Origin of the sequence: Desulfovibrio sp. 6_1_46AFAA (assembly GCF_000224635.1) — a bacterium.
Taxonomy (GTDB): Bacteria; Desulfobacterota; Desulfovibrionia; order Desulfovibrionales; family Desulfovibrionaceae; genus Desulfovibrio; species Desulfovibrio fairfieldensis.
The window spans coordinates 482,448-567,041 of the sequence record NZ_JH114300.1 but is presented as its reverse complement, the minus strand read 5'-3'; the positions used below and the strand labels follow the sequence as shown (position 1 = coordinate 567,041).

General features: G+C 61.4%; 72 protein-coding genes, 2 tRNA genes, 1 other RNA gene and 1 pseudogene (1 of these 76 cut by a window edge). 26 read left to right on the top strand and 50 right to left on the bottom strand.

Features of this window, described 5'->3' with window-relative positions; translation table 11 throughout:
* From HMPREF1022_RS16920 to HMPREF1022_RS02235, 17 genes and pseudogenes are all read right to left on the bottom strand, one after another.
* Positions 1 to 439: pseudogene (locus tag HMPREF1022_RS16920) on the bottom strand (IS5 family transposase); the annotation flags it as partial.
* Between the two features lie 177 nt (positions 440 to 616).
* A complete protein-coding gene (gene gdhA / locus HMPREF1022_RS02310; RefSeq protein WP_008684298.1) occupies positions 617 to 1,969 on the bottom strand; it encodes an NADP-specific glutamate dehydrogenase in 1,353 nt (450 codons plus the stop codon).
* Between the two features lie 95 nt (positions 1,970 to 2,064).
* Positions 2,065 to 3,315: a M20 family metallopeptidase gene (locus HMPREF1022_RS02305; RefSeq protein WP_009301687.1), complete on the bottom strand. Its 1,251-nt coding sequence runs from the start codon at positions 3,313 to 3,315 to the stop codon at positions 2,065 to 2,067.
* A 146-nt stretch (positions 3,316 to 3,461) separates the two neighbouring features.
* Positions 3,462 to 4,535, bottom strand: coding sequence for an ABC transporter substrate-binding protein (locus tag HMPREF1022_RS02300; protein WP_008684296.1), 1,074 nt, complete (start codon positions 4,533 to 4,535; stop codon positions 3,462 to 3,464).
* Positions 4,536 to 4,613: 78 nt separating this feature from the next.
* Positions 4,614 to 5,591 (bottom strand): tripartite tricarboxylate transporter substrate binding protein, encoded by a 978-nt coding sequence (locus tag HMPREF1022_RS02295; RefSeq protein WP_008684295.1) that lies wholly within the window; start codon positions 5,589 to 5,591, stop codon positions 4,614 to 4,616.
* Between the two features lie 165 nt (positions 5,592 to 5,756).
* Positions 5,757 to 6,992 carry a M20/M25/M40 family metallo-hydrolase gene (locus tag HMPREF1022_RS02290; RefSeq protein ID WP_009301686.1) on the bottom strand — a complete coding sequence of 412 codons (1,236 nt, stop codon included), beginning with the start codon at positions 6,990 to 6,992 and terminating at the stop codon, positions 5,757 to 5,759.
* Positions 6,993 to 7,013: 21 nt separating this feature from the next.
* Positions 7,014 to 8,510 carry a tripartite tricarboxylate transporter permease gene (locus tag HMPREF1022_RS02285; protein WP_008684293.1) on the bottom strand — a complete coding sequence of 499 codons (1,497 nt, stop codon included), beginning with the start codon at positions 8,508 to 8,510 and terminating at the stop codon, positions 7,014 to 7,016.
* A gap of 98 nt (positions 8,511 to 8,608) precedes the next feature.
* Positions 8,609 to 9,094, bottom strand: a complete 486-nt coding sequence (locus tag HMPREF1022_RS02280) for a tripartite tricarboxylate transporter TctB family protein (protein WP_008684292.1) — start codon at positions 9,092 to 9,094, stop codon at positions 8,609 to 8,611.
* A gap of 149 nt (positions 9,095 to 9,243) precedes the next feature.
* Positions 9,244 to 9,960 (bottom strand): FadR/GntR family transcriptional regulator, encoded by a 717-nt coding sequence (locus HMPREF1022_RS02275; RefSeq protein ID WP_008684291.1) that lies wholly within the window; start codon positions 9,958 to 9,960, stop codon positions 9,244 to 9,246.
* A 301-nt stretch (positions 9,961 to 10,261) separates the two neighbouring features.
* Entirely contained in the window at positions 10,262 to 10,645 is a 384-nt protein-coding gene (gcvH, locus tag HMPREF1022_RS02270) for a glycine cleavage system protein GcvH (RefSeq protein WP_008684288.1), read from the bottom strand.
* A gap of 26 nt (positions 10,646 to 10,671) precedes the next feature.
* Positions 10,672 to 12,042 (bottom strand): dihydrolipoyl dehydrogenase family protein, encoded by a 1,371-nt coding sequence (locus HMPREF1022_RS02265; protein WP_009301685.1) that lies wholly within the window; start codon positions 12,040 to 12,042, stop codon positions 10,672 to 10,674.
* Between the two features lie 42 nt (positions 12,043 to 12,084).
* Positions 12,085 to 12,909: a hypothetical protein gene (locus tag HMPREF1022_RS02260; protein WP_008684284.1), complete on the bottom strand. Its 825-nt coding sequence runs from the start codon at positions 12,907 to 12,909 to the stop codon at positions 12,085 to 12,087.
* 54 nt (positions 12,910 to 12,963) lie between these two features.
* Positions 12,964 to 14,409, bottom strand: a complete 1,446-nt coding sequence (locus tag HMPREF1022_RS02255; protein WP_009301684.1) for an aryl-sulfate sulfotransferase — start codon at positions 14,407 to 14,409, stop codon at positions 12,964 to 12,966.
* Positions 14,410 to 14,464: 55 nt separating this feature from the next.
* Positions 14,465 to 15,802 carry an MFS transporter gene (locus HMPREF1022_RS02250; RefSeq protein WP_009301683.1) on the bottom strand — a complete coding sequence of 446 codons (1,338 nt, stop codon included), beginning with the start codon at positions 15,800 to 15,802 and terminating at the stop codon, positions 14,465 to 14,467.
* A 286-nt stretch (positions 15,803 to 16,088) separates the two neighbouring features.
* Positions 16,089 to 17,678 (bottom strand): outer membrane homotrimeric porin, encoded by a 1,590-nt coding sequence (locus HMPREF1022_RS02245; RefSeq protein ID WP_009301682.1) that lies wholly within the window; start codon positions 17,676 to 17,678, stop codon positions 16,089 to 16,091.
* Positions 17,679 to 17,774: 96 nt separating this feature from the next.
* Complete coding sequence (locus HMPREF1022_RS02240; protein WP_008684277.1) at positions 17,775 to 19,175, bottom strand: SLC13 family permease; 1,401 nt, start codon at positions 19,173 to 19,175, stop codon at positions 17,775 to 17,777.
* A 119-nt stretch (positions 19,176 to 19,294) separates the two neighbouring features.
* Positions 19,295 to 20,746: an aryl-sulfate sulfotransferase gene (locus HMPREF1022_RS02235; RefSeq protein ID WP_008684274.1), complete on the bottom strand. Its 1,452-nt coding sequence runs from the start codon at positions 20,744 to 20,746 to the stop codon at positions 19,295 to 19,297.
* Between the two features lie 253 nt (positions 20,747 to 20,999).
* On the opposite strand from HMPREF1022_RS02235, the gene HMPREF1022_RS02230 reads away from it, so the two are divergent.
* From HMPREF1022_RS02230 to HMPREF1022_RS02220, 3 genes are all read left to right on the top strand, one after another.
* Entirely contained in the window at positions 21,000 to 21,659 is a 660-nt protein-coding gene (locus HMPREF1022_RS02230; protein ID WP_009301680.1) for a Crp/Fnr family transcriptional regulator, read from the top strand.
* Positions 21,660 to 21,800: 141 nt separating this feature from the next.
* Positions 21,801 to 22,067: a DksA/TraR family C4-type zinc finger protein gene (locus HMPREF1022_RS02225; RefSeq protein ID WP_009301678.1), complete on the top strand. Its 267-nt coding sequence runs from the start codon at positions 21,801 to 21,803 to the stop codon at positions 22,065 to 22,067.
* 237 nt (positions 22,068 to 22,304) lie between these two features.
* Positions 22,305 to 23,897 carry a bifunctional metallophosphatase/5'-nucleotidase gene (locus HMPREF1022_RS02220; protein ID WP_009301676.1) on the top strand — a complete coding sequence of 531 codons (1,593 nt, stop codon included), beginning with the start codon at positions 22,305 to 22,307 and terminating at the stop codon, positions 23,895 to 23,897.
* Positions 23,898 to 24,025: 128 nt separating this feature from the next.
* On the opposite strand, the gene HMPREF1022_RS02215 is transcribed toward HMPREF1022_RS02220, so the two are convergent.
* Positions 24,026 to 24,110, bottom strand: a tRNA-Leu gene (locus HMPREF1022_RS02215).
* A gap of 126 nt (positions 24,111 to 24,236) precedes the next feature.
* On the opposite strand from HMPREF1022_RS02215, the gene HMPREF1022_RS02210 reads away from it, so the two are divergent.
* The 5 genes from HMPREF1022_RS02210 to HMPREF1022_RS02190 all read left to right on the top strand — a co-directional run bounded on the left by HMPREF1022_RS02210 (position 24,237) and on the right by HMPREF1022_RS02190 (position 30,771).
* Entirely contained in the window at positions 24,237 to 25,295 is a 1,059-nt protein-coding gene (locus HMPREF1022_RS02210; RefSeq protein WP_008684267.1) for a DUF1786 domain-containing protein, read from the top strand.
* A 60-nt stretch (positions 25,296 to 25,355) separates the two neighbouring features.
* Positions 25,356 to 26,654 carry a phenylacetate--CoA ligase family protein gene (locus HMPREF1022_RS02205; protein ID WP_008684264.1) on the top strand — a complete coding sequence of 433 codons (1,299 nt, stop codon included), beginning with the start codon at positions 25,356 to 25,358 and terminating at the stop codon, positions 26,652 to 26,654.
* A gap of 12 nt (positions 26,655 to 26,666) precedes the next feature.
* Positions 26,667 to 27,275: a DUF456 domain-containing protein gene (locus tag HMPREF1022_RS02200; RefSeq protein WP_009301673.1), complete on the top strand. Its 609-nt coding sequence runs from the start codon at positions 26,667 to 26,669 to the stop codon at positions 27,273 to 27,275.
* Positions 27,276 to 27,282: 7 nt separating this feature from the next.
* Positions 27,283 to 28,026 carry an RNA methyltransferase gene (locus HMPREF1022_RS02195; protein WP_008684261.1) on the top strand — a complete coding sequence of 248 codons (744 nt, stop codon included), beginning with the start codon at positions 27,283 to 27,285 and terminating at the stop codon, positions 28,024 to 28,026.
* 717 nt (positions 28,027 to 28,743) lie between these two features.
* Positions 28,744 to 30,771 (top strand): methyl-accepting chemotaxis protein, encoded by a 2,028-nt coding sequence (locus HMPREF1022_RS02190; protein WP_008684259.1) that lies wholly within the window; start codon positions 28,744 to 28,746, stop codon positions 30,769 to 30,771.
* A 311-nt stretch (positions 30,772 to 31,082) separates the two neighbouring features.
* Here HMPREF1022_RS02190 and HMPREF1022_RS02185 read toward each other — a convergent pair whose 3' ends face one another.
* The 5 genes from HMPREF1022_RS02185 to HMPREF1022_RS02165 all read right to left on the bottom strand — a co-directional run bounded on the left by HMPREF1022_RS02185 (position 31,083) and on the right by HMPREF1022_RS02165 (position 34,775).
* On the bottom strand, positions 31,083 to 31,646 hold the full coding sequence (locus HMPREF1022_RS02185; RefSeq protein WP_009301670.1) for a flavodoxin family protein: 564 nt from the start codon (positions 31,644 to 31,646) through the stop codon (positions 31,083 to 31,085).
* Between the two features lie 153 nt (positions 31,647 to 31,799).
* The gene (ychF, locus tag HMPREF1022_RS02180; protein ID WP_008684255.1) at positions 31,800 to 32,900 is read right to left on the bottom strand and encodes a redox-regulated ATPase YchF; all 1,101 of its coding nucleotides are present in this window, start codon (positions 32,898 to 32,900) and stop codon (positions 31,800 to 31,802) included.
* A gap of 252 nt (positions 32,901 to 33,152) precedes the next feature.
* Entirely contained in the window at positions 33,153 to 33,761 is a 609-nt protein-coding gene (locus tag HMPREF1022_RS02175) for a FlgO family outer membrane protein (RefSeq protein WP_009301666.1), read from the bottom strand.
* An 8-nt stretch (positions 33,762 to 33,769) separates the two neighbouring features.
* Complete coding sequence (locus HMPREF1022_RS02170; protein ID WP_008684251.1) at positions 33,770 to 34,072, bottom strand: hypothetical protein; 303 nt, start codon at positions 34,070 to 34,072, stop codon at positions 33,770 to 33,772.
* A gap of 13 nt (positions 34,073 to 34,085) precedes the next feature.
* On the bottom strand, positions 34,086 to 34,775 hold the full coding sequence (locus tag HMPREF1022_RS02165; protein WP_008684248.1) for a FlgO family outer membrane protein: 690 nt from the start codon (positions 34,773 to 34,775) through the stop codon (positions 34,086 to 34,088).
* A 220-nt stretch (positions 34,776 to 34,995) separates the two neighbouring features.
* Here HMPREF1022_RS02165 and ispG point away from each other — a divergent pair, with 220 nt between their 5' ends.
* Genes ispG through dxs form a run of 7 tightly spaced genes read left to right on the top strand, consistent with a single transcriptional unit; the run spans position 34,996 to position 43,450 of the window.
* Positions 34,996 to 36,072 carry a flavodoxin-dependent (E)-4-hydroxy-3-methylbut-2-enyl-diphosphate synthase gene (ispG, locus tag HMPREF1022_RS02160; protein ID WP_008684246.1) on the top strand — a complete coding sequence of 359 codons (1,077 nt, stop codon included), beginning with the start codon at positions 34,996 to 34,998 and terminating at the stop codon, positions 36,070 to 36,072.
* A gap of 46 nt (positions 36,073 to 36,118) precedes the next feature.
* Positions 36,119 to 37,861 carry a proline--tRNA ligase gene (locus tag HMPREF1022_RS02155; RefSeq protein WP_009301664.1) on the top strand — a complete coding sequence of 581 codons (1,743 nt, stop codon included), beginning with the start codon at positions 36,119 to 36,121 and terminating at the stop codon, positions 37,859 to 37,861.
* Between the two features lie 32 nt (positions 37,862 to 37,893).
* Positions 37,894 to 39,384, top strand: coding sequence for an exodeoxyribonuclease VII large subunit (xseA, locus tag HMPREF1022_RS02150; protein WP_008684242.1), 1,491 nt, complete (start codon positions 37,894 to 37,896; stop codon positions 39,382 to 39,384).
* Positions 39,381 to 40,391, top strand: coding sequence for a M23 family metallopeptidase (locus tag HMPREF1022_RS02145; protein ID WP_009301662.1), 1,011 nt, complete (start codon positions 39,381 to 39,383; stop codon positions 40,389 to 40,391). The genes xseA and HMPREF1022_RS02145 overlap by 4 nt, the downstream gene beginning before the upstream one ends.
* On the top strand, positions 40,388 to 40,651 hold the full coding sequence (gene xseB, locus HMPREF1022_RS02140; protein ID WP_008684238.1) for an exodeoxyribonuclease VII small subunit: 264 nt from the start codon (positions 40,388 to 40,390) through the stop codon (positions 40,649 to 40,651). The genes HMPREF1022_RS02145 and xseB overlap by 4 nt, the downstream gene beginning before the upstream one ends.
* A 2-nt stretch (positions 40,652 to 40,653) precedes the next feature.
* Positions 40,654 to 41,547 (top strand): polyprenyl synthetase family protein, encoded by an 894-nt coding sequence (locus tag HMPREF1022_RS02135; RefSeq protein ID WP_009301661.1) that lies wholly within the window; start codon positions 40,654 to 40,656, stop codon positions 41,545 to 41,547.
* Between the two features lies 1 nt (position 41,548).
* Complete coding sequence (gene dxs, locus HMPREF1022_RS02130; RefSeq protein WP_009301660.1) at positions 41,549 to 43,450, top strand: 1-deoxy-D-xylulose-5-phosphate synthase; 1,902 nt, start codon at positions 41,549 to 41,551, stop codon at positions 43,448 to 43,450.
* Between the two features lie 22 nt (positions 43,451 to 43,472).
* On the opposite strand, the gene HMPREF1022_RS02125 is transcribed toward dxs, so the two are convergent.
* From HMPREF1022_RS02125 to HMPREF1022_RS02100, 6 genes are all read right to left on the bottom strand, one after another.
* Positions 43,473 to 44,234, bottom strand: coding sequence for a glycosyltransferase family 8 protein (locus tag HMPREF1022_RS02125; RefSeq protein WP_009301659.1), 762 nt, complete (start codon positions 44,232 to 44,234; stop codon positions 43,473 to 43,475).
* Positions 44,235 to 44,295: 61 nt separating this feature from the next.
* Positions 44,296 to 45,396: a tRNA lysidine(34) synthetase TilS gene (gene tilS / locus HMPREF1022_RS02120; protein WP_009301658.1), complete on the bottom strand. Its 1,101-nt coding sequence runs from the start codon at positions 45,394 to 45,396 to the stop codon at positions 44,296 to 44,298.
* A 14-nt stretch (positions 45,397 to 45,410) separates the two neighbouring features.
* Positions 45,411 to 45,746, bottom strand: a complete 336-nt coding sequence (locus tag HMPREF1022_RS02115) for a hypothetical protein (protein ID WP_009301657.1) — start codon at positions 45,744 to 45,746, stop codon at positions 45,411 to 45,413.
* Positions 45,746 to 47,038 (bottom strand): glutamyl-tRNA reductase, encoded by a 1,293-nt coding sequence (gene hemA / locus HMPREF1022_RS02110; protein ID WP_008684224.1) that lies wholly within the window; start codon positions 47,036 to 47,038, stop codon positions 45,746 to 45,748. The genes HMPREF1022_RS02115 and hemA overlap by 1 nt, the downstream gene beginning before the upstream one ends.
* A 12-nt stretch (positions 47,039 to 47,050) precedes the next feature.
* Positions 47,051 to 47,878 carry a cytochrome c biogenesis protein CcsA gene (ccsA, locus tag HMPREF1022_RS02105; protein ID WP_008684223.1) on the bottom strand — a complete coding sequence of 276 codons (828 nt, stop codon included), beginning with the start codon at positions 47,876 to 47,878 and terminating at the stop codon, positions 47,051 to 47,053.
* Positions 47,865 to 48,569, bottom strand: coding sequence for a precorrin-2 dehydrogenase/sirohydrochlorin ferrochelatase family protein (locus HMPREF1022_RS02100; RefSeq protein WP_156802799.1), 705 nt, complete (start codon positions 48,567 to 48,569; stop codon positions 47,865 to 47,867). Before HMPREF1022_RS02100 ends, ccsA begins: the two co-directional genes overlap by 14 nt.
* A gap of 204 nt (positions 48,570 to 48,773) precedes the next feature.
* Between HMPREF1022_RS02100 and HMPREF1022_RS02095 the strand changes: the two genes are divergently transcribed.
* A complete protein-coding gene (locus tag HMPREF1022_RS02095; protein ID WP_008684218.1) occupies positions 48,774 to 50,063 on the top strand; it encodes a glycosyltransferase family 9 protein in 1,290 nt (429 codons plus the stop codon).
* Positions 50,063 to 51,334 carry a CgeB family protein gene (locus tag HMPREF1022_RS02090; protein WP_009301655.1) on the top strand — a complete coding sequence of 424 codons (1,272 nt, stop codon included), beginning with the start codon at positions 50,063 to 50,065 and terminating at the stop codon, positions 51,332 to 51,334. Before HMPREF1022_RS02095 ends, HMPREF1022_RS02090 begins: the two co-directional genes overlap by 1 nt.
* A 42-nt stretch (positions 51,335 to 51,376) precedes the next feature.
* Here the strand turns inward: HMPREF1022_RS02090 and HMPREF1022_RS02085 are convergent, their stop codons facing one another.
* Positions 51,377 to 52,321, bottom strand: a complete 945-nt coding sequence (locus tag HMPREF1022_RS02085; protein ID WP_009301654.1) for a hypothetical protein — start codon at positions 52,319 to 52,321, stop codon at positions 51,377 to 51,379.
* 197 nt (positions 52,322 to 52,518) lie between these two features.
* Between HMPREF1022_RS02085 and ybgF the strand changes: the two genes are divergently transcribed.
* The 4 genes from ybgF to HMPREF1022_RS02065 all read left to right on the top strand — a co-directional run bounded on the left by ybgF (position 52,519) and on the right by HMPREF1022_RS02065 (position 57,172).
* Complete coding sequence (gene ybgF, locus HMPREF1022_RS02080) at positions 52,519 to 53,739, top strand: tol-pal system protein YbgF (RefSeq protein ID WP_009301653.1); 1,221 nt, start codon at positions 52,519 to 52,521, stop codon at positions 53,737 to 53,739.
* 20 nt (positions 53,740 to 53,759) lie between these two features.
* Positions 53,760 to 55,076, top strand: a complete 1,317-nt coding sequence (gene dprA, locus HMPREF1022_RS02075) for a DNA-processing protein DprA (protein ID WP_009301652.1) — start codon at positions 53,760 to 53,762, stop codon at positions 55,074 to 55,076.
* A complete protein-coding gene (locus HMPREF1022_RS02070) occupies positions 55,073 to 56,068 on the top strand; it encodes a tyrosine recombinase XerC (RefSeq protein WP_009301651.1) in 996 nt (331 codons plus the stop codon). Before dprA ends, HMPREF1022_RS02070 begins: the two co-directional genes overlap by 4 nt.
* 186 nt (positions 56,069 to 56,254) lie before the next feature.
* Positions 56,255 to 57,172, top strand: coding sequence for a manganese-dependent inorganic pyrophosphatase (locus HMPREF1022_RS02065; RefSeq protein ID WP_008684207.1), 918 nt, complete (start codon positions 56,255 to 56,257; stop codon positions 57,170 to 57,172).
* Between the two features lie 71 nt (positions 57,173 to 57,243).
* Here HMPREF1022_RS02065 and HMPREF1022_RS02060 read toward each other — a convergent pair whose 3' ends face one another.
* The gene (locus tag HMPREF1022_RS02060) at positions 57,244 to 57,561 is read right to left on the bottom strand and encodes a hypothetical protein (RefSeq protein WP_009301650.1); all 318 of its coding nucleotides are present in this window, start codon (positions 57,559 to 57,561) and stop codon (positions 57,244 to 57,246) included.
* 112 nt (positions 57,562 to 57,673) lie between these two features.
* Between HMPREF1022_RS02060 and hslU the strand changes: the two genes are divergently transcribed.
* Complete coding sequence (hslU, locus tag HMPREF1022_RS02055; RefSeq protein WP_009301649.1) at positions 57,674 to 58,987, top strand: ATP-dependent protease ATPase subunit HslU; 1,314 nt, start codon at positions 57,674 to 57,676, stop codon at positions 58,985 to 58,987.
* Positions 58,988 to 59,189: 202 nt separating this feature from the next.
* On the opposite strand, the gene HMPREF1022_RS02050 is transcribed toward hslU, so the two are convergent.
* Positions 59,190 to 59,265 (bottom strand) — tRNA-Lys (locus tag HMPREF1022_RS02050).
* A 157-nt stretch (positions 59,266 to 59,422) separates the two neighbouring features.
* Here HMPREF1022_RS02050 and HMPREF1022_RS02045 point away from each other — a divergent pair.
* The 3 genes from HMPREF1022_RS02045 to HMPREF1022_RS02035 all read left to right on the top strand — a co-directional run bounded on the left by HMPREF1022_RS02045 (position 59,423) and on the right by HMPREF1022_RS02035 (position 62,591).
* Complete coding sequence (locus HMPREF1022_RS02045; protein ID WP_009301648.1) at positions 59,423 to 61,303, top strand: protein-disulfide reductase DsbD family protein; 1,881 nt, start codon at positions 59,423 to 59,425, stop codon at positions 61,301 to 61,303.
* Between the two features lie 261 nt (positions 61,304 to 61,564).
* The gene (locus HMPREF1022_RS02040; RefSeq protein ID WP_008684201.1) at positions 61,565 to 62,041 is read left to right on the top strand and encodes a chemotaxis protein CheW; all 477 of its coding nucleotides are present in this window, start codon (positions 61,565 to 61,567) and stop codon (positions 62,039 to 62,041) included.
* A 106-nt stretch (positions 62,042 to 62,147) separates the two neighbouring features.
* On the top strand, positions 62,148 to 62,591 hold the full coding sequence (locus HMPREF1022_RS02035; protein WP_009301647.1) for a GNAT family N-acetyltransferase: 444 nt from the start codon (positions 62,148 to 62,150) through the stop codon (positions 62,589 to 62,591).
* 61 nt (positions 62,592 to 62,652) lie between these two features.
* Here HMPREF1022_RS02035 and HMPREF1022_RS02030 read toward each other — a convergent pair whose 3' ends face one another.
* The 4 genes from HMPREF1022_RS02030 to HMPREF1022_RS02015 all read right to left on the bottom strand — a co-directional run bounded on the left by HMPREF1022_RS02030 (position 62,653) and on the right by HMPREF1022_RS02015 (position 66,614).
* Positions 62,653 to 62,883 (bottom strand): hypothetical protein, encoded by a 231-nt coding sequence (locus HMPREF1022_RS02030; protein ID WP_008684197.1) that lies wholly within the window; start codon positions 62,881 to 62,883, stop codon positions 62,653 to 62,655.
* Position 62,884: 1 nt separating this feature from the next.
* Positions 62,885 to 63,523 (bottom strand): GDSL-type esterase/lipase family protein, encoded by a 639-nt coding sequence (locus HMPREF1022_RS02025; RefSeq protein ID WP_008684195.1) that lies wholly within the window; start codon positions 63,521 to 63,523, stop codon positions 62,885 to 62,887.
* Between the two features lie 6 nt (positions 63,524 to 63,529).
* Positions 63,530 to 66,190 (bottom strand): TIGR03960 family B12-binding radical SAM protein, encoded by a 2,661-nt coding sequence (locus HMPREF1022_RS02020; RefSeq protein ID WP_009301646.1) that lies wholly within the window; start codon positions 66,188 to 66,190, stop codon positions 63,530 to 63,532.
* A 79-nt stretch (positions 66,191 to 66,269) separates the two neighbouring features.
* A complete protein-coding gene (locus HMPREF1022_RS02015) occupies positions 66,270 to 66,614 on the bottom strand; it encodes a hypothetical protein (protein WP_008684192.1) in 345 nt (114 codons plus the stop codon).
* 102 nt (positions 66,615 to 66,716) lie between these two features.
* On the opposite strand from HMPREF1022_RS02015, the gene rnc reads away from it, so the two are divergent.
* Positions 66,717 to 67,478 carry a ribonuclease III gene (rnc, locus tag HMPREF1022_RS02010; protein ID WP_008684190.1) on the top strand — a complete coding sequence of 254 codons (762 nt, stop codon included), beginning with the start codon at positions 66,717 to 66,719 and terminating at the stop codon, positions 67,476 to 67,478.
* A 105-nt stretch (positions 67,479 to 67,583) separates the two neighbouring features.
* On the opposite strand, the gene HMPREF1022_RS02005 is transcribed toward rnc, so the two are convergent.
* The 14 genes from HMPREF1022_RS02005 to HMPREF1022_RS01945 form a co-directional block, all read right to left on the bottom strand.
* Entirely contained in the window at positions 67,584 to 68,492 is a 909-nt protein-coding gene (locus tag HMPREF1022_RS02005; protein ID WP_009301645.1) for a flagellin N-terminal helical domain-containing protein, read from the bottom strand.
* Between the two features lie 461 nt (positions 68,493 to 68,953).
* The gene (locus tag HMPREF1022_RS02000; RefSeq protein ID WP_009301644.1) at positions 68,954 to 71,407 is read right to left on the bottom strand and encodes a flagellar hook-basal body complex protein; all 2,454 of its coding nucleotides are present in this window, start codon (positions 71,405 to 71,407) and stop codon (positions 68,954 to 68,956) included.
* A gap of 73 nt (positions 71,408 to 71,480) precedes the next feature.
* Positions 71,481 to 72,329, bottom strand: coding sequence for a flagellar hook assembly protein FlgD (locus HMPREF1022_RS01995; RefSeq protein WP_008684186.1), 849 nt, complete (start codon positions 72,327 to 72,329; stop codon positions 71,481 to 71,483).
* Between the two features lie 22 nt (positions 72,330 to 72,351).
* Positions 72,352 to 74,214: a flagellar hook-length control protein FliK gene (locus HMPREF1022_RS01990; RefSeq protein ID WP_009301643.1), complete on the bottom strand. Its 1,863-nt coding sequence runs from the start codon at positions 74,212 to 74,214 to the stop codon at positions 72,352 to 72,354.
* Between the two features lie 131 nt (positions 74,215 to 74,345).
* Complete coding sequence (locus HMPREF1022_RS01985; RefSeq protein WP_009301642.1) at positions 74,346 to 75,785, bottom strand: glycosyltransferase family 9 protein; 1,440 nt, start codon at positions 75,783 to 75,785, stop codon at positions 74,346 to 74,348.
* Positions 75,782 to 77,527 carry a CgeB family protein gene (locus tag HMPREF1022_RS01980; protein WP_009301641.1) on the bottom strand — a complete coding sequence of 582 codons (1,746 nt, stop codon included), beginning with the start codon at positions 77,525 to 77,527 and terminating at the stop codon, positions 75,782 to 75,784. Before HMPREF1022_RS01980 ends, HMPREF1022_RS01985 begins: the two co-directional genes overlap by 4 nt.
* Positions 77,524 to 78,663 carry a FapA family protein gene (locus HMPREF1022_RS01975; RefSeq protein WP_009301640.1) on the bottom strand — a complete coding sequence of 380 codons (1,140 nt, stop codon included), beginning with the start codon at positions 78,661 to 78,663 and terminating at the stop codon, positions 77,524 to 77,526. The genes HMPREF1022_RS01980 and HMPREF1022_RS01975 overlap by 4 nt, the downstream gene beginning before the upstream one ends.
* A 53-nt stretch (positions 78,664 to 78,716) precedes the next feature.
* Positions 78,717 to 79,070, bottom strand: a complete 354-nt coding sequence (locus HMPREF1022_RS01970) for an STAS domain-containing protein (protein WP_009301639.1) — start codon at positions 79,068 to 79,070, stop codon at positions 78,717 to 78,719.
* A 383-nt stretch (positions 79,071 to 79,453) separates the two neighbouring features.
* Positions 79,454 to 79,933, bottom strand: a complete 480-nt coding sequence (gene dtd / locus HMPREF1022_RS01965) for a D-aminoacyl-tRNA deacylase (RefSeq protein WP_008684176.1) — start codon at positions 79,931 to 79,933, stop codon at positions 79,454 to 79,456.
* Entirely contained in the window at positions 79,933 to 81,717 is a 1,785-nt protein-coding gene (locus tag HMPREF1022_RS01960; protein WP_009301638.1) for a long-chain-fatty-acid--CoA ligase, read from the bottom strand. Before HMPREF1022_RS01960 ends, dtd begins: the two co-directional genes overlap by 1 nt.
* A gap of 18 nt (positions 81,718 to 81,735) precedes the next feature.
* Positions 81,736 to 82,980 (bottom strand): 2-C-methyl-D-erythritol 4-phosphate cytidylyltransferase, encoded by a 1,245-nt coding sequence (gene ispD, locus HMPREF1022_RS01955; RefSeq protein WP_008684172.1) that lies wholly within the window; start codon positions 82,978 to 82,980, stop codon positions 81,736 to 81,738.
* Positions 82,981 to 82,998: 18 nt separating this feature from the next.
* Positions 82,999 to 83,357, bottom strand: an RNA gene (rnpB, locus tag HMPREF1022_RS16465) — RNase P RNA component class A.
* Positions 83,358 to 83,429: 72 nt separating this feature from the next.
* Complete coding sequence (locus tag HMPREF1022_RS01950) at positions 83,430 to 84,206, bottom strand: zinc ribbon domain-containing protein (protein ID WP_008684170.1); 777 nt, start codon at positions 84,204 to 84,206, stop codon at positions 83,430 to 83,432.
* A 16-nt stretch (positions 84,207 to 84,222) separates the two neighbouring features.
* A protein-coding gene (locus HMPREF1022_RS01945) for a Nif3-like dinuclear metal center hexameric protein (protein WP_009301637.1) crosses the window boundary here: on the bottom strand, positions 84,223 to 84,594 show its 3' end. 423 nt of this gene lie beyond the right edge of the window; 372 of the gene's 795 nt are visible here — the last part of the coding sequence; its start codon lies off the right edge, out of view; it ends in the stop codon at positions 84,223 to 84,225.

Here is an 84,594-nt window from a genome sequence, read left to right as displayed (position 1 = left end):
TCGCCGGCGTTGCCGGGAGTGAGGCTGAAATTCAACGCGCATTCAGCATTCGCGGCAACCATATGAAGCTTGGTCGTCCAGCCGCCTCTGGACTTTCCGATGGACTGCGGACCTGTTTTTTTAAGGCCCCTGTTCCATCGGGATGAACCTTAACAATAGTACTGTCGAGAGAAACTGCTTCTATTTTAAGGCGGAGTATCTGCTCTTGTTGAAGGCGTTCAAATATACGGTCAAGAACTCCGTTCTTGCTCCAGCGGTTCATGCGCGTGTAGATGCTGTGCCAACAGCCAAAATTTTTCGGCAGTCCACGCCATTTACACCCATGCTCCGCAACGTACAGAATCGCATTCAACACCTGGAGATTGTCAAAATGGACATTACCTCTTTGGCGCGGGAAGCAGTCAGCGATTCTCTCATATTGTTCACGAGTAATTTGCATAAGACATTCTTACGGAATACTCGCTCTTTGTCAAATAGTGTTAACAGGCCCTAGAGCCGTTTGCGCTTGAAATTATCGCTTAACGGCAAAGCAAATTCGCCTTGTGATAATTTCGCGGTGCGGATTTTCACGGAAAATCCGCACCGCGCGTTGAGATGTTTTCAATATCAAAACGCCCTAGCAGATGCCCTGGGCCAGCATGGCGTCGGCCACCTTGCGGAAACCGGCGATATTGGCACCCATCACAAGGTTGCCGGGTTGGCCGAATTCAGCGGCCGTGGCGGCGGCGTTTTTGTAGATATTAGTCATGATCTGCTTCAACTTGCCGTCCACGGTTTCAAAGTCCCAGCTTTGCATGCTGGCGTTCTGAGCCATTTCCAGCTGGCTGGTGGCCACGCCGCCGGCATTGGCGGCCTTGGCCGGGCCATAGGCGATGCCCGCCTTGAGGAAGGCGTGCACGGCGTCCAGCGTGGAGGGCATGTTGGCCCCTTCGGCCACGCACTTGCAACCATTGGCCAGCAGAACCTCGGCGTCGGCCAGGTTGAGTTCGTTCTGCGTGGCGCAGGGGAAAGCGGCAAAGCAGGGAACGGACCACACGGCGTTACGGCCTTGGGGGTAGTCGCCCACCGGAGTGTATTTGGCCGAGGGCACCAATTCGGCATAGCGGCTCAGGGAAGCGCGTTCCACTTCCTTGACCTGCTTCAGCACATCCAGCCTGATGCCGTCCGGATCGTGAATCATGCCGCGCGAATCGGATACGGTGACGGGTTTGGCGCCCACCTGCTGCAGTTTTTCGCAGCAGTAGGTAGCCACGTTGCCCGCGCCGGAAACCACGCAGGTTTTGCCCTGCAGGCTTTCCTTGCGGTCTTCCAGCATGCTCTGGGCAAAATAGACCGCGCCGTAGCCCGTGGCTTCGGTACGCGCCAGGGAACCGCCGAAGAGCAGATTTTTGCCGGTGAGCACGCCTTCATAGCTCTTGGTCAGGCGCTTGTACTGGCCGAAGAGGAAGCCCACTTCGCGGCCGCCCACGCCGATATCCCCGGCGGGCACGTCAATGGTGGCGCCGATGTGGCGGTACAGTTCGTTCATGAAGGCCTGGCAGAAGCGCATGACTTCCATTTCGGACTTGCCCTTGGGGTCGAAATCCGCGCCGCCCTTGCCGCCGCCGATGGCCAGACCGGTAAGGGAGTTCTTGAAGACCTGTTCGAAACCCAGAAACTTGAGGATGCCCAGATTCACGCTGGGATGCAGGCGCAGGCCGCCCTTGTAGGGGCCGATGGCGGAGTTGTACTGCACGCGGAAACCCCGGTTGACCTGAACCTCGCCTTTGTCGTCCACCCATTCCACGCGGAAGGCGATGATGCGCTCGGGCTCCACCATGCGCTCGAGAATCTTGTACTGCTCGTACTTTTTATTCTTGTCCAGCACCGGCTGCAGACTTTGCAGCACTTCCTGCACAGCCTGCAGAAACACAGGCTCATAAGCGTATTTTTCTTTCAGACTGTCCATCACTCGCTGCACGTACGACATCTTGCTCTCCTTGTGGCTGGACCGGATTGCGCCGGGAAATAAATGAGGCTTTAACGGCTTTTTTTATCCAAGTTCCCGGCGGCTGGCAAGGTTTTTCAGGCATCGGCCCCGGGCGGAAGCATGGAGGGCCGGGGCTGATGCCCGAAGGCCCGCGCGGCTTGAAGCGCGCTCAAGGCCATGAGCTTGCAGCGCGGCAGAAGTGTGGAAGGCAGCATATATTCCTGCGCGGTATGGATGTTTTCTCCTTCGGGCCCCATGCAGCAGATGGTGGGGATACCCAAGGCACCGGCACAGAAGCCGGACTCGGCGGCGCTTTCATAGTGCTGACCGGAAAGGCGCATGCCCAGAGTTTCTCCGGCCTCCCGCACCAGTTCGAAAAAGGCGTCGCCCTGCGGGCTGCGCTCCAGGGGATACAGGCGCAGGCCGCCGCTGATATGAGCCGTGGTGCCGGGTACCACGGGTTTTTCAACCAGTTCGCGGATTCCGGCCACCACGCGTCGACCGTCCTCCAGTGTGCGATAGGTCAGGTGAATGCGGGCCTCGGCCCAGGGAGCCACGGAATTGGCAGAAATACCGCCGCTGACCAGGCCGGTGTTGACCGTCAGGCCGCGCGGCAGATCCAGAAAGGCGTTGATGCCCAGAATCTTGTGCGCCAGTTCAATGACGGCGGAAGCGCCTTCCTCGTAATTACGCCCGGCATGCGCGGCCTTGCCCTGGATTTTCAGATGCATATGTCCCGACCCTTTGCGCGAAAGGGTCACCTTGCCGCCTTCGCCGCCCGGTTCGGCGCAGATCACGGCCAGAGCGCCGGGAAGCTGCGCGGCCTGGGCTTTGGAGGCCGTGGGCGAACCCAGCTCCTCATCGGGTGAAAACATCAGGGTCAGGGGGCAGGGCAGCAGGCCGCTCTGTTTGAGCGCCCGCGCCGCGAAGAGCATGGCCACAAGCCCGGCCTTCATGTCCGCCACTCCCGGTCCAGTGGCTCTGTCCGCCGCCCTGTCCAGGCGAAAGGGGCGGGCCGCGGCCGTGCCCACGGGAAACACCGTGTCCATATGCCCGATAAAGGCAATACCCGGACCGGCCTCGGACGCGTGCGTTCTTGCCGTGAAGACGTCGCCCAGGTCCTTCTGCCAGGCTTCGTCCTCGGGAACGGGCGGCTTGGGCAGGCGGCGAACCTGAAAGCCCGCTTCTCCGAGCCAGGCCGTGAGCCTCTCGCCCATACGGTTGACCCCGTCCGCATGAGCCGTGGGGGAATCAATGCCCACCAGTTCCTCCAGCAGGGCGAGCATGGGCGCTTCCTGGTCCTGAAGGATCGTGTCCAACGCGGTTTTCCACTGTGCCGGTTCCATGGCTCTGCTCCTTATCCGCGATAATTTGCCAATCGTGGGCGTTGTACGCGGCCGTCGGAACGTATCGTCACGAGATGGATTTAGTTCTCCAAAAGCAGATGAAATCTGACGCTGCCGGAGACAAGAGGCTCTCGTGAGGGTACGCGTTAAGGTTTGGGGCTGATGGCCTTGAGATAGACGTCGGTCACGGCGTTCATGCGTTCCAGGCGAGGCCGATCGGCTTCGCGCACGGACCCGATGCTTTCGTAAAAGGCCGCGATATCGCCCAGCCAGGTTTGGAGTTTGCTTTTGCCTTGGGCGGCGTTGAAAAGAGCAAGCTGCTCGTTGAGCGTGAAGACGGGATGGGCCTTGAGATCCTGCACGGCCTGTTCGGGAGTCAGCTCCAGGCCCGTCCATTCCTTGAAAAAGCGGCTGTAGTCCGCCGCCAGGTTTTCCGGCGGCGTGGCGCGCAGCATGTCCACGGCGCGGAAGTACATTTTGAGGAAGGCTTCGATCCGCTGCGGGTATTTGTCGGCATAGGCGCGGTTGGCGACCAGCAACACGGGTTGGGATACGCCGCAGTGATTGGAAAGCGCCGCGGCTTTGAAGCCTTTTTGTTCCGCTTCATAGGTCAGGGGCGCCCAGAGCGCCACAGCGTCGCCCAGACCGCCGAAAAACGCGCCCAAGGCAGGGGTCGGGTCCATATATCTGACGCGCACGTCTTTTTCGCTCAGACCCAGAGCCTTGAGCCAGGCCGTCATCAGGTAGTGCGCGGAGGTCGCCTTGGGGCAGAGGATCAGCTTTTTGGCCACGCTGGCGCGGTCGCCGTAGATCTCCGGAAAGGCGGGATTGGCGCCCTTGACCTTGAGTATGGGACTGTCGGCCCGCACATACAGGGCGTTGGCCAGGGATTCGTCGTTGGCCACGGCGATGATGTCCAGGCGGTCATTGAGCGCGGCCGTGAGGGCGGGCACGGCGCCGCATCCGGCCACGGCCCAGTCATAGGCCAGGATGCCCTCGACAATGGCCTTGCCCGAGCCGAAGCGCAACATGGAAACATCCAGGCCGACTTCCCTGTCCCAACCGTGCTTCTTGACGTACCAGACGGCAAAGGCCTCATTTTCCCCCAGCCAGGCCGTTTTCATGGGCACCGGAGCCGCGGCCGCCAGCGCGGCGCGGCTTCCGCAGAAGAGAGTCAGAACCGCCAGACAGAAGATCACCACACCAGTTGTTATTTTCATGCTCTCGTTCCTCCGGAGCGCCGGACGTTTGTCCGGCGCTTCCCCATGCCTGCGATCCGGGCGCGGGAGCGCACCGTCTCAGTTAAACTTGTTTTCCTTCATGATCGTGCCGATGGTTTGCCAGCTCTTGTCCAGCACCTGCTGGAATTCCTTGGCCGAGAGGTAGTCGGTGCTCAGACCGGCCTTGGCGAACTTAGCCTGCACGCCGGGGTCGGCCAGCGCCTCCTTGATCAGATTCTGCATGGTCTCCACACGATCGTCGGGCACGCGCCTGGGGGCCAACAGACCATGGGCCGAGCCCAGCGTCAATTCCTTATTGCCGAGCTGTTCGGCAAAGGTGGGAACGTCGGGGAATTCCGGCAGGCGCTCGGGGCTGGAGACGCCGATCATTCTGAAATCGCCGGAGAGCACATAGGGCTTCTGGTTGATGGTCACTCCGAAACCGCTGGTGACATGGCGTCCCAGCAGGGCGGTGGAGACGTCGTGGCCGCTGGTATAGGCCACATGAGGCAGGGTCACGTCCGGGAACTGCTTCAGCAGCAGGGTCATGAACAGGCGCTGGGTGGAAAGCGCGCCGTGGCTTGCATAATTGTATTTGCCGGGATTGGCCTTGGCCGCTTCAATGAGCCCCTTGAAATCCTTGATCGGCGAATCGGCGTTGACGGCCAGACTCAGCCACATGACGGAGACTTGCGCTACCGTGCGGAAATCCTTGATGTTGTAGCCCGTGGCCTTGACCTGCGGCGTGGTTGAAAATGTCGTCACGGACGGGAAGCCGTAAGTGTAGCCGTCGGGCCGGGCCTTGGCCACTTCCAGCATGGCCGGAGCGCCCGCGCCCCCGGCTTTGCAGAGAATATTCAGCGTGATGTTGTGTTTGGTCTGAAAGTATTCGGCCAGGATGCGGGCGGCAATGTCCACCGCGCCGCCCGGCCCGAAGGGGATGATGATGTTGACGGGTCTGTCGGGATACGCGGCCCGGGCCATACCCGGCGAAAGCGGCAGCAAGAGGGCGCAGGTCGTCAGCGCGGCGCGGAAAAGGCGCATCAGCGTAATCATAATGGTCTCCTTCGTTGCGGGCTCGTGAATATTAAAGTTGTACTTTAGAGTATTTTGCTTTTGAAACACTCCGTGTTTCAACGCTTCATTCAGCCGATAAGCGCGGTTATCGGCTGAATCCACGCCGCGTTGCGGCGCACCGCACTGTGTACGGCGAGAGCAATTTCATTTCGAAATTGCTCTCCGAGGGGATGCGTCAAAAACGCGCGCCGCCTGCAGGGCGGCCAGGGCCACCAGTTTGGCGCACGGCAGGAAGGTCGAGGGGGTGATGTACTCGTCGTCGGCATGCAGGCCTGTACCCTCCGGTCCCAGGCTGCAGACGACCGGCAGGTCCAGGATGCTTGAGCAGTAGCCCGACTCCGCCGCTCCTTTGGAGCGGATGCAGTGTACCGGATACTCCAGAACCTCTCCGGCCTGCCGTACCAGTTGCCACAGGGCCTGAACCTTGGGAGTGGGCGTCAGCGGATACAGCCGCATGCCGCCGCTGGCACTGGAAACAGTGCCGGGAATCCAGGTTTTCGCCACATCGGCCCGGATATCCTCCACAAGTTTGCGACCGGCCTCCAGCGTGCGGAAGGTGCAATGGAGGCGTGCCCGAGCATTGGGGGCCACGGAATTGGCCGAAATGCCGCCGCTGATCAGGCCGGTGTTCACCGTGGTGCCTCTGGCGAGATCCAGATGTTCGTTGAAAGCTAGGATTTTGTGGGCCAGTTCAAGAACGGCGGAAGCGCCTTCCTCGTAATTGCGCCCGGCATGGGCGGACTTGCCCTGAATTTCAAGCAGGAAGTGGCCGGAGCCCTTGCGTTCCACGGAAACCCCGCCGCCGGGATAGCCCGGCTCCGTGCAGAGTACCGCGTGCGCGCCGTTAAGCATCTGGCCGAGCAGAGGCGTGGTGGAGGGCGAACCCAGTTCCTCGTCGGGCGAAAAGGTCAGGGTCATGGGCACAGGCATCAGGTCCAGTTCTTTCAGGGCCCTGGCTACGAACATGTTGATCACAAGCCCGGCCTTCATGTCCAGAATGCCGGGGCCGGTGGCTCTGTCGGCGGCTCGGTCCAGGCGGAAGGGGCGGGCCGCCGCCGTCCCGGCCGGAAAGACCGTGTCCATGTGCCCGATGAAGGCCACGCCCGGTCCGGCTTCCTCGGCATGGCTGCGGGCGCAGAACACGTTGCCCAGGGCATCCATCCAGGGCTCATCGGGCGGCGAGGGCCTTTTGGGCAGCATGGCCGCCTGAAAGCCCGCTCCGGCCATCCAGGCGGCGAGCGTCTCGCCCAGTTTGTTCACATCCCCGCCGTCGTGGGAAAAAGAATCCATGTTCACGATGCGTTCCAGAAGGGCGAACATCTCGGGTTCCTTGTCATTGAACCAGGCATCCAGCTTTTCTTTCCATTGCGCGAGTTCCATGTGCGGCTCCTTGGCTGTTGGTCAGGATTGGCGTGGGTTCTTCTGGGAAGCGCGGATGTCGTCGTATACGGACTTGACCAGTACGAACAGGCTGAGCCCCAGGACAATGCAGGCCACGGGGCTGGTGTAAAAGATGGCGTAGTCGTTCTGGGAGATGCTTAATGCCCGTCGGAAGTTGGCTTCGGCGATGGGTTCCAGGATCATGGCCAGCAGCAGCGGTGGCAGAGGGAAGTCGCACTTGGTCATCAGATAGCCCACTGTGCCGAATACCGCCACCACCAGCAGGTCAAAGGTGGAATTGTTCACTGCATAGCCGCCCACCGCACAGAGCGTGACCACGATGGGCATGAGCACACCGCCGGGAATGGCCGTGATCTTGTTGGCCCCGCGCACTGCAATAAGCCCGCAGACCAGCATCAGCACATTGGCGATGATGAAGGCCGAGAAAATGCCGTACACCGTGACCGGATGCTCCACAAAAAGCAGCGGGCCGGGCGTCAGGCCCTGGATCATCAACGCGCCCAGCATAATAGCGGTGATGATGTCGCCGGGCACGCCCAGGGTCAGCAGGGGGATCAGCGCGCCGCCGCAGACGGCGTTGTTGGAGGATTCCGTGGCGGCGATGCCCTCAAGGCAGCCCTTGCCGTACATTTCCGGCGTCTTGGAGTGGCGCTTGGCCTCGGAGTAGGCGAAAAAGGTGGCCGCGCTCACGCCGGTGGCCGGAATGATCCCAATGGCCGTGCCGATGGCCGAGGAGCGCAGAAAGTTTACGGCATTGCCGGTAAGCTCTTTGAAGGAAAGGCCGCGCCTGGATATCTTGCTTTCCTTGAGCGATACGCCCCGGGCAACGTCCTCCACGGTCACCAGCACCTGGGACATGGCGAACAGGCCCACCAGCACCGGCACCAGTGACAGGCCGTTGAAGAGATCCGGAATATCGAAGGTATTGCGCATGTCGCCGGTGACCGGGTCCAGGCCGATGGTGGCGAGAAACAGGCCCACGCAGGCGGAGATCAGGCCTTTGATCAGGTGGCCGGAAGAGAGAGAGGCCACGATGGTCAGGCCGAAGACCGCCACGGCGAAATACTCCGGCGCGCTGAAGGACATGGCCGCGCGGGCCAGCAGCGGCGCTACGGAGACCAGGGCCAGCGCGCTGAAAATGCCGCCGATGAAGGAGGCTATGGTGGCCATGTCCAGAGCTTTGCGGGATTCGCCGCGCGCGGTCAGGGCCGGACCTTCCAGCATGGTGGCCGCTGCGGAAACCGTGCCCGGCGTGCCCACCAGAATGGCCGTGATGCAGCCGCCGTAAATGGCCCCGCAATACATGCCGAGCAGGGCTGAAAAGGCGTCCACCGGAGCCATGCCGAAGGTCAGCGGGATGAGAAGAGCCACGCCCATGGCCGCCGTGAGGCCGGGCAGGGCGCCGAAGATGATCCCCAGGGCCACGCCCATGAGGTTGGCCAACAGGGCGCTCAGACTGAGGGCGCTCATAATGCCGTCAAGGATGTTCGCAAACATGTCTTTCTCCCCTGGAGCATTTCAACTTTGAAATTGTGTCCAATTTCAAAGTTGAAATGCTCTGAGAACGGATGCCGGTTGTGCTGCGGGCCGGGGCCTCATGGCAACATGACCTGGAAAAACCAGCCGAAGGCCGTGAGCAGGGCGGCCGTGGTCAATACCGCGACCAGAACAATTTCCAGCGGCTTGCGCCTGCCGAGCAGAGGCAGTGCGAACAGAAGAAAGAGAAATGTGCTGATGCCGAAGGCTCCGCCCGAGGTAAAAGGCGGATTCTCCATGGCGGCGAAAAGATCGCCGAGTCCGGTCAGCGTGATCAGATACAGGTAGAAGAGGCCGAGAAAGAAAAGGACTTTTTTGAAGACATGGGGTTCGGGCCAGTAGCGTTTGAGGGGCTTTTGCCGCAGGCCCTTGATGAGCAGAACACAGCTCAGAACGGCAAGAATGACGAGAACCGCCCTGGGCACACCGGCGGGCCCCACGTTTTCCGTGTTCCCGGCCGGCGGCAGCAGGCTGACGCTGTATGCGCCCACGGCGCACAATCCGAGCAGAATAAGGCCGCTGACAACGTCTGTTGGGCTTTTCATGCTTTTCCTCTCTCTGGTTTCGCTGCGGAATACCTTGGGAAAGGGACTGCGCGGTGGGAACGCGTCTGCGTTTCCCGCCTACGGTGGACCGCACCGGCCGTGGCCGGTCCTCTGTTCGTGTGTATGCCTCCGCATAAGCAATGACATGGCTAGTCTCTCGCAATCACAAAAGGATGTTTCTGAAGCACGGTATCCAGGTGTTCCTTAATGGCCTTGCGGGAATCGGCGGGCGAGCGGCGCTCCAGAGCGTCGATGATCCGCAGATGCGAGGAAACCGAAAACTGGCGCCATTGCGTGTCGCGCAACTCCGCCGTACGTCCGGCGGCGTAGTGACTGTTCAGCTGGGCCATGGTTCCGGCAAGCAGGCTGTTGCCCGCGCACAGGGCCAGGCAATGGTGAAAACGGGCGTCAAGGTCGCCGTCTTCCTGACCGGTCAACAGGCGGCGCTGCTGGTCGCAGGTGATGATCTTCAATTGGTCGAGCTGTTCGGGGCTGTGGCGCAAGGCGGCCAGCTCGGCAATGGCGGGCTCAAGGATTCTGCGGAATTCCATGACTTCGTCGAACACCAGGTTTTCCGAATCCACGGCCTCCAGGATGGCATTTTTGAGGGGTTCCATGTCGGGCGCGCGTACATAGGTTCCGTCGCCCTGGCGGCTTTCCAGAAGGCCTTTTCCGGCCAGCATCTGAATGGCCTTGCGGATGCTGCTGCGGGAAACACCGAAGCTCTCCGCCAAAGCGCGTTCCGGAGGCAGCTTGTCGCCGCTCTGGAAACGGCCTTCGGCCATGAACTGCCGCAGGCGTTCCGAAAGCCGCTGGTAGCTGCGGCGCGGGCTTGCGCCCTCTCTGTGGATGGCGGTTACGGGCATGATACTGCTCTTGGTTGGGTATGGTTGATTTGACTATGGCTGCTTGTGCTTTTTATGTCAACCTTTTTTAAACCAATTTTCTCTATAAGATAAAAAATAATAATTTTTTATTTCAATTTGTTAAATATATTTTTGGAAATCATGCTGCAAAATATGTGGCCATTTAATAAAAGAATGTTTCAGAAAGGTTGGAGAATGGTTGAATCAGAAATATTGTTTGCGCACAAAAAAAGCGTCCCCGGCAGGCCAGAGCGGAATTGCCCGGCCCACGGGGGACGCCGCAATGAGCATGAGAAAGGGGTCAGGCCATTTGAGCGGCGTAGGCCGCCGCGCTGATCAGGCCCGGCTCAGCAGGATCGTCGGCTTTGACGCGTACCAGCCACCCCTCGCCGTAGGGGCTTTGGTTCAGCAGTTCCGGCGTGTCGGCCAGGGCTTCGTTGATTTCCAGCACAGTGCCGGAAAGCGGCATAACGGCGTCCGAAGTCACCTTGGCCGATTCAATGGAGGCGCAGGACTGCCCTTGGGTGAAATGCGCGCCTGTTTCCGGCAGTTCCACAAAGATCACCGCGCCCAATTGGTCCTGGGCATAGTCGGAAATGCCCACCAGTACGCTGCCGTCGCTCCGGGACTGGGCCCAGAGGTGTTCCGGGTGGTACCGGCGGTCATCGGGATAGGAAAGGCTCATGTGTTTTCTCCTGAGTTGTCCGCAGCTCAGGCCGCGGGCTCACGCGGGGCCTGGACGGCCACGGAGAGCATCTCGTCCAGGGTGGGATGGGCGAACATGAAACTGTGCAGCCTGTCGCCGCTGTATTGCCCCAGCAGCAGAAGCTGGGCCGCCGTGACCAGATGGGACACGCCGTGCCCCAGGGCCGCGATGCCGGCCATGCGGCCCTCCTGCCAGACGACTTTCACAAAACCGGAAGCGTCGCCCCCGGCCTGGGCGATGGCGTTGCCCGTAAGCATAGCGCGCGAAACAGCCACTTCGCCGCCCTCGGACATGGCTTGCCGGGCGGTTTTGCCCACCCGCATGACTTCCAGGCTGCCGTAGATGCAGGAGGGCACCGGTCCGGAATCATAGGCTCCGCTTTCCTCCCCCAGAATCTGCCGGGCCACGTAGGCACCCTGATGCTCGGCGGCATGGGCCAGCAGCGTTTTGCCGTTGATGTCGCCGATGGCGAAGACCGTGGGCGCGGCCCGCAGGTAGTCGTCCACCGTGACGAAACCGCGTTTATTCAGGGCGCAGCCCGCCTTTTCAGCTTCCAGGCCGTCGGTATTGGGCTTGCGGCCCACGGCCACCAGGGCCTTGGCCGCGGTCAGCTCCCGGCCGTCCTCCAGCGTCAGCACGGCCTGTCCGTCCCTGGTCAACAGGGAAGATGCCTTGACGCCCGCCAGACAGACGCGCCCGGCCTTGCCCAGCAGCTTCTGCAGTTCCTGGGCGATGTCCGTATCTTCGGTGGGGGCCAGTTGCGGAGCCGCCTCCACCACGGTGACGGCGCTGCCCATGGCGCTGAAAAAGTCGGCCATTTCCAGGCCGATGGCCCCCGCGCCCACGATGATCAGGCTTTCGGGCACAGCCGAGACATTGAGCAGGTCCGTGCTGTCGAGCACCGCGTCATGATCCGGAGTCAGGCCGGGGAAGGACGCGGAACGGGAACCGCCCGCCAGGACAATGTACTGTGCGGAAAGCGCCTGCTCGCCGCCGTCGGCGGCCACGACCCGCACCTCGTGCTCTCCGGCGCAGACCCCGCGCCCGTTGAACAGGGTCACGCCCGCGTCGGCCAGCCCTTTGGCCAAAGTCTGGCTGGAGGCCTTGGTATAACGCTGCACTCTTTTCTGTAGAGCCGCGTAATCCACTTCGACGGTTCCCTTGGCTACACGCTGGCGCTCCAGGCCGCGCAGCAGCCCTTTAGGGGCCACAGCGCCTAACAGCATCTTGGTGGGAATGCAGCCGCAGTTAAGGCAGACGCCGCCCCAGTGGGCGTCTTCCACCAAGGCCACGGATTTGCCCGCGGCAGCGAGGATTTTAGCGGTTTTCGCGCCGCCGGGGCCGCCGCCGATGATGATGACGTCAAATTTGTCCATAGGAGTGCTCCCTGCTAGAAATGGGTTAGCGCCGGTGCCGCGTTACTTGGCAATGTCCGCCTTGAACAGGAATTCCCGCGCGGCGGAGCGGTATTTGAGCAGCATGGCGTCGGGCAGAGCTTCCAGGCCGCGCAGGCCCTGAGGCATGTCCGCCGTGACGGCGGCGACGGCATAGGGCAGGGTATGGTCGCCCGCCGCTTCGGAAACCAGCAGAGCCGCGCCCGCCGCCTCGTCGCGCGTGGGCCAGGATACGGAACCGTCGGCGCGGGGCACGGGATACGCCAGGAAGCGGATGACACCGTCTTCTGTTTTGCGGACCAGGTCAATGCTTTTGGCCAGCTCTTCCTTGCTCGGGGCCGCACCGAACAGATTTTCATATATCGGCGCGGGGCCCACGCAGTTCAGAATCACGCTCACCGGCTTGATTTGCAGCAGACGTTCCAGCAGTTCGGGTTTGCGGCCGTCGCTCTGAACCCAGACGTGCAGGCCGCCCTTGGCGAGGCGGTCCGCCAGAGTCACGAAATTGTCCTCCTGACCGTCCGGGCATTGCGAGAGGTAGAGTCCGGAAATGTCGCCGTGGAGCATGTCACTGCGGGTCACGCAGGCTTCCATCTCATGCCCGGAAAGCAGATAGGCGATGATTTCTCCGCTGCCCTGTTTGATGGCTGTGCCGTCGTCGAAAAGTGGAAACTCCACGCCTTCGGGATTGCGGTAAATGGCTTTGCGGTTGGTGCGATAAAAGGTATTGAACACCGGCGCATCGGCCTTGAAGTCCACAGTGTCGTAGGGCAGGTCGCGCTCGGCCAGAAAGGCTTTGACGATTTTGCAGCGGATGCAGTCAGGCGCGGTATACAGGGTGATGCTCATGTTTTTCTCCTGTCGGGGCCGCCCGTTGCGGGGCGGCCGGTCCGTAACAAGCGGTTATTCAGGATCTTCCACCGAGGCCACGCACAGGGCGTTGTCCGGTTCGAAAGGCGCGCAGCCTTCCACCTCCACCACCGAAACCCGGTCGCCGAAAGCCGCCGCGCCGGGCATGCGGAAGGTATTCACATCAATGCGTCCGATGGCTTTTTCCTCCGGCCTGCCCGCCTGCGGGGCCCATTCATAGGGCGCGCGGTAGGCGCGGTACACCATGTTCATGGGGATCAGCTTGCCCCAGTAGGGCGAAATATATTCCCAGACCAGCTCATGCTCCCGGGTGACTTCAAAGACACGGCCGTCCGACCCCTCGGTAATCAGGGTATTGCCGTTGGGCAGGCGCTGGGCGCTGCTGATAAAAGGACTGTAGAAACGGTTGCTGTCCATGGGCGCCAGGAATCCGGCCTCGCACGGGGTGTACTGCCAGACGATCTTCAGGCTCACGGGGTCGATTTCCAGGACGCGGGAATGGTCGCGCAGAGCGGCCTTGACGCCCGTGGGCGAGCCGGGATTGGGCACATCATAGCCGCCCCAGCCGCCGTTGTCGAAGACCAGGATATTGCCCTCGCCGGGCAGGCCGCGCGGGATCATGTGCGCGTGGTGCTGGCCGATGATCCAGCCGATGGCTCTGGCTTCGGGGCTGGCGTCGTAGTCCGGCCCCAACTTCCAAACGATCTTGCCGGTCTTTTTGCTGATGATAAAGATAATATTGGCTTCGCGGCCGTCGGCGATGATGTTGCCGGGATGGAAGCGCTCGTCGCCCGCGTCATACCATTTGTTGGGGCCCAGCGCGGACATGGAGTTGGTGTGCATCCAGTCGCCCATGCCTTCGGGCTGGGTGGGGCGATAATTGGGATTGCGGCAAAGAGTGTTCTTGGGGCCTTCGCGGAAACCCATTTCATGAAAGTGCTCATTGCAGGACCATTCCCAGACGATGTCGCCGTCCCAGTCCACTTCCAGAATCACGTCGTCCAGCAGCAGCTTGTCCGTGATGTCCTTGTTGCGGGCGTTGCGATGGGCCAGGATCAGGGTGTTGCCCGAATCTGTCTTGGGTTCCATGCCCGGCGCGTAATAGCCCACGGGATTGCCCTCGCGCTGGTGGTCATGGTGGTAGCGAGCCATCCAGCGGCCCGGAGTGCCGGGGTCTTCGATAAATTCATTGCGGTCGAATTTCCAGACGATGTTGCCGTCCCAGTCCACCTGCACCAGATCCAGATAGTCCTGCACGCCGTATTTGCCGTTGCGCAGGCCGCGCGTGGTCAGAATCTGGCCGCCGGGCAGGAGCTTGTTGGGCATGCCGTTGACGCCCTGCCAGACTTTGACTTCACGGCCGTTCATATCCATGAGCACCGCGCCCACTTCGTGGGCCTGAAAGATGGTGAAGCCGTTCCAGCATTTGTCGGGATTGTACACGGTAACGCCGGTGGGATAGATGGTCGGGTGGCCCATAGCTGTGCTCTCCTTTTGCGTTGAATGAGCTGTAACGCCCGAAGATCAGGGATGATCAGGCGATTTCTTCCAGGGATTTGCCGCCGGTGCGCTGACCCCAGAGGCCTACGACCACGGCGGGGATCACGCACATGACGCTGATGATGTAGAATACGCCGTCAAAATTGTAGGCCGCGAAGGCCAGGGGGATCAGCGGCTGGGTGGCGGCCACAGCCAGGCGGCCCATGGAGTTGTGAAATCCCGTGGCCGTATTGCGCATGCAGGTGGGGTAGGATTCGGCGGTGTAGGAAAAGACCATGAAGTTCATGCCCAGAATGAAGCAGGTGATCAGAAAGCCCATGCCCACAATGCCCCAGAAGGAGGTCAGGTTGCCCAGCACCGGCGTCAGCGCGGCGAGGACGAAGAGCGCCGCCATGATCGGAATTTTGCGTCCTCCTTTGTCGGAAACAAAGGATGAGAAGAACAGCCCGGCCGGCACGCCGATGGAAATGAGCGTCGTGGCCGTGAGGCTTTCCTCCAGGCTGAAGCCGTGAGCCTTGAGCAGAGTGGCCATCCAGTTGTTGATGGCGAAGGTCACGGGATTGCTCAGCAGTACAATGACCAGAAGCACCAGAGTGCGCTTCAGGTATTTGCGGTGGAACATACCGGTGAGCACCTCGCGGACCGGCGTTTTGGCCTGGACTTTCCCGACCGCCTCGCTCAGATCCACATGCTTGCCGGTGAGTTCGAAAACCACCTGCTCCGCCTCGGCCTGCCTGCCGTGAGCCACCAGCCAGCGCGGCGACTCCTTCAGATATCTGAGCCCGATGGCAAAGGCGATCAGGCCGATGCCGCCGAAGTAGAAAATATAGCGCCAGGCTTCCTCGGCCAGGGGAATGATGGCCCGGCAGAGAATGCCGATGACCGGCACGGCGGAAAATCCCACGGCCGCCACCAGATTCTGCCACTTGCCGCGCGTTTCCGCCGGGGCCATTTCCGCGATGTAGGCCTGGGAGCAGACCATCAGGCAGAACACGCCGAAACCGGTCATGGCTCTGGAGGCCACAAAGACCGGGAAACTGTTGGTAAAACCGTTGAGCACCGAAGCCAGGGAAAAGACCACAATGGCAATGAGGAACGTTTTGCGGCGACCGATAAAATCAGAAACAACGCCGCCCATAAAGCCGCCGGTGGTCATGGCCGCGAAATACCAGAAGTTGACCGTGCCGATATCCTTCAGGGTCAGTCCCCAGGAGTGCATCAGGGCCGGAGCGATGAAGCCGAAGTTCCAATTGTCCATCTGTTCACAGAAGTAGGCCATCATGATGATGAAAAAAATGGCCTTGTGCGGACCTGTGACCGGCAGACCGTCGAAGTAGTTGTTGCTGATTTTCTGCGGGGCGGCGGTGCTCATGGGATTTTCCTCCCAAGCGGTGAATGGCCGTGCACGAAGGGAAAGCGGCAATGGACGCGTGAGACTTTTTTGTAGTGAAGTCAGTCTAACGCGCCGTGGGCGCGCGTAGTGTTGCCATTGCAACCTCTTTCACAAAAAAAGTGAAAAAAAATTCAAAGTGGCAGGCGAAGAAAGAAACAGCCCGGAGAATATCCGGGCTGTTTCAGGCCGTCTGCAAATCCTTGCCGCGAAATGTGAGTAGGCGGGCTTTGCTCCCCGTACAAGAGCATTTCAAGTGTTACATGCTCTAAAAGGCGTAAATTACATTAAGGCTGACTTTCCAGGCATCCTTGTAATTCAGGCTGTCGCCCGCGATATTTTCATAACGGCCCCAGGTGCCTTCATCCAGCCAGAGGTGGATGTAACCGGTTTCCAGAATGAAGCTGAGATTCTCTGCGGCCTTGTAAGTGCTGTCGAAGTTGATTTCCAGGCCGCTGTCCGAGCGGGTCAGGTAGGTGCCGAAGGAGTTGAAGTCCGTATTGTTGCGGTACACCGCGCGGCCCGCGCCGTCCATAGGACGCCGCCCCGTGATGTAGGCGGCCATCTTGGGATCGTTGGTGCCGCCGAAGTAGTTCACGCGCAATGTGTGGCTGAGGTCATCCATGAAACTGAGCTTTTTGATCCTCGCTCCCACGCCCCAGGTGCCGTTGGGGTTGGTGCCCAGTACGCCCTTGCCGCCGCCCATGATCGGATTGCCCCGGTAGCCGAAGCTGGACAGGGAATTGGTCAGGTTGTTGGTGGTGGCGACGTAGGGCAGGCGCTCGGAACCGTTGTGCGGATTGTCGTCGTCGCCGCTGAAATACCAGCCGTACAGGCCGGGCACGCCCCAGTCCGTATCGTATTCGCCCAACAGCATGCCGAACCAGCCCTGGCGATTAAGGTATTCCCGGCCGTTGTCCACGCTGCCGTAGATGAAATCCCAACTGACCCGGAACGGTGAAAAGGCCGTGACTTCGCCGGTCAGTCCGCCCCAGAACATGGTGCTGTATGCCGTATTCCAGAGGGATGCGCCGCCGCGGCAGGAGCTGAAGGCGGCGGGAAAGAGGCCGTCCCGCATCTGGAGACCGTCAATGGCCTGGCTGCTGGGATTGTTGAAGGTGAACGTCTTGCTGTTCCCGGCGGCATTCCTGACGGTAAAGGGCTTGAGCGTATTGGGCCCCATGCCCCCGGCCATGGCCCAGGGGGTGATCTTCATGCCGTCCAGCGACACCGGTGCCAGCAGGGCGAAGAGGTCGAAGTTGTCCAGATAGTCGGCCGTGACGCCGTTATCGGCGGTATCCAGCCAATTGTCGTTGTAGGGCCGCATCCACAGGGCAGTCAGACCAAAGGATTTGTTGAAAGCGTAGGAAGCGGTGATGCCCGCCACATCGTCGTTGAAGACCGGATTGTCCAGAGCCAAGCCGGGCAGTCTGACGCCCTGCAGGCCCATGCGCACCTTGAGATCCGCATGCGGCGGCATCCAGTCCACATAGGCCTGTTTGACCTTGACCATATTGCTGCCGTCAGCGCCCAGCGCGCCGCCCTGGGCGGACATGCCCCAGCGCTGCTCGCCGATTTCAAAAAAAACCACGCCCGCGAGGCTTTCGGAGGCCACGGCCTGCAATTGCAAATGCAGACGCTGGATGGCTTCGAATTCGTCACGTTTCTGGTGTATGGCAGCCCACTGCTGGCCGATTTGATGACTGCCCTGGCGGTTTTTGCCCATGAAATTGCCGCCGTTGATATAGTCAAAGGCGAACTGCCAGCTTCCTTTGACTTTGAAATCCACGGCCCACCCCGTGGCTGCGTCCCCGAGCAGCAGCGCTACGGCCAGAAATACAATTCCCCATTTTCTCATTGCCTTCTCCTTCGGAAAAATTTTCAACCGTCCCGAATGCAGCGTCCATGAGAGCGGCCCGACGCTGAAAAAACCGTGCCGCTCCGCAAATAGGCCCTAAAGAACCAGGCGCCAGTATGGCACGGCCACAAAGGCCACAAACGCGCCGGCCAGCACGATGCGGATGGCCATGACCAGCAGCATTTCCTTGAAGTTGATGTAGCCGCTGCTGAAGAAATAAAGATACAGGGCGTACTCGTAGGGGAAGAGCAGATTGTCCAGGCCGTACTGGAAGGAATAGTAAAGCAGGCGCGGGTCAAGGCCCATATCCATGCCCAGTTCGGTGATGGGCGAGGTGAGGGTGGAGGTGGCGGCCAGGGGCGTGAGCAGGAAATTGGAGAGAAAACCCACCAGGTAGGAACAGAGCCCGGCCACTGTGGGCCCCATGTTGCTGAACAGGGGCAGCACCAGGTTGGCCAGCCAGTCCGTGACCTTGAGGAAACCGCCAGCGCTGCCGATGCACATGCAGCCCATGATGAAGAACAGCGGCGCGAAGTTGACCTTGTTGACGCGTGGCCCGTCCATCAGGCTGACGCCGGGCAGAAAGGAAGCCACGGACACCAGCACCAGCACCACGCCCGCGCTGATGCCGTGCAGGCTGTCGGTTGCCAGCAGGGCCAGGGTCAGGACCAGCAGAGCCAGAGCGCGTTTCTGTTCCGGCGCCATGACGCCCAGTTCACGGTATTTTTCCTGCACCACACAGCGCAGGACATCCTTTTTGACCGGCGAGCGCAGCACCAGCAGCACAATGGCCAGGGACATGGCCGTGTACAGCATGCCGGGCACGAAATTGTGCAGAGCGTATTGCATCCAGGTGGTCTGGGTGCCCATGATCTTGTCGGCCAGCCCCATGCCCATGGTCAGGTCCGCCGCGCCCGTCAGATAGCAGAGCTTGGTGGAACCCACTGCCAGGCAGGTGCCCAGCACCACGGCCGTGGCTTCGCGGCTTTTGGGCTTGAAGTCCAGCGCGTCGCAGAGGCTCAGGGCCACGGCGCAGAAAATGGCGGCCTTGCCCATGATGGAAGGCACCAGCGGGGACACGATGGCCGCGCCCAGAGTGATGCCGCAAAGAGCCCCGGCAAAACTGCCGCCCGCCGCGCGCACGCAGCCGAGAGCGATGCGCTTGCCCAGGCCCGTATCCTGAATGATCTTGCCGAGGATGAAGCCGCCGATGACGATGATCGGCACTTCGGAGAGCCAGGGGCTGTAGACCACCTTCATGCCCACCCCGCAGAACAGGATGTACAGGGCGGGAAGCAGAATGCCCACGGCGATTTCATTCAGGGTGTCCATGGCCCAGGCGCACACGGCCCAGAGCGTGATGGCCAGAAAGGCCATCATGGGTTGGCTGAGCGAGCCGTCCCTGGGCAAGAGCAGATAGACGCCCAGAGGAAGGATCAGGCTTAAGGCCCATTTGGCCAGCATGCTGGGGTTGAAGTCGGAAGTCTTGAAGAACATACGCGGCTCCTTGCGTATTCTGAACCTGTTGGGGGATGGAATAGCGCGCCCGGGGCACGGGTTCCGATGCGGAACCGGCCGGAACGCTCCGCATGGGAAGCGCCCCGGCCGGGACGGCGTTATTCTTCCGTGGGGTCTTCCACTGAAGCCACGCACAGGGCGTTGCTGCCCTCGTAGGGCTGGCAGCCTTCCACACCCACTTCCCTGGCCCGCTCGCCCGCGGCGGCAGCGCCCGGCACGCGGAAGGTGCTCACGTCCAGCGGCGCGATGGGCGTTTCAGCAGGCTTGGCCGCCTGCGGCACCCATTCATAGGGCACGCGGTAGGCGCGGTAGGTCATGTTCATGGGCACATGCTTGCCCCAATAGGGCGAAATGAATTCCCAGACGATTTCATGTTCCGGCGTAACTTCGAACACGCGGCCGTCCGAGCCTTCGGTAATCAGCGTGTTGCCGTTGGGCAGACGCTGCATGCCGCTGATGAAGGGGCTGTAGAAACGGTTGCTGTCCATGGGTTCCAGGAATCCGGCCTCGCGCGGGGTATACTGCCAGACGATCTTGAGATTCACGGGGTCGATTTCCAGCACGCGGGAGTGGTCGCGCAGGGCGGCCTTGACGCCCGTGGGCGAGCCGGGATTGGGCACGTCGTAGCCGCCCCAGCCGCCGTTGTCGAAAACCAGGATATGGCCTTCGCCGGGCAGGCCGCGCGGGATCATATGCGCGTGGTGCTGGCCGATGATCCAGCCGATGGCGCGCAGTTCGGGCGTGCTGTCGTAATCCGGGCCGAGCTTCCAGGTGATCTTGCCGGTTTTTTTGCTGATGATGAAAATGATGTTGGCTTCGCGGCCGTCCACGATCAGGTTGTCGGGATGGAAGCGCTCGTCGCCCGCGTCGTACCACTTGTTGGGGCCGAGCACGGACATGGAGTTGATGTGCATCCAGTCGCCCATGCCTTCGGGCAGCGTGGGGCGGTAGTTGGGATTGCGGCAGAGGGTGTTCTTGGGGCCTTCACGGAAGCCCATTTCATGGAAGTGCTCGTTGCAGGACCATTCCCAGACGATGTCGCCGTCCCAGTCCACTTCCAGAATCAGGTCGTCCAGAAGCAGCTTGTCCGTGATGTCCTTGTTGCGCACATTGCGGTGGGCCAGGATCAGGGTGTTGCCCGAATCGGTCTTGGGCTCCATGCCCGGCGCGTAGTAGCCCACGGTGTTGCCTTCGCGCTGGAAGTCGTGGTGGTAGCGGGCCATCCAGCGTCCCGGAATGCCGGGATCTTCAATGTATTCATTCTTGTCGAATTTCCAGACGATATTGCCGTCCCAGTCCACCTGAATCAGATCCAGGCCGTCCTGGACGCTGTATTTGCCGCTGCGCCGTCCCCGGCCGGTCAGCAGGTAGCCGCCGGGGAAAATCTTGTTGGGCATGCCGTGCACACCTTTCCAGACGTTGATCTCGCGGCCGTTCATGTCCATGAGCACAGCGCCCATTTCATTGGCCTGAAAGATGGTGAATCCGCTCCAGCATTTTTCCGGTTTGTAGAGGGTGACGCCGGTGGGATAAATGGTTGGGTGGCCCATGCGTGAACTCCTTACGGTTGGGGTGGATGATTTTCAGACTCCGGCTCACAGGCTGGAGAAATTTGGGGCAAATCAATATCATTCTGAAATCATGCGTTTTTTTATATGGATGGCGTACTGTAGCCTGCGGCAAAGAAAATTTGTGTTGCCATTGCAACCTTTTTCACAAAATAATAGATAGCTGATAAAGGCGGACGCCCTCCGCACGAGGCGACTGGCCGTTACGGAAAAAATGTGGGTATGGAGAATAGTGGTGAGCAATCGATGTCTGGGCTTTACGGAATTACGCGACGTGAACGCTGTCTGGCGTTCTGTCCTGGATCTCGCCGTGCGTTATATTTGGCGCAAGGGACATTGCATTGAATCGCACGGAGAGCTGTTGTTCCTGGACAAGGGCCAGGTGCGGCTGACCCATTTTACCCTGGACGGCGCGGAAAAGATTCTCTGGTACATCAACCACGGCTGTCTGTTCGGTGAAACGCCGTTGTTTGATCCCATGGCAGACGACAGGGGCAGTGTGCACATCTGCGCCATGGACTGCGTGGTTTACGCTTTTTCCAAAGACTGCGTAGAGCATTTGAGCCGCACGCGGCCCGATCTGACTCTCAATCTGCTGCACAGTATGGCCCGCAAGCTGCGCACGCTTTCCAACCAGGCCTCGTCGCTCTATGTGGATGACGTGCTGGTACGCACCTGCAAATTTCTGGCCCGGCGCCTGCTGCCGGACAGTGACCCCCTGACCGCTGATCCCGGGATTTCCCGGCAAGAAATGGCGAGTCTGCTGGGCGTGCACCGGATCACGCTTTATAAGGTGCTGCGCCAGCAAGAGGAGCAAGGCCTGTTCGGGCCCTTTGAACGGCACGCCGTCACCATTCTACGGCCCGAAGAATTTTTTCGCCTGGTCAATTCGTAACCGGAAGACAAGCCCTCACATCCTGGTGTGCTTTTTCAGCCTGCACCGCGTATCAGCGCTTCTTTTCAACCTTGCCGCGCACAAGAAGAGCCTTAATTTTAGGTGTATGCCGTAGAAGAAAACAGCGCGATGGAGGCGGATATGGCTGTGGGATGGGCCGGCGACAGCGCCGTTCAGGACCAGATTCAGGATTCGATCAATGACGAGATCCGTCGGGCGCGTGCCTGCCTGCCGCAGGGCGTCAGTCTGGAATATTGCGAAGAGTGCGGCGACAGGATCCCGGAAGCCCGCCGTAAGGCTTTGCCCGGCGTGCGTCTGTGCGTGCATTGCCAGGAAGAGGCTGACAGGGAACAGCAAGCCGTCCGTCTGTATAACCGGAAGGGCAGCAAGGACAGCCAGTTGCGATAAGAATGGGCTGGCGTTAAAAGTATTGCGCCCTTTACACAGCAAGAGGCCGCAGTCAGTTGGCTGCGGCCTCTTGCAATCCGTCCTTGAGAGAGGGAGAATAACTTTTATTGGTGAAGTTCGCGGGTCATGCGGTTTTGAAATGGCCATGCGCAAGGAGCCCACGGGGAGATACATTCCTGTGCCGCAACCGTCCGGCTTCAACACGACTGTCGTCTTTCCGCGCTGACGAGGATTCTTATGACGGATCGGCATCCGCTTTGCCGCCTTTTTTTCATTGTCCTGCTGCTGTGCGGCTGTGCAAAACAGCCCGCGCCGTCGCTTGATCTGGTGTTGTTGCATACCAACGACATCCATTCTTATGTGGCAGGGCGGGACGAGAACGGCAACGCCTGTCTGCAATCCGGCGACTGCACGGGCGGCATGGGCCGCATCGCCGCCGTGGCGCAAGCCGAACGCCGCAAGGCCGACAACGTGCTGCTGTTTGATGCGGGAGACCAGTTCCAAGGTACGCTGTTTTTTACTGTCAACGGCTGGCCCATGCTTGCCGCACTGGACAATATGCTGGGGTATGACGCCATGACCCTCGGCAATCATGAATTCGACAAGGGATGCGTCGAACTGGCCGCATATGTCGGTGCGCTGCATTACCCCGTGCTGGCCGCCAATCTGGACGCCCAGCCGGGCTGTCCCCTGTACGGCCTGCCCGTCAAACCCTATGTGATCCGCGATGTGCGCGGGATCAAGGTGGGCATCGTCGGCCTGGCCAATCCCGATGTCGTCACGCTGGCCGCTGCCTGTCCGCAAACCCGGTTCATGGGGAGTGCTGCGGCGTTGAAAAAGGCTGTCGGCGAACTGCAAAAGCAGGACGTGCGGCATATCGTGCTCATCAGTCATCTGGGCCTTCCCGTTGATCGTGAGCTCGCCCGCAGTGTGGACGGCGTGGACGTGATTGTGGGCGGCCATACCCACAGCTATCTGGGGCCTGGTTCTGATGTGGGACCATATCCCGTGGTGGAACACGCTCCTTCCGGACAGCCGGTGCTGGTCGTAACCGCCAAATTTGCCGCCGAATACCTGGGCGATCTGCGGGTGACCTTTGATGCGCGGGGCGTGCCCCTCCGTTGGGAGGGTGAGGCCAGGCGTCTGGAAAAATCCGTCATTCCTGATCCCGCCGTGGAGTCCCGGCTGGTCGGGTATGCGAAGCCGCTGGAAGCGTTTCGCGCCCGGATTCTCGGCCGCAATGTTCTGGAGTTTGCCGACGGCATGGAAGCCTGCCGCAAGGGGGATTGCCTTTCCGGCATGGTTGTGGCCGACGCCATGCTGGACTACGGGCGGCCTCACGGGGCGGTGATGGCGCTCACCAACGGCGGAGGCCTGCGTGCGCCCCTGAGGCACGGCGGCATCACGCGGGGGGATTTGCTCTCAGTGCTGCCGTTCGGCAATACGCTGGTTATTCGGGAATACGACGGTGCCCGCTTGCTGGCCGCGCTGGAACACGGCGTCTCCGGCGAACAGGGCATGGGGCCCCGCCTCTTGCAGATCTCCGGGCTGCGCTACAGCTTTGACGCAGCCAGACCCGTCGGACAGCGTCTTTTCGCGGCGGAGCTGATTGATGGGAACGGCGTCGCCCGCCCGCTGAAAAAGGACAGCCGCTATAAGGTCGTGCTGCCCGACTATATCGCCAAAGGCGGTGACGGTTATTCCATGTTCACAACCGGCACGACGGTTTCCGCGCCCGACCCTTTGGACGTGGATGTGGTGGGCGCGTACATTGCGGCCCGTTCGCCTTTGCAGGCACTGCGGGCGGGACGAATCAACAGGCTCAAGTAACGCCGGGCCCAACGAGGCTCCGAAGAAGGCGGCGTACGCTGTTCCGCGCCGGTGAGCCAGGCTTCACCCCGCGCCTCCAAAAGAAAAAAGGAATTGCAGCTTATTGCCGCAATTCCTTGCTTACATTCTGGTGCCGAGGGCGGGACTCGAACCCGCACAGCAATTGCCACTACCCCCTCAAGATAGCGTGTCTACCAGTTCCACCACCTCGGCACGGGTTTTTGGTCTATATCAAGTCGCGGTTGTTGGCAAGCATTTTTTGCGGACCGTTCACTTTCGGGCCGAAGGCTTGCGCTCATGCCCGCTTGCGGGTATCAAGGCTGGAACGGGAGACAGGCCATGGATGAGACCATACATCATTTTTTGCGCGAGACCGGTCCGGTGCTCTGCCTGGATATCGGCAGCGGCACCCAGGACGCCTTGCTGGCCCGCCCCGGCCTGGAGTATGAGAACTGGCCCCGTTTCGTTCTGCCGTCTCCGGCACGCATGGTGGCTCAACGTATCCGCGAACTGACCCTTTTGCGGCGCGGCCTCTGGCTGCACGGCGGCAATATGGGCGGCGGCTTCGGCCAGGCTCTCAAGGAGCATCTGGCCGCAGGCTTGTCCGCTACTGCCACGCCGGACGCGGCCAAGGCCATCCATGACAATGCGGATGTGGTGCGCAACATGGGCGTGGAGCTCTGTGAGGAGTGCCCGAAAAACAGCGTGCCCGTTTTCCTGACCGACTACGCGCCGGAATTCTGGGCCGGCCTGCTGCGCCTCTCCAGCCTGCCGCAGCCGCATCTGGTGCTGGCCGGAGCGCAGGACCACGGCTACCACGCCTACGGCAACCGGCAGGGCCGGATGCAGTCCTGGCGCGCTTTGCTGACCACTTCCGCCGATCCCGCTTCCTGGATTTATCCCGCGCCGCCGTCTTCCCTGACCCGTTTGCTGACACTGCATGAAAAAACCGGCGGTCCGGTGGCGGATACCGGAGCTTGCGCCCTGCTGGGGGCGTTGTGCGAGCCGGAGGTGCTGGCGCGCAGTTTCCGGGAGGGCATTACGATCATCAACGCGGGCAACAGCCATACAGTGGCGGCCTTAGTCTATCAGGGAAAAGTGCGCGGCATTTATGAGCATCACACCGGCATGCGCGATCTGGAGCAGCTGCTGGAGGATTTGAAGCAGTTCCGGCTGAGCTGGCTGCCTTCCGAAGAGGTGCAGGCCAGCGGTGGGCACGGCACGGCCTTCGGGCCATTCTGCGAAGAGGCGGGCGGCTATGCGCCCACCTTCATCCTGGGGCCCCGGCGCGCCATGCTCCAGGGGCAGGGGCGTTTTCTGGCCCCGCACGGCGATATGATGCTGGCCGGTTGTTTTGGTTTGCTCTGGGGATGGGCGCACGCCCATGCCGCCGCCTGAGCATGCATTTTCAGCGTGTGCTCCGGCACGGGCGCGCGACCATGAATCGAGGAGAAGGGTATGGAAGTTTTTGACGCTGCGGAATTGTGGAGCCGGGAACGTATCGCGAAAACCCAGCTGACGCGTCTGCGGGCCACGCTGTCCCAGGCGCGCAAATGCGCCTTTTATCGCGAGCGCCTGGACGAAGCGGGCGTCACCCCGGATTCCATTCGCAGCCTGGACGATCTGCAACGCATCCCCTTCACCAGCAAGCAGGATCTGCGCTCCCAATATCCCACAGGGCTGTTGTGCGTGCCGCCCTCGGAAATCGTGCGCATGCATTGTTCCAGCGGCACTACGGGCACGCCCGTGGCTATCTGCCATACCCAGAACGACATCAACTCCTGGGCTGATCTCATGGCCCGCTGTATGCACATGGTGGGCGTGCGCCGGGACGACGTCTTTCAGAATATGTCGGGCTACGGCTTGTTTACGGGCGGCCTGGGCATCCATTTCGGCGCGGAGCGCCTGGGCTGCATGACCATTCCCGCCGGGCCGGGCAACTCGCGCCGCCAGATCAAGCTGGCCAAAGACTTCCGCACCACGGTGGCCCACATTCTGCCTTCTTATGCCCTGATTCTGGGCGAACATCTGCGCAATATGGGCGAAGACCCGCGCGCTTTTCCCCTGCGTATCGCCCTGGTGGGCGCGGAGCCCTATACCGAGGAGTTCCGCAAACGCATTGAGGAACTTTTCGACATGAAGGCCTACAATTCCTATGGCCTTTCGGAAATGAACGGACCGGGCGTGGGCTTTGAATGCCTTGAGCAGAACGGCCTGCACATCTGGGAGGACGCCTATATTCCCGAAATCGTGGATCCGGACACCGGCGAGCCCGTGCCGGACGGCGAGGTGGGTGAGTTGGTCATGACCAGCCTCTGCCGCCAGGGCATGCCCATTCTGCGTTACCGCACGCGCGATCTGACCCGCTTTCTGCCGGGTGAATGCGCCTGCGGCCGCGCGCACCGGCGTATGGATCGCATCCTGGGCCGGGCCGATGACATGTTTATCATCAAGGGCGTCAACGTCTACCCCATGCAGATCGAGCAGGTCATCATGACCTTCAAGGAAGTGGGGCAGAGCTACCTGATTCTCCTGGAGAACGACGGCATCGGCGACGTGATGCGGGTGCAGGTTGAAGTCCGCGACGAATACTTTGTGGAAGACATGCGAGCGCTGCAGAACCTGCAAAAGGTCATTGCCCAGCGCCTGCGCGACGAAATTCTGGTCACGCCCAGGGTGGAGCTGGTGGAAAGCAACAGCCTGCCCCGTACCGAAGGCAAGGCGGTGCGCGTGCAGGATATGCGGGTCAAGAAATAGGAATCGTGGGGCATGGATTTTCTGCCGTTTCCCATTGCCTATCTGCTGGCCGGTGCGTTCGTCACGCTGCTCTGTTTCGTGCTGCTCCTGAACGTATTCGGCCTGCCTGCCAACTGGATTGTACTGGGTCTGGTGGCTCTGTGGAAAATGGTCCACCCCGGCGCGGCCAATCTGGATGTCTGGTTCTGGGTCATGATGGTGGGACTGGCACTGATCGGCGAGGCTCTGGAGCTGGGCATGCAGATCCTCAAGGCCAAGCGCTACGGCTCCAGTTCATCGGGCACTTTCGCGGGTATGGTCGGGGCCATTGCCGGAGCCATTCTGCTGGCGCCGCTCTTTTTCGGCCTGGGCGCGCTGATCGGCGCGTTGGCCGGCGCCTGGATCGGCTGCTTTCTTATGGAACTCGTCAAGGGCAGGCCTGTGAAAGAAGCGCTGGACGCGGCTTTTGGGGCCATGATGGGCCGTTTTCTGGGCACGGTCTGCAAATGCGGCGCGGGCGGGGCCATGCTGGCGCTCACCGCCCACCGGATCTGGCCGAAACCGGTCCCCGCGTCCTTGCCGCCGGACAGCCTGGACGGTCCGGCCCAACTGGTGCTGAGCGTGCTGCACCATCTTTGTTGAGGCACCCATGTTGCTGGACGGCGTGCAGATAGTTTTAGTCAAGACCCGTTTTCCCGAAAATATCGGCATGGCGGCGCGGGCTTGCGCCAATATGGGTTGCCCGGCCATCCGTCTGGTGGACCCGGAACGTTGGGACCGGGAAAAGGCCGGTCCTCTCGCTACGCCCAAAGGGCAGAGCCTGTTGGACGGCGTACGAGTGAGCCCCGATCTGGCTGTGGCCGTGGCCGAGAGCAGTCTGGTGCTGGGCACCACGGCCCGCACGGGAGGTTGGCGGCAGGCCCTGCTCGCGCCGGGTCAGGCCGCGCGGGAAGTGGCGGCAGCCTTGGCACGCGATGAAAAAGTTTCTCTTGTCTTCGGCCCGGAAGACCGGGGACTGAACAATGAAGAAATCACCCATTGCCAGCGTCTCGTGACCATTCCCACCGACGCGGCTGCCAGCTCTCTCAACCTGGCCCAGGCCGTGCTGCTTATGCTCTATGAATGCGCCAATGCCGTACGTGCTGTCCGTGCGTTTCCCGACGCGGAAAAGGCCGGCACATCCGGCGGCGGGCGTGCGGTTACCGCTGAAGAACAGGAGCGGCTTATGGACGCACTCAAGACTATGCTGCTCGGTCTGGATTATCTGCATGGCGATAATCCGGATTACTTTCTGATGCCCTGGCGGCGCATGTTCAGTCGTGCCGGGCTCAGGCGGCACGAGTATGACGCGCTGATGGGCCTGTGTCGGCAGGTGCGCCACAAGCTGGGCTGAGCTTTTCCCCTTTCCGGCATACCGGCTGACGTTCCCTCTGTTGCCGTTCGCCGGGAGCTGTTTCACCTTGAAATCTTTCTAGAGCAGATTATCTTTGAAACGCTTTGCGTTTCAAAGGGTTCATTCCGGCAAAAAGCGCGTTTTTTGCCGGAATCCACGCCGCGTTGCTCTCGATGCCTGTACGCCCTTTGGGCTACAGGCACGGCCCTACGGGCCGCCCGTCGGGTCGGTCTTTGCGGCGCGCCTCACCGCGTTCGGCGTTAGAGCATTTCAAAGTTGAAATGCTCTAACCGGGTTGCTCAAACCCGACGCCTTGTCGCGTTATCCTCGTCCCTGTATTTCGCCATTTCCATTATATCGTGGCTAATTGCCGTTTTTGTTGTGCTTTCGGCACAATAAATACGTCCAATCCTCTAAGCATTTCTTTATGTGTGCCGATAAAGATTTTAATGGGTTGTGATTGAAGGTGCAAGCTCCTTCCTGTAATGTCTTGGAAAGTATGAGCCGAGGCATATCACACACCTTGTCCGGCGTATATCGGCGGCTGAAATTTTTTAAGGGGATATGTTATGAAATCCGCACTATTGCTTCCCTGGACGCATATGGAATCCTGGCGGGAAGGATGAACCGCGCCGTCCGCAGGGTCGAGGGTCGCGAGTGCGGGCGGCGGAACAAGTATCGGGCTTTGACATATTCTATATTGCAGAGGGGGATGTGATGCGTTTGACCTTGACGCATAAATATGTAGGTTCGCTCTTCGGGGCACTGATTACATGCTGCGCTGTGGTGCTCTTTGTTTCCATTCATTTCATGAAAGAACCCGTGGAAGAGGAGTTGGACGGGAATATCCGGCGGATGCAGAACGTCATCCAGACCGCCAACGAGCTTACGGCCACGCGTTTCGCGCAAAGCGCCATGCTTATGTCCCATGAGCAAAATCTTGCCCGCGCCGTGCTTGCCCGCGACCATGAGCAGGTCATGCTGCTTTCGGCGGAAGCCATGAAGGAAGCCGGCTCCGACTTCATGACCGTCACGGACGACAAAGGCATTGTCGTGGGCCGGGGCCATTCGAAAAAATGGCAGGACAGCGTCCTGAATCAGGAAACCGTGGTCAAGGCCCTGCAGGGCACGCCTTCGGTGGCTATTGTGGCCGGAACGGTTGTGCCCTTCACCATCCGCGCCAGCCAGCCCATTCTGTACGAAGGCAGACTGGTGGGCACGCTGTCCATCGGCACCTCCCTGGTGACGCCGCCCTATCTGGACTGGCTCAAGAAGCTGAGCGGCATGGATGTGACCATCTTCAAGGGCGATACCCGCGCCATGACCACGATTATGAAGGACGGCAAACGGGTCGTGGGCACTAAGCTGCAATCCCCGGAGATAGTGGAAGCGGTTTTACAGCGTGGTGAGCTGTGCTTTGCGCAGAATAATATCCTCGGCGTTGAATACAAATCCGCCTATTGGCCGGTGAAGGCGGCGGACGGGACTATCGCGGGCATGTGGTTTGTGGGCATGCCTCTTAACAAGCTGATGGAGCTTGAAAACAAGGCCGTGGTCACTGCCTCGTGGGTGGCTGCGGCTTTGCTGGCAGTGCAACTGCTCCTTTCCGTGATGATCGGCCTGCGGGTCAGCGCGCCGGTGCGGAAAATCACCCGCTATGTGCTGGACGTGGCCGGTGGCAAAAAGGATGCCGCGCTGGACGTGCACAGTCGTGACGACATGGGCGAATTGGCCGATGCCCTGCGCGCTATGGTAAAAAAGCAGGACAATCTGATGCTGGAGGCCGGGGAAAAGGCCGAAGAAGCCCGAAAGAAGGCTGAAGAGGCCGCCGGCGCCATGGAAGAAGCCCGCCTTGCTCAGCAGCAGGCGGAACAGGCCAAGCGCGACGGCATGATCAGTGCAGCGGGCCAGATTGAAGGCGTGGTGGAAAAGCTGAACGAGGCCATCAACAACATTGCCGTCCAAGTGGAACAGTCCGACGAAGCACTGAGCCATGCCGCGTCCCGCCTGGCCGAAACAGCCACGGCCATGGAGGAGATGAACTCCGCAGTGTTGGAAGTGGCAAAAAACGCCGGGCTCGCAGCGGACGTTTCCACCTCCGCTCGACAAAAAGCCACGGACGGCACCGCCGTAGTCACCCAGTCCGTTGCCGGAATTCAGGAAGTGCAGAGTCAGTCTCTGGCGCTCAGGGAAGATATGGTCAGGCTGGATGAGCATGCCAGAGCCATTAGCCAGATCATGAGCGTTATTTCGGATATCGCGGACCAGACCAATCTTCTGGCTCTCAACGCGGCCATTGAGGCGGCCCGTGCCGGAGATGCCGGGCGCGGCTTCGCAGTGGTGGCGGATGAGGTCCGCAAATTGGCGGAAAAAACCATGACCTCCACCACTGAGGTGGGCAACGCCATCAAGGCCATTCAGGAAAGCGCGGAACAGAGCGCGCATCAGGTGGAGCAGGCCGTGCAGAATATCGCCAAGGCCACGGAATTCTCCAATAAATCCGGCGAATCTCTCAACGAAATCTTGGAGATGGTGGAGCACACCGCCGATGATGTGCGCACCATCGCCACAGCCAGCGAGGAGCAGTCCGCCACCAGTGAGGAAATCACCAAATCCATCACCGAGGTCAATGAGATTACATCCACCACCTCCGAAGCCATGCGGGAGGCGGCCAAGGGCCTGGAATCCCTGCGGCGGCGTTCCCGGGAACTGGTCTCGCTCATTGAGCAAATGAAGAACGCCTAAGTTTCCTAGGTATTATGGCACATGAAAAAACCGGCCCTTGGGCCGGTTTTTTCATGTCTGATTTAGAGCTTTTCAACTTTGAAAATGTTGAAATGCCCTGGCGGCCGCGAGAGCGGACGCCCGCGCCTGAAGCCGAGGTGCCTTTAGCCGTTCGTGAGCAAAGCGAGCGTCGCCTACGGCTAAAGCAAGGCGAGTCCTGGGCGGAGGGAGTATATTCAACATATTCGACCTTCGCACGGGGCGAGCCTGACACAGGCAGAGGGCCGAAAGGACAATTTAGAAACAGCTCCTAGCGAAACGGGAAGAAATGCTTACAGCCGCCGCATGAGCCAGGCCAGGTTTTCGCCGAGATTGCGCATGTTGCGCATGCCTTCCTCATCGCGGCGCACGTCGCCGGGGTCCTTGCCGTAGACCATGTTCCAGTAGGTGGAACCGGCCAGGACCACTTCCTTGTTCAGTAGAAAATGATTCATGCTGTCAATGGTGTTCAGGCCACCGGCGCGGCGCACAGCGGCCACGGCCGCACCCGCCTTGCGCCGGAGCAAGCCGGGATTGGACGCGCAGACCATTCCGGCACGCTCCAGAAAAGCCTTCATGAGCGCGGAGACATCCGCCGAGTATACGGGCGAACCGAGCACGATGCCGTCGGCCTCACGCATTTCGGCAAAGCAGTCATTGAAACCGTCATCAATGGCTGTGCAGCGTGCCTGCCCCTTGCAGGCGAAACAGCCCAGACAACCGCGCAGGGGAAAGTCGGACAGGGAAATAATTTCGCTGTCAATGCCCGCCTTATGGGCTTCATCGCAGATAATTTCCAGCAATATCCGGGTATTGCCGTTCTTGCGGGAACTGCCGTTGAACGCCGCCAAGCGCATGTGTACCCTCGTGGAGATTAGAGCATTTCACAATGAAATTAGCCCGTACTGTTACAATGCTCGGCCTTGTGAAACGGAGTGAAACAAGGCCCGCGAGATTTTCGTAGGCGGGTTTTGCCCGCCGCCAAGCGGAAATCTCAAGCGCAATATGCGTTAAACGTTGAACAGGAAGTGCATCACGTCGCCGTCCCGCACCACGTAATCCTTGCCTTCCACCCGCAGCACGCCGTCGGCGCGGCAGGCGGCCTCGCTTTCGTGGCTCATGTAGTCCTCGAAGGAAATGACCTCGGCCCGGATGAAGCCGCGTTCAAAATCCGTATGGATCACACCGGCGGCTTGAGGGGCTTTCCAGCCCTGGTGGATGGTCCAGGCGCGCACCTCGTCGGGCCCGGCGGTAAAATAGCTGCACAGTCCCAACGTGGCGTAGCCGGTGCGGATGATCCGCACCAGACCGCTTTCTTCAATGCCGTAAGAGGTCAGCATTTCCGCCTGCTCATCCTCGGGCAACCCTTGAAGTTCTTCTTCAAGTTTGGCGCAGATGCAGGCAAAGCCCGCTTTGCGCTCAGCGGCCAGGGCGCGCACTTCATCCACATAGGCATTGCCGTCGGCCACGGCGGCTTCGTCCACATTGGCGCAGTATATCACGGGCTTGGCCGTGATCAGGCCCAGCTCCCGCCAGGAAGCCAGAAAGGTTTCATTATCCGGCAGGGCAAAAGCGGCGGCGGGCTTGCCCTCGTTCAGATGAGCCAGCAGGCCCTGCATCAATTCAGCGGCGGTTTTGGCGTCCTTGCTGCCTTTAGCCATTTTTTGCAGTTTTTCCAGGCGCTTTTCCACGCTTTGCAAATCGGCCAGCAAGAGTTCCGTCTCAATGGTTTCCACATCGCGCAGGGGATTCACGTTGCCGTCCACATGGGTGATGTTCTCATCCTCAAAACAGCGCACCACCTCCACGATGGCCGCGCATTCACGGATGGTTGCCAGAAACTGATTGCCCAGGCCCTCGCCCTTGCTGGCGCCGCGCACCAGACCGGCGATATCGATGAAATCCACGCTGGCATGAATGGTCTTCTGCGGTTTGGCCTTGGCTGTGAGCGCGTCCACGCGCTTGTCCGGCACGGCAACAGTGGCCTTGTTGGGCTCAATGGTGCAGAAAGGATAATTGGCGGCCTGGGCGTTCTGTGCCTTGGTCAGGGCGTTGAACAGGGTGGACTTGCCCACGTTGGGCAGGCCCACGATGCCGATGCTGAGCGACATGGCGACTCCTTGCGTTGTGCTGGGGCATACCGGCATACGCGGAAACCCCGCTTCCGGACGGGCCGGAGGCGGGGTTTATATAGTCGCAAAGCGCGCCGGAGGCAAGCGAAGCCCAATGAGATGTCACGCTGCACCTGTCGGTTCGGCGTGAAGATCGCACAACAAAAAGCGAGTTTTTTTGTGCTTGCGCCGCCTGCGGCGCGCAACCCCTTACGGGTTTGCGACATGTGTCGCTTGGCGCGACACCGGGCTCTACTGCAACCGGGTGTAAACTGTGGGCACCTTGCCGCTGCCCGCGGGCAGATCTTCCAGCAGGGGCAGCAGATCATCGGTAATGGGCACCGTGGCCGTGCCCTTGGCCAGCACTTCGTTACTGGTGGTGTGGATCAGGCTCATGCTGAAGCGCACCTGCTCGCCGCTGACCACATAGGTACCCGCCAGGATCGCCTGGCCGGTACCCAGGGTGCTGGCGAGCTTGCGCACGTCGCGGGTCAGGATCAGCTCGCCCGTGCGCTTGTCAAAGCGAATATAGCTGCCCTTGCGCAATTCCTGATAGCGATAGCCCGCATTGACCAGCCAGCGCGAAATTTCCTCGGTCATCTGGCGGGCCAGGGGAGAGGCCGCTTCAAGATTGTTGATATTGGCCGGAGTGGTGCCCATGATCATGATCTGGGCGCGGGCCAGGGCCTGGCGCTGTTTTTTGCTCGTGCCGGGATCGTCGCCCGCATAACGCATCATCAGCTGATCGTCCAACTGCTCGGCAATGTTGTTGGCGGCTCCGGGCACCGTGCCGACAGCCGCGGCCGTCAGAGGAAAGAGCAGGGCAGCGAGCACCAGAATGATCACAAGAAAACGGCTCATGACAAACCTCAACGCATGGTGCGCAATAAAAGTTCAACACCGGCCAGTTCGCGCTTGATGATGTCCAGACCGGCATTGCTCCGGCAGGTGGACAGGGCCTGGGCGTAAGACTGGCGGGCCAGCTCGTAGCGCCCCTGCTTGCGATATTCACGGGCCTCTTCCAGATAGGTGGCGCTGATGTCCGGCCCCTGGCCGAAGGAAGATGCGCCTTGGGGCGGGCTGTCATAGGCCGAGAGATTTTGCCCCAGGGCCACTGCGGGCGGGCAGGCCGCCAGCCATACCGCGAAAGAAAAAAGAAACAGATGTCGCATGGCGTTTCCGGCATTATTTGCCTTGTTTGATGGGAATGCTGCCGCTGCTGATGGAACTGGCCGGAGTATACAACGAAGGATACAGGCCGCGACGTTCATTTTGCGCCGTCGCGGCAGCGGGCTTGGCCGCCGCAGGCGCGGGATCGGTTTTGCCCATCCGCGCGATAATCGGCGTATTGACCAGCACAAGCTGGCCCGTGCGCAGTACCAGACCATCGCTGGCCCGTACCAGGCGCGCGTTGACGAAGGTGGCATCCTTATCCACATAATAGGTGCCCACCACCAGAGCGGCCCATTTCTGGCCCTTGGTGGGCACAATCTGATTGGCGGCCAGAGCCAGGTCGTCGCGGCCGCCTTCCACGGAAATATGGCCGGTCAGGCGGTATTCCCGCGTGGGAAAGCCGCGCTGGTTGAATTCGTAAAACAGGGCTTCGCCCATGAGCCTGCCCAGCGGCGAAGAGCGCGACGTGTTGTTCTGGTCCACAAAGGAAGTGGGCATGGCCACAAAACCCTGCAAGGCGTCGTTGGGCATGGTGGCCAGCATCTGATCGGCCAGTTCACGGCATTTGAGCTTCACTTCCACCGCGTCCACATAGGCGGGATCATTGGGTGTGGGCGTACTTTTGCAGCCGGACAGAAGCGGCAGCAGAAGCGCGCAGAACAGGAAAAGGCGCAACAGACCGTGCATGGCAACCTCAATCATGGTGATATCCTTCTTATCGTCGGCCCGGTCGCGAACTTGAGTGTGCTTTTGGAAAAAGTGTGGAATGTTCCGGCCGGTTCATGAAATTTATGCAAAACGCGTTCCAGGTGAAGGCTTGGCTTGTGTCCCGAAATAGCATACAAGAACGCCTCAGTGCGGAGTTGGGGTAAGGACGGCGGTTCGCGCCGTTGCCCGCAATTTTCGCGGTGGGGGACAGAACATGCGTATCACGAAAACCCGCGCCATCCGGCTGGGCGGCCTGGTTGTCGGCGGCGGCGCGCCGGTCATGGTCCAGAGCATGACCAATACGGACACTCGCGACGTGGACGCCACCCTGGCCCAGATTGAGCGCTTAGCCGCCAGGGGCTGCGAGGCCGTGCGCCTGGCCGTGCCGGACGAAGCCGCCGCCGGGGCTCTGCGCGCCATCCGCGCGGGCACGCCTTTGCCGCTCATCGCGGATATCCACTTCGACTACCGGCTGGCTGTCGCCGCCCTGGAGGCGGGCGTGGAAGGCCTGCGCATCAATCCCGGCAATATCGGCCCCAGCGAGCACGTGGACAAAGTGGTGGACGCGGCCAAAGCACATAAGGCAGTGATCCGCATCGGCGTCAATTCCGGCTCATTGGAAAAGCCGCTGCTCAAGCAATACGGCGGCTCCTGCCCCGAGGCCCTGGTGCAAAGCGCGCTGGGGCATGTGCGCCTGCTGGAGCGGCGCGGCTTTTACGACACCAAGATTTCGCTCAAGTCCTCTTCCGTGCTGGACACCATCGCGTCCTACCGTCTGTTGCACGAGACTTGCGACTATCCCTTGCATATCGGCGTCACAGAGGCTGGCGGCCTGCTGCGCGGCACGGTCAAATCCTCTGTGGGCCTGGGCATCCTGCTGCACGAAGGCATCGGCGACACCCTGCGGGTTTCGCTCACTGCGGACCCTGCGGAGGAGGTCACCGTGGCCTGGGAAATTCTGCGCGCTCTGGGCCTGCGCTCGCGCGGGCCGGAAATCATTTCCTGCCCCACCTGCGGCCGTACGGAAATCGATCTCTTCGCCTTGGCCCGCGCCGTGGAGGAACGTCTGGCCCAGTCCACAGCCGACATCAAGGTGGCGGTCATGGGCTGTGTTGTCAACGGCCCCGGCGAAGCCCGCGAAGCGGATCTGGGCCTGGCCGGAGGCCGCGACAAGGGCATAATTTTCCGCAAAGGCGAGGTCATCCGCTCGGTCAAGGGCCAGGAAGCCCTGCTGGCGGCCTTTATGGAAGAATTGCAAACGCTGCTCAACGAAAAGGGGCAGCCCGCCTGACGCCCTGCGCGCGGCGGCAAACCTCAATAGCAAGGAAGCAATATCCATGCGCTTCAGCTCCTGTTACATTCCCACCCTCAAGGAATCCCCGGCCGACGCCGAGGTGGTCAGCCACAAACTTCTGCTGCGCGCGGGCATGGTGCGCAGGCTCACTTCCGGCCTGTACATCTATCTGCCGCTGGGGCTTAAGATCATTGACAAAATCGCCAGGGTAGTGCGCGAGGAAATCAATGCCTCCGGCTTTCAGGAATTGCTTATGCCCATGGTCCAGCCCGCCGATCTCTGGAAGGAGACGGGCCGTTGGGAGCATTACGGCAAGGAACTGCTGCGCTTCAAGGACCGCAACGAACGCGACTACTGCCTGGGCCCCACCCATGAGGAAGTGATCACCGACCTGGTGCGCGGCGAAGTGCGCTCCTACCGGCAGCTGCCCGTGCGGCTCTACCAGATCCAGAGCAAATTCCGCGACGAGATCCGGCCCCGCTTCGGCCTGATGCGCGGGCGTGAGTTCATGATGAAGGACGGCTATTCCTTTGACGCGGACATCGCCGGGGCTGAAGAAAGCTATAAGCTGATGTACGACGCCTATACCCGCATATTCAAGCGCCTGGGCCTCAAATTCCGGGCCGTGGAAGCGGACACCGGCTCCATCGGCGGCAATTTCTCCCACGAATTCATGGTCCTGGCCGATACCGGTGAGGATACCATCGCCTTCTGCCATGACTGCGATTACGCCGCCAATGTGGAGCGGGCCGAAGTGGTCTGGAAGGGCGAGGCCTGCACAGAGGCTTGCGCGGGCGCCTGCCCGGACTATGAAAAAGTCGATACCCCCGGCGCGCACAGCGTGGAGGAAGTGGCGGCCATGTTGCGGGTTCCGGCCAAGGCTGTGGTCAAAACCATGCTTTTCAGCGTGGACGGCAAGCCCGTGGCCGTCCTGGTGCGCGGCGACCGTGAGGTCAACGACATCAAGCTCAAGAATCTGCTCAAGGCCCAGGAAGTGGAACTGGCCGGTGCCGCCACGGTGGAGGCTCTGACCCATGCGCCGGTGGGCTTTGCCGGGCCGGTGGGCCTGGATGTGCCCGTTTACGCCGACCTGGAATTGCAGGGATCCACGGATTACGTCACCGGAGCCAACGCGGCGGACGCCCATTTCAGGCATGTGGATTTGCGCCGCGACGCGGCGATCACGGCTTGGGCGGATCTGCGCGCCATCACGCCGGAAGATGTCTGCCCGCGTTGCGGCGGCCGCATCGAGCTGACCAAGGGCATTGAGGTGGGGCACATCTTCATGCTCGGCCTCAAGTACAGCGAATCCATGCACGCGGCCTTCCTGGACGAGAACGGCAAGGAAAAGCTTATGATCATGGGTTGCTACGGCATCGGCGTGTCCCGCGTGGCCGCCGCCGCCATAGAACAGAACCATGACGAGAACGGCATTGTCTTTCCGCCGCCGGTGGCCCCGTTTGAGTGCATCCTGCTCAACCTCGACCCCCGCAATGCCGAAGTCACGGCCAAAGCCGAGGAGATCTACGCCATGCTGCGGGATATGGGCGTGGACGTGCTGCTGGACGACCGGGAGGAACGGCCGGGCGTCAAATTCAAGGATGCGGACCTCCTGGGCGCGCCCATGCAGCTCGTGGTGGGCGGCAAGGGGCTCGCGCGCGGCATTGTGGAATGCAAGGACCGCCGCAGCGGCGAAAAAGGCGAACTTTCCGCGGGCGTCATTGAGGAGGATTTCTCCCAATGGGCTGCGGGGGTGCGGCGCGGCTGGGAGACGCAGCAGGCCTGATCCCGCACGGGACCGGCTGCGGCCAGAGACCTATGCAGGACGGCATACTGACGGTCCGTGCCCTCACGGAACAGTTGCGCAGAAGCCTGGAGGGGCGCTTTCCCTTTGTCTGGGTACGCGGCGAGGTGAGCAACCTCTCACGCCCAGGCTCCGGGCATATTTACTTCAGCCTCAAGGATCAGGACGCCCAGTTGCAGTGCGTCTGGTTCCGGGGGCAGCAGCGCCAGGCCGAGCAAGGGCAGGCCTTTGACCCACTCACCGGCGAGGTTTTTGATACGCCCCGGCCCTCGCCGTTGGAATTGTTGCGCAACGGCCTGGATCTGCTCTGCGCCGGGCGGATCAGCGTCTATGCCCCGCGCGGCCAGTACCAACTGCTGGTGGAACTGGTGCAGCCCACGGGCCAGGGTCTGCTGGCCCAGGCCTTTGAGGAGCGCAAGCGCAAACTGGCGGAAGCCGGGTATTTCACTCAGGAACGCAAGCGCCCCCTGCCCTGGAATCCGCAACGGGTGGCCTTGATCACCTCGCCCAGCGGCGCGGCCATCCACGATTTTCTGGAGCTGGCCCAGAATCGGGGTTGCGGCGCGGAGATACGCCTTTTCCCCGCGTCGGTGCAGGGCGAGGAAGCCGCTCCGGAAATCATCCGGGCCTTGGACGAGATCAATGCCCAGGGCTGGGCCCAGGTCATTGTACTGATCCGGGGCGGCGGCTCGCTGGAAGATCTCTGGGCCTTCAATGAGGAGGCCGTGGCCGAAGCTGTTTTTCACTCCCGGCTGCCCGTACTGGCGGGTGTCGGCCATGAGGTGGATGTGACCCTGGCGGATTTGACCGCCGACCTGCGCGCGGCCACGCCCTCCCATGCGGCGCAACTGCTCTGGCCTTTGCGCGCGGAACTTCGGCAACGCCTGGACGAGGCGTGTGCCGCTTTGCGGCGGGCCGCTGCCGGCCGCCTTGAACGCGCGGAATTGTTGTTGCGGGAGCGGGAAAACGCCCTGCGCTGGTTTTCGCCCGCGCGCCACCAGGCCCGCTTGTCTGAGCAGGTGGCGCGCCTTTCCCTGGCTTTGCAACGCGCTGTCCGGCAATGGTTCGCGGACAAGGGCCGCGTCTGGGAACGCCTGGAACTGGCCCGCAGGGCCGCGCTGACCCCGGAGAAACTGGACGTGCGCCAAGCGCATCTTGCCTTGTTGCATGCAGCCCTGGGAATGGCCCTGCCGCGCCGCTTGAGCGATGCGGAACATATGCTGGCCCTGGCGGGAAATCGTTTGCGAGCAGTGAGCGACGCATGGCTGGAGAACCGGTCCCGCCGTCTGGAAAGCCTGGAGGCGGCACTGGCAGCCAATGATCCGTCGGCTCCGCTGCACCGGGGTTACGCCTTGGTGCGCACGGCGCGGGGCGATATTTTGCGCTCGGTGGGGCAGACAGCTCCCGGCCGGGATATTGAAGTGCGCCTGGCCGACGGTCGTCTGGCCGCTGTGGTCAGGAGTGTCAGCCCGGAAGAAGCGCAATTCGGTGAGGAAAAAGAATGAAAACTCTGTTGACCCGGGCCGTGCGCCGTCTGGCGCTGCTCTCGGCCTGCCTTCTGTTCAGTGTTCCGGTTCTGGCCGGAGTGCGCCTGGAAGCGCCTGAAAAGGCGGCCAGGGGCGACGCCTTTCTGGCGCAAGCCATCAGCGACCAGCCGGTCCGGCACTTTGTTTTTCATTGGATGGGCAAGACCTTCACGGCTACCGCGCAGGCTGACAGCCAAAACAGCGGCCAGTGGCGGGCAGTGATCCTGTTGCCCGTGCCCCTGGATGAAAAGGCCGCCGGTCTGGAACTGGGCGTGGCTGCCGTGCCCGAGGTGAAAAAGGCCAAAAGCGCAGCGCCGACGGCGCAAACCAGCCTGGCCCTCTATGACAAAGACCGGCCGGTGCAGAAACTCACGGTGGACAAAAAATATGTCAATCCGCCTGCTTCGCAGCTGGCCCGGATCAAAAATGACCGCGAAAAAGTGCGCCAGGCTCTGGCCCAGCCCCTGCCTGAGCGCCTCTGGACAGTGCCCTTGGCGCGACCCGTTCCGGGTGGAGTGTCCAGCCTGTTCGGCATGAAACGGGTGTTCAACGGCCAGCCGCGCAGCGTGCATCGCGGTCTGGATCTGCGCGGGGCGCAGGGTTCGCCCATTCAGGCCTGCGCCGACGGTCAGGTGGCTCTGGTGGACAACCTGTATTTTTCCGGCAATGTGGTGTACATCAACCACGGTGAGGGCGTTTTCAGCTCGTATCTGCATATGTCCGAAGCCAAAGTCCGGCCCGGCGAGCGCGTGCGCAAGGGCCAGATCATCGGCCTGGTGGGGGCCACCGGACGGGTGACGGGGCCGCATCTGCATCTCTCGCTCATTGTGCAGGGCCAGTCCGTGGACCCGCAGCCTTTTCTTGCCGCGTCATACGTCCCGGCCGGAGCTGATTCGGCCCGGACCGCCCACGGTCTGCCCGGCGTTTCCGGCGTCCAGCGCCTTCCGTCCGCCAATTCGGCTAATTCCGGGAGTCAGGCCCAATGAGCCCCAAGAAAGAAAATCTTTTCGAGAAAAAAATGGCCCGCTTGCAGGAAATTGTCAGCGCCCTGGAATCCGGCGACCTTCCGCTGGAAGAGGGCATGGCCCTGTACAAGGAAGGCGCGGCATGTTCACGTTTTTGCCGTGAACAATTGGAAAAAGCTCGCCATGAACTCTCCCTCTGGCAGGACGGCGAGCTGAAATCTCTGAATCCGGATGAGGCAGGGAGTACAGCACGCGGCCAAGGGCCGCAGGAGGCGGAATAGCCGTGATGCCCGTGGAAAAAATGAAAGCTCTGCTCAAAAGCCGGGGCAGGGAAGTGGAAACGTATTTGTCCGCCTGTCTGGATGGCCGCCCCATGCCGCCGCGCCTTAAGGAGTCCATGCTCTACAGCCTGCAGGCCGGGGGCAAGCGGCTGCGCCCGGTGCTCTGCCTGAGCTGCGCCGCCCTCTGCGGCCTGGAGCCGCAAAAGGCGCTGCCCTTTGCGGCGGCCATTGAGATGATTCACACGTATTCCCTGATCCACGACGATTTGCCTGCCATGGATGACGACGACCTGCGGCGCGGCAAGCCTTCCAACCACAAGGCTTTTGACGAGGCCACGGCCATTCTGGCCGGGGACGGCCTTCTGACCGACGCCTTTGTGATCATGTGCCGTGCGCCCGTGCCCCCTGACAGGCTGCTTCGGGCCGTGGCCGAGCTGGCTTTGGCCGCCGGGGCGTCCGGCATGGTGGGCGGGCAGGAATGGGATATGATTTATACCGGCCGTTCCCAGGTCAGCCTTGAGGAATTGAGGGGCATGCATGCCATGAAGACCGGCGCCCTGCTGCGGGCCTCCTGCGTGTGCGGCGGCCTGCTGGCCGGGGCTGACGACAAGGCGCTGCGGGCCATCAGCGATTTCGGCTCATCTCTGGGTGTGGCCTTTCAGATCGCCGACGATATTCTGGATGTGGTGGCGGATACGGCCACGCTGGGCAAACCCGCGGGCAGCGACGCGGAGCAGGGCAAGAATACCTATCCTTCCCTGGTGGGCCTTGAGAAGAGCCGTGAGCTGGCCCGCGCCCAGGCTGACGCGGCGCAGGCGGCGCTGGCGGGCTTTGCCGGGCCGGAGGCGGATTTCCTGCGTGCTCTGGCCGATTATACCGTGAACCGGGCGGCCTGAGATGAGCCAGACGGCAGCAACGTCCCTTCTGGACGGCATTACCGACCCCGCGCAGGTTGCGGCTCTTTCCGAGCCTCAACTGGCCGAGCTGGCGGAAGAGGTGCGTCGGCGCATCATTGAGGTGGTGGCGCACAACGGCGGTCATCTGGCCCCCTCGCTGGGCGTGGTGGAGCTGACCCTGGCCCTGCTTTCCACTTTTGACCTGAACAAGGACAAACTGATCTGGGACGTGGGCCATCAGGCCTATGCCCACAAGTTGCTCACGGGCCGGGCCGACAGCTTCCATACGTTGCGTACCCTGGGCGGCCTGTCGGGCTTTCCGCGCATGGCTGAAAGCCCTTACGATCACTTCGGAGTGGGCCATTCCTCCACATCCATTTCGGCAGCGCTGGGCATGGCCCTGGCCCGGGATCTCTCGGGTCTGCGCCACCATGTGCTGGCGGTCATCGGCGACGGCTCGCTGACCGCCGGAGAGGCTTTTGAAGGGCTCAACCTGGCCGGGCACATGGGGCGTCGGCTTATTGTGGTGCTCAACGACAATGAGATGTCCATTTCCTCCAATGTGGGCGCGCTGTCCCTGTTCCTGAGCCGCACGCTTTCGCGGCGCTGGGTGCGCCAGACCCGCCGGGAAGTGCTCAGGTTCCTGCGCTCCATTCCGCGCATCGGGCAAAAGCTGGCGCTCTACGCCATGCGCGGCGAATGGAGTTTCAAGTCCTTCTTTACGCCGGGCATGCTCTTCGAGGCTTTCCGCTTCACCTATATCGGCCCGGTGGACGGGCACGACATTCCGGCCCTGCGGCGGCATCTGCAAATGGCCGCGGCCGTGGAGGACGGGCCGGTGCTGCTGCACGTGCGCACCCGCAAGGGCAAAGGCTACGCCCCGGCGGAAAAGAATCCCACCCAATACCACGGCGTGGGCCTGTTCACGCCGGAAACCGGCCTGCCCGTGGCCTCGGCGGCGCTGCCCACCTTTACCCGTGTTTTCAGTGACACCCTGCTGGAACTGGCGGAAAAGGACGAGCGGATCATCGCCATCACGGCGGCCATGCCCGAGGGCACGGGCACCAACCGTTTCAGGGAGCGCTTTCCGGAGCGTTTTGTGGATACGGGCATCTGTGAGCAGCATGCGGTGACATTTGCCGCCGGGTTGGCCAGCCGGGGCTACCGGCCCGCGCTGGCTATTTACTCCACTTTTTTGCAGCGCGGCTATGACCAGGTGATCCACGACGTCTGCCTGCAAAATTTGCCCGTGACATTCTGCGTGGACCGTGCCGGGCTGGTGGGCGAGGATGGGGCCACACACCATGGGGCCTTTGATATCGCCTACTTGCGGCACATTCCGCAGATCCGGCTGTTAGCCCCGCGCGATGAGGACATGCTGCGTCACAGCCTGAGAACAGCTCTGAACGGCGACGGCCCCTGCGCCCTGCGCTACCCGCGCGGCGCGGGCTTCGGCGTGCCCTTGGAAGGGGAGCCGCGTCTGCTGGTGCCGGGCATGGGCGAAGTGCTGCGCCAGGGCGAAAAAATCGCCATCATCGCCGTGGGCAATCGCGCGCACCCGTCTCTGGAGGCCGCGACACTGGTGGAAAAAGAACTGGGCTTCAGCCCCCTGGTTTTTGATCCTGTCTGGCTCAAGCCCCTGCCGGAAGAGCAACTGGCGGATCTGGCCCGGCGTTTTGACCGCCTGCTGATTGTGGAAGAAGGCGCGCTGGCCGGAGGCTTTTCCTCGGCTGTTCTGGAATTCCTCAATGATCACGGACTGCTGCGCGGCCAGCGTATCCGGCGTCTGGGCCTGCCGGACAGTTTTGTGGAGCATGGCAAACAGTTGCAGCTACGTGAGCTGGTGGGGCTGCGCAGCCGGGGCATTGCCCGCGCCGCCATGGAGCTGGCCCGTGAAAATTAAGGATTTTCCGGGGTGAATGATCTCATTTTTCAAAGCAACATTGCTCCAGGAAACGGTAATTCTCCAGATGGCCGAGAGCCGAAGGGCAGAGAGGCTCGCACCACGGTTTACGGCCACAGAAGTGGAGCAGCCTGCCTTCAAGCTGGTCCGGCGGCAGCAGCCAGCGTCCGGTCACGTGCAGCTGATAGTTGAAGCGTTCCCCCAGCCAGTGCAACGGCAGACGGCGGAAGAGCAGGTTCAGGGCGTCCTGATCCGGATAGAGCAGGGGGCGGGGCAATTCGGGCAAAAGGCGCAGGACAGCGGCCATGAGATCCGGGAATAAGGCGTGCAGGCGGCGCGGATGAAAGACCAGTATCCCGCTGTTGAAGTAGTGCGCCTGATCCAGGCCTTTTTTCACTATTGCCCGTCCGCCCGCGCCTTCGGCCGTCTGATTGCGCACGCAGGACAACAGCGGCTCTGCTCCTGATGCGGCCCGCCCCTGAGCCGCCTCCTCCCATAATTCCCTGATGTCCAATGTGCAGCAGACATCGCAATCCAGATAAATGACCTGTTCCTCGCCCAGCAGGCGGGGCAGATGAAGACGGTAGAGAGAACCGGGCCCGAATTGCGGGGGCAGGCCGGCGGCAATCTCCGGTGGCGGTTCCGGCACCGCATGCAGACGCAGGCTCTGGCCGAAATATTCCGCAACCGTGGCAAGCCGCGCTTTGCCGACGGGCGTCAGACCGGCGTCGTGCAGAATATGGGCCGTGACCGGGCTTGCGGTGCGCCTGAAAAGGGAAACCAATACAGCCGCGGCTGCAATGCATAGTTGCCGTCGTGATCATGGAAAGCCAGGGCCACGTGGATCATATTTTTCCTTGCGCATTGAGGCTGCCCACCTCATGCGAGACGAGCGTCCGGGAAAAACGCATTGCGCCGCCCTTGAGTCCGGCTTCAATGCCGCCGGGCAGTTGAAAGCGGGTATTGCCGCGTCCCTCGCGCAATGCGGCGTCCAAATCCAGCAGCGTGCGGGAGCGGGCTTGCCCGCCCGAGTCCCCGTTCGCCCGGCCGAGCAGCAGACGCACAACTTTGAGGTAGAGACGTAAACGAGCCGCCGGGTGCAACGCCGTCAAGAGGGCGCGGGGAAGAATCAGGCAGGGACGCCCGTCGTGTTCTTCCTCCTGCCAGGGATGCGCGGCCAGCGCTTCAGACAGGGTCTTTTCCCAGTAGTCCGCGTCCCATTGCGCCAGTTGCCAGAGCGCGGCCATGCTTCTGTCCAGTGACGGGTTTTCCGCGCGCAGCAGGGGGAGGACATTGTGACGCAGGCGGTTGCGGGTAAAGGCCGGGCTGTCATTGCTGGCATCTTCCCGCCAGACAATGCCACATTGGCGCAACAGCTCCCTAAGCGCCTGCGGCCGGGTGAAAAGCAGAGGGCGCAGCAGGCGGCGGGTATCGTCGCGGGCCGCCATGCCGCCCAGCGCGGGCCAGCCCGTGCCGCGCGTAAGGCGCAGCAGCACGTCCTCGCTCAGATCCTCGTTATGATGGCCGAGAACCACAAAATCCGCTTGCCGCGCGCGGCGCTCCTCTTCCAAAAGAGCGTAGCGAGCGTGGCGCCCGGCTTCTTCCAGGCCCCAGCCCTTGTCGGACGCCAACCCGGTTACATCCGCGTGGCGTTGTACGCACGGTATGCCGAGCAGCGCGCAAAGATCGCGCGCGCAACGGGCATCCGCGCCGGCTTCGGGCCGCAGGCCGTGATTTACGGTCAACGCGAAAAGATCAAGCTTGAGACGCGGGGAAAGAATATGCAGGATGCAGGCCAGAGCCGTGGAATCCGCCCCGCCTGAAAGCGCCAGCACCAGTCGGGCTCCGCGCGGGATCTCCAGACGGCGTAGGTAGAAGCGCTCCACCGCGAGACACAGCCGGGCGGAAGCTGGGGGCAGGCTGCGCAGTTCCGGCAAAGAGTTCATGCAGCAGATGAAGGTTAACCGGTGATCCCCAGATCAACCAGTAATTGCTCCAGATAGGCGATCATATGCGCGCGCAGTTCCGGCCCGGCATAGTGCACACAGTCGCAACGCAGGCGGCCCCGCGCCCGTACCAGCAACTCCAGGCGCAGACTGTGCCCTTCCAGCTCCAGGCCCAGCACATAGGGGCCACAGTCCGCTTGATGCTCGCGCTGTACCGGCGAAAGCCGGGCTTCGGGCACGGGCAGCCAGTAAAGGCCGTCCATGCCCGAACTGAGCTCCATATCCTTCAGGACCTGAGCCAGACGCGCCGTGTCTTCGGCGCTGAGGTCGTCAATGCCGTACCAGCGCATCAGTTCTTCCCGCTACAGGTACAGACGTTTTTGTCCAGATTGAAAATCCGCCGCACAGTGCTGATGCGCGACGCCGCCCCCTCACGAGCCATGCCGTCGCCTTTGAGAAACATGATGGGGTCGTGGTTCAGCTTGCGCACCAAAGCGTTGGCCATGGTCTCCAGGGCTTCGCGGCTTGCGTCGTCCAGCGGGCCCAGGCGTTTGAGGGTTCGGGTCAGCTCCTCCTGTGCCGCGCGTTCCCCGCGCTGGATCAGGTCCACGATAGTGGGTTGGGCGTCAAGGCTGCTGAGCCAGTGGGCAAAAAATTCCACTTCCTCATTGACGATTTCCGTGGCTTTGGCCGCCTCGTCCCGGCGGTTTGCCAGATTTTCTTCAACAACTTCTTTAAGATCGTCAATGTCGTAAAGATAGACGTTGTCCAGGCCGTTGACGTCCGGGTCAATATCGCGGGGCACGGCAATGTCGATAAAGAACATGGGCCGGTTTTTACGCGCCTTGAGCACGGCGCGGATGTCACGGGCCCGGATGACGGGTTCCGGCGAGCCGGTGGAGGTGATGATGATGTCCACCTCCGTGAGATGTCCGGCCAGTTGCTCAAAGGGGATGGCCCGGCCGTGGAACTGTTCGGCCAGCTCCTGGCCGCGCGCGAAGGTGCGGTTGGCTACCAGAATTTCATCTATACCGGCCTGCAGCAGGTGGGTGGCCGCCAGTTCGGCCATTTCTCCCGCGCCCACCAGCAGGGCCTTATGGGAATGCATGTCCCCGAAGATTCGTTTAGCCAGCTCCACTGCCGCGTAGCTGATGGATACGGCGCTGGAGGCCACGGCAGTTTCCGTGCGCACCCGTTTGGCTACGGAAAATGCCTTGTGCAGCAGGCGGTTGAGAATCACGCCCGTGGCATGGCTGTCCACAGCCTTGCGGTAGGCGTTCTTCAACTGGCCCAATATCTGGGGTTCGCCCAGGACCATGGAATCCAGGCTGGAGGCCACGGAAAACAGATGGCGCACGGCTTCCAGGTTCTGATGAATGTAGACGTAAGGCCGGAGTTCGTCGGCTTTCGCGCCGCGCGCCCTGGCCCAGCATTCCAGCACCTGACCGGACACGTCGCCCGTGCCCGCGGCCAACAGTTCCACGCGATTACAGGTGGAAAGAATCATGGCCTCGCTCACCGCCCCGGCACAGGGCAGGGCCCAATGCTCCTCGTCACAGTGGTTTACCAGGGCGAAGCGCTCGCGCACATCCACGCCCGCCGTGCGGTGATTGAGACCCACAAGAAAGATATCGCAGTCCATAGCAATGCCCGGTTAGCGTCGGATGAAGGCGTGATGCGTATCCATGAAGGTGTTCACCACAATGATTGAAAACAGACAGAGAAGGAAAATAAAAACGGCCAGCCGCGCCGGTTTGCGGCCCTTCCAGCCGTTAGCCAGACGGTTGTGGAACAATACCGCGAACAGCAGCCAGACCACGATGCTGATGACTTCCTTGGGGTCGCCGGTGACCGTGGCCCCGAAGACGGGTTTGGCCCAGATCAGACCGGCCACGATGCCCAGGGTGTAGAGCGGAAATGCCGTCAGGGTGGTGAAGGCGTTGATTTTATCCAGCATGGAAAGGGCGGGCATATCCTGCCAAAAGCCCTTCATGCTCTGTTTGCTTTTGATCCGCCCCTCCAGAAAAAGAAACAGCGCCCCGGCGGCAAAGGCGAGGGCCAGCAGTCCCAGGCTCAGGAACAGCGCGCCGATATGCAGGGCGTAAAAAGGGGCTTTGAGCGAAGGGGGCACCTGCACAAGGGCGCTGAGGTAGGGCGCGGACATGGCGAAGAGCATCAGGCCCAAGGGCGCGGCAAACAGCAGGGCTGTTTCCTGGCGCAGCTTGAACCAAACGGCCAGACCGCAGAGCAGCACAAACCAAGCCAGCATCTGCAGATACGCGCCCAGGCTCAGACCGCCGGGCAGGGCTTTGTGAAAGCCCATGGCCAGCATCAGGGTCTGGCAGATGAAACCGGCCATGGCCAGCCAGCAGCCCAGCCGTCGCCACAGGGGACTGCGCATGATCATGCCCGCAAGACCGACGATGCTGGCCAAGGCATAGAAAATCAGAGTTATCAGCGTTGAGGCTTCAGGGGAGATCATCAAGCAACTCCGCTATGTGAACGTGTAAAACCGGGGGCAGTTCCGCCAGAAGCCACTGTCGGCAGCTTTGAAGGTCGCCTTCGGCCAGCCAGTGCTGCAAAGGCGATGCCGCCACCCTGCGGAACAGCTCTGTATTCTGCCCTGTCTCGGCGTGCAAGGCAAGGACCAGAGGCCGCAGGCGGCCCATCAGGAGCACCATACGGGCGCGCGGGGCCAGCCAGCCCTCCAGTTCGCGTCGCCAGCGCCGGGCCAGAGCCGGACTGGCCCCGCCTGTGGACAAGGCCGCCGCAAGCCCGTCTTGCCGGGCCACGGCGGGCACGCTGAAAGCGCCCAGCTCGGGTGCGCTGGCACAGTTGCAGAGCACATTCGCCTCCCGGCACAGGGCGGCGATGCGGGCATTTTCCACCGCGCTGCCGGTTGCCGCGAATACCAGGGCGCGACCTTGTACATCCGCCGGAGTACAGGTGCGGCTTTCAAAGCACGCCCTGGGGTCTGTCAGCAGGGCGGCGGCTTCGGCAGACAGGTCTTCCACTCGCAAGATATCCAGAACCAGCACCGAAGCAGGGCCGCAAGCCAGCAGACCCTCTAGCTTGCGGCGCCCCACGCCGCCCAGGCCCGCCACCAGACAGGCGCGGCCTTCCAGCGAAAGAAAAATCGGGTACAAGGGGGCGTGCGGCGAGGACATCGACATAATTGAATAACTTTTGTTGCGGATTTAAAACAAAGTGATTCCCGATAGTATAGCACCAAGCATGGTTTTGCAAAGGGGCTTTGTCTTGCCTCGCGGAGGTAAATACGCTAACTCCAAGCTGCTACGGCAGATTTCAGGCTTTCCACAATCTTTGTTTTTTGAGGGAGCGAATTCCGCTTTCTTTCTGATCATCAAGGATGGCTGATGTCGGCATTTCTGGTTTTACAGGCGGCTCGCTTCGGCGATCTGGTACAGAGCAAACGGCTGATCCGCACCCTGGAGCAGCGGGGCCGGGTGCACCTTGGCGTGGACGCCGGGCTTGCGCCTCTGGCCCGGCTGCTGTATCCCGCCGCCGAAATCCATGGCCTGCGCCTGCACGGCCGACCGGACGCCGCCGTCCTGCATGAAAACCGGGCAGTCTTCCGCCAGTGGCGGAACATGGATTTCCAGGCAGTCTATAATTGTAATTTCGCCGGGCTCACCGCCGCCATCTGCCGTCTGTTCGAGGCGGAGCGGGTCATGGGCTACCGTCCGGCACGAACGACAGCGGGAGGCATCACGCGCTCGGCCTGGGCACGGCTGGCCTTCCGCCTGAGCGAGCGGCGGGCGTTCTCTCCCCTGAACCTGGTGGACTTCTGGGCTCATTTCGCACCGTCTCCCCTGGCGGGGGAACTGGTCAATCCCCCGGCAAGACCCGGCGGCCAGGGCCTTGGCGTGGTGCTAGCCGGACGTGAATCCCGCCGTTCACTGCCCTTGCCCCTGTTGGGCAGAATGCTGCAAATCCTTTTCAGCCTGCTGGACGGCCCGCGTATTCGCCTGCTGGGCACGGCGGCGGAGCAGCCCGCCGCGCGCAAGCTTTTGCGTTTGCTGCCCGCGAAAGTTCAAGAAAAGGTTGAAGATCTGAGCGGAAAAACCGACTGGCCCGGCCTGGTCCATGCTGTGGAGGGCCTTGACGCCCTGGTCACGCCGGATACGGGCATCATGCACCTGGGGGCGCATCTGGGCGTGCCGGTGCTGGCTTTTTTTCTTTCCTCCGCCTGGTGCCATGAAACCGGCCCCTATGGCCGGGGACATTGGGTCTGGCAGGCCTCGCGCGCCTGCGCGCCCTGTCTGGAATCCGCTGCCTGCCCGTATCAGGTGGCCTGTCTGGACGCTCTGCACGGAGAGGGCTTTTTGCGCTCCCTGGCGGCGGCCGTGCGGCCCGAGGCGCGAATCACAGCCGCGCCGCCGGACGGCCTGCAGGTCTGGCGCAGCGATTTGGACGCCTTGGGCGGCGTATTACGCCTGCACGGCGGCCATGATGAATACGCCCGGCAACGGACTGTGACGCGCGCTTTGCTGGCGGACACCCTGCATTTGTGGGAAGTGGATGCGCAGAATGGGAACGCGCTGTCCACTGCTCTGGACGTCGCGGAACATGCGGAGCTGGCGGACCTGCGCGACTGGCTTTATAAGGATACGGATTGGATGCTGCCGCCCGGGAGGTATTGCTGATGCCCGCCACGTCGTTACGCATTTTGGTGATTCTGCCCATGTACGGCGGTTCGCTGCCCATAGGCCGGTATTGCGCCTCGGCCCTGCGCGGACTGGGGCATACGGTGCGGCTTTTTGAAGCCCCTTTGCTTTATCCGGCATTTACCGGCCTCAAGGGATTGGGCCTGACGCCCGCCCAGACCGTGCCGCTGGAAAATTCCTTTTTGCAGATGGTGTCCCAGGCCATCTGGGCCCAGGTGCAGTCGCTGGAGCCGCATTTCGTGCTGGCGCTGGCCCAGGCCCCCATGAGCCGGAGCTTGTTGCAACGCCTGCGGCGCGCCGGGGTGCGCACGGCCATGTGGTTTGTGGAAGATTACCGGATCTTCAACTACTGGCGGACCTACGCGCCTCTGTATGATGCCTTCGCGGTCATCCAGCAGGAACCCTTCCTCTCGGAGCTGGCCCGAATCGGGCAGGCCCATGCCTTGTATCTGCCTCTGGCGGCCCTGCCGGAATTTCACAAGCCGCTGGAATTGAGCTTGGCCGAGCAAAAGGAATATGGTTCGGACATCGCCTTTTTGGGCGCGGGCTATCCCAACCGGCGGCTGGCTTTTCGGCCCCTGGCCGGGCGGGATTTCAAAATCTGGGGTTCGGACTGGGAAGGTGAAAGCCTGCTGGCCGGGAATATCCAGCGCCGGGGCGCGCGCATCAGCGAAGAGGAGAGCGTCAAGGTCTACAATGCCGCCAGGGTGAATCTCAATCTGCATTCCAGCCTGCAGGGCGGCGACCTGGTCAGCCACGGGGATTTCGTCAATCCGCGCACGTTTGAACTGGCCGCCATGGGGGCTTTTCAACTGGTGGATCAGCGCTCTCTGTTGGGCGAACTTTTTGCGCCGGATGAGTTGGCCACGTTCACATCCATGAATGAATTTTACGCCGGGATCGACCACTTCCTGGCGCATCCCGAAGAGCGTGAGGCCTATGCCCGCCGCGCTCGGGAACGGACGCTGCGCGAACATACCTATGAGCGGCGCATGGACGCCTTGCTGGACTATCTGGAAGCGGAACTGGGGCCCTGGCCCCAAAGCGGACCCGAACAGGCCGCGCCGACGGAGCTTGGTCCGCAGTTGCGGGAAGAGCTGGCGCAACTGATGCGCAAGCTGGGTCTTGGTCCGCATGCCGCCTTTGACGACGTGCTGGCCCGCCTGCGTGAGCAGAGCGGGGTGTTGAGCGATCTGGAAACCAGCCTGCTTTTTCTGGACGAGTGGCGCGGGCAGTATCTGAAAAAGTAGAGCAACTTCAGTCAGTTAAAATATGAATTGCTCTTGGTCGTCCTATACGCTCGTGGCCTCCAGATAATAGGGCAGCATAAAGCTCACAGCGATAAGCAGAGCCGCCAGAAGAGTAAGCTTGTGGCGCAGGGCGATGGCGCTGCGGCGCACCATGGTCCAGAGCAGCACGGGAATCAGCCAGAGCAGCAGGCGCGAACTCTCGACAACGGCGTCCTGCGCGCTGAACACTCCATCCTGCCAGTGCAGCCAGATATGCAGGCCGCTGGAAACGAGCAGCAACAGCCAGAGCAGACACCAGGCATTGCGGGCCCAGCCGGCGCACCAGGGAATCATGGTATTGTAGTGGTCCCGGCCGAAGTCGTCGTGCGTGCGCCGCAGGGGCAGCCAGAGCGCGCCGAAGGCGGCGGGCATGGCCAGGACCAGCGGCAGGGTATAGCACAGGGCGCTCCAGAGCGGCGCATTCCAGGCGGGCAGAAAAAGATCGCCAAGGGTCAGGCCGGCGGCGTCCGGGTGGGCCAGGGCGGACAGAAAACGCGCGGCGGCAAGGCTGCTGACCACGGCCACGCAGCCCTGAATGCCGCTCAGTACGCCCAGGGTCACATGCAGGACGGGCATATTTTTCAAGGCCTTCCAGAGCGCGTAATACAGGCTGCTGATCAGCACGGCTATGCCCAGCAGCATCCAGCTCATTTCCACCAGGAAGCTCGGCAGGGAATCGGGCGTGTAGCCGTCCTGGGTGAAAAAGAGCCAGATCCGGCCGCCGATCAGCAGCAGCCAGCCCAGTATCAGGCCGAGCACGGCAAGCTGGCGGGCGCATTTGTCGTAAGAGGAGCGCCCCCGGGTGATGGAAAGGATGCGGGCCGTGGCGGACATAAAGCCCATTCCGGCGAAAGCCAGCAGCACTGACAAGGGGACTACCACGCTGATGATGTCAAGGCTGGTCCGCAACAACGGATAAGCGAGCAGGAATTCGTGAATGGCGTTCATTGCGCGCCGCCTTGTGCCAGAAAGAGGGCCGGACCGGGCATGTTCATGCTGACTCCTTGCAATCTTGCGCTGTCCGAGGCTGATGCGCTATGTTCCTCGGGCGTCATACAGGCCTGTTTTTGCCTGAAAAACGCGACAGCCGCAAGACTTCTTGAAATACAAAGCGGCTTAGGGCAGAAAAAAGGCGGGAGAACGGTATGAAAAAAAAATGGGTGCTTCCGACGGCCTGCCTTGTTCTGGCAATAGGCGGCTGCGCTTCTACCGGCCAGATGCGGAAAGTAGAGGCTACCGGCGAGGAAAATCAGCGGGTTCTGCGTGAAACGGACCAGCGCCTGCACAATCTGGAAAACAGCGTGGTCGCCTTGAACAGCCAAGTCGCCCTGCTGAATAATCGTGTGTATGAAGTGCGCACTCGCAGCGGGCATAAAACCGGCATGACCGTAGTGCCGATCATTCCGCCGCAAACCGCGCGTCACACGACCACGGTTTCTTCTCCCCAAAGTGCGGCTATACCGCACGGCGACGCGACAGGCGGAAAAACGCCGCCTGTGGTGCAGGGCGGACCGGCTGTGGCTTCCGCCAAAAAAATCGATCCCGCCGCGCCTCCGGCGCCTTTTCCCGGCGGTACGCCTTCTGCCAAGGCTGAAAAAGGCGGAGAAAAGCCCGTGGGTCCCTCCGGCCAGGTGGGGCGACCCGAAGCCGTAGCCGGGCCTTCCGGTCAGTTGGCGGCCGTCGCTGCTCCGGGCGGCTTGGCCCTCCCCCCCACCGAGGCTCCCTCCACTCCGGCGGAGAAACCGGTTTCGCCCTCCGTTAGCGGCGACAAGGGAGCGCCCCAGGTTGCTCCTTCTGCCGGCGGCACGGCATCCGTGCCTGTACCCACCCTACCGCCTTCCGATCTGGCCCTCCCGCCGGAACACCCCGGTCTGCCGCCCGTGGATGCGCCTTCGGCTTCCGCTGTCACCGCCTCGCCTGCGGCGAGTCCCGCTCCCGGCCCCGCGGCAACAGGGGGCCAGCCCCCAGCGCCGTCCAAGCCTGCCGCAAGTGCCAAGGGAGAGGAGGCCGCTTACAAGGCTGCCCTCAAGGTAGCGCTTTCCGGTCATTCCGCCGAAGGGATCAGCCGGTTCCGCGAATTTTTGCAGCAATATCCGCAGGGGCGTTATGCGGCCAATGCCGAATACTGGATCGGAGAATGCCTTTACGCCCAAGGCAACTATAAGGAAGCACTGGCCCAGTTCCAGACCGTCAATACCAACTATCCCCGCCATCACAAAAACGCCGACGCCCTGCTCAAGGCGGGCATGAGTCTGAGCCGCCTGGGCGACAAGCCGGGCGCGGCCCAAAAATATCGGACCCTGCTGGCTGATTTTCCCAATTCCGAGGCGGCGCGTATGGCCCGTTCGCGGGGGCTGGCCCGCTGACCATGCGGACAGAGGAATCCATGCCCGCCGGGGCGATGGCCTCTTCCAGCGGATCGGAGGCAGGCCAAGCCGTTCCCACCTGGGCGACCATGGATGAAACCGCCCGTAGGGAATACTGGGCCAGTCTGGCCCTTCGTCACTGCCGGGGACTGGGGGCACGCTCCCGTGCGCGCCTGCTGCATGCCTTCGGTTCTGCCTATCAGGCTTTGCAGGCGCGGCAACGCTGGGCCGAAGCCGGTTTGAACAAGCGGCAGGCCGCGGAAATGAGTACCGGTTCCTGGCGGGTCACCGCGCGGGAAGAGTGGGATCAGGCCCGCTGCCTGGACGCGGGCATCCTGCTCTGGACAGACGCCCGCTATCCCCGGCAGTTGCGCGAACTGCCCGACGCGCCTGTGTTGCTGTACTGCCGGGGCGATATTTCCCTGTTGCAAGCTCCGGCCTTTGCCATTGTGGGCTCGCGCCGGGCCACTTCCCAGGGACTCGCGGTGGCCGCCTATATGGCGCGCTGTCTCGCGGCCTGCGGCATCACCGTTGTTTCCGGCATGGCGCAGGGAATCGACAGCGTGGCCCACGAGGCTGCCCTGGCCCGTGTGGGGCGCAGCATCGGAATTCTGGGAACGGGCATTGACCAAATCTATCCCCGTTCCGGGGAGCCTCTTTTCCGCGCCATGGCGGAGCAGGGCCTGCTGCTTTCTGAATTTCCCCCCGGCGCGCCGCCCCTGGCCGAACATTTTCCCATCCGCAACCGGATCATCAGCGGCCTTGCTTTGGGCGTTCTTGTGGTGGAAGCGGCCAGTCGTTCCGGCAGTCTGATCACCGCCCGTCTCGCCCTGGAACAAAACCGCGATGTCTACGCTGTGCCCGGTCCGGCCCTGGATTCCCACTGTCTGGGCTGTCAGGAACTCGTGCGCCAGGGCGCGCGGCCCGTGTTCAGCGCCGAGGATGTCCTGCGCGACCTGGCCGCGCAGTTGCAGCCCTTCGGCATCAGCGAGGCCAGCCTGCCGGAGGCTGAAAAGGCTCTGACCCTGCCTGTGCGGGCGGGGGAGGACACGAATCCGGGACAGGCGGCCGCGCCCTCTGAGAAAAATAGAGGTGTGGGGTCTGCCGTACCGCCGATTCCTGTTGAAATTCCCTGTGCCGAGGCCGAAGCCCTGGTTCCGCCTGACCGCAAAGAGCGGCTCCTTCACTGTCTGCGCGGGCAGGGCCCCATGCAGGCCGACGCTCTGGCCGTGGCCCTGGACATGCCGATACATGAGCTGAACGCTCTGCTTATCGGCCTGGAAATGCTGGGACGGGTCAAGCGCCTGCCCGGTGCGCGCTACGAGGCACCGGCATGAACAGGCCAAAGCGTGAAGCCGCCCCCGCAATGAGGGCAACGGACAGATCGGACAGTGCGGACAAGCCGGATATGGCCGGACTGCAGATAGAGGCGTTTCTTTCCTGGCTTGCGGTGCAGAAGGGCGCTTCTGATGCCACGCAAAAGGCCTATGGCGCGGATCTGACCCAATTGGCCGTTTTTTTGCGGGAGCAGGGGGCTGATCTGGCCCGGCCGGGCGAGGTGAGCCGCAAACATATCCAGGCCTTTCTGGCCTGGCTGTTCCGCCGGGGCGAAGCCAAAAGCTCCATGGCCCGCAAACTGGCCGCCGTGCGCTCCTTTTTCCGTTTTCTGCTGCGCAGCGGCCGGGTCAGTGAAAACGTGGCGGCCCAGGTGCGCAATCCACGCCAGGAAAAGCATCATCCGCGCGCGCTCAATGTGGATGAAACCTTTGCCCTGCTGGATACGCCCAAAGCCGCGCCGCCCTCCGAGGCCCACGCCGCGCGCCTGCTCTGCCGGGATCTGGCCCTGGCCGAACTGCTCTATGGCTCGGGCCTGCGTATTTCCGAAGCATTGAGCCTGGATCTGGACGACGCGCAACTGCGTTCCCGCGTACTGCGGGTCATGGGCAAAGGCTCCCGTGAACGTCTGTCCCCCTTGTCCGACACCTCCTGCGAAGCCTTGGCCGCATGGCTGGCGGAACGTTCCTATCTGGCATTGCCCGAGGAGCAGGCGCTCTTTGTGGGCGCGCGCGGCGCGCGCCTGAACCGGCGTGAAGCGGCACGGATCATTGCCGGGCTCTGCCGCCGGGCCGGTCTGGCCTTTACGGTTTCCCCGCACAGCCTGCGCCATTCCTTTGCCACCCATTTGCTGGCCGCGGGCGCGGATCTGCGCAGCGTGCAGGAACTGCTGGGGCACCGGCGGCTGACCACCACGCAACGCTATACTCAGGTCAGTTTGGAACATCTGATCCGTGCCTATGATCAGGCTCATCCCCGTTCCGGGAAAAAGTAAAAAAATCACGAGGGATTTTTCTATATTTTTCCGGGAGATTCCGGCTTCAGCGCCGGTTTTGAAGGCGCGCAGCCGGGAAATTTACGGCAAAGGCCTTGGCATGGCCCGGACTTTGTGCTAAAGAGAACAAAGCGGTGCATCTGGGGCCGCAAACATAAAAGAACCACACCGGAAGGAGAGACTGTCATGTCCGCATTAGTTCTTGGTCACATGAATCCCGATACCGACAGCATCGTTGCCGCCATTGCCGCCGCTGATCTGTACAGCAAACGCGGTTTTGACGTCACCCCGGCCGCGCAGGGCGCGCCGACCCCTGAAACTGAATTCGTGCTGAAGAAGTTCGGCCTCAGCGCTCCCCAGGTGGTCAGCGACGTTGCCGGCAAAGATCTGTATCTGGTGGACTACTCCGACCTGGCCCAGGCCCCGCAGGGCATGGATTCCGCCACCGTGCTGGGCATCGTGGACCACCACAAGCTGGGCGACGTGACCACGTCCTCTCCTTTGGAAGCCTGGATCTGGCCCGTGGGCTGCACCGGCACCGTGCTCAAGAACATGTATGACTTCTACGGTGTGGAAATTCCCAAGAACATCGCCGGCGGCCTGCTTTGCGCCATCCTTTCCGACACGGTCATCTTCAAATCCCCGACCTGTACCGAAGCCGACAAGAAAGCCGTGGAAGCTCTGGCCAAAATCGCCGGTGTAAGCGACGTGGTGGCCTTGGGCATGGAAATGTTCAAGGTCAAGAGCGCGGTGGACGGCACCTCCATGCACGATCTGGTCTTCCGCGACTACAAAGATTTCGACATGAACGGCAACAAGGTGGGCATCGGTCAGCTGGAAGTGGTGGACCTCTCCATCCTCGACAAGGTCAAGGCCGGTCTGCAGGAAGAAATCGCCAAGGTGAAGGGCGAAGGCCGTCACAGCGTGTTCCTGTTGCTCACGGACATCATGAAGGAAGGCTCGGAGATGCTGATCGTTTCCGATGATCCCGCCGTGGTGGAAAAAGCCTTTGGCGTGAAGCCCGACGGCAGTTCCGTGTGGCTGCCCGGCGTCATGAGCCGCAAAAAGCAGGTTGTGCCCAATTTTGAAAAGGCCTTCAAATAAGTTGAGCCTTTGAAAACGCAAAAACCCCGGCAAATGCCGGGGTTTTTGCGTTTTGAGCAATGGCGGAAGACTCAGCCTGGCCGCCCGCCGCAGTATAAAAGTCCGGCAGTCGCCAGAATCTGGCCCACGGCCAGGGTAAGATCCCTGTCCAGCGCGGCGGCGGTGAGGACAAGGACCGCCCCGCTTATCAGCGCCGAACGACGATGCAGAAAAAGTCCTGCCGCCTGTGACAGCATACCGGCCAGAAAAAGGGCGGGGAAGAGCCAGAGCGGCATGGGGTCGGCAAGGATGATCGCGGCGGCCGGGCCCGCCCGAGTTTCCACAGCCGCCGGGCTGCAAACCGCGTCCTGAATCATGCGGGCGGCGTGCGCAATGAGGCTGACATCCATAACGTCAGTCTATGCGCAAATTTTTGTCCGGGCAAATGGCGGCCGCGCCATTGTCAGATCGCGGGCAATGCCTATATCTTGGAAATACGTATATTTTCAGCAGGAGCACTTGATGAGCACCTTGACACCCCGTGAGATCGTGGCGGAACTGGACAAATTTGTGGTGGGGCAGGAACAGGCCAAGCGCATGGTGGCCGTGGCCGTGCGCAACCGCTGGCGGCGTCAGCATCTCTCGCCGGAACTGCGCGATGAAGTGGCTCCCAAGAACATCATCATGATGGGGCCCACCGGCGTGGGCAAAACCGAAATTGCCCGCCGCCTGGCCAAGTTGTCCGGCGCGCCCTTTATCAAGGTGGAAGCCACCAAGTTCACGGAAGTGGGCTATGTGGGACGAGATGTGGAGTCCATGGTGCGTGATCTCATGGAGATAGGCATCAACCTGGTGCGCGAGGAGGAAAACGCCCGCGTGCGCAAGGCCGCCGAGGCCGCCGCTGAATCGCGCCTGATGGATCTGCTTCTGCCCAACTCCTTCGGCCAGGAAGAACGCAATTCCACCCGCGACAAATTGCTCCAGCAGTTCCGCCTGGGCTTTCTAGACCAGCGGGAAGTGGAAATGGAAGTGACCGAGCAGGGCGGTCAGGGCGTCGATATTTTCGCCATTCCGGGCATGGAACAGATGGGCGGCCAGGTCAAGGATATGTTCAGCAAGGCTTTTCCGCCGCGCCGCAGCCGCCGCAAGATGAAAATCCGCGACGCCTTCAACGTGCTGGTTCAGGAAGAGTCGGGCAAGCTGGTGGATCAGGAAGCCCTGACCGAACGCGCCAAGGAGCGAGTGGAGCAGAGCGGCATCATTTTTATTGACGAAATCGACAAGATCGCCAGCTCCTCGCAGAACCGCACCTCGGACATCTCGCGAGAGGGCGTGCAGCGCGATCTGCTGCCCATTGTGGAAGGCAGCTCGGTGAACACCAAGTACGGCATGGTCCGTACGGACCACATTTTGTTCATTGCCGCCGGGGCCTTCCACTTCAGCAAGCCGTCGGACATGATTCCCGAACTGCAGGGTCGCTTTCCCCTGCGGGTGGAGTTGCAGGCCCTGGGCAAGGAGGAATTCCTGCGCATCCTCACCGAACCGGACAATGCCCTGACCAAGCAGTACGAAGCCCTGCTGGGCACGGAACAGATTCGCCTGAGCTTTACCAGGGACGGCCTGGAGGAAGTGGCGGCTTTTGCCGAGGACACCAATTCCCGCACGGAAAACATCGGCGCGCGACGCCTGTATACCATCATGGAAAAGATTCTGGCCGATATTTCCTTTGACGCGCCGGACATGCCCGGCGCGCAGATCGTGGTCAACAGGGACTATGTCTGCGAACATTTGCAGGATGTGCGCAAGGATCAGGATCTGAGCCAGTATATTCTGTAACGTCAGCCCGTTGTTCCACGGTAATTTACAGCCCGGTCTTGTGCAGGCCGGGCTTTTTCTTTTGTCTGCGTGTGTTCTCGCGGTATCTGGACTTGGCGGCAGCGAGCGGATAGGCTATTTCCGACACTCGCCGCTTACCTCCGCAGCAGACTGTCGGAAAAGAAAAAGGGTCTACGGCGTGAACCGTAAACCCGTATTTTCTTGGTGGGCCATCAGGGACTCGAACCCCGAACCAACTGATTAAGAGTCAGCTGCTCTACCAATTGAGCTAATGACCCGTGGCGTGAAAAAGGGTTTACGCGTATGTACCCAGTTTGTCAAACGTTTTTGTAAATTTTTTACAAAAATTAAGCGCTGGCTTTGAATGGAAAAATAATATACAAAAAAACCAATATGTTGAAAAGAAAATTTTTACTCATTTGCCTGCTATGTCTTATGGTTGCCGCAGGAGCGGCCCCGCTGTCCGCTGTCCGCGCCTGGGCCGGGGATGTTCCCGTACGGCTGGATTTCGCCCGTGACGGCGACAGCATCGTCGCCGCCGTGCATCTGAACATCCCCTCAGGTTACCACGCCTATGCCCACGAAGCGGGTGACGCGGGCCGTCCCACCGTCCTGGATTTCGCACTGGAGGGCGGGCAGATGCTGCCGGTCTGGTATCCCGCCGGAGCCATGCAGCGCGACTTTTATGATCCGGAGGCGACGATTTTCGCCTATGAAGGCGAAGTTGTGCTTTTTTCCGCTTTGCCGGAGCAGGCCGTGGGCAAGCCCTATACCGTGGGCTTGAGCATGCTGCTTTGTTCCAACCGCAATTGCCTGCCCATCGACCAGAGTTTTACCGGGGTGGTGCCGCAATCGCTGCCTCCGGTGGGTGAAGCCTCCTGGACGGGACAGTGGCACAAGCTGAAAAATAGCCAGCCCGTGCTGGCCGACGTGCTGGGCGCCCCGGCCTCTGCGGCTTCTGCTCCCAAGATGGAAGGTCGGCTGGCCCCGCCTTTGGGCGCGGGCGCTCCCGATGCGCTGGAAGGCACGGCGGCCGCGCGTCTTGCCGGACAGGCGAGCGATCTTCTGCCGCCGCCGGAGGGCTTTGAACTGCAACTGACCCCACGCTATGCCGATGCCTCGCTGGAAATCTCCAGTTTGGGCAAAGCGCTGCTGGTGGGGATTCTGGCCGGTCTGCTGCTGAACGCCATGCCCTGCGTGCTGCCGGTGCTGACCTTCAAGATCAGCGGGCTGCTGCTGATGGGCGGCAGCGACAAGAAAAGCCTCCGGCGTTTTCGTGAGCACAACCTGTGCTTCGCGGGCGGCGTGCTGACGCTGTTCACCGGCCTGGCCCTGGTGCTGGGCCTGGCGGACCTGATGTGGGGGCAGCTCTACCAGAATCAGGGCATTTTGCTGGTCATGTTGCTGATCGTCTTTCTGATGGGTTTGTCCATGCTCGGGGTGTTCACCTTGCCGGTCATTGATCTCAAAACCGGCGAAAATACCAAGAATCCCCGCCTGCAATCCTATCTGACCGGGCTTGTCTCCACCTTTTTGGCCACGCCGTGCAGTGGGCCCCTGCTGGGCGGCGTGCTGGGCTGGGCATTTACCCAGCCCCTGCTGATTCTCATGGTGGTATTCTGGGCTGTGGGCGTGGGCATGGCCCTGCCGTACCTGTTGTTCTGCATCTGGCCGAACATGGCGCGGATACTGCCGCGTCCCGGTCCGTGGATGCATGTCTTTGAGCGCGTGGTGGGCTTCTTTCTGTTGGGAACCGCTCTCTATCTGCTCTCCATTCTTCCGGTGGAAAAACACATGCATGTGCTCAGCGTCCTGTTGCTGGTCTCGCTGTGCGCCTGGCTCTGGGGACAGTTCTGCGGCGTCTCCGCGCCGCCTCTGCGGCGCAGGGTGGCGGGCATCGCGGGCGGCCTTCTGCTGTTGGCCGCCATTGTCTGGGTACTGCGCCCGGTGGCGCCGTTGCCGCAATGGCGTGAATTCAGCCCGGAATATTTTACGGCGCAGATGGGCAAAAAGCCCATGTTGCTGGAATTCACCGCCGATTGGTGCCCCAACTGCAAATTCATGGAAGCCACGGTGTTGACCGACGAGCGCCTGCGCGCCTGGCAGGCCCGGTACGGCATGGAACTGATTCGTGTGGATCTGACCAACGCCAATGCCTATGCCGTGCGCCTGCTGGAGGCTCTGGGCAGCAAAAGCATTCCGTTGACGGCCCTTTTTCCGGCGGGAGACGGCGCGTCCTCGCCACTGGTGCTGCGCGACGTCTACGGGGTGCAAAGCCTGGAAAAAGCCATGAACGAAACCTTCACGGGCGGCTAGCCCACACCTTCACGGCAGGGTGGTCCGGGGATAAATTCGCCGTTATGGAGCATTTTTTTGCGTTCAACCCTAGGGAGGTTTACGGAACTGTCGATAAAGCATAGTGTGCACTGGATAAGTCTGTCCAAACACTGCTCACAGGCCGTACGGCATCTCTTGCCGTCGCCGGGTCGGAACGGCCTGCTCTGGGGCGAAAGCGCACGCTGTTCCGATTAGGTTTGTTAAAACAGCTTGACGAGCTATTGCGACAAGGGAGCGGATATGGATCCAAGTCAGAAAAAACAGGACGATGAACTCCTGCAACTGGTGACGTTCAGCATCGGTGAAGAGGAATTCGGGGTAAATATCCTGAAGGTGCAGGAAATCATCCGCACCATGGAGATTACCAAGGTTCCCCGCGCGCCGGAATTTGTGGAAGGCGTCATCAACCTGCGCGGCAAGGTGATTCCGATCATTGATCTGCGGCGTCGTTTCGGCCTTGCGCCCAAGGCTCATGACAAAAACACCCGCATTATCGTGATCGAGATCAACAATATTATTGTGGGCTTTGTGGTGGACGCCGTTTCTGAGGTGCTGCGCATACCCGCCAGCACGGTGGAACCGCCGCCGCCGGTGGTGGCCGGCGTGGATTCCGACTATATCAGCGGCGTCGGCAAATTGCAGGATCGGCTTCTGATCATGCTGGATCTGGACAAACTGCTTTCCAGCGAAGACATGGACATGCTCAGCACCATGTAACAGTGTTCATCCGCGCTCCGGCATTCGGCGCGCTACAGCAACAAAAGACGGACAGGCCTGAACGGTTTGCCCGTCTTGTGCGTCAGTAACACATGGAGGTGACGCGTTGCGCATTGAAAAAATTACGACTGATAAGAAGCGCTTTCTGGAGCTGCTTTTGCTGGGTGACGAGCAGGAAGACATGATTGACCGCTATCTGGAGCGGGGCGACCTGTTCGCACTCTTTGATCCGGATCTGAAAAGCCTCTGCGTGGTCACCGACGAAGGCAAGGGAACGTGCGAACTGAAAAATCTGGCAACCTGCGCGCGCTACCAGGGCCAGGGCTATGCCACGCGCCTGTTGGAACACGTCTTTCGCCATTATAGCGGCAAATATGAGACCATCCTGGCAGGCACGGGAGAAGAACCGCGCACACTCGCTTTTTATGAGCGTCACGGCTTTATTTTTTCCCATCGGCTGAAAAATTTTTTTACGGACAACTACCGTGAGCCCATTGTGGAATGCGGTGTCCGGCTGGTGGACATGATTTATTTGCGGAGAAGCCTGTAAGAAAGCGGCGGCACGGCATTGCCCGCACCGCCGCGAAACAGTGGGAAAAAAGCGCCGGTCTTTACTTGGCGGCGCGGGGAACGCGCAGCTTACGGCTGGAGCGCAGGCGCAATTCCTCCACAATGACCTTTTCATAATCCGGGGCAATGGAGAAGTCCGCATTCATCTCTGTACAGAGCAGATTTTCAATCTGTTGCGTTTCTTCCCAGATTTCCAGCAATTCGTCGTCAGCCAGGCTCTTGACGCGCTCCGCAAAAGGTTCTTCGTCACTGAAAGGAATACATGAACCCATCTCAGTTGCCCTCTTCGCCCATATCCGCATGCAGGAAATCACGCACAGTGTTTTGCGTCAGCAGCGTTTCAGCCATGACAGTGCAGCCTTCCGGGCCGGGATGCAGGCCGTCGCTCAAATCGTCCATATAGCTGTGGGAAGCCGCCAGAGCGGCGTGAATATCCGCGAACGGCAGCCCCAATTCCGCGCAGAGCGCGGCCTGCGCCGCACTGAGTTCGGCAATGCGTCGGCGCACGGTCGGGTCCGCCACCGGCGGCGGGCTTATGACCAGAGTCGGGGCCAGCGGCGCGGCCTCGGTCAACATGGTCCGCAGGCAGTACATGGCCTTGTCCAAGGCCACGGGCTGACCGCCGCCCGGAGCGGCCATATCCACCACGCCCGCGCAAAAGACCAGATGCGGGACCATGCCGGGCATCTGACGGCAATCCACTTCCTGCCGCCAGCGCCGGGCCAGATCCGCCGTGGACTGGCGGCGCGCGCCCAGGTTATAGAAGGTGGCCGGCGGGAAACGGTAGAGACCGGCCTCTTGCCCCAGCAGGACCAGACGGCTGACCCAGCCGCCGGGCATACGATTATCGTTGACGCCCAGCGTCAGGGAATCGCCGAAAAAGAACCAAGTATGGGTAAAAGCGCGTGGCATGTGATCCTACGGATATGTTTGCGCGCTCGCAAAAATCTGTGCCGTTTTGAGCAGGCGCAGACGGGAACGCAGATGACTTTCAGGCCCCAGCGGCGCAAGAACGGCCAGACAGAAAAGCAGGGGCGACAGATACAGGGTATGCCAGTCAGCCACAAATGTCACGGCCGCGGGCGCTTCCGCCCGTGCGTCGGCAAGCCCCGCGGAGCCTGCCTCCCACTGCCGCAAGAGGGGCCGGAGATCCGCGCTGCGCGGCCCGTTCTTGGTCTGGCGGGTGTGGGGGAAGGACGCCAGCGCGGCAAAATCCGTAAAACAGCGCACCGCGGCGGCATTTTCCTCCACCGTGGGCAGGACGAGGGAAAATGCCTCGGCCTCGGCCTGTTCCGTGCGGCGGCTTTTGTCCACCGCATCGACGCGCAACACGGACATGCCCGGCGGCAGAAGCGGGTTCAGACGGGCGGCCACTTCTTCCGGCGCAAGAGCCTGATGCAGGGTCAGAGCAAACCATTCGGCCCTGCTTTCCACGCCCACGGGCAGAGCCCGGCCAAAGGAAAGCAGGGGCAGCGGATGAAATCCCTGGGAAAAGGACAGGGGCAGGCCCGCCCGGCGCAGGGCGCGCTCCAGCACGGCCTGTAGCTCAAGTTGGCTCAAATAGGCGCTGCCGCCCATTTTGCTGTGCCAGATGCGGTATTGGGCCGCCTTGAGGGTGAGCTCCGCCGCGATCTGGGGCGGGCGGCTGGACTGGGGGCGGCAGATCAGCCGCCCTTCGGCATCCCGCCGGGCTTCGTGCGCATTCTGGTCGCGCTGGCTGAAGATCAGACGATTACGGTGCAGGGCAGCATCCGGTTCCGCCGCGACGGTGGCGTGCGGCAAACGCGAAGGCCCGGCCTTGGTGTCGCACGCGCCGCATTGGCGGCAGGCCCCGTAGCGGCAATCCTGGGTAATTTTTTCCGCCAGGGCGCGCTCCCGTTCGCGCAGTAAAAATTCCTCGGAAACTCCGGCCTCCAGATGGCTCCAGGGCAGGGGGCCGCCCGCCTCGCGCGCGCCGATGCAGGCTTCGGCACTGATGCCGCATTCGTCCAGGGCTTCCAGCCAGGGCGCGAGGTCAAAGCCTTCCATCCAGCTGCAAAAAATCGCTCCCTTGTGATAGGCTTTCTCCACCACGTCGGCCATGCGGCGGTCCGCACGGGACAGCACGCCTTCCAGATGACTCATGGCCGGTTCATGCCAGCGCAGTTTCAGGCATTTCTGGCCCTTGAACAATTCGCGCACCAGATGAACCCGACGGCTGATCTCCTCCCGGCTGATCTGGGCTTCCCACTGGAAGGGCGTGAAGGGCTTGGGCACAAAGGGCGACAGGGCGGCCGTGACTTGCAGGCGGGGTCCGCCGCGCCCGGCGGCGTCGCGCACCTTGCGGCAGAGATCGGCAATGGCGGCCAGGTCTTCGTCCGTTTCCGTGGGCAGGCCGATCATAAAGTAAAGCTTGACCAGCCGCCAGCCGTGTTCCAGCAGTTTTTGGGCGTGCAGCAGCAGTCCCTCTTCGCTGACGCCCTTGTTGATGACGTCGCGCAGGCGCTGGCTGCCCGCTTCCGGAGCCAGGGTGCAGCCGGTGCGCCGCAGATCGGCCATGCGTTCGATGATCTCGTCGTCGATGGAGCCCACGCGCAGAGAAGGCAGGGAAAGACTGATCTGTTCGCGGGCGCAACGGTCCAGCACGCCGTGGCAGAGTGTCTTGAGGGCGGAAAAATCTCCGGTGCTCAAGGAAAGAAAGGATATTTCGTCAAAACCGGTTTCATGCAGGCAGTCGTCCAGCAGCCTGGTAATATTTGCCAGGGAACGCTCGCGCACGGGCCTGTAGACCATGCCCGCATGGCAGAACCGGCAGCCGCGCGTACAGCCACGGGCGATTTCCAAGGAAAGGCGGTTGTGCACCGCGCCCACGGGTACCACCTGCCGTGTGGGATAGACTGCCGTGTTCAGATCCGCCACAATACGCCGCGCCGGGCGGGTGTAATCGGGCAGCAGGGGGACAAGCGCGCCGTCTTCTCCGGGCGCGAAAAGCGACGGCACATAGACGCCGGGGATCAGCCGCGCCTCGCGCAGCAGCTGATCACGGCTCCAGCCGTGATCCAGAGCGCGTTCCAGCAGGCGCAGCACGTCGGGCAGGCTTTCTTCGCCGTCTCCCAGAACCATCAGATCCATGAAGGGCGTCAAAGGTTCGGCGCTCAACAGCGCGCCGCCGCCCGCGATGACCAGGGGACAGGCCGTCAGGTCCTGGCTGCGTTGCGCGGAGCGCAGGGGAATGCCCGCCAGATCCAGCATGTAGAGCACATTGGTATAGCAGAGCTCATGCGTGATGGAAAAAGAGACGCAGTGCAACCGGGCCAGGGGCGTGTCCGACTCCAAGGTACAGAGCGGAGCATTATTGGCGCGCAGAACGGCCCCGGCTTCGCGGTCCGGGGCCATGGCCCGCTCGGCCCACCAGGCCTCGTGGGCGTTGACAATGCCGTAAAGGATCTTCTGTCCCAGGTAGGACATGCCCACCTCATAGGTGTCGGGAAAAGCCAGGGCCATGCGCAAGCGCACACGCGCGGGGTCTTTGCGGCAGGCGCCGTCTTCTATACCGGCAAAACGGCTGGGTCTGGGCAGCAGGGGCAGAAGGTCGCGCATGGTATCCTCATTTGAGCCGGGGTATAAAAAAGGCGGCGCTCAACGCCGCCTTTACTAAGACTGGATGTTCGGAACCGCTTTACTTGATCAGGCCGCTGCCGTTGCCGCCGGGCAGGGGACCGGAGCCGAACTGCATCTTGCCGAGGCCACCGGCCACAGTGAGGTTGGTGCTGGCTTCGATGTACTTGTCCTGAAGTTCCTTGGGCGTATCGGCATAGCGGTAGAGGAAAGTTTTTCCCTCCAGCGTGCCGCTGAAATTGGGTTCAAAGGGATAACCGTAGGGCAGCATCATCATCTGCACGCCCTGTTGGGTGGGGATGCTCTGGATGGCGGCCACGTCATTGAGGCAGTCTTTTTCCTGATCATATTTGCCGATGACCAGTTCACCCGTCACCAGCTTCATCAAGCGGATATCATAAGCCATGCTTTGCTCCTCATAAGTAGTTGGATTTAGGTAGGCATTGGCGGAGCGCATGTCAAGGGATTTTCTGTTGCCATCAGCCGCGAAACGGCTACATTGGGGGGCATGAGCAAGGATGATTTTCCTATCGGCGCGACGCCGCCGCGGGCCCGTATCGCCCTGGAAGAAAAGCTGGGCCATGTCTTCGCCCGCCCGGAACTGCTGGATCTGGCCCTGACCCACAGTTCCTGGGCCAATGAGTATTCCGGTGGGCAGCACCATAATGAACGTCAGGAATTTCTGGGCGACGCCGTGCTGGAACTCTGTGTTTCCTGGGAGTTGTTCCGTCGTTTCCCGGAGGCGCGGGAAGGGGAGCTGACCAAGCTGCGCGCGCGTCTGGTGAGCACGGTCAGCCTGGCTGAACGGGCGCGGGAATTCGGCCTGGACAGCCTGCTGAAGCTGGGCAAGGGCGAGGAACGCCAGGGCGGCCGCAGCCGCGATTCCGTACTCAGCGACGTGCTGGAGGCGGTGCTTGCCGCCGTGTACGAGGATGGCGGTTTTACCGCCGCGCAGGCGGCGGTGGCCCACATCTTCGCGCCGCATTGGCCGCGAGCGGCCGGGGAACCGCAGAGGAAGGATTATAAGACACGCTTGCAGGAAGTGGCGCAGCAATTATTCAGGGAGCGGCCGGTGTACGTGCAACTGGCAAGCCATGGCCCGGAACACGCCAAAATTTTTGAAGTTTCCCTGCATCTGCCGGACGGCAGAGAATTCACGGCCAGCGGCACAAGCTGCAAAAAAGCCGAGCAGGAAGCCGCCCGCCAAGCCCTGAACTCGCTGGAACATGCTGAAGAAAACCCGGATGCCCGTCCTTTCCTGACGCCATAAGCCGGTGTATTACGCGAAAGCCGGGCCGGAGAATTTTTTCCCGGCCCGGGGGCACGGCCCCCGGGCCTCCCGTCTTTGGTCTGCCACAGCCTATGTAGAGATGGCCTAGCCGCCGATGAGCTGCATGGCCATCTGGGGCAGCGAGTTAGCTTGCGAAAGCATGGCTACCGCGCTCTGACTCAAAATCTGGGTACGGACGAACTGCGTCATTTCCGTGGCGACGTCCACGTCGGAAATGCGGGATTCCGCGGCCTGGAGATTTTCAGCCTGAGTGTTCAGGTTGGTGATGGTATTCTCCAGGCGGTTCTGCATGGCGCCCAGGTGCGCGCGGATCTTGTCCTTGGAGACGATGGCGTCGGTCAGAGCCACCAGGGTCTTTTGGGCCGCTTCCTGGGTCGAAATGGTGCCGCCGGCGCGCAACTGGCCGGTGGCGGCGTCGATGGCTTGGTTGCCCACGCCCAGAGCCGAGGCCGTGCAGCTGCCGATGGTGATGTAATAATAGTCTTCGGCGGAATCGTTGCCCGTGCCGAAGTGAACCTTCAGCTTGCCGGTGGCGGTCATGCCGCTGCCGTCGTGCGAGCTGGAAGACAGGGTGCCGTCCAACAGCTTGATGCCGTTGAAATCCGTGGCATTGGCGATACGGGTGATTTCCGAGGCCATGGCCTGATATTCGGACTCGATCATCAGGCGCTGGGTGGAATCATAGGTGCCGGTGGCGGCCTGTTCGGCCAGTTCCTTCATGCGGGTCAGTTTTTCGTCGATGACGCCCAGCGCGCCGTCGCCGGTCTGGATCAGGGAAATGGCGTCGTTGGCATTGCGCGCGCCCTGGTGCAGGGTGGCGATGTCCGCGCGCTGCAATTCGCGGATGGCCAGTCCGGCGGCGTCGTCAGCCGCGCTGTTGACCCGCAGGCCCGTGGAAAGGCGCTCGGTGGACTTGCTCAGTTGCGAATAATGCGCGTTCAGGTTTCGGGCCGTGTTGGCGGCCATCATATTGTGGTTTATGACCAAAGACATGGGACACCTCCTTGGGTGGTTACTAAGCTGTACCCATCGATTGCAACCCATGTGCCAATTTAATTTTATTCTTATATTTTAATATGTTATTTAATTATGTTGCGGGTGGGGAAAATTTTTCCTCCTGTTGAGTGCTGCATTTTTGGCGCTGATGCGCGCCGCTTTTGGGGGCTTGGCGCGCTGTCCGGAAGGAGATCGCCTGTGCCGCCTTCGACCGCACGGCGCTTCGCCGGGAAAGGCACAGGGCGAGTCCGTGCCCGCAGTGCGTTTCGGAATGGCCCGGCGGCGGGCGTCATGGGAAGATAGCGTGCGTACCTTTCCGACCGGAACGAAAAAGACGCGAAAAGCGCCGACCAAATGGTCGGCGCTTTGTACGGAGAAAGCCGGATTGCAGCGCTATCCCTTCGCTGTCGGGCGTCCACCCGATGTGAACGCCCGATATTCCGGGCGGCGGCCTCAGCCTACCGCTTCATGCCGATAACCGTTTCAAGCATGGTATCCACGGTTGTGATGCCCTTGGAGTTGGCCTGGAAGCCCCGCTGGGTGGTGATCATCTGGACGAACTCGCGGGACATGTCCACGTTGGACTGTTCGATGTTGTAGGCCTTGGTGGTGCCGAAGCCGTTATCCCCGGCCACGCCGATGCGCGGCTCACCGGAATCGTTGGTGGAAGAGAAAAGATTGCCGCCCTCGCGCCAGAGCCCCTGGTTGTTCTGGAAGTCGTACATGGTTATCTGGTAGAGGGGCAGGGTGGTGCCGTTGGAATAGACGCCGTAGATAATGCCTGAGGTGTCGATGCGCACGTCGCTCAGCGTGCCCGAAGCATAGCCGTCCTGCGTGGCATTCTGCGTCACGCTGGTCTTGCTGTTGGCCGCGCTGGCCCCGTCCTGGCGCTCTGTGGTCGTCATGCTGGCGGCGTTGGTGGCGAAGTTGACGACAGCCTTGTATTTGGGATTCCCTTCCGCCGTGACGCCGTCGGGCACCAACTGCGTCTTCAGGCTGTCCAGGCTGTTGGCCTTGGTCTCGTAATCAGGCGCGACACGCGTGGTATTATCTATCGCGACATAGGTATCAGGCTTAACCTTGCTGGTGGCGATTTTGTCAAATGTGCCGGTGACCGCCTGCCTGGCGTCAGCGCCGTCAATGTAAAAATATCCCGTGGCGTCATGCTGCACCAGGCGAGTAACGCCGCCGTCGTCGATAGTGCCGTAAATTTTGCCGGGCACGGCAGCGCCACCGCCAGCCACCGGAACCGTGCCGTTATAGTAAGAACCATTGGCGTCCGAGTAGGCCGGGTGTGCTGTTCCCGCGCCGTCCACCGTGACATCATAACATTTGGCATTGGGCGTAACTGTGGTGTCCGTGAAGTAATAGCCTTTGATGGTGTCGTCATAGGACACATTCTGATTGCCGCCCACAGTAATGGTACCGTAAATATTATCGCCGCTTACCGGATCCCTATAATAAAATCCCTTGTCATCCGCCAGCAGATCATGGCCGGCGGCATCTTTGCCGTAGAATCCGGTGGCCAGGTTATAATACCCGTATTTGCTCACACCCAGGGCATTGCCGGCCGCGTCCACGGGGTTGCCCTGGGCGTCGGTCTTGATGGTGGTGGCAGTGGGATTGCTCCAGGCCGGGCTGCCGATGTTTTTCAGGCCCAGGTCCAGTTCCATGATATAGTTCTGGGCCTGGCTGAAGGGCGTGGTGGTGCCCGTGGTGGTCATGGTTTCGCTGACGCTGTTGGCCAGGGGCTGGCCGGTGAAATTGGCCGTGAACACGGGCAGGCCGTTGCTGGACAATTTGGTGGGCTGCCAGGATTCCTTGCTGTCCGGGGAACCGGCATACTGGTCGTTGGCCGCCGGCGTGCCGGTGGCCCCGAAGGTATAGGCGGTCTGGTTCACGAGCTGGCCGCTGGCGTTGAAGATCAACTGGCCGCTCATCAGCACGCCGGCCTGCTTGTTGGTGCCGGTTGTGGGGTCGTCGTAGAATTTGGTGGGGTCCCTGGTCCAGGTATTGGTGGCCTCGTCGTAGCCTTCGCCGCCGAAGCTGCGGTTGTCTTCGGACGGGGGAATGGTCACCAGGTATTCATAGATCGTGTAGCCCGCTGGCAGGCCTTCAATTGTATAAGCCGTGGAACCGTTGGTGCCTTCCTTGCTGGTGGCGACCTGGTCATAATAGACAGAGAGTTGATGGGCGTTTCCGCCCTCGTCATAGACTTTAATCTCGGACTTGGCGGAGAAGGCATCCTTGGCTATCGGCGGGTTGCTGGTGGCGTCCCAGAGGTCAAAAAGCGCTGTCAGCGGGCTGCCGGCGCTGGTGGTCTTGTCGCCGTTGCCGTCGTTGGTCAGGCCCATGGTGAAGCTGACGTTGGTGGTCTGCTGCGGGGGCAGATTCCAGCTGCTCAGAACGATGTCCGTGGGCGAGCCGCTGCCCACATAGGACGATTCCGAGCTGGTGCCCGTACCGAGATTGGTGGCGCCGCTGCTGAAGGTCAGGGCCTTGTCGTTTTCCACTTTCCAGCCCTGCACGACCATGCCTTCCGGGTTGACCAGCTTGCGTTCTTTGTCAAAAAAGAAGTCGCCCGCGCGGGTGTAGTACTTCTGGTCGCTGCCGGTCTTGCGCACGCCGAAGTAGCCGTTGCCGTCAATGGCCAGATCGGTGCCGGAATTGGTGGTCTCCAACGCGCCCTGGGAGTAGTCGCCCAGCACGGCATAGGTGCTCACGCCCGCGCCGATCTGGGTGGGACCACTGGCGCTGCTGCCGCTCATGTACAGATAGTCGTTGAAATCCATGCGCTGGCTTTTGAAGCCGATGGTGCTGACATTGGCAATATTGTTGCCCACCAGGTTCATCTTGTTGCCGTGGGCGAGCAGGCCTGAAACGCTGGTCCACATGCTGGCTGAAAGACCCATGACTTCCTCCGTGTATGCTTGGGATAGCAGTTGTATGGCGGCCGTGGCCGCCGGGATAGTTCAGTTGTTATATTCAGGCGGCCTGGGCGGTGGTTTCGCCCGTGCCGGAATTTTCTTCTGTACCCGGAGTTTCTTCCGTGCCGGGCTTTTCGCCGTCGGGATCTTCCTTGTCAGGGTCCTCGCCGTCGGGCGGATTCTCATCCCCGCCGCTGCTCTTCGCCTCGGGTTCCGTAACCTGGCGCACATTGGCCAGAAGTATCAACTGCCCGCCGTCAAGGCCCAGGCAGACGGAACCGTTGTTGTTGACCACGCCGGTCACCCTGGCGTCCACCACCTGGTCCGCGAGCACGGACTCACCGTTGGAGTTGAGCAGCGCCAGGCTGACGGTATAGACGCCGTCCGGCGCCACGCTGCCGTCATTCCTCTTGCCGTCCCATTCAAATTCGTAGGTGGTGCCTGCGGCCTTGTTCTCGTTCAACTCCGCCACATAGACCGGGTTGTTGTCGGCGTCGCGCACAATGATCTGGCTGCCCGCCACCACGTTGTCGTTGGGAGCGTAACGGAACTTGGAAATAGTGACTTCCTTGGTCTTCTCGTCGGTGTTCTTGCCGATGGCATTGCCGGAAACGGAGACGTTTTTGCCGATATACGAGGTGGCGTTGATCATCTGCTGATTATTGGTGGCGTCGGTCAGCCCCTCCATGCTCGTATTCAGGTTCATGAGCTGTTCCAGGCTGGAGAATTGCGCCAACTGGGCAATAAATTCCTTATCCTCCATGGGATTGAGCGGATCCTGGTACTTGAACTGGGTGACCAGCAGCAGCATGAAGGAATCTTTGTCCATATTGCTGCCCTTCTGCTTGGAAAGGGCGCTGTTGAACTCATTGTTGGTCTGGTTAAGGGCTTGCGTAATACTGGACATGATTTACTCCGCGTCGGCGAATTCAGGCCACCACATGCAGGGACTGCGTGGCATATCTTGCCGTTTGCGTCAGAGAATGCACAGGCTGTTCCAAAATCTCTGGTTGCATATTTTCACTAGAATTACGCAGGGTTGCGAGATTCTTGAGGCGGGCAAGTTCTTCCCGGCGGGCATCTTCTTCCTGCCGGGAATTGTGCTGATCCAGATTTTGCCACTGGCGGCCGTCGTCCCCCTGCTGGCTCTGGAGCTGCACTTCAATCTTGTCCACCTTGATGCCCTGTTGTTCCAGATTGGCGCGGATGGTGTCCAACTGGCGGGTGACCATTTCAGCGGTTTCGCTTTTTTCGGAACGAATGCGCGCGCTCACTTCGCCATTGCGGGCCGTAAGCGTGAGGGTAATGGCCCCCAGTTCCTGCGGATGCAGTTGGAGGTCCAGCCGTGTGCCCCCGTCCTTGAGGGAGGAAAGCAGGCCGCGCTCCACCTGCTGGGCCACTTGGCGGGAAAGCGTCTGGTCCTCGGCGGCATTGCTCTGAATCGGGCCCGCTTCAGACAGGCGCTGCCCGCCCTGAAGCATGGAAAAGACGATGGAATTGCCGGTATTGGCCTGGGGAGCCGCGGCCCGCGTTTCAACCTTGCCCAGCAGTTCGCTCCATTCCTTGCTCTTGCCTTGTCCACTGTTGTTTTCAAAGGCGGGGGCGTCGGAGCCGTTTTTACCGCTCTCCGCCGTTTCCACACGCGCCGCGCCGACTCCGGGGACCGCCTCTGAAGCGGCATTGCGGGATTTATCCGTATTGGCCGAGGCGCGAGCCAGCTTGTCCGCCAGGTTGTCATGGTTTTCAGCGCCGCCCGCTTCTCCCACGGCGCCGCTCTGCTTGCCGTTCAGCTTGCGGCTCACCGCCTCGCTCTGGGAGGCGATTTCAGCGGCATCCGGACTGTCGTCGGCCTGCTGGCCTGATTGCAAGGTCTGGTTGAGGATTTCCCGGCTCTGCTCCTGCACGGTCTTGTCGATCAGAATCCGGCTTTGCTCCACCTTGCGGTTTTGCAGGGCGCTGGCCGCCTTTTCCTTTTCCATGCGGTCGCGGGCTTTGCTGATGATGGGCTTGAGCGTCTGCTCCAGAGCCGCGTCCAGCTTTTCTCGATTGGCCTTGTCCGTGGCGAACTGCATGGAGGCGGGCTTCATGAGGTTGCCGAACTGCTCGCCGGTGACGCGCAAGGCGTCGTATCTGCCGAAATTGTCGGCAAGGCTTTGCAGGCTGTTCTTGTTCAGGCCCAGGCCCCTGCCCAGAGCAAGAGCGTCGTCACGGCTGATTTCAATGCTTTCGTCGGGGTCCAGCTTGGCGAAGGCGCCGGTGATCAGAGCCAGCGCGTCCTCGCCTTTGCCTTCACCCATGCACTGCAGAACAGAAGCGGCGAGATCGCCGGTGGGGTCAATTTTGCCCAGCAGAGCGGTGATGGTTTCGGCGTCCTCATCGCTTACCCCGACGGCCTTTTCCGTGCCCGTCAGGCTGGCCATGACCTGGGCCAGGGTGGCTCCGTCAGGCTGACCGGCCAGCACGTCGAATTGTTTCAGGCTTTCCTCGGGGGCACCGGCTTTGAGCAGTTTCTCGCGTAACTCTTGCAATTCCTGCTTGGTGAAGCAGACTTCATCCAGCGTATAGGTGACGCCGTCCGTGGTATGGCGGCTGTAAGGGCTTTCCACCATGGCCTGCTTTTGCCCGGAGCCGTTCTGCAAAGCCGCGTTTACCGACACGTCCTGCCCGTTTTCCACGGAATTCATGGCATCCTGCATGGTCTGCATGAAATCAGTGGAGGCATCGGACTGGTTGCCCATACTGCTCCAAAAATTCAACGTGGTATCAGCAGTGTCGGTGGGAAGAATTTGCATTGTCGCACTCCTTGCGCCTGCTGGTATTCAAGGAGTGTTCCAAAAATAAAAATCTAACGATTTTTAATAGATAGGAATGATCAATGCGGCAAGACTTGCCGGAAGCGGGAAGGGCGATGTGACATGAATTCTTACTGTTGCGCTTTATCGGGAAAGCAAAGGCCGCACAGCGCGGTCAGACGGTCCACGGCCGTCTGCCAGCCTTGCGGCGTGAAATCGGCATTTTGCAGAAACATATGCGTATGTCCGGCGAAAAGGCGCAGCAAGGGCGGTTCCGCACGCCAAAAGTCTGCGGGCAGCTCCCGGCTGCGCTGCTTGAGGCCGTCGGCGCATTGCGCGCAAAGGCGGACCAGACCAAAAGCCAGGCGTTGCGCCAATTGAGGAAAGGCATTTTCCAGGGCCGCCAGGCGTTGCCGAGCCAGAGGGCGCAGTGAGGGATCATACAGAAACAAAAAAGCAGCCTGCCAGAAATCCTCCAGCAAAGAGCGGCAGGAGGGCGCCGCAGGGCACCCTTCCTGATCTTCCACGGTTTCAAGGCGATAGAGGTCCAGGGCATCGCGGCCCGTGCGGCAGAGGGACAAGCCGGGCAGCGGTCCGCTGCGGGCCGGCGGACGGGCATCCTGGGGATTTTCCAGAACGGCCAGAGCCGCGCGCGCCACGGAGGCCGGGCTGAAGGCCTGCTTACAGTACAGTTTCGAGCGACGGCATTGCCAGCAGCCCACACAGCTCATGGCCGCGCGCAAAACCCATTGACCGGGGGCGGTGGGGCCGGTTTCACGGGCATGCACCGGCCCCATGGAAAGGTTGAGCACGGGCACGCCGAGCCAGTCGGCCAGGTGCATTGGGCCTGTATCCGGGGTGATGCAGAGGTCCAGGCCGCGCAGGACGGCGGCCACGTCCCTGAGCGGCAGGCGGCCGCAAAGATTGGCGTGCGGCAATTGTGCCAGACGGGCCACTTCCTGCCCCAGTGCGCTTTCGGCCGGGCCGCCCAGAAAGACCGGCATGGCCCCGGCACCGGCCAGCCGACGGGCCAGCCGGGCCCAGAACAGGGCATCCGGGCGTTTGGCCGCTTCACTGGCCCCCAGCACCAGAGCCACGCGACCGCTGCCCGCGCCCCTGGGCAGAACATGGCCTATTTGGCCGGGGCGCACCGCGGACTCCAGATCCAGACGGTACAGATCCGACCAGTGAAAAGCGTTATGGTGATTGTTCTGGGTCAGGGCAGTGCGATAGAGTTGCCAGAAACCATGGACGTGCAGGCCGCCCGGCAGCGCCGCCGGGCCCAGCTTGAGCCCGGCTTCCAGACCGGCCAGACAGGCGGCGGCCTCGGGCCGGGCGCTCAGATTGATGGCCGCCGCGTAGTGCCCGCGCGCCAGGGTGGGGCAATGCGAGGGGGGGAAAAAAACCACCTCCGGCGCCAGCGGCATCAGTTCCTGGAAAAACTGCGGCTCGGCCGCCACCCAGATGGGGTGGCCCGGCCAGCGTTTTTTAAGGGCAAGCAGCAGGGGAAAGGTAAGGATCAAGTCCCCCATGCGTTGCAATTGCAGAACCAGCAGGGGATCCGCGCTCATGAACGCGCCTTGCCCGCCTGGGGAGTTCCGTAGATCCGGCGCATATGTTCAAGCAGCGCTTGAAGTCTGTGCTCCCAGGTGTGGCAGGCCAGCACCCGGTTGCGCGCGGCAGCGGCCAGTTTGCGGCGTTCGGCCGGGTGGGCCAGATAGTGACGCGCCAGATCGGGGATTTCTTCCGGATCGTGATAACAGGCCATTTCATCGGGCTCGAAAAGCTGCTCCATCTGCGGCCGCCAGTCCGTGAGCACAAAAGCCCCGGCGGCGGGCACGTCGAAAACGCGCTGGTTGACCGCGCCTTTCATCTGCTTGCTGGTGCAGTTGAAATTGATGGCGGAATGCTCGTAAAAAGCGGGCAACTCCGCATAGTAGCTCAGGGCGTCCAGATAGCGGGGCCGGCAGGGCTCGCGCCGAAATTCGATCCGCCAGCCCCGGTCGCCCACGATCAGGGGACAAAAGGGCAGGAGACGGCGCACGCATCCGTTGCGATACAGGCGGGTGGCCTGCCAGGTGATGGCCGTTTCATAGGCCAGCCGGGCCTCGTTGTCGGGCAGGGCCTCGTAGCGGGCATGGACCTCGGGAAAGGACAGGCGCAGAAAATCCGCGACGGAACGCTGCTCGCTGTCCATAAAGGCTTGGGAAACCTCGCGGAAGGGCAGCAGCAGTTCACGCGGGAAGCGCCCGTTTTTCAGGCGGCCGCCCACCTTGTAGAGCATGGAGTTGCCCACAAAGGAGATGTCAGCCTTCCAGGCATCGGGAACCGCCGCGCGGCTCGGGTGGAAGCGATCCGGGTCCGTCCCCAGGGGCAGATAAAAAACGTGCTCAAAGCCTGTGCGGCGCAGACTTTCGATATTGTCCGCGTCCCAGGTGAACAAAGCCGTCCAGGGACTGACGCAACGCGAGTAGAGGTGGATGATCAGGTGGGGATTATCCACGAACCAGGAGGCCAGCGGCAGTTGCAGCCGGGCCAGCAGGTCCATGAGCACTCCCTCCACATCCACACCCATATGGTTGAGCGTGATGCAGCAGTCGGGCTTGAACGAAACCACAGCCTCCAGCAACTGCTGGACAAAATCCTCGCGAGCCAGAGTGTCGTCCTTGAGGGTGATCAGCTTATAGGCGAGACCCAGCTTGCGGCAGGCTCCTTCCAGTTCGCCCATCAGGAAATATTTGCTGGTCAGCAGGAGCACGCGCGGCGCGGCCTCGCGGAAACGGGGGTGTACCGCGCGACTCCAGAAGTCAAAACGGGCGCTGGCGGCGAGTTTTTCGCGCAGCTCGCCGTAATAGGCGCGGTCCAGACGCAGATAAAAAGGCAGGGCCAAGGGCAGCAGGCGTTTGCCGTTGTGGCGCGTCTGCCAGTGGGTCAATTCGCTGAGCGCCGCTTGGGGGTCAGACGCAGCGACCAGAAGCACGCGCTGCCGCAGGTCTTCAGGCAAAGCGGCCAACACGCCGGTCAGCTCTTGCAAACTATTTTCTTTTTCCACCACGGCGATGGGGCCGTCGTGCACTTCAAGCAAAAGATGAAGAGCGTGTCCCAAACCCGCGCCCAGCAACACAGGCAGGGCGTCCCGGCACTGTTCCGGTGAAAGGCTGCTGACCACGGATTTCTCCCGCTCCGCGCCGCCGGGACCGAGCATGGCGAAAGAGCGGCTATCCACATGGGCCAATATGTCGACCGGGACGTCGCCGGGGCATTGGCCGTCCGCGAAAACCGCCTCAAAGAGCGGAGCGCGGTGATGGGTCATTTTCCCTTGCCCTTGTCGGCCGGGGGCAGGGGCTCCACAATAATATCGTCGTAACAGAGCCGGAAGAGCACGTTTTCATAAGGCCGCTCCACCAGCATGAAGGCTCGGCCCACGGAGATTTCCACACCGGGATAGACCTTTCCCGGCACCATCAGGCGGCAGTTCTGCATGTAGTTTTCGTCCAGGTAGAGCTTTGACCAGAGCTCGGTACGCTGCTTCATGATCCGTTCGCGCTGCTCGACGAGCCGGGCCAGTTTGCGGCTGGCCTCATTGGCGTCGGGCGGCAGATGCCCGGCCACGGCCTTGAGGTGGGTGATGGACTGGGACAGGCCGGAAATAATCTTGTCGATTTTTTCCAGCTGGCGAATGCTCAGAGGATCGTACCCCAGATATATCTTGGTGGAAATGGCCGCCTTGTTGCCCAGCTGTCTGCCCACATAGACGCTGCCGTAGGCGTTGATGGTGCTGCCGTAGACCTGTTCGCGCACCACCATGTTGGCCCCGGCGTAAACCGTGCTGTACAGGCAGTATTTTTCGACAACCATGTTGCCGCGGGCGCGCGCTTCGATCTTTTCCAGAAAGGGCGTGAGCAGTTTGTCCCCCGCGTCCAGAAGGCAATGCTGGCCCGCGCCGCCGCGCGCGCCGCCGTCCACCATCAGATCACGGCGGGCACGCGCCACGCCGCCCTCCACCATGCCCATGATCCGGAGATTGTTGGCCTGCACGGAAAAACCGGAACGTACCGAACCGTGCACGGCCATGTCTCCCACAAAGAAAATGTTGCCCGTGCGGAAGCTGACGTCCTGACGCACATTGAGCAGACGCTTGACCGTGATTTTCCCGTTGTTGTAAAAAACGTAGCCGTTGGAGGTTGAGAGCAGATAGTTGGGATAGGCCGGGTCCACCTGGGTATTGGCTCCACCGGGGAGCACAGGCCTGGAAAGCACAAAGCGCGGATCCGGTTCCGCCCCGGCCTGCTCCAGAGGGATGACCTCGGCCAGAAGCTGCCCGGCAATGACATTCTGCACGTAGCCCAGACTGTAGAGGTCCGAGCTCTCGCCGTCTTCGCCGACGCCGGGTTTCGGGCGCAGATAGTCAAAGTCCGGGTTGAAATAATGTCGAAGATAGTATTGCACCTTACACCATCCGTCTGGGCTGAAAAAACTGCCGCTACCGGCGGCGCGAAACGCTATTCCGCCGCGTCCGGAATATACCCTTTAAGCTCTTCCTCGCTTTCATACGTGGGGAAAAAACCTTCTACCTCCGCGTCTTTCAAAAGTTGTGCCACATGCGGCGCGGGGCAGAGCAAAATCAACCTGCGCCCCCGCCCCTGAAGTTTGGTGCTGGTGCTCACAAGGACGCCCAGTCCGGCATTGTCCATTCGTCCCGCCCGGCTGAGATCCACCACCACCTGGGCGATGTCCGGAGCCGCTATGTGGTTTTTCATCTGCTGATTGAACTCGACTACGTCAGCCAGAAGTATATCGCCGGTCAGGCGCAGGATAATGATCTTATTATATAACTCCGCTTGCAGATCAAACATGACCGAGCCTCCGAAGCATTTTCTCATCGGGGATGGATTGTTCCCAATGTGGCGGCACTGCCTTTATCCCGCGAATAGCGACGACCCAAGACGTAAAAACCACGTCGTTACGCTCGGTCGTCATATTTAGAGCCCACTACGCCGACGCGGCTGAAGCAACGCGCGTTTTGCCTGGATTGCAGGCACGAATGTTTGCTTCGCGGCCGACGGGCTTTGCATTATTACCGGCAAAAAGTTCTGCGCAGCATGGCAACGTTGGAAATCTTGAAATGCTGCCGACGGCAACGCGAACTGGTGTCATCCGCGCCGGAAGCCGACGCCGACCCGCATTCCCGGGTGGACGGGGAGCACGTCAGCTTGGGACCGGGTCCGGCGTGCCGCTGTTATGAAAAAAGCCGGGTGGAATCCAGCCAAATGGTCACAGGCCCCCAGTTACAGAGGCGCACTTCCATTTCGGCTCCAAATATACCTGAAGATACGCTTCCGTGACACGCTTCGTCAACATGCCTGGCAAAACGTTCGAACATCGCGGCGGCCCAGGCCGGGTCGCCGGCGTCAGTAAAGGAAGGCCGACGGCCTTTGCGGCAATCGGCATACAGGGTGAACTGGGGCACCAGCAACACCTGGCCGCTGAAGTCCTGAAGGGAGCAGTGGAACTTGTGAGCCGCGTCGCCCTGGCCCGGGAAAATGCGCAGATCCAGGAGCTTGCGGGCCATGCCCGCAAAGGCCGGACTTTCACCAAAGTCCGGCCCGTCATCCCGGCCAAAGCCCACCAAGGCCAGCAGCCCCTGGCCGATGGAGGCCACAACGCGGTCGTCCACGCTGACCGAGGCCTCGCGAACCCGTTGGGCCACTATGCGCATCAGGCCCCCTCCCTCGGCATAGGTTCGGTCGGAACCTCCCGGCGTGGAGACGCGTCGGCGGAGGCCGCGTTTTTCTGGCCCGCCTGCCGGTTTTTCCTGCGGCCGGCTTTGCGCTCTTCCTCTTCACGCAACGCCCGGCGCAAGACCTTGCCCACGATGGTTTTGGGCAATTCCTCGCGGAACTCCACCAAGCGCGGCACCTTATAGGAAGCCAGTTTGCTGCGGCACCAGGCAATGATCTCGGATTTGTTCAGACTTTCGCCGGGACAGGGCACCACATAAGCCTTGAGCACTTCCCCGCGCACATCGTCGCTGATGCCCACCGTGACGGCTTCCATGATTTTGGGGTGCTCCAGCAATACCTCATCCACTTCACGCGGATAGACATTGTAACCGCCCACAATGACCATGTCTTTCTTGCGATCCACAATATAAAAATAACCGTCCTCATCCATGGTCGCCAAGTCGCCGGTATAAAGCCAGCCGTTGCGCAGGGCGCTGGCCGTTTCGTCGGGTCGCCGCCAATAGCCGCTCATGACCTGGGGGCCCTGGATGACCAGTTCCCCCATCTTGCCGGGGGGCAAGGTCAGGGAGCCGCCTTCCATATCCACAATGCGGGCGTCCGTGCCGGGCAAGGGCATGCCGATGGAATTTTCTTTCTGGCCCTGGCGGCCCAGGGGATTGATATGGGTGATGGGCGAGGCCTCGGTCAGGCCGTAGCCTTCCAGAATGGCGGCGCCGGTAGCCTCCTGGAAGCGGCGGAAAATTTCACGCGGCAACGGGGCCGAGCCGGAAACGCAGATCCGGATGCTGTGCAGATTATAACGGGCCAGATCCTTCTGCTGCAAGAGCGAAATATAGACGGACGGCGCGCCCGGAAAAATCGTGGGCTTGTGGCGGGCGATGATGCGCAGCACGTCCTGCGGCACATAGCGCGGCAGGGGCAGGGTGGTGGCGGCAAGGGCCACGGGGATGATCAGGCCGGTGGTCAGGCCGTAGACATGAAAGAAGGGCAGCAGGGAAATAAAAGTATGGTGCTCTTTGGCCGAGACGTGGATGATGTCCAGCACCTGCCGGCAGTTGGTGCCCAGATTGGCATGGGTCAGGGTGACGCCCTTGGGCAGACCGGTGGTGCCCCCGGTATACTGGAGCATAACCGGGTCGTGCAGCGTGTCCGCAATGGGCTCCGTATGACGCTGCGCGCCTTTGCAAAAGCTCTTCCACTCAAAGACATGCTTGCCGTCGTAGGGGATGGGCTCCTTGGGATTCCGGGCCTGCTTGAAGCGGTACAGCCAGTTGAGCGGAAAGGAAAGGGCGTCGCCCACGCCGGTAATGATGAAATTGCGCAGCGGCAGGCGGTCGCGCAACGCGGCCACGCGCGGCCAGAGCAGATCAAGCAGGATCATATGTTCCGCCCCGGAATCCTGCATGTTTTCCCGCAGTTCCTTTTCCATGTAGAGCGGGTTGGTCATGACCACCACGGCCCCGGCCTTGATGGCTCCCCAGAAGGCGATCATGGTCTGGGGCAGATTGGGCAGCATGATGGCCACCCGCTGACCCGGTTCCACGCCCATGCGCCGCAGAGCCCCGGCAAAGAGTTCCGCCCGTTCGAGCAAGCTTTTATAGGTAATGCGCGTGTTCTGGAAGATCAGTGCGTTACGATGGGGATAGGCCGCGGCGGCCTCGTCCAGCAGGGAATAAAGGGGCTTGTCCCAGATCTCCACGGTACGGGGCACGAAATCCTCATAATGGGCGAACCAGGGCCGATACAACTCAGTGTTCATGGCGCATCCTTATGGAGATCAGAGATCGGGGGATGGAACAGCCTGTGCGGAAAAGGACGGCGTGCCGCCGGCCAGCGCGCTGACCACGGCATAGGCCTTGATGCCCTCGGACCGCCCGGTAAAGCCCAGGCCTTCCTCGGTGGTAGCCTTGAGGTTGACCCGCGCCGTGTCCAGGCCCAGCAGCCGGGCCACATTCTTGCGTATTTCTTCACGGAAGGGCGACAGGCGGGGCGTCTGGGCCACGATGGTCAAATCCACATGGCTGAGCTCAAGCCCTGCGCCGCGCAGCATTTCCAGAACCTGATCCAGCAACACGGCTGAAGAAATGCCCTCATAGCGGGCCTGGCTGTCGGGGAAGTGCTGGCCTATGTCGCCCAGGGCCGCGCAGCCCAGCAGGGCGTCCATGAGCGCGTGCAGCAGCACGTCGCCGTCGGAATGAGCCACAACTTCCGGGCCGCCGGGAATGAGCACGCCGCCCAGCTTCAACGGGCGACCCGGACCGTAACGATGCACGTCGTAGCCCATGCCCGCGCAGGGGCGGGGCATAGCCTGTTCTCCGGCCAGCAGGGAAAGATCTTCGGGATGGGTGATTTTCACGTTGGCAGCCTCACCGGGCACAATGAGCACTTCGTGGCCCTGAACTTCCATCAGCGCGGCGTCGTCGGTGACGGCCAGGCCCGCATCCAAGGCATGTTGGTGGGCCTGACGCAGCAAGGTCAGGTTAAATCCCTGGGGTGTCTGCACCGCCGCCAGCCGGGCGCGCGGCAGGGTAGCCGCAACACGCCCGTCGTCCACCATTTTGATAGTGTCAGTGACGGGCAGACCGGGAACGACCGCGGGCGCGCCCTGGCGCAGGGCCTCACAAACGCGGCGTACCAGGGCCGGGCTCAGAAAGGGGCGGGCCGCGTCATGCACCAGCACGTACCGCGTCCGACGCGGCAGGACCGCCAGACCCAGGCGCACGGAATCCTGGCGCAACGCGCCGCCGGCCGCCGCCAGCCAGGGCAGGCCGAGATCCTCTCGCGCGCAAAGGGCATGCAAGCGCTCTTCCTCGGCGGTACGCCGGTCAGGGGGGAAAACAAAAACAATACCGGCCACCACGGCGCTGCGGCTCATGGCGCGCGCCGCGTGCCAATACAACGGGACGTCCCGCCAGCATAAAAACTGTTTGGGACAGCCGCCGACAACGGCCGCCAGACGGCTGCCGCTCCCGGCGGCCAGGATCAGGCCCCAGGGTTTTTCCGGCTGGGAATTTTCAGGCATGGCAAGCCTCTGACAACAAGCGGGAGCCGGACGATAAGCCGGGTTCTGTCATGCGACAAGTCGCATGTGACCGTCATTCCTCTAGGAGCGCGATTGCCCGCGCCCTCAAGCAACCTACCCGGAAGGCATGGGCCGGGCCGGCCGCCTTCCCTATTTGGTCTTGCTCCAGACGGGGTATGCCGAGCATGCCGCGTCACCGCGGCATCTGGTGGGCTCTTGCCCCACCGTTTCACCCTTACCGCGCAAAGCACGGCGGTTTGCTTTCTGTGGCGCTGTCCGAGGGTCGCCCCTCCTGGGTGTTACCCAGCGTCCTGCCCTGTGGAGCCCGGACTTTCCTCTCCGGGCCAATGGCCCGCAGCGACGGTCTGTCCGGCTCCCGCTTGTTTGCGGCCGGAGATTTTTACGGACGCTTTACCGGCCGGAGGCAGAGCGTCCCAATAAGGCTCAAGCTAATCCGTCAGGGGTACAGGCTTGGGAGCCGCAACAGCCTCTTCCGGCAGGCTGAAATGCTCGCACCAGAAAATCAGGCGCTGGCAGTTGGGGCAGCTCAGAATCTGCTGGCCGCGCTGCAACTCAATGAAGGACTGCGGGGGCACCGCGATATTGCAGCCGGAGCAGATGCCGTCCGTCACAGCCACAATGACCGGATGTTCCAGACGCACGCGAATGAACTCATAGCGCATGAACACGGGCTGGGGAATGGCCTTGCTGACCTGAGCACGCTTCTGGTTCAGAGAATCCAGATTGATTCCGGCTTTCTTCAGCTTTTCTTCCAGACCTTCACGTTTGACTTCCAGCTCGGCTTTAAGGGCGGAGTAATCCCGATCAATTTCGGCCAGCGTGTCGTTCTGCAACTGCAATTCTTCCATGAGGGTCATCTTTTCTTCCTCACGGGAGCGGTTGATTTTCTCCATGCTGTCCATTTCACGCATCATGGCGTGATATTCGCGGGTATTGCCCACCTGCATGAGCTTGTTTTTGCTCTTTTTGATCCTGGCGGAATCGTCGTCAATCTCCAGGGACAGGCGTTTCTGCTGTTCCTGGAGATGCGCCAGCTTGTCCAGGACGCGATTGCGCTGAGCCTCGGCGGCCTCAAAGCGTTGCTCCAGATCCTCAAGCTCGCGGGGCGCGCTTTCCAGCTCCTGCTTGACAGCGAAGATGGCGTCATCCACCTTCTGCAATTCCACTAACTGCTTTATCTGATCCAAGTAAACGGCACTGCTCATATATTCCTCCTGGGAGTCATGGCAAAAGGACGGGGCGCAACGGTGAAACCGAAGGCACGAAAACGACGTTCAGGCCACTGAGGCGTTGCGCCAGCAAGCCGCTCATGCGGCGCATCATTTCTTCCTCCAGGCTGTGGTGCCCCACATCCAGCAGGCAGATTTCAGCCTCCAGCGCCGTATGGTATTTGACGTCGCCGGTAATGAAAAGCTGGGCGCCTGCCGCGCGCGCTTCCCGCAGAAGGGAAGAACCGGAACCGGTGCAGTAAGCCAGGCGCGAGATGCTTTCCGGTACGGGGCCGCAGACCGTGGCCGTGGAGAGATCAATGTGCCGGGCCAGAGCGGATGTGATTTGCGCAAGGCTCAAGGGCGCGGGCAGATCACCGGCCAA

Coding starts and splice junctions, on each gene's coding strand:
- HMPREF1022_RS02030 (WP_008684197.1), bottom strand. CDS start 62,883: ATGGGTTCATGTATTCCTTTCAGTGACGAAGAACCTTTTGCGGAGCGC.
- ychF (WP_008684255.1), bottom strand. CDS start 32,900: ATGTCGCTCAGCATCGGCATCGTGGGCCTGCCCAACGTGGGCAAGTCC.
- HMPREF1022_RS02210 (WP_008684267.1), top strand. CDS start 24,237: ATGGATGAGACCATACATCATTTTTTGCGCGAGACCGGTCCGGTGCTC.
- HMPREF1022_RS02155 (WP_009301664.1), top strand. CDS start 36,119: ATGCGCTTCAGCTCCTGTTACATTCCCACCCTCAAGGAATCCCCGGCC.
- HMPREF1022_RS01995 (WP_008684186.1), bottom strand. CDS start 72,329: ATGTCCAGTATTACGCAAGCCCTTAACCAGACCAACAATGAGTTCAAC.
- HMPREF1022_RS01980 (WP_009301641.1), bottom strand. CDS start 77,527: ATGACCCATCACCGCGCTCCGCTCTTTGAGGCGGTTTTCGCGGACGGC.
- HMPREF1022_RS02265 (WP_009301685.1), bottom strand. CDS start 12,042: ATGGACAAATTTGACGTCATCATCATCGGCGGCGGCCCCGGCGGCGCG.
- HMPREF1022_RS02015 (WP_008684192.1), bottom strand. CDS start 66,614: ATGGCTTATGATATCCGCTTGATGAAGCTGGTGACGGGTGAACTGGTC.
- HMPREF1022_RS02090 (WP_009301655.1), top strand. CDS start 50,063: ATGCCCGCCACGTCGTTACGCATTTTGGTGATTCTGCCCATGTACGGC.
- HMPREF1022_RS02205 (WP_008684264.1), top strand. CDS start 25,356: ATGGAAGTTTTTGACGCTGCGGAATTGTGGAGCCGGGAACGTATCGCG.
- HMPREF1022_RS02290 (WP_009301686.1), bottom strand. CDS start 6,992: ATGGAACTCGCGCAATGGAAAGAAAAGCTGGATGCCTGGTTCAATGAC.
- HMPREF1022_RS01950 (WP_008684170.1), bottom strand. CDS start 84,206: ATGAGCAGTGCCGTTTACTTGGATCAGATAAAGCAGTTAGTGGAATTG.
- HMPREF1022_RS02245 (WP_009301682.1), bottom strand. CDS start 17,678: ATGAGAAAATGGGGAATTGTATTTCTGGCCGTAGCGCTGCTGCTCGGG.
- HMPREF1022_RS02085 (WP_009301654.1), bottom strand. CDS start 52,321: ATGAACGCCATTCACGAATTCCTGCTCGCTTATCCGTTGTTGCGGACC.
- HMPREF1022_RS01990 (WP_009301643.1), bottom strand. CDS start 74,214: ATGCAAATTCTTCCCACCGACACTGCTGATACCACGTTGAATTTTTGG.
- HMPREF1022_RS02170 (WP_008684251.1), bottom strand. CDS start 34,072: ATGCGACATCTGTTTCTTTTTTCTTTCGCGGTATGGCTGGCGGCCTGC.
- HMPREF1022_RS02200 (WP_009301673.1), top strand. CDS start 26,667: ATGGATTTTCTGCCGTTTCCCATTGCCTATCTGCTGGCCGGTGCGTTC.
- HMPREF1022_RS02220 (WP_009301676.1), top strand. CDS start 22,305: ATGACGGATCGGCATCCGCTTTGCCGCCTTTTTTTCATTGTCCTGCTG.
- tilS (WP_009301658.1), bottom strand. CDS start 45,396: ATGAACTCTTTGCCGGAACTGCGCAGCCTGCCCCCAGCTTCCGCCCGG.
- ybgF (WP_009301653.1), top strand. CDS start 52,519: ATGAAAAAAAAATGGGTGCTTCCGACGGCCTGCCTTGTTCTGGCAATA.
- HMPREF1022_RS02060 (WP_009301650.1), bottom strand. CDS start 57,561: ATGGATGTCAGCCTCATTGCGCACGCCGCCCGCATGATTCAGGACGCG.
- HMPREF1022_RS01960 (WP_009301638.1), bottom strand. CDS start 81,717: ATGAACACTGAGTTGTATCGGCCCTGGTTCGCCCATTATGAGGATTTC.
- xseA (WP_008684242.1), top strand. CDS start 37,894: ATGCAGGACGGCATACTGACGGTCCGTGCCCTCACGGAACAGTTGCGC.
- ccsA (WP_008684223.1), bottom strand. CDS start 47,878: ATGATCTCCCCTGAAGCCTCAACGCTGATAACTCTGATTTTCTATGCC.
- HMPREF1022_RS02175 (WP_009301666.1), bottom strand. CDS start 33,761: ATGAGCCGTTTTCTTGTGATCATTCTGGTGCTCGCTGCCCTGCTCTTT.
- HMPREF1022_RS02275 (WP_008684291.1), bottom strand. CDS start 9,960: ATGCCCGTAACCGCCATCCACAGAGAGGGCGCAAGCCCGCGCCGCAGC.
- HMPREF1022_RS02145 (WP_009301662.1), top strand. CDS start 39,381: ATGAAAACTCTGTTGACCCGGGCCGTGCGCCGTCTGGCGCTGCTCTCG.
- gdhA (WP_008684298.1), bottom strand. CDS start 1,969: ATGTCGTACGTGCAGCGAGTGATGGACAGTCTGAAAGAAAAATACGCT.
- HMPREF1022_RS02005 (WP_009301645.1), bottom strand. CDS start 68,492: ATGTCTTTGGTCATAAACCACAATATGATGGCCGCCAACACGGCCCGA.
- rnc (WP_008684190.1), top strand. CDS start 66,717: ATGAGCAAGGATGATTTTCCTATCGGCGCGACGCCGCCGCGGGCCCGT.
- HMPREF1022_RS02095 (WP_008684218.1), top strand. CDS start 48,774: ATGTCGGCATTTCTGGTTTTACAGGCGGCTCGCTTCGGCGATCTGGTA.
- ispG (WP_008684246.1), top strand. CDS start 34,996: ATGCGTATCACGAAAACCCGCGCCATCCGGCTGGGCGGCCTGGTTGTC.
- HMPREF1022_RS02250 (WP_009301683.1), bottom strand. CDS start 15,802: ATGAGCACCGCCGCCCCGCAGAAAATCAGCAACAACTACTTCGACGGT.
- ispD (WP_008684172.1), bottom strand. CDS start 82,980: ATGCCTGAAAATTCCCAGCCGGAAAAACCCTGGGGCCTGATCCTGGCC.
- dprA (WP_009301652.1), top strand. CDS start 53,760: ATGCCCGCCGGGGCGATGGCCTCTTCCAGCGGATCGGAGGCAGGCCAA.
- HMPREF1022_RS02295 (WP_008684295.1), bottom strand. CDS start 5,591: ATGATTACGCTGATGCGCCTTTTCCGCGCCGCGCTGACGACCTGCGCC.
- hslU (WP_009301649.1), top strand. CDS start 57,674: ATGAGCACCTTGACACCCCGTGAGATCGTGGCGGAACTGGACAAATTT.
- HMPREF1022_RS02070 (WP_009301651.1), top strand. CDS start 55,073: ATGAACAGGCCAAAGCGTGAAGCCGCCCCCGCAATGAGGGCAACGGAC.
- HMPREF1022_RS02165 (WP_008684248.1), bottom strand. CDS start 34,775: ATGATTGAGGTTGCCATGCACGGTCTGTTGCGCCTTTTCCTGTTCTGC.
- HMPREF1022_RS02260 (WP_008684284.1), bottom strand. CDS start 12,909: ATGAGCATCACCCTGTATACCGCGCCTGACTGCATCCGCTGCAAAATC.
- HMPREF1022_RS02045 (WP_009301648.1), top strand. CDS start 59,423: ATGGTTGCCGCAGGAGCGGCCCCGCTGTCCGCTGTCCGCGCCTGGGCC.
- HMPREF1022_RS02195 (WP_008684261.1), top strand. CDS start 27,283: ATGTTGCTGGACGGCGTGCAGATAGTTTTAGTCAAGACCCGTTTTCCC.
- HMPREF1022_RS02185 (WP_009301670.1), bottom strand. CDS start 31,646: ATGCGCTTGGCGGCGTTCAACGGCAGTTCCCGCAAGAACGGCAATACC.
- HMPREF1022_RS02225 (WP_009301678.1), top strand. CDS start 21,801: ATGGCTGTGGGATGGGCCGGCGACAGCGCCGTTCAGGACCAGATTCAG.
- hemA (WP_008684224.1), bottom strand. CDS start 47,038: ATGGACTGCGATATCTTTCTTGTGGGTCTCAATCACCGCACGGCGGGC.
- HMPREF1022_RS02100 (WP_156802799.1), bottom strand. CDS start 48,569: ATGTCGATGTCCTCGCCGCACGCCCCCTTGTACCCGATTTTTCTTTCG.
- dtd (WP_008684176.1), bottom strand. CDS start 79,933: ATGCGCATAGTGGCCCAACGGGTTCGCGAGGCCTCGGTCAGCGTGGAC.
- HMPREF1022_RS02235 (WP_008684274.1), bottom strand. CDS start 20,746: ATGGGCCACCCAACCATTTATCCCACCGGCGTCACCCTCTACAAACCG.
- HMPREF1022_RS01985 (WP_009301642.1), bottom strand. CDS start 75,785: ATGAGCGCGGATCCCCTGCTGGTTCTGCAATTGCAACGCATGGGGGAC.
- HMPREF1022_RS02000 (WP_009301644.1), bottom strand. CDS start 71,407: ATGGGTCTTTCAGCCAGCATGTGGACCAGCGTTTCAGGCCTGCTCGCC.
- gcvH (WP_008684288.1), bottom strand. CDS start 10,645: ATGAGCCTTTCCTATCCCGATGACCGCCGGTACCACCCGGAACACCTC.
- xseB (WP_008684238.1), top strand. CDS start 40,388: ATGAGCCCCAAGAAAGAAAATCTTTTCGAGAAAAAAATGGCCCGCTTG.
- HMPREF1022_RS02285 (WP_008684293.1), bottom strand. CDS start 8,510: ATGTTTGCGAACATCCTTGACGGCATTATGAGCGCCCTCAGTCTGAGC.
- HMPREF1022_RS02040 (WP_008684201.1), top strand. CDS start 61,565: ATGGATCCAAGTCAGAAAAAACAGGACGATGAACTCCTGCAACTGGTG.
- HMPREF1022_RS02240 (WP_008684277.1), bottom strand. CDS start 19,175: ATGTTCTTCAAGACTTCCGACTTCAACCCCAGCATGCTGGCCAAATGG.
- HMPREF1022_RS01970 (WP_009301639.1), bottom strand. CDS start 79,070: ATGTTTGATCTGCAAGCGGAGTTATATAATAAGATCATTATCCTGCGC.
- dxs (WP_009301660.1), top strand. CDS start 41,549: ATGAGCCAGACGGCAGCAACGTCCCTTCTGGACGGCATTACCGACCCC.
- HMPREF1022_RS02255 (WP_009301684.1), bottom strand. CDS start 14,409: ATGGGCCACCCGACCATCTATCCCACCGGCGTTACCGTGTACAATCCC.
- HMPREF1022_RS02190 (WP_008684259.1), top strand. CDS start 28,744: ATGCGTTTGACCTTGACGCATAAATATGTAGGTTCGCTCTTCGGGGCA.
- HMPREF1022_RS02020 (WP_009301646.1), bottom strand. CDS start 66,190: ATGCGCGACCTTCTGCCCCTGCTGCCCAGACCCAGCCGTTTTGCCGGT.
- HMPREF1022_RS02115 (WP_009301657.1), bottom strand. CDS start 45,746: ATGCGCTGGTACGGCATTGACGACCTCAGCGCCGAAGACACGGCGCGT.
- HMPREF1022_RS02280 (WP_008684292.1), bottom strand. CDS start 9,094: ATGAAAAGCCCAACAGACGTTGTCAGCGGCCTTATTCTGCTCGGATTG.
- HMPREF1022_RS02065 (WP_008684207.1), top strand. CDS start 56,255: ATGTCCGCATTAGTTCTTGGTCACATGAATCCCGATACCGACAGCATC.
- HMPREF1022_RS02300 (WP_008684296.1), bottom strand. CDS start 4,535: ATGAAAATAACAACTGGTGTGGTGATCTTCTGTCTGGCGGTTCTGACT.
- HMPREF1022_RS02305 (WP_009301687.1), bottom strand. CDS start 3,315: ATGGAACCGGCACAGTGGAAAACCGCGTTGGACACGATCCTTCAGGAC.
- HMPREF1022_RS02025 (WP_008684195.1), bottom strand. CDS start 63,523: ATGCCACGCGCTTTTACCCATACTTGGTTCTTTTTCGGCGATTCCCTG.